The following is a 112,731-nucleotide window of genomic DNA, read 5'->3' on the forward strand; positions in this document are numbered from 1 at the left end:
CTCTTCCGGCCCAACGACTTCACCTGGGTCGGGCTCGACAACTTCAAGGCGGCGCTTTCGGACGAGGTGTTCTGGATCTCGCTCAAGCACACGATCATCTGGATGTGCACCACGATCCCGGCGCAGCTGCTGCTGGGGCTGGCGACCGCGCTGCTGCTGAACCAGGAGTTCCCCTGGCGCCCGGTGGCGCGGGCGCTGATCATCATCCCCTGGGCGCTGCCTTCGGTGGTGATCGCGCTGATGTGGGTGTGGATCTACGACAGCAACTACGGCATCGCCAACGAACTCCTGCTGCGCATGGGGCTCATCCAGCAGGCGATCCCGTGGCTTGCCGACCCCGATACCGCGCTGGCCTCGATCATCCTGACGCTGACCTGGCAGGGCTTCCCGTTCTTCGCGGTGATGATCCTCGCAGGCCTGCAGTCGATCCCGCAGAGCTACTACGAGGCCGCCTCGATCGACGGCGCCTCGGCCTGGCGCCAGTTCTGGCACATCACCCTGCCCGGCATCTCGGGCGTGATGATGACCGCCGTGCTGCTGCGGATGATCTGGGTCGCCAACAGCTTCGACGTGATCTTCGTGATGACCGGCGGCGGCCCCGGCTATTCCACCCATACCCTGCCGCTCTACGCCTTCATCAAGGCGCGCACCAACCTCGACTTCGGCTACGGCTCGGCGATCGCGGTGCTCTTCACCATGCTGCTGATGGTGGTGGTGCTGTTCTACCTGCGGCGTACCGGAAAGGCGGTGGAGTGATGGCCCTGCACAAACCCACGAAACTCAAGCGCATCCTGACGGTCGACCTGCCGATGCTGGCGATCCTCGCCTTCACCCTCGGGCCCTACCTGTGGATGTTCCTCACCTCGATCAGCCGGCAGGAGACGCTCTTCACCGAGGGGCCCTCCCTGCTCAATGCCACCATCGAGAACTACACGAGGCTCTTCCGCACGGTGGGCTTTGCCGACAACCTGCTCGACAGCCTCATCGTCGCGGTCGGCACCGTGGTCGTGGGCCTCTCGCTCAGCATCACGGCGGCCTATTCGTTCTCGCGCTTCAACTTCAAGGGCAAGCGGATCCTGATGCTGCAGTTCCTGCTCATCAACATGTTCCCGCTGGTGCTGCTGATCCTGCCGCTCTTCGTGCTGATGCGGGTGCTGGGCCTGCTCGACACCCACCTCGCGCTCATCATCGCCAACTCCACCGTGGCGATCCCCTTCTCCATCTGGATGATGGTGAGCTACATCAACGGCATCCCGCGCTCGCTCGACGAGGCGGCGATGACCGACGGCTGTACCCGCCTGCAGGCCCTGCGCCGCGTGGTGCTGCCGCTCTGCCTGCCGGGGATCATCGCCACCGGCATCTACATCTTCATCACCTCCTGGAACGAGTATCTCTACGCCCTCACCCTCGGCGGACGCGAAGTCCGCACCATCACCGTTGCCGTGCAGACGCTGATCGGGGAATACGAGGTGCAATGGGGCCTGTTGACCGCCGGCGGCATCGTGGGCGCCATGCCCGCCACCGTGCTCTTCCTGCTGGTGCAGAAACGACTGATCTCCGGCCTGACGCAAGGCGCGGTCAAGGGCTGACGGAAAGGACCCCCCTGTTGAAAAATCCCATCGGCATCATCTCCATGCAGTTCATCCGGCCGTTCGCCGGCAAGGACCTGCACTACTTCCAGAAGGCCGCGGACCTCGGCTTCGACTTCGTCGAGCTGCTGGTGCCCGAGCCCGAGGACGATCTCTCCATCGCCGACGTGAAGAAGGCCGCCGCCGACGCGGGCATTTTCGTGGTCCTCGCGGCGCGGGTGAACCAGCAACGCTCGGTCGCCTCGGACGATCCCGCAAACCAGAAGGGCGGCATGGACTACCTCAAGCTCTGCATCGACGTGGCGGCCGAGCTTGGCGGCGGCGTCGTCGGCGGGCCGCTCTACGGCGAACCCATGGTCTTTGCCGGCCGCCCGCCGCTGCCGCGCAGCGACGACGAGATCGCCGCCCGCGCCGAGCGCACCATCCGCGCCTTCTCCGAGGTGGCGCCGCTGGCGCAGGCCGCGGGCGTGACCTTCGCCGTCGAGGCGCTGAACCGCTTCGAGACCGACATCCTGTCGACCACGCGGCAGGCCTGCGAGGTGGTGGACGCGGTCGACAACCCCGGCTTCAAGCTGATGCTCGACACCTTCCACATGAACATGGAGGAGCGCTCGATCCCCGACGCCATCCGCATGGCGGGCGACCGGATCGTGCATTTCCAGGCCAACGAGAACCACCGCGGCCACCCCGGCACCGGCCATATCGACTGGACCGCGGTGATGCGCGCACTGGCGCAGGTGAACTACGCGGGCCCGATCTCGCTCGAGCCCTTTCGCCGCGCCGACGACCGCATCGCGCTGCCCATCGCACACTGGCGCGCCCCGCGCGAGGACGAGAGCGAAAAGCTCATGGCCGGCCTCGGCGTCATCCGCAATGCCCTGACCCTCGCAGAGGTGGACCAATGATCAATATCGGATGGATCGGCTGTGGCACCCACGCCCGCCAGATGCTTCTGCCCCAGATGGGGCGCAACGACATCAACATCGCGGCGCTCTGCGACCGCGACGGCGATGCGCTGAAGAAGACTGCCACCGAGTATGGCGTCGAGCATCTCACCGATGATTTCCACGAGCTGATCAAGACGCCCGGCCTTGATGCCATCGGCATGGCGGTGGGGCCCGAGCTGCACCGGGTCGCGACGCTGGCCGCGCTCGAGGCGGGGCTGCCGGTGTTCATGGAGAAGCCCCCCGCCGCCACCGCGGCCGGCGCGCTCGAGATCGCGCAGGCGTCCGAGAAGGCCGGGAAGCCGGTGATGGTGGGGTTCATGAAGCGCTATTCCACCGGCAACAAGATCGCCATGAACATCCTCAAGGGCGATGAGTTCGGCGACGTGCTGGGGATCACCGGCGCCTACATGACCGCGCCCACCTACTTCAAGGGCGAGGTCGACTACACCGGCTTCTACCTGCACCACTGCGTGCATTACATGGACCTGATCCCTTGGTTCGCGGGCGAGGATTTCGGCGACATGCAGGTGCGCTCGGTCTCGCCCGAGCCGGGTAAGCTGCTGCTGCACCTCAACTTCACCACCGAGGGCGGCAAGATCGGCAACATCGTCATGGGCACGGTGCAGTCGCGCGGCACGCCGATGGAGGAGATCCGGATCATGGGCGATCACGCCCGCATCCACGTCGACAACATCATCAACGTGGCGCTCTACCGCGATCCGCCGTTCAAGGCGGCGGACCCCGCCGCGGTGCTGGATCCCGCCTGCGATACGCTGAGCTGGACGCCCAACTTCACGGCGGCGGCGAACGAGGATCACAAGGGCTACGCGGCGCTTCTGGCGGACGTGGCGGCGGTGCTGAAGGGCGAGAGCCGCGACGTGCCCGACATCGGCGACGGCGTGCGCGCGATGGAGCGGCTGGAACGGATGATCTCGCAGATCGGCGCCTGAGTTCGGACCGGGTCGGGCCCGGATCGGGGCGAGGCTGGTCCGGGCGTCGCGGGTGATCCCAAGCCTCGGCGACAGACAAGTTCAAACGATTGCCAAGACAAGAAAGACCCGCGCCCAAAGCGCGGGTCTTTTCGCGATCCGATCAGCGTACCACGCGATACCGCCGGGAAACTCGCTTCCCCCCCAAGCGGCACGTCATCCGAGCCGCTCAGGCGCGTGAAGCGCGATGCACCTCGCCGAGGCACACGAGCCCCCAAGGCCTCGCGCAACGAGAGCCGCGCATCGCCGGGCCGCAGGTTGGCGATGCGGCCTCGCAACCTCTCGATTTATCCCGGCCACGTCCGAAGGACCTCGACACGCAGCACCAAGCCCGGCCAGATCGCCAGCCCGGCGGCCGGGCCGGCGATGCGCGGCGGCCTTCGGCCTTGTTCCGCGCGGGCGGGGTTCGGGCGTGGTCTGTTGGCAGCCTCCGGGCCGGACGAGCCTTGCAGTGTTCCGTCGTCGCGTCGTGTTTGGTTCAGGAAAATCGTGAGACGCCCTGCGGCGACCGCGCAGCGGGGCCCATTCCGGGCAACCAAAAGGGCGCAGCACATTCCGTGCCGCGCCTTTCTGTCATCTCAACACTGCCGAAACGCGTCAGGCAACCGCGCCACCTCGCTCTTGTGAGGGACGCGCGACGCCTCTCTCAAGCACACAGCGCCACGCGCCAAACGCACCGCCCGCCCTCAGGACCTCAGAGCACCGCGCCGATCTTCCACGGCACGAACTCGTTGTCGCCGTAGCCGAACTCCTCGGACATGGTCTTCTTGCCCGAGGCCACGTCGAGCAGCAGGTCGTAGATGCGCTCGCCCATCTCGGTCAGGCTCACGCCCTCCTCGACCACGCCGCCGCAGTCGATGTCGATGTCCTCGGCCATCGAGCGCGCCAGTTGCGAGTTGGACGACAGCTTGATCGACGGCGCGGGCTTGGCACCGAAGCACGAGCCCCGCCCCGTGGTGAAGGCGATGAGATTGGCGCCCGAGGCCACCTGCCCCGTCGCCGCCACCGGGTCGTAGCCGGGGCTGTCCATGTAGACGAAGCCGTGGGTGTCGATCTTCTCGGAATAGGCGAACGCGCCCGAAAGCGGCGCCAGCCCGCCCTTCGCGACCGCGCCCAGGGATTTCTCGAGAATGGTGGTCAGCCCACCCTTCTTGTTGCCCGGGCTCGGGTTGTTGTCGAGCGAGGCACCGTTCTTCGACGCGTAGTCGCGCCACCAGGCGATCATGTCCTCGATCTTTTGGCCGGTGGCTTCGTCGGCCCGCGCGATGAGCAGGTGCTCGGCGCCGTAGATCTCGGGCGTCTCGGACAGGATCGAGGTCCCGCCCGCGGCCACCAGCATGTCCGACGCCACGCCGAGCGCCGGGTTCGCGGTAATGCCCGAGAAGCCGTCCGACCCGCCGCATTGCATGCCGAGCGTCAGCTTCGACACCGGCTGCTCGCTGCGCGTGTCCTCGTTGGCCATGGCGGCGATGGGCTCGAGCAGGTCGAGCGCGCGCTTCACCGCGGACCGGGACCCGCCGACCTCCTGGATGTTGAAGGTCTTGAAGCGCTCCCTGGTCCACTCCGTGGGCTTGTAGAGCGTCAGCTGGTTGACCTCGCAGCCCAGCCCGATGATCAGCACGCCGCCGAAGTTCGGGTGGTCGCGGTAGCCCTTGAGCGTGCGCACGAGCGCGTCGAAGCCCTCGCCCTGGTTTGCCATGCCGCAGCCCTGGTCGTGCACGATGGGCGCGAAGCCGTCGACGTTGGGATACTTGGGCAGCAGCGTCCGGTTGGCCTCGGCCGCGATGGCGTCGCACACCGTGGTCGAGCAGTTCACCGAGGCGATCACCCCGATGTAGTTGCGTGTCCCCACCCGCCCATCGGGCCGGGCGAAGCCTTGGAAGGTGTTGCGCGTCGGCGCCTCGGGCAGGCGCGCCTGCGCGGCGCTGATGCCGTGGCTGCCCTCGGGCAGCGCGCAGTTCTGCACGTGCACATGGGCGCCCTCGGGAATGTCGACGCTCGCCACCGCCATGACCTGGCCGTACTTGAGCACCGGATCGCCCGCCTTCATCGCCTTGCGGGCCACCTTGTGGCCGCGCGGGATCGCTTCGAGCGCGGTGATGCCGTCGCGGGTCTCACCTGCGTCCATGTCCGACAGAACGACCGCCACCGTGTCGGTGGGGTCGAGGACCATGATCGTGGGGGCTGACATGTCAGGCGTCCTCTCTTGCACAAAGAGCGTCCAGCACCGGGGCCTCGTAACCCGGCTCGACCTCGCGCACCCAGGCCAGGAAGGCGCCGATGCGGCGCTCGAGCTTCTGGGCGTGGTTCTGCGCGATGTCGGCGATGCGGTGATCGAGGAACGGGTTGGCGAAACGCTCGAGCGTCACGGCGAGATAGGCCTCGGCCTTGGCGCCGAGCCCGCGCAGCGCGAAGCCCGGCAGCACCTCGGCCTGCATCACCGCCTTGACCCGGTCGCCGACCTCGCCCGCGAGCAGGTCGCGCACGATGGCGTCGGGAGCGGCCTCGCCCTCCATCCAGAAGGCGGCCATGGCGGTGTGGCCAAGGTTGAGGATGTGCAGCTTCAGCCGCTCGATCTCTTCGAGATCCTCGACCAGCTCGACCGACGGATGCACCACCGGCAGCGCCAGCCCCTCCTGCGCCTCGATGGCCCAGAGCGCGTAGGGCTCGGCCACGGCGCCCACCGGCTCGATGGGTTCCGAGACGATGCGGTCGACGAGGCTGTTCACCCAGAGGCAGCTCTCCAGCCAACGCACCAGCTGCGGATCGGCCTTCTGACCGGCGGCGATCTCGAGCACGCGGGTCCTGAGCACGGTGCCGTTCTCGGGGATCAGCTCCATCGGGAAGATGGTCAGCGGCTTGCCCCCGCCCGCGTGGCGCCCGGCCAGCAGATGGAAGAGCTTCGCGGGGTAGGACATCGCCTGATCGGGGCGGGCCTTGTCGTCGGCGGGCTTCGGGTCGAAGCCCGAATCCGAGGTGTTCGACAGGATGATCTCGGCCTCTTGCGAGACCACGCGCGACAACTCGGCCCAGTCGGTGGCGGTCGAGAGCGTACGCTTGACCGAGGTCACGCGGCGCTCTTCATCGACGACCTTGCCGTCCTGCTGACCGCGGATGCGGACCGGGTAGCCGTCCTCGGCTGCCAGCGCACCCAGCCGCGCGGCGCGCGAGGCATCGCCCGAGCTCTGCACCACGGTGATGGCGCGGGCGGGCTTGCCCTCGGCGAAGAACAGGTCGGCATGCGCCTGAAGGAAGCGCGAGGTGCCGAACTGGACGATGGGGGTCACGCTCATGCGGCCACCTCGATCAGCGCCTTGACCACGGTGCCGCGGTCCTGCGCCCACTTCGGCAGGTCCTCGACCGCGCCCTCGATGGTGGTGCGGTGGGTGCCGATCTTGTCGACCGGGACAAGGCCCCTGGCCATGCAGTCCATGACGTGCTCGAAATCGACCTTGAGCGCGTTGCGGCTCGCGAAGAGCGTGGTCTCGCGCTTGTGGAACTCGGGGTCGGCGAAGTTCAGATCGCCCTTCACCACCGAGAGCAGCACGTAGTTGCCGCCGTGGGCGAGGTAGTTGAGGCCAGCGTTCATGGCGCCGATGTTGCCGGTGGCGTCGAAGACGGTGTCATAGACGGTGTCGGCCATCTCGGAGACCAGCTCGACCTTGGCCGAGGGGATGATCGCCTGCGCCAGCGCAAGGCGGTCCGGCGAGGTGTCGCGCAGGGTGACCTCGGCCCCGGCGATGTGGGCGAAGAGCCCGGCGCCGACGCCGATGGGGCCCGCGCCGACGATCAGCGCCGTCGTGCCCGCGCCCAGACCCGAGCGGCGCACGCCGTGGGCACCGATGGCGAGGAACTCGACCATGGCCGCGGCCTGCGGGCTCAGGTCGCCCGCCGGGTAGAGGTTGCCCTCGGGCACGACGATCACTTCGCACATGCCGCCGTCGGTGTGCACGCCGAGCACCGCGATGTTCGAGCAGCAGTTGGGCTTGCCGATCTGGCAGGCCCGGCATTCGCCGCAGGTCAGGTAGGGGTTCACCACCACCAGATCGCCTTCCCTGATGCGCCCGTCGGCGCTGTCCGCCATGGCCCGTCCCGAAAGCTCGTGCCCCATGACGCGAGGATACTGCAGGAAGGGCTGGTTGCCGCCGAAGATGTGGTAGTCGGTGCCGCAGATGCCGATGGCTTCGATGCGGATGCGCAGGTGGCCCGGCTTGTCCTCGGGACGCAGGCGGGTCACGCAGGTGAGTTTGCCCGGCTCGTCACACAGCAGGGCTTTCATCTCGGGTGCGGTCATGGGGTCCTCCATAGGCTGACGGGTGGCGAGGGGAGTCGCGCACGGTCTTTACGGTTTTTTATAAATAAAATACCTTTACCTCAAGATGGAATTGCGGGAGGACACGCGATGTCGCGACAGAACCAGACCTTCAAGGCGGCGGTGAACAGCGCGCTGGCCTCGTTCGGCGCGCTTGCCCCCGGCGCGGAGCTGGGCTCGGAGGCCGAGCTCGCGGCGAAGCTCTCGATCAGCCGGACCACCGCGCGCAACGTGCTCGCCCATCTCGTGCAGCTCGGCGTCGTCGAGTGGGAGGGGCGCCGAAAGACCCTGCTGCGGGCGCCCTGCCCCGAGGACCGCTTCCCGCCCGAGGACGTGGCCCTGCCCGCCGAGCTGGCGGAGCGGCAGCTGCAGGAATGGATCCTGCGCACCGACCTGCCGCCCGGCTCGCAGATCCACGAGAGCGAGCTTGCGCGGCAGCTCGACATCCCCGTGGCGCTGGTCCGCGACCTTCTGCAGAACTTCCGGGTGAGCGGGCTGATCGAGAAGAACCCCAACAAACACTGGACGTTTCGCGGCTTCACCCGGGAGTATGCCACCGAAATGTGCGACATGCGCGAGCTCATCGAGCGCGCCGCCATCCGCCAGCTCATTGCCGATCCTGAGCATCCCTCCCTGCCCCGCATGGCCGAGATGGAGCGCCTGCACATCGCGCTTCTGGCCCGGGACGACGCGGCGATGACCGAGTTCCCGGCGCTGGATGCGCGCTTTCACCGGATCATCTGCCAGGCCGCGGACAACCGTTTCTTCGACGAGTTCGCGCACCGGATCTCGATCATCGTCCACTACCACTACCAATGGAACAAGCGGGACGAGACCGCGCGCAACCGGGCGGCGATCCGGGAGCATCTCGCGGTGATCCGGGCGGTGCTGAGCGGCCGCGGCGAGGATGCGCTGGCCGCCTTCGACCACCACCTGGCGACTGCACGAACCACTCTGCTCGCATCGGTAAACTGGGGCTGACGCCGCGCCTACGGTAGCGCAAACAGTCAGAATCGTCCTTGACGGCCTCTTTTCTGTGGCCCTATGGTCCAACCAAAAATCCCGGTCTGTAGGAGGAACAGGTGGCAAAATCGACGGTGGAGGAGATACGCGACGTGCTGCGCCGCGAGATTGCCGAAGGCTTCCGGCCCGGCGATCTGCTTCCCAATGAACGCGAGCTTGCCGAACGCTTCGAGGTGTCTCGCAACACCATTCGCGAGACCATGATCCATCTCGAAGCCCTCTCGCTCATCGAGAAGACCAAGCGCGGCGCGCGGGTGCGCACCCCGGATTTCGGGGTGATGTTCCAGGAGCTGACCAACCACTTCGACACCTCCGCCCGCAGCTTCACCGATGTGCTGAACTTCCGTCGCATCAACGAGACCGGCGCCGCGCCGCTGATGGTCTGCCACGTCACCGACGCCCAGCTCGACGCCATCCGCGCCGCCAACGCCCGCATGGTCGCGGCGCTGACCGCCGCCGAAGCCGCGCAGGCGGATTACGATTTCCACTACGGGCTGGTGCAGGCCGCCGGCAACGAGGTGCTGGCCCGCATGTACGACGTGCTGTCGGTGCCGCTGAAATACTATCTCGAGGTCGGCAAGTCGCAGGAGCTCAACACCGCGACCGCCAAGGCCCAGCACGACCACATCATCGCGGCGCTCGAGTCCCGCGACGCGGCGGCGCTGGCGCAGGCGCTGGCCGACCATTTCCAGCATTCGGGCGAGGTGCTGGCCAGCTGGCTGGCCACGCGCGAACGCCGGTCCGAGCCGATCACGATCTGGCCGGTCCAGCGACCCATCCATTCGAAACAAACGAGCTGATACGGAGGAGATCCTATGAACATGCTCACGAAAACCCTGCTTGGCGCCACCACGGCCATCATGCTGGCCATGCCCGCCCTTGCCGAGACCACCGTCCGCATCGCCTACGAGAACAACCCGGGCGAGCCCGCGGACCTCGTGATGAACCGCTGGAAGGAGCTGGTGGCCGAAGCGTCGGACGGCGAGGTGGTGCTCGAGCTCTATCCCTCGTCGCAGCTCGGCGGGAAGAAGGACGTGATCGAGCAGGGCATGCTCGGCGTCAACGTCATCACCATCGCCGACGTGGGCTTCCTGACCGATTACGACCCCGACCTCGGCATCCTGTTCGGACCGTACCTGACCGACGACGCCGAGAGCCTGTTCAAGATCTACGAATCCGACTGGTTCAAGGAAAAGGAAGCCAAGCTTCAGGAGCAGGGCATCCACATCGTCATCAAGAACTACCTCTACGGCACCCGCCAGCTGCTCGCGACCAAGAAGGTCGAGACGCCGGATGACCTGAAGGGCATGAAGATCCGCACCCCCAACAACATCATGCAGATCCGTGCCATCGAGGCGATGGGCGGCACGCCGACGCCGATGCCGCTGGGCGACGTCTACCCGGCGCTGACCCAGGGCGTGATCGACGGCGTCGAGAACCCGCTGCCGGTGCTCTTCGGCCAGAAGCTGCACGAGCAGGCCAAGGAGCTGTCGATGATCTCCTACCTGCAGAACACCTCGCTCTGGCTCGGTGGCCAGGCCTATTTCGACACGCTCGACCCGGAAGTGGTCGAGATGCTGCACGAGACCGGTTACGAGGCGGGCCTCTACAGCCAGGAGCTCGCCGCAGCCGAGGACGAGAAGATCCTCGAGGCGATGCAGGACGCGGGCGTGACCGTGAGCTACCCGGACGTGGAACCCTTCCGCGAAAAGGCCATGGCGGTCTACGACCAGTTCCCCGAGTGGTCCGAGGGTCTCTACGAAGAGATCCGGTCGCAACTCGGCCAGTAATCTCTGCACATATCTGCGCGGCCCTCTCCCGGGGGCCGCGCAGTCCGTTCAAACAGACCCAAGGGCCGTCATGAAGCTCTCCTTCAAACTCGTCTCCGCGCTGGCAGGGCTGCTGGTGTTCGCGCTGATCGCGATCACCGCCGCCTCCGTCGTCGCCCGCTACGTGCTTGGCACCCCGATCCAGTGGACCGAGGAAATGTCCGCGTTCCTGCTGATCTGGATCGTCTTTCTGGGCGCCATCGCCTGCGAGATCGAGGACCACCACCTCAAGATCGACGTCGTCACCATGGCCTTGCCCGACGGGCTGGTGCGCTGGCTCGGCGCGATCGTCGGCGCAGCCTCGGTGGGGCTTCTGGGCTACATGGCGTGGCTCGGCTACGTGCTCTCGGAAAGCGCTGCGCTGAAGAAGACGCAGATCCTGCGGATCTCCTGGTTCTGGATCGACATCGCCGTCACCGTCGGCGCCATCGGCATCGCGCTGGTCATGGCCTGGCGGGTCTGGCTGCTGCTGACCGGCAAGCCCGTCGACGCCCCTGAAACCGAAGACATGAGCAGGGAGCACTGAGCATGGAATGGTTCATCATCATCCCGTTCATGTTCCTGCTCTTCGCGCTGAACATGCGGATCTACCTTGCCATGTTCGCAGCGATCCTCGGCTACTTCGTGTTCTTCCAGCAGATCCCGATCCAGATCGCGGTACAGCGGCTGATCGCGCCGACGCAGAACCCGTCGCTGCTGGCCATCCCGTTCTTCATCCTGCTGGGCACGCTGCTCGGCACCACCGGCATCGCCTCGCGACTGCTCAAGGTCGCGGACCTGCTGGTCGGCAAGCTGACCGGCGGGCTCGGCCACACCAACGTCATGCTGTCGACGCTGATGGGCGGGCTCTCGGCCTCGAACCTCGCGGACGCGGCGATGATGTGCCGGATGCTGGTGCCCGACATGATCAAGGCGGGCTACAACAAGGGCACCGCCGCGGCGATCACCGCGACCTCGGCGCTGATCACCCCGATCCTGCCGCCGGGCATCGCGCTCATCATCTACGGGCTCGTGGCGGACGTCTCGATCGGCTCGATGTTCGTGGCGGGCATCATCCCCGGCCTCGTGTGTTCGGGCCTGCTGATCGGCGCGGTCTACCTCGTCGCCAAGAAGGAGGGCTACAAGCCCTCGCGCCAGACCTGGCCCACCGCGCGTGAGACCGGCAGCACGCTGGTCGAGGCATGGCCCGCGTTCCTGTTGATCCTCGTGATCATCGGCGGCATCCGCCTTGCGGTCTTCACCCCCACCGAGGCCGGCGCCATTGCCACCGTGGTCACCATCCTGATCGGTCTCTTCGTCTATCGCGAGATGAAGATGCGCGACCTCACCGACGCCTTCGGCTCCACCGCGCGCCAGACCGCCGCCGTGCTGCTGGTCATCATGATGTCCTCGGCGCTGGCGTGGATCTTCTCGCTGGAGCAGGCGGGCGTGGCGCTGGCGGAATGGATCATGTCTCTGACCCAGAACCCGTGGCTGTTCCTGATCATCGTGAACGTAATCCTGCTGGTGCTGGGCATGTTCATCGAGGGCAACGCGCTGCTGATCATCCTCGTGCCGCTGCTCAAGCCGGTGGTGCTGCAGCTCGGCATCGACCCGGTGCATTTCGGCATCGTGATGATCCTGAACCTCGCGCTCGGGACGCTGACGCCGCCGGTGGGCACGGTGATGCTGCTGGTCTGCAACCTGACCGACACCTCCTTTGCGGAGTTCATGCGCCGCGGCTGGCCGTTCCTGCTGGCCCTGCTGGTGGCGCTGATCCTTGTCACCTTCATCCCGGCGCTGTCGCTCGCGCTGGTCTGATTACCACACTCACGGAAGCATCGCGGGGGCCCCACCGGGGCCCCCGTTTTTCTGTGCGGGCGGCGCGGGGCCGCCTGTTTGTCGTGGGATCAGGCCCCCAGCGCCTCGATCTCGGCGAGGAAGGCGCTGTCGATGGGAATGCCCGCCTCGGCCAGATCGGAGGCGGTCTGCTGGCGCCGCCGGCCGGGAAGCCGGGCGCCGTCCATGCCCTCGATCATCGCCGCCATCGCCGCGAACCGCTCGAGCGCGCCGGGCCCGAAGGCGCCGGGGTCGATGGCGATGATCAACTGACCGGTCTCGGGCGGTCCGCCCTTGTCGTCGAAGAACGAGGTGGCCTCGTAGCCGAAGCGCCCGCCGGTGAGCCCCGCGCAAAGCAGCTCGACCATCAGCGCCAGCGCCGTGCCCTTGGCGTCGCCCATCGGCACCATGGTGCCCGCAAGGCCCTTGTGGGCGTCGGTGGTGGGGTTGCCGTCGGGATCGAAGGCCCAGCCCTCGGGGATCGGCGCGCCGGTCTGGGTTGCGGCGAGGATCTTGCCGCGCGCCACCTTCGAGAGCGCGATGTCGACCACCACCGGCGCGGCTCCGGGCAGCGGCGCGGCAAAGGCGATGGGATCGGTGCCGTAGAGCGGCACCTTGCCACCCCAGGGCGCGATGGAGGCAGGCGCGTTGGCGAAGAGCAGCGCCACCATGCCGGCCTCGGCCAGCCGCTCGACGATGACACCGGCGACGCCGCAATGGTTCGAGCGCCGGATCCCCGCCATGGCGATGCCCTGTGCCCGCGCCGCGCCGGGCAGCCAGTCGAGCGCGAGATCGACGGCGGGATAGGCGAAGCCGTGCATCGCGTCGATAGCGAGCGCGCCCGGGCGGATCTGTTCGGCCACCGGCGTGGCGAAGCCGTCGACCTTCCCCGCGAGCGCCTGCCCCGTGTAGGACGGCATCCGCCGGAAGCCATGCCCCGCCTGCCCCGCAAGCTCCGCCGCCACCAGCGCCCGTGCCACCGCGCGCGCGTTGGTCTCGCTCGTCTTGCACCGCATCAGGATGCGGGTCAGCAGCGCCTCGGCCTCGTCCGGCGCCAGTCTCTTCTCAGCCATGCTCAGTCCTCGGATGCGCCTGGCAATCGCGCCAGGCCCCTTCCGTTTACCGTCTTCGCGTGGGAAGACCAGAGCACAGCCCCGGCTCTTTCATCTTTCCGGAACCACTCGGAAATCCGCGCTCACTGGCTGCGCAGAGCCGTCCCGCTCAGGCGAAGCGGGTGATCGAGAACGGCGCGATCGGGGCCTGCGTCGCCCCCGTCGCGATAAGCTCTGCCATCAGGCTGCCGACCCCCGGCCCCATCTGGAAACCGTGCATCGAGAAGCCGAAGGCGTGGTAGAGCCCCTCGTGCTTTCCCGACATGCCGATCACCGGGATGTCGTCGGGCATCCGGCCCTCGACGCCGGACCAGCTGCGCACGATGGTGGCGCCGCGCATGATCGGAAAGAGGTCCATCGCCGTCTCCGCGGTGAGCCGCAGCTCGGGGAAGAGCATCTCGCTGAGGTCGTCCGAGGTATCCGCCCGCCCCCTGCGGCCGCCGCCGATCACCACGGTGCCGTTGGGCATCTGCTTGAACGACAGCGGACGGCCCGTGGCCCCCACCACCGCGTCGCAGAAATGCGGCAGCCGCGCGGTCACCAGCATCATCGGCGCGACGGCCTCGACCGGGGCGTGCTCGCCGAGCGAGCCGGCGAGCTTTCCGGCCCAGGCCCCGGCGCAGTTCAGCACCTTCGGCGCGCGGTAGCGGGTCTCGGCTGTCTCGACGATCCAGTCGGCGCCGTCCTTGCGCACCGAGGTCACGGTCTGGCCCTCGAAGATCCGCGCCCCGTCGCGCCTGGCGCGGCGGGAAATGGCGAAGGTGGTCTGGTAGGGCTGCGCGAAACCGTCGGTGAGACTGCCGAGCCCGCCCACCACGTGATCGGCGACCGCGGGAAGATGCTCGCGGATCTCCTTGTGATCGAGGATGACCTCGTGCTCGAAGCCCATGCCCCGCAGGGTCCGTGCCCGCGCGGCCAGTTTCTCGAGCTCTTCCGCGTTCTCGGCAACCTTGATCTGCGGCGCCACCTGGAAGCCGCAGTCGTCCTCGACCATGTCCGGCAGGTCGTACCAGATCTCCATGGATTTCTGCGAGATCGGCACCTCGGCGAAGTGCCGCCCCAGCCGCCGCACGCCGCCCGCGTTCACGCCGGAGGAATGGCGCGCGACGGTGTCCTTCTCGACCACGATGACATCGAGCCCGCGCTGCGCGGCGAACATCGCGGCCGAGCAGCCATGGATACCGCCGCCCACGATCACGAGGTCGGCGGTCTTTTCGGTCCCATGGGTCATGGTTCGAGCTTTTCCAGCGGCTTGAAGTTGGCGAGTTCCGACAGCTGCAGCGGCTTCAGCGGCGGGCGGATGCGGAAGTAGCCGGTCTCGTCCATCTGCGTCTTGCGGCGCTCGTTGATGATCGAGGCCACGACCAGCCCGCAGACCCGGCCCTGGCACGGGCCCATGCCGGTGCGCAGGAAGGATTTCACCTGGTTCGGACCGGGCGCGCCGAGGTCCACCGCCTCGCGGATGGCGCCCGCGGTGATCTCTTCGCAGCGGCAGACGGTAACGCCGTCCGCCGGCAGGACGAAGGCAGTCGCCGGGGCGTAGAGCGCCTCGAGGAAGGGACGCACCGCCCCATCCCTGGCCAGCGCCGCCTCGAGCCGGTCGGCCCGTTCCGGCGCGCTCTTGCCGAGCTTCGTCGCGATATCGAGCGCGGCGAGCCGGCCCTGCAGCGCCGCCGAGACGGCGCCCATGATCCCTGCCCCGTCGCCCGCCGTGTAGACGTTCTCGAAGCTGGTGAGCCCGCGTGCATCCGTCACCGGGCGGAAGCAGGCCTGAGAGGCATCCCAGCGGTGCTCGCAGCGCAGCATCCGCGTGACCTGCTGGTTCGGCACCACGCCCTGATGCAGCGCGATGTGGTTGGCGCTGACGAGGTGCTGCTTGCCTTTCGAGGTGAAGCGCAGCCCGGTGGCAGCGGTCTCGCCCGTCACCTCGAGATCGGTGGCGGCGGAATAGACCGGCACGCCCGCGGCCTTGACCGCGCGCAAAAGCTTCAGACCCTTGCTGAGGTAGCGATGCCCCTTGAGAGCGCCGAAGAGATGCGGCAGTGCCGCCTGCATCCGGCCCGCGGGCGTGGTCTCGACCACCGCCACGGGCGGCGCGCCGGCGTCGACCATCTGCTTGGCCACCAGCCACAGCAGCGGGCCCGAGCCCGCCAGCACGGCGCTTTCCTCGACGATGCCCGCGGATTTCAGCAGGATCTGCAGCGCGCCGACGGTGGTGACACCGGTCTTGGTCCAGCCGGGGATCGGGCACGGCCGCTCTACGGCACCGGTGGCCACGAGGATGTAGTTCGCCTGCAGCTGCGAGGAGCCGCCGTCACGGGAGAAGTCGATCAGCCGCTCGGTCGAGATGTTCCACACCGTGCTGCGCGGCAGGTAGGTGAGATCGGCCTCGCGCAGCGCCTTCGCAAGCGCGCCTCCGGCGACGTAATCCTCGCCCAGCACGGCGCTGCGGCGGGGGGTGGTGCGCTCGATGTCGCGGTAGATCTGGCCACCTGGCGCCTCGCCCTCGTCCAGAACCACCACCGAGAGACCGGCCTTCGAGGCGGTCACCGCGGCGGCCATGCCCGCAGGCCCGGCCCCGATCACGGCAAGATCGCAGGCGTGGGGCGTGTTGCTGTCCATCATCGTCATTCTCCGGCCTCCACGGCGGGGCCGCCCTTCTGCGGCATGACGGTCATGCCCTCGGTCACGGTGGTGCGGCAGGCCTGCACGTTGGTGCGCCCGTCCACCTCGACCAGACAGTCGAAGCAGGTGCCCATCATGCAGAAGATGCCGCGCGGGGAGCCGGAGACAACGCTCTCGCGCAGCTCGCGGACGCCGGCCGCGGTGAGCGCAGCGGCGACGGTGTCGCCTTCCTGCGCCTCGATGGTCCGGTCCTGGAAGGTGAAGCGGACGATGGTCGTCCCGCTCTCAATACGCCTCGCCATGGAACCTCCTTGTGGTGAAAATGCTGATATCGGGGTCGAGCGCACCGCGCGCGATCATCGGCGCGAGCGCCAGCGCGTGGGCGCCGGCCAGCGTGACCCCGGAGTGGCAGTTGATCGAAAATGCGCCGGGCATTGTCTCGGATTGCTCGTAGACCGGCCCGCCATCGGGGCTGAGAATGCGGACGGCGCCCCAGCTCCGGACGATGCGCAGCTTCGCCAGTTCGGGGAAGCAGCGGATGGCGTTGCGGGCGATGTCGGTCAGCGGCGGCGTCGCCGAAAGGGTCGAGTAGCCGGTGTCTTCGTGGCTGTCGCCGAGCATGATCGTGCCCTCCTCGGTCTGCCGCGCCACATGGGTCGGCATCGGCAGGTAGGGCGCGCAGCGCTCGGTCACCAGGATCTGGCCCTTCTCCGGGCGCAGCTTCGGGTTCACGCCGATCATCGGCGCGAGCTTGGTGTTGCCGTGACCCGCCGCGAGCACCAGCTTGGCGCCGCGGTAGGTCGAGGTGGCGGTCCTGGCGTAGAAGCCGTCACCGTCCTTGCCGACGCTCACCACCGGGCCGTCGCTGCGGTAGCTGACACCGCGCGCCTTCATGCCCGCGTTGAGCGACCGCAGAAGCCGCAGCGGGCTCGCGTGGCCGTCATGCCTGCCATAGGAGCCGCCGACGACCTCGTCGCCGAGGCGGATGCCGGGGAGCATTTCCTGCACCTGCTGGCGGTCGAGGATCTCGGCCCCGTAGCCCGCCTCGCCGTTCACGTTGTGCATCCGGTGCGCGAGGTTACGGGCGTCGTCGAGTTCCTCGTTCGAGAGGCAAAGCGACATGCCGCCGGGCTTGTGGTAGTCCGGGCCGATGCCGGTCTGCTCTGCCAGCTCCTCGTTGAACCCGGTCCAGAGATCCGCCGAGCGGCGGGTCCAGCGGGCGTAGTCGGTCAGGTTCTGGCCCTTGGTCTGCACCCAGACCAGGCCGAAGTTCCCGCGCGAGGCGCGCAGCGCGATGTCGCCCTCGTCGATCACCGTCACCCGCTCGCCCTCGCGGGCCAGGCCCCAGGCGATGGCGGCGCCCACCAGCCCACCGCCCACGACGAGCGTATCGGCGCTTCGTTCCGTCGTCATGCTTTCTTGCCCTCTCCGATCAGCAGCCTGTCGAGGCCATAGAGGCGATCCACGATCACCATGAGAACCACGCTGAAGATCACCGTAACCGAAGACACCGAGGCCACCAGCGGGTCCGTCGTCTGCGTGATGTGCGAGAACATCCGCACAGGCAGGGTCGTGGTCGAGGGATTCACGATGAAGACCGAGACCGTCAGCTCGTCGAAGCTGGTGATGAAGGCCAGCACCCAGCCGCCGACGACACCCGGCATGATCGAGGGCAGCGTGATGCGGCGGAACACGGTCCAGCCGCTGGCGCCGAGGCTCTCGGCCGCGCGGTCGACGGTCTGGTCGAGCCCGACCACCGCCGCCAGCACCAGCCGCAGGATGAAGGGCGTGATGATGATCGCGTGGCAGGCCATCAGGCCGATGAAGGTGCCGTTGAGGCCGAAGAGGCTCAGGAACCGCAGGAAGGCGATGCCCAGCACCACGGTCGGCACCATCAGCGGCGACAGGAACAGCGCCTGCAGCGCCTCGCGGCCGGCGAACCTGCCGCGACCGATGGCGAGCGCCGCCGGGATGGCGAGCACGGTGGCCAGGGTCGCTGCCGCGATGGCGAGCTTGAGGCTGATCCACGCCGCGTCGATGAAGTCGGGGTTGTCGAGGATCGCCTTGTACCAGCGCATCGAGATGCCGCTCGGCGGGAACTCGAGAAAGCCCTCGGGGGTCAGCGACACGCCCAGCACCACGACGATGGGCGCCAGCATGAAAGTGCAGAAGAGCACGTTGAAGATCAGGGCGACAGAGCCGTTGCGGTTCATTGCAGGGCCTCCCCGTAGCGGCGCTCGACCAGGCGGTTCCAGGTGATCATGATGATCATCACCGCGACCAGCAGCGTCACCGCGATGGCGGCGCCGAGCGGCCAGTTGAGCGTGTTCATGAACTCGTCATAGACGGTGGTGGCGACGACCTTGACGCGGCGGCCACCGAGGATGGCGGGGGTGGCGAAGGACGAGGCGGCCATCGAGAACACGATGAGCGAACCCGACAGGATCCCCGGCACGGTCTGCGGCAGCACGATGCGGCGGAAGACGGTGAAGGGCGAGGCGCCAAGGCTTTCCGCCGCGGCCTCGGTCGAGGGGTCCTTGCGCTGCAGCGCCGCCCAGACGGCGAGCACCATGAAGGGCACGAAGACGTGGACCAGCGCGAGCACGATGCCGCCCTCGGTGTACATCATCTTGATCGGACGCTCGATCAGGCCCCAGTCCTTCAGGGCGGTGTTGATGACGCCGCGGTTGCCGAGCAGGATCGCCCAGCCCAGCGTGCGCACCACCACCGAGATCAGCAGCGGGCCGATAACGATGAGCACCACCACCGAGCGCCAGACCGGCGACAGGCGGTAGAGGATGTAGGCCTGCGGCACGCCGATCAGCGCGCAGATCGCCGTGGTGGCGAGCGCGATGCCGAAGGTGCGGCCGAAGATCTCCCAGTAGTAGGAATCGCCCAGCACATCGGCGTAGTTGGCAAGGCCGGTGGTCGGGATGATGCCCTCGTAGAAGTCGAAGGCGTTGAAGCTCAGCACGAAGGTCATGCCGAGCGGCACCAGCAGCAGGACCCCGAACAGGATCAGCGCCGGCGCGGACATCAGCCAGGGACGCGCGCTCATGACCGGGCGCCCTCCTTCGCGGGCAGGATGCGCAGGTCTTGCGGCGCCCAGACGAGGTGCACGGTGTCACCGATGTCGGCCTCTCGGTTGCCGGAGTTGCGGCGCGCAACGAGGAACTCGCCCATCGCCGTCTCGATCGCCAGCATCCACTGTGCGCCAAGGAAGATCCGCTCGCGCACGGTGCCCGAGACGATGCCCTGCTCGGGGCCCGTCAGCTCGATCCGCTCGGGGCGGATGGCGATCTCGGCAGCGCCGGGAAGCAGCGAGGCACGCGGGCCCGACAGCGTGATGCCGCCCGAGGTCAGCACCGAACCGGTGTCGGTCGTGCTTTCGAGCCTAGCGGCGAAGTTGTTGCTCTTGCCGAGGAAGGTCGACACGAAGCTCGACTTCGGCGTCTCGTAGACGTCGAAGGGGCTGTCGACCTGTTGCAGCCGCCCGCCGTTCATCACGACGACGCGGTCGGACATGGCCAGCGCCTCGGACTGGTCGTGGGTGACCATCACCGTGGTGACGCCCGCCTCGCGCTGGATGCGGCGCAGCTCGAGCTGCATCTCTTCACGCAGCTTGGCGTCGAGGTTCGAGAGCGGCTCGTCGAGCAGCAGCAGTTCCGGCTCGATCACCAGCGCCCGGGCAAGCGCCACGCGCTGCCGCTGGCCGCCGGACATGGCGCGGGGGTAACGGTCGGCGAGCGCGCCGAGGTGGACCATCTCGAGCGCCCGGTCGACGCGGGTCTTCAGCTCCCTGCCGGACACCTTGCGCATCTCGAGGCCGAAAGAGACGTTCTCGCGCACGGTCATGTGCATGAACAGCGCGTAGGTCTGGAAAACGATCCCGAGGCCGCGCTGGCGGGCGGGAATGGAGGCGAGGTTGCGCCCGGCGAGTTCGATCCGACCCGAGGTCGGAGTCTCGAAACCGGCGATCATCTGCAGCGTGGTGGTCTTGCCGCAACCCGAGGGCCCCAGCAGCGAGACGAACTCGCCCTTCTCGACCGTGCAGCTCAGCGAGTCGACGGCCCTGACCTCGCCATAGGTCTTGGTGAGGCCGTCCAGTACCAGAAATGCCATCTTAGCTCCTGCATGGATGGGCGGACGGGGATCGCGCTGCCCCCGCCCGCCGTATCTGTGTGTGGGTGGAATTACCGTTCGACTTCGCGGGCCCAGCGGCTGGTCCACTCCTGGCGGGCCGGGTTGATCACGTCCCAGTCGACGGCGACGAGGTCGGCGATCTTGTCACCGTAGGGCAGCACTTCGGCGAGCTCTGCAGGCAGCTCGGCCTCGGTGTTGACCGGGCCGGCCCCCATGGCGTCGGCGAGACGCACCTGGATTTCCGGGTCCAGCAGGAAGTCGATGAAGGCCTGCGCCTCTTCCGGCACGTCGCTGTCCACCACCGGGCAGGCGGCGAGCATCAGGGCGACGGCACCCTCTTCGGGATAGGCGAAGGCGGCCGGGAAGCCGGTGTCGGCCAGCGACTTGGTGCGGCCCGAGCCCCAGATCGAGACGGCGATCTCTTCCGACTGGAAGAGCTCGGACATCTTGCCCGAGGATGGTTCGAACACCAGCACGTTCGGCGCGATGTCGTTGGCCATGACCTCGAAGCCCGGGTCGATGTCCTCTTCGCCGCCGCCGGCGAGGCGCGCTTCCATGACCAGAGTGTGCAGGCCATAGGTGTTCGAGATCGGCGGGATCGAGAGGATGCCCTCGAACTTCGGATCCATCAGGTCCTTCCAGCTTGACGGGGCGTCCCAGCCCTCGCGCTCGAACCACTCGGTGTTGTAGGTGAAGCCGGTGGCGACGAAGCCGATGCCGATGGAGTTCGGGCCGAGCTTGGCGATATCGTAGATGTTCTCCTTGGCCGGGCTGTCGACCATGGCGTCGCAGAAGCCAAGCGCGTCGGCCTGGTACATCGGGCCGTCGTCGAGGATCACCACGTCGAGTTCCTGCGCGTTCTTCTGCGCCTGGAGACGGGCGAGGTTCTCGGTCGAGTTGCCGGGAACGAAGGCGATGGTGACGTCATGCGTCTTCTCGAACTCGGGGATGATGAGTTCCTTCATCAGCGTCTCGAACGAGCCGCCATAGCCGCCGACAGTCAGCGTCTTGTCCTGCGCCAGCGCCGGAAGCGCGGTGCCCAGGCTCAGGAGGGCCGTCGTCGCAATCGTCTTTTTCAGCATTTGCCGTATCCCTGTTGGTTGCTTGTGACGCCTAAATGAAGGCCGACGATTGCCAATTCTTTCAAATGAGAATAATTCGAACGTTCATTCCATAAAGTTATGGGTCATTCATGGCGCGCACGAATATGAGGCAGATCGAGGCCTTCAATGCCGTAATGAAATGCGGGTCCGTGACGCGCGCCGCGGAAACGCTGTTTGTCAGTCAACCGGCCGTCACGAAGTTGATTCGAGCCTTCGAGGACAGTTGCGGCTTCGCGCTCTTCGAACGCGCGGCCGGCCGGCTGCACCCGACCGCCGAGGCGCAGCGGCTGTTTCTCGAAACCGAAAAGCTGCTGACCGGGGTGGCGCGGGTCGAGAACGTCGCCCGGGCGATCCGCGACCTCGAACGCGGCGAGGTGGCCGTCACCGCCTACCCTGCCCTCAGCCTTCGCTTCCTGCCGATCATCGCGTCTGACTTCCTCGCGGAACGGCCTGACGTGCGGCTCGCGATCGAGACCCGAAACTCGCAGTCGGTCTACGAGGCCATGCTCAACGGATCCTCGGATTTCGGCATCTCCCTCGTCCCGACCAGGCACAGCGGCATCGAGTGCAAGCCCTTCCATGACAACGTACTGGTGTGCGCCCTTCCGCCCGGGCACCGCCTGACGGAGAAGCCCATCGTCGACCTGCGCGAACTGGTGCACGAGCGCTTCATCTCGCTCGGGAGGGACGACCTGTCGACGGTCGTCACCAAGGAAGCGTTCGACCGGGCGGGGGTCGAGATCGACGCCGCGATCCACGTCCAGATGGCAGACACCGCCTGCACCTTCGTGGCAAGGGGCCAGGGTGTGGCGCTGGTGCCGGTGCTCGCCACCCTGGGCTGGCGCACCGACGAGATCGAGCTGCGCCCGATCTGGCCGAGCGTGAACAAGACCATGTGGCTCTATACCCGCACCTACGAGCCGCTCTCGATGCTGGCGGGCCTGCTGCTGGGCCGCGTGCGCGAGGCGCTGGACGAGATCAACGACAAGTACCGCCCCGATCCCGAGGCCATCTCCGAGCTGCCGCCGCTGCCGGTGTTCTGAGGCGCGCGCCTCCGGTCATAACCTCGGGTCATGACCTTGACATCATTTCTCATTTGCACGTTGCCGCATCGCGGCAAATGCTCCGCGCCAGCGCGCCCCGCTTCGGGCCGCGACGACAGGACCATTTCGTCCAGCAAGGAGACAACCGGATGATCACCCGCACCACGCGCACCGCGATCCACCACCGCATCGTCGAGCACAACGGCACCGTCTACATCGGCGGCCTCGTCGCCGACGACCGCAGCAAGGACATGAAGGGCCAGACCGAAGAGATCTGCGCCAAGCTCGACGCGCTGCTGGCCGAGGCCGGCACCTCGAAGGACAAGCTGCTGTCCGCCATGATCTACGCCACCGACTTCTCGCAGAAGGACGGGCTGAACGAGGCCTGGACCACCTGGCTCGACCCCGAGCACCTGCCCGTGCGCGCCTTCATCGGCGTGGCCGAACTGGGCAAGGACGTGCTCGTCGAGATCGTGGTCACCGCCGCGAAGTAATCCCGGACAGGCGGGCGCAAAGACCCGCCGCCGGACCTGCCGCTTTGTCATTGGCAGAAAAAACGGGGCGTGTTTCCACGCCCCGTTTCCTTTTGTCCCGATGAAAGGCGCCGATCACTCGGCGCGGTACCAGTCGGCGATGTTCCAGATCTGGCTGTCCCAGCTGTTCATCCGCACGCCCTCGAGGCTGCGTGCCTTGCCCGAGATGTTGTTGCGGTGGATGAGCGGCACGATGGAGTAGCTGTCGATCAGCATGTCGTTCATCTCGCGCGCGATGCGGCCGCGCTCGTCGAGCGTCGCGGCGGTGCGGAACTCTGCGATCAGGGCGTCGTAATCCTCCGAGCAGAAGCGCTGGATGTTGTTGCCCTGCCATTGCGTTTCCGGCGACGGCACGTTGGCGCAGCTCCAGTTGCCGAGGAAGGCCTCGGGGTCCTGCCCCTTGGAGTTGTCGGTGTACATCTGCACGTCGGCGTAGAACTTCTGGCGGGTGTCGGGCGAACCCGGGTCGCCGCCGAAGAACACCGAGGCGTCGATGTTGCGCAGCTCGGTCTCGACGCCGATCTCGCCCCACCACTGCTTGATCAGCGCCTGGCTGTCCTGGCGCACGCCGTTGGTCGAGGTCTGGAACAGGATCGAAAGCTTCTCGCCGTCCTTGTCGCGGATGCCGTCGCCGTCGCTGTCGGTCCAGCCGGCCTCATCGAGCAGCGCGGCCGCGGCCTCGAGATCCTGCACCTCGCAGCCCGCGTTGGCGTCCGACGCATAGAGCTCGGGCGCCGGGACCACGGCGCAGCCCGGCACGCCCGCGTCGCCGTAGAGCGCCTCGGCGACGATCGAACGGTCGATGGCCAGCGACAGCGCCTTGCCGACGCGCGGATCCGAGAGGAACGGGTGCTTGCCGCCCGCGAAGGTGGCGCGCGCCTCGCCGAGCGCCGGATCCGGGTCGGTCTGGTTCATGAAGATGAACTCGACGGCCGAGCCGTCCGAGGCGATGACCTCGCCCGGACCGTCGGTCATCTGCGCGAGGATGTCGGGCGAGAGCTGCAGGTTCCAGGCGTAGTCGACCTCGCCGGTCTGCAGCACCGCGCGCGCCGCCGACGCAGGGTCGCCGCCCCCCTTGATGGTGACCGAGGCGAAGGCCGGCTTGTCGGCCTCGCGGTAGTTCGGGTTCATCGCGTAGGTGATCACGTCGTTGGCGCGGAAGTCCGTCACCATGTAGGGGCCGGTGCCGACTGGATAGGTGTTCTCTTCGGTGCAGGTCGCCACCAGCTCGCCGGTGCAGTCCTTGAACTGCGCTTCCTGCAGGATCGGCGCCTCGGAGCTCACGAAAGCGGTGTAGGGATAGGGCTTGGGCTCGGAGAAGCGCACCTCGATGGTGCGGTCGTCCACGGCCACCACGTCGGCGACACCGTCGAACTGCGACAGCGCCGCGCAGCCGCTGTGTTCATCGGTGCAGTATTTCCAGGTGAAGATCACGTCCTGCGGCGTCACGGCGGTGCCGTCGGCCCAGGTCAGCCCCTCGCGCAGGGTCCAGGTGATGCTCATCAGGTCCTCGGCCACGCCGCCGTTCTCGACCGTCGGGATCTCGTCCACGAGGATCGGCACCAGGGCGCCGGTCTCGGAGAAGCGCGCCAGGGGCTCGAGCACGAGCGAGGCGGCCTCGACCTCCTTGGCGATGCCCGAAAGATACGGGTTCATCGTCGAGGCCGCCTGCCAGTAGAGGATCTTCAGCGCGCCGTCGCTGCCGCGCTCGGCGCTCGCCGTCATCGGCAGCAGCGCCAACGCGGTGGCGGCCATCAGGGCATGGGGTTTCATGGGGGGGTCTCCTGTTGGGATCGGTCCCCGACGGCCTCAGGCGCGCCGGGCTTTATGTAATAAAAGTTGCGCAGTATACGCGCTTCAGTCAATATGTAACAAACCATACACCGCACAATCGCCCTCAACCCGCGCCTGCCCCAATGAAATCCTCCGACGATCTTGCCGCGCGGCTGCGCAATTCGGCGGTGTCCACCGCCGAGCGCAAGCTTGCCGCGGCCTTTGCCGAGAACTTTCCCGGCAGCGCGCTGGGAACCGTCGAATCGCTGGCGACCCGCGCCGGGGTGAGCGGGCCGACCGTGCTGCGCTACCTCGCCAAGCTCGGGTTCCCGCGCTTCGCAGACTTCCAGGACGCGGTGAAGGCTGAGATCGACCGCCAGCTCGGCTCGCCCCTGCAGCAGATCGACCGCGCAAAGGACGGCGGCGCCGAGCACCATCTCTATCGCCGCGCGCTGCTGATGCAGGCCGAGAGCCTGCGCCGTGCCGCCGACCAGGCGGTGCCGGCCGAGTTCGACGCCATCGCCGAGCTGCTGTCGGACAGCCGCCTGCACGTGCGGCCCCTTGGCGGGCGCTACAGCCGCATCCTCGCGCAGCGGCTGGCGATGCAGCTCTCGCAGCTGCGCCCCGACGTGACGCTGCTCGATATGCAGCTGGGCTTTGCCTACGACACGCTGGTGGATCTTGGCCCGCGCGACCTCGTGGTGATCTTCGACTACCGCCGCTACCAGGAAGAGCTGCTCTCCTTCGCCGAGGGTGCGCGGGCGGCGGGGGCGCGCATCGTGCTGCTGACCGATCCGTGGCGCTCGCCCATCGCGCAGCTGGCCGAGGCGGTGCTGACCGCGCCCGACGAGACGCTGTCGCCCTTCGGCTCACGGGTGGTGCCCACCGCGCAGGTCGAGGCGCTGGTGGCCGCGGTGGCCGACCGCAACCGCGAGGCGGCCCGGGCGCGGCTGGCGCGGATCGAGACGTTGCGCAGCGAGGGCGCCAAGCGCACGGACGGAGACACGCATGACTGAATACCCGGTGATCCTGAACCCCGAGGGCCGCTTCCCCGGGCTCATCGTCGTGGACCACGCCGGCATCGCGACGCCTGACCGCTTCGGCGCGCTGGGGCTCGAGGAGCACTGGCACGCGACGCACCATTTCTGCGACCTCGGCGTCGAGCCTCTGGCGCGCGCGCTGGCCGACCGGCTCGACGCGCCGGTGGTGCTTGGGACAGTGAGCCGGCTGGTGCTGGACCTCAACCGCTGGCTCGAGGATCCGCGCTCGATCGCGGTGCAGGTCGAAGGCACGCCGATCCCCGGCAACCGCACGCTCACGCCCGAGGCCCGCGCGCTGCGGCAGGAGGCGATCTTCTGGCCCTACCACGAGGCGGTGGGTGTGCTCTGGGCCCGCGTCACGGCGCGCCATGCCGACCCGGTGTTCCTTGCCCTGCACAGCTGCACCCGCGTCTTCGACGGCATCCGCCGGCCGTGGGACGCGGGCACGATCTGGAACGAGAACCCTGCGCTCTCAAGGCCACTGCTCGAGGCCCTCGGGCGCGATGCCGGATTGAGGCTGGGGGACAACCAGCCCTACTCCGGGCGCGGCGGTATCTACACCGTGGACCGCCATACGCATGGCAGCGGGCTCCGGGCCTGCGGCATCGAAATCAGCAACGATTTGCTCGAGACACCGCGTGACACCGCCGGCTGGGCGGCGCGCCTGGCGGCGGCACTCGAAACCTGTGTCGGCGAAAGGGAACGCGCATGACCGAAATCAACAAGACACCCTACGCCCATGACGCGCCCCCGCCCCCGCCGACGCGGCCACTCGAGGGGCTCTACACCGCCGACGTGACGCTGGTGGGCGCGGGCTTCAGCGGCACCATCGCCGCGCTGGAACTGGCGCGGCGCGGGCTGTCGGTGGCGCTGCTGGAAGCGGGCGAGATCGGCCGAGGCGGCTCGGGCCGCAACCATGGCCAGTGCATTCCGGTGTTCAACTACCTCGACCCCGCCGAGCTGCCGCCCGCGGGCTTTGCCCTGCTGCGCGACTCCGGCCGCATGGTCTTCGACATGATCGAGGAGCTGGGGATCGACTGCGCGCCCGTGCAGAAGGGCTGGCTCAACGCCGCGCACAGCCCCGCGGGCCTTGCCCGTGCCCAGGCCGCGCACGCCAAGTACGCAGCCTATGGCAAGGCCGACCGCTTCCTCGATCCCGCCGAGGTCGAGGAGCTGAGCGGCATCCCCGGCTATCTCGGCGGCTGGGTGCACCGCGACGGCGGCCACCTGAACCCGCTGGCCTACGTCCGCGGGCTCGCCTCGGCCGCGAAGGAGGCGGGCGTCCGGATCTTCACTCAAACGCCGCTCATCGGCATCACCCGGAGCGCGCAGGGCCGCTGGCTGCTGCGCACCCCGCATGGCGAGATCACCAGCCGCAAGGTCGGGCTGACCACCAACGCCTATGGCACGCAGGTCATTCCCGCCCGGCTGCGCAAGAGCATCGTGCCGATCACCTCCTACGCGGTCGCCAGCGAGCGGCTGACAAAGGCGCAGCGCGCGGCGGTGCTGCCCTCGGGTGTGAACTTCTCGGACACCCGGCGCGACCCGATGTTCTTCCGCGTCGACACCGAGGGCCGGATCATCACCGGCGGGCTGGTCGAACCCCGGCGCGGTCGCCTGACCGAGCACACCTTCGAGGGCTTCACCAAGCGGCTCACGGACCTCTACCCGGTGCTCGAGGGCCTGCAGTGGACGCACCACTGGTCCGGCACCGTCGGAATCTCCGCCCGCCAGCGCCCGGCGATCTTCGAGCTCGAGGACGGGCTCTGGGGGCTCGTGGGCTACTCCGGGCGCGGCGTGCCGACCTCGGCGGCGCTCGGGCGCGCCTTCGCCGAGACGCTTCGGGATCCCGACGAGGGCGCAAAGCTCTGGCCCTCCGAGTCGCCCGCGCGCATTGTTGCCGGGCGCGCTATCGGACTTGCGGTGCAGGGCTTCCGCGGCACCATCAACAAGGTGCGCGACCGGCTCGAGAGCTGAGCCCCGCTCAGCGCGCGAGCGGTACGCAGACCTCAGCCAGCGCGGTCAGGAACGCCGCCGCATCGTCGCGGTTGAAGCAGAGCGGCGGCCGCACCTTCAGCACGTTGCCGAAGGGCCCCGTCGCGCCGACCATGACGCCGCGCTCGCGCAGCCCGTTGATGACGGCGCGGGCGGCGGCGCCATCGGGCTCGCGGGTGCCGGGACGGCTGATCTCGACCCCTAGGAACAGCCCCGCGCCGCGCACATCGCCGATCACCGAGCCCTCGCCACAAAGCCCGCGCACGCCCTCGCGCAGATGCGCGCCCATGGCGCTGGCATTGGCGAGCAGCCCTTCGCCCTTGAGCGTGTCGAGCACCGCAAGCCCCGCGGCAGCCGCCAGAGGATTGCCGCCGAAGGTGTTGAAATAGCCGGCATTCCGCGCGCAGAAGGCGGTCAGGATCTCGGGCCGCGTCACCGCGCCCGACATCGGAAAGCCGTTGCCCATGGGCTTGCCCATCGTGACGATGTCGGGCGTCACGCCGTGGGCGCCGAAGCCCCACATCGACTGTCCGGTGCGCCCGAAGCCAGGCTGCACCTCGTCCGCGATGAAAAGCCCCCCGGCCGCCTGCACCGCCTCGACCGCCGGCACGAGCAGCCCCTCGGGCGCCGCGTAGACGCCGTCGCTCGAAAAGATCGTGTCGATGATCAGCGCCGAGATCCCGAAGCCCGCGCGCCCGAGATCGTCAATCGCCGCCTGCACTGCCGCACCGAAGCTGGCGCCCGGATCGGCGTCACCGCTGCGGAAGGCCTCGGGCGGCGGCACCGTCCGCACGTGCGCGGGCACCGAGCGGTCGGCGCGAGACCCGGGCGAGATCGCCGTCGTAGAGCTCGAGTTGCCGTGATAGGCGAGCTCGGTCACGATGACGCCGCGCCGGCCGGTGAAGGCCTCGGCCATGCGCAGGGCAAGGTCGTTACTCTCGGAGCCGGTGCAGGTCAGCACCACGTTGTCGAGCCCCGCCGGAAACTCGGCCAGCAGCCGCTCGGCGTAGTCGTGCACGATGTCCACGAGGTAGCGTGTGTTAGTGTTGAGGATGCCCGCCTGCCGCGCGATGGCCTCGGCCACGGCGGGGTGCGAATGGCCGATGCAGGGCACGTTGTTGTAGAGGTCGAGGTACCCCCGCCCGTCGACGTCGTACATCCACGCACCGCTTGCCCGCGCCATGTGGATGGGCCGGTCGTAGAACAGCACCGAGGCGGCGCCGAAGCTGGCGCGGCGGCGGGCCAGCGCCGCGGCGAGGCCGGGATCCTCGACCACGGCCGTCTCGTCGAAGCGGTTCAGGTCTATGACTTCGCTGATCTCTGACATCTGTCCTATCCGTGTTCCGAAAGGTAGCGTTCCGCCAGTTCCACCGTGCCCACGGTGAACCCGGTCCCGGCGCTCTGGCCGAGAGGCGTTTCCGAGTGGCCGGCAGCCCAGGCGGTAAGCTGGATACGCCGCAGCAGCACCAGCGCGGGCAGGATCGCCTCGTCCTCGGGCGCGACGGGCGCGACGCCGCGGTATCCCTCGAGCCAGCTCGCCTGAAGCGCGCCGAGCCGCGGGTCGCATTCCAGCCCGCTGACGGAGGCGGCGAAATCGAACATGAACCAGCCCATGCCGCAGTCGTCGAAGTCGATGACGCCGAGCCTTGTGCCCTCGGCCAGCAGGTTGGCGGGTTTCATGTCGGCATGGATGAGCCCCCAGCGCGCGGCGTCGCGGCCATAGGCATCGGTGCGCTCGCGCAGGTGCGCCACGGCGCGTTCCAGCACTGCCCGCCCCTCGGGCCCGAGGCCGATGCCACAGCGCCAGTCGCCCCAGTCGGCGTCCGGGCCGATGCAGCTCTCCCAGTCCCAGACCCGCCGCACGAAGCCCGCGGGCGGGCTCCAGCGCCGGGCATGGTCGTGCAGCCGCGCGGTCATCTCGCCCAGCGTCGTGAACCACGCCACGAGGTCGCCGGTCTCGTCCGGCGGCAGGCCGGGCATGAACTCGAAGCAGGCGATCAGCATCCGCGTGCCCCCGGCGTCGAAGCGCGCGAGCGGCGCGCCATCGGCCAGAGGGATCGGCGCGGGGGTGGGCACCACGTCGCCGTCGCGCAGGGCAGCGAGCCACGCCAGCTCCGAACGGATCTCGGCTTCGGAATTGTAGCCCGGCCGCTGCACGCGCATGACGACGCGGCGCCCGGGCGGCTCCACAAGGAAGGTGGCGTTCTCGGAGACGGTCAGCAGCCGGCACGGCGTGTCGGGCGCGAGCCCCCAGAGCGGCAGCGCCTCGCGCAGCCCGCGTTCCAGTACCACAAGGAAGGCATCGTCGTAGAGCATCGTTCAGCGCGCGATCTTGCGGGTGGTCTCGGGATCGAAGAGGTGCATCCGCAGGCTGTCCGCAAAGAGCCGGATCTGCCGCGCCACCTCCCAGTCGCCCTCGGCGGGAAGGCGGGCGGCCAGCTCGGACCCGCCCTGCCCCAGCTTGACGTTGAGGATGGTCTCGGGGCCAAGCGCCTCGACGGTCTCGATGCTGCAGTCGATGGCGGCGGGGGCGGCCCCCTCGGGTGTCTCGAAGAGATCCTCGGGGCGGATGCCAAGGATCACCTCGCGCCCGGTATAGGGCGCATAGGCCGCGCGGTAGGCCTCGGGCACCGGCACCGAGAGCCCGGGCGCGATGACCGCGAGCCCCTCGCCCGCCGCCTCGATCCGCGCCGGGATCAGGTTCATCGGCGGGGTGGCGAGGAAGCCCGCCACGAAGGTGTCCGCCGGGTCGCGGTAGACGTCCTGCGGCTTGCCCACCTGCACGATCTCGCCGCCGCGCATGATGCAGATGCGGGTGCCCATGGTCATCGCCTCGACCTGGTCATGGGTGACGTGGATCATCGTGGTCCCGAGCTTGCGGTGCAGCTTGATGAGCTCGGTGCGCATCACCGAGCGCAGCTTGGCGTCGAGGTTCGACAGCGGCTCGTCGAGCAGGAAGGCGCGCGGCTCGCGCACCAGCGCCCGGCCCAGCGCCACCCGCTGACGCTGCCCGCCAGAGAGCTGCGAGGGCTTGCGGTCGAGCAGCGGGCGGATGCCCAGCGTCTCGGCCACGCCCGCGATGCGGCTCTCGATTTCCGGCCCCGGCGTGCCGCGCAGCTTGAGCCCGAAGGCCATGTTCTGGCGCACCGACATGTGCGGATAGAGCGCGTAGTTCTGGAACACGATGGCGAGGTCGCGCTCGGCCGGGTCCACGTCGTTGACGCGCTGCCCGTCGATCAGCAGGTCGCCCTGCGACACCGGCTCGAGCCCCGCGATCATGCGCAGCGTGGTGGACTTACCGCAGCCCGAGGGGCCGAGGAAGATCATGAACTCGCCGTCCTCGATCTGCAGGTCGATGCCCTTGACCGCGTGCACGGCGGAGGCGCCCTGCCCGTAGATGCGCGAGACGGAGTTGAGTTGGATGGATGCCATTGCGTCTTAGTCCTGAACCTGGCGCATCGAGCGCCACAGCACCGCCGTCAGCCCCGCGATCACGATGAGAAGCATGGCCGCCATGGCGCAGGCCTCGCCCAGATCGAGGCTCACGAAGGCGCGCCGGTAGATGAAGTAGCTGATGAGATCGGTGGCGACCCCGGGGCCGCCGCGGGTCATGATGTAGATGATGTCATAGGTCTTGATGGCAAAGATCATGCGGATGAGCAGCGTCACCACGATCACCGGCTTCATCATCGGCAGGGTGATGTGCCAGAAGCGCTGGAAGGGTGTGGCCCCGTCGACCCGCGCCGCCTCGTAGGGCTCGGCGGGAAGCGCGCTGAGACCGGCGAGCAGGAGGACCACCATGAACGAGACCTGGTGCCAGATGTCGACCAGAACCACGGTCCAGAACGCCATGTCGGGGGCGCCCAGCCAGTTGACCGGCTCGATCCCCACGGTGCCCAGAAGCCAGTTCACGATGCCGAGCGTCGGGTGCAGGATCATCCGCCACATGAGCCCCACCACCACCGGGTTGATGAGCAGCGGGCAGAGCAGGATGAGGTAGTAGACCGTCTTGCCCCGCCTCGCGTCGTTCAGCATCAGCGCCACGACGAAGCCCGCGACGAACTGGATGCCAACCACCGCCACCACGAAGAGCAGCGTGATCCAGGCGGAATGCAGGAACTCGCCGTCATCGGCGGCCTTGGCGTAATTCCCGAGGCCGGCGAAATCGTCGTAGCCCGGGAAGATCAGCGAGTAGTTGAAGAAGGAGGTGATCCCGGCCCAGACGATCGGGAACAGGACCACCGCCGCAAGAAGGACGAGACCCGGCGCCGTCAGCAGCCAGCCGAAGCGCCGGTTCTCTCTTTCCATGGTCGTCACATGCGCCATGAGGCGGGGTTACTCCTGACGGCCGTCTTTGATGGCGAGCTCGTCGAACTCGGCGGCGGCGGCGTCGAGCGCCTCCTGCGCCGATTTCTCGCCCGAGACCGCCAGCGACAGCTCGCGGCCCAGCACCTCGACGAACTGAGGCGTGTAGGTGAAGGTCGGGAAGTTATGCGAGCCCAGCAGCAGCTCCTTGAGCGCGGTGGTCTGCGGGTACTTGGCGATCACCTCGGCGTCGTCGAACACGTCGAGCCGGGTGGCCGAGCCGCCGAGCAGCGCGCGTTTCTTCGCGATCTCGGGGCTTTCGACCCACTTCAGGAATTCCCAGGCCGCGTCGGGGTTGGGAGAGGATTTCGGGATCGCCCAGCCCCACGCGCCGTTGAGAGAGCCGCCCTCTTCCGGCGTCTGGCCGGGGACGCCCATGATCTCGCCCTTGCCGACGATGGCCGAGCCCGAGGCATCGTCAACGGCAGCCCGGAAGAAGTTGTAGGTGATGTAGCTGTAGGCCTGGCCCTGGCTGAAGACGTTGAACGCCTCGTCGAACGAGAAGCTGGCCGCGCCCACCGGACCGTAGTCGTTGAGGTTGGTGATGTAATCCTCGAGCGCCGCCACACCCTCGGGCGAGTTGAAGGTGGCGTGCCAGCCGTCGTCGATGAACTCGCCGCCCTTGGCGAAGAGGTAGTTCGACCATTCCATCGCGATGGGATCGGGGCGCAGGCCCTGGTTCACCACGCCGTAGGAGCCGTCCTTGGTGAAGAACTTCACCTGCTGCAGGTACTCGTCCCAGGTCTCGGGCTTCTTCAGCTCGGTGCCGAAAGCGTCCATGTAGGCGGTCTTGTTGGCCTCGTCCTCGAGCAGGTCGGTGCGGTAGAGCAGCCCCATGGCGTAGTTGTAGAAGGGCAGCATGTAGGTGGTGCCCTCGACCTGCCCCACGAGGTCCATCATCGCGGGCACGTAGACCGAGGTGTCGAAACCGTCAGCGGCGATGCGGTCGTCCAGCGGCTGCATCCAGCCCGCCTTGAAGAACTCGCCCACCCAGTAGAAGTCGACCACGATGGCCGAGTAGCTGCCCGAGTTCGACACCAGCTGCGGCACCAGCTTGGTGTGCATCTCGGCGTAGTTGACCACCTCGAGGTTCACGTCGATGCCGGTGGCCTCCTCGAACTCGGGCAGGAGCTGCTGGATGTAGGTGGTGTCCGGCACCGCCTCCATCAGGATGTTGACCGTCTCGGCGTGGGCCGCCACGGCGGTCAGCGCCAGCGCGCTGAGCGATGAGAGCATGTATTTCTTCATACTGGTGTCTCCTTGTTGGACGGGGATCCCGATCTTTGCGCCGGGTCGGTTTGGGGTCGTGTCCGGGTCACTTCAGGGCGCCGAGAGACAGCCCCTTGATGAGGTATTTCTGCAGGAACGGCAGCAGGATGAGCACCGGCGCCAGCGCCAGCAGCGTGGCCGCCGCGAGGGGGGCGATGTTGACGCCCGCGTGGGTCTCGAGCGAGGCCAGCCCCACCGCCAGCGTCTGGCTGGAATGGTTGCCAAGGATCAGCGCGTAGAGGAACTCGTTCCAGCTCAGGATGAAGCCCAGCAGCCCCGCGGCGATGATGCCGGGCATGGCCACGGGGATAGTGACCCTGGTGAAGGCCTGCCAGCGGGTGGCGCCGTCGCAGCGCGCGGCCTCTTCGAGCGAGCGGGTGTCCTCGTCGAAGAAGGAAATCATGATCCACGCCATGAACGGCAGGTTGATGGCGACGTGGGCGATGGTGATGGCGATGATCCCCGGCACCGGCATCAGCGTGGTGAAGACGAGGAACATCGGCAGCACCAGCACGATGGGCGGGATCATCTGGCTCGAGAGCACCATCATCATCAGCGGCCACCCCCCGGTGCGGTAACGGGCGGTGGCATAGGCCATCATCGCCGCGGCGGGGAGCGAGATCGCGGTGGCCAGCACCGCCACGAAGACCGAATTGCCGAACCAGCGGGTGAAATCGTACTGGGTCAGAACCTCGACGAAATTGTGCAGGCCGATCTGGCCGATTTCGGGCGGCAGCCTGTAGGCGGTGAGCTTGTCGGTCAGGCTGACCCGCAGCACCCAGAGCAGCGGCAGCGCGATGCTGGCGGAGAACCCCGCCAGGATCAGGTGCCGCACCAGTCCATCGAGCCGCGCGACCTTCATGCGAGCGACCGTCCCGGATCGCGGGTATCCCTGTGCGTCATTGTGCATCGTCCCGAATTTTCATCGACGTTTCCACGACGCCGCCCACCATGCAACAAAAATGATCGAATTAACTTGCGTTTTTGTTTGTTTTTGTGAGAACCGTTTCAGGACGCCGCTTTTGCGGGCAAATGCTTTGCCCGCCCGCACCACGCGACAGAGATCAGACCGCCGGCGCCATGACCGCCCCGGCCACAGGGAAAGGCGAGTAGCAATGACACTTGAATTCTTCGGGTCGAACCGGAAGGGCGTGATCGCCATGGCCCATATCGGCGCCCTGCCCGGCTCGCCGCTCTACGACGCCGACGGCGGCATGGCCAAGCTCATCGACGAGGTCGCCTCGGACATCGAGAAGCTGCAGGCCGGCGGCGTGCATTGCATCATGTTCGGCAACGAGAACGACCGCCCCTACCAGCTCAAGGCCTGCCCGCAGTCGCTGGCGGCGATGACCGCGGTGGTGATGGCGGTGAAGCCGATGCTGAAGGTGCCCTTCGGCGTGAACTACCTGTGGGATCCGGTGGGCTCGGTGGCGCTTGCCAATGCCACGGGTGCGAGCTTCGCGCGAGAGATCTTCACCGGGCTCTTCGCCTCGGACATGGGCATGTGGGAACCCAACGCCGGCGAGGCGCTGCGCCTGCGCCGCAACCTCGGCTGCACCGACCTCAAGCTGCTGTTCAACATCAACGCCGAGTTCGCCTCGTCCCTCGACAGCCGCCCCATTGAGCTGCGCGCCAAGAGCGCGGTGTTCTCGTCGCTGGCAGACGCCATCCTCGTCTCCGGGCCGCTCACCGGCCAGTCGGCCGAGACCTCGGACCTGTGCAAGGTCCGCGAGGCGGTGCCCGACACCCCGCTGCTGGCCAACACCGGCGTGCGCATCGACAACGTGCAAGAGATCATGTCGATCGCAGACGGCTGCGTCATCGGCACTCATTTCAAGGTCGACGGCAACACCTGGAACAAGGTTGACGCGGACCGGGTCAAGCGTTTCATGGACGTGGTCGACAGCCTGTAAGGGGCCATAATGCAAGACGATTACGTCATCGGGCTGGACATCGGCACCACCAGCACCATCGCCGCGCTTGTGGCCGTGCCGGCGCGGGTCACCGCCACCGCAAGCCGGCCCGTGACGCTCTCGTCACCGCACTACGGCTGGGCCGAGGAAGACCCCGAGGAGTGGTGGGCCAACGCCTGCGAGGTGCTGGCCGAGGTCATGCAGGCCCTGCCCAAAGGCGCCCGCCTGCGCGGCATCTGCGTCACCGGGATGCTGCCCGCGGTGGTGCTGCTCGACGCCGACGGCCAGCTGCTCCGCCCCTCGATCCAGCAGAGCGACGGGCGCTGCGGCGCCGAGGTGCAGGCGCTTGCCGCCGAGGTGCCAGAGGCCGACTTCCTTGCCCGCACCGGCAACGGCATCAACCAGCAACTGGTGGCCGCGAAGCTGCGCTGGATCGAGACCCACGAGCCCGAGGTCTTTGCCCGCATCGCCACGGTCTTCGGTTCTTACGACTTCATAAACCTGCGCCTCACCGGTCATCGCGGGGTCGAGCACAACTGGGCGCTCGAGGCCGGATTCATCGACCTCGCCGACCACGCCATCGCCGGGGATCTCGTGGCTCTGGCGCATCTGCCGCCCGGGGCGATCCCGCCGAAACACGCCTCGCACGACGTCATCGGCGCGGTCACTGCCGGGGCCGCCGCGGCGACCGGCCTGCCCGAGGGTCTGCCGGTCTTCGGCGGGGCTGCGGATCACATCGCCTCGGCGCTGGCGGCGGGGCTCACCGCGCCCGGCGACGTGCTGCTGAAATTCGGCGGCGCGGGCGACATCATCGTGATCTCTGACGCGGTGCGTGCCGACCCGCGGCTGTTCCTCGATTACCACCTCGTACCCGGGCTCTACGCGCCCAACGGCTGCATGGCGGCAACCGGTTCGGCGCTCAACTGGTTCTCGGGCCTGCTGATCCCCGAGCCCGGCCCCGAACCCGACGCGGAAAAGCCCCACCGCACGCTCGACCGGCTCGCGGGTGCGGTGCCACCGGGCAGTGACGGGCTGCTCTGCCTGCCCTATCTTCTCGGCGAGAAGACCCCGATCCACGACCCGCTCGCCCGTGGCACCTTCACCGGGCTCGGGCTCAACCACACGCGCGGCCATCTCTGGCGGGCGCTGCTCGAATCCGTGGCCTATGCCTTCCGCCACCACCTCGAGGTGCTCGAGGAGATCGGCCACCACCCGCGCCGGCTGTTTGCCTCGGACGGCGGCAGCGCCAGCCGGGTCTGGATGCAGATCATGGCCGACGTGGCCGGGCGGCCGGTGCAGGTGCTGGGCAATGCCCACGGCTCCTGCGCGGGCGCGGCCTGGGTGGCGGCGGTGGCCGCTGGCACCGCCGACTGGGCCGAGATCACCACGCTCGTGGCCTATGGCGAGCTGTTCGAACCCGACCCCGTCGCAAAGGCCGTACACGACGCAGGCTACCGCGATTTCCGGGCGCTCTACGAGGCGCTGAAGCCGTTCTTCCACCGCGAGGCATCGCCCGCCTGACCCGGCGCCAGGGGGCCGCTTGTGCCTTTCAATGTTGCTTTCTGTTTGTATTGATCCGACTATGACCGGACCGGGTCGTGGGCCGCACCTTATGACCTGAGGAAGGGACCAGCACAGCATGAGCACCGCCACATCGAAGGGGCCCGGCAGGCTGATCGGGCGCGTCCGCAAGGACCGCATCTCGCAGATGGTGCGCGACAACGGCTTCATGTCCTCCGCCGATCTGGCCGAGACCTTCAAGGTCTCCGAGATGACCGTGCGCCGCGATCTCGCGGAGCTCGAGGAACGCGGCGACCTGCGGCGCACCCATGGCGGCGCCATCGCCTCGGAGCCCGAGGCCGAGACCCGCATCGCCGAGCCCTTCTTCGACGAGCGCCTCCGGCGCAATGCCGAGGCCAAGGCCCGCATCGCCCGCGCCGCCGCCCGGCTGGTGACGGCGGGCCAGATCACCGCGCTCGACGTGGGCACGACCACCTTCGAACTCGGCAAGCTGCTGGTGGCGGAGGCGCAGCAGCGCGTCTTCACCAACAACCTGCGGGTCGCGGCGCTCGACACCCGGGCCGAGGTCTACCTGCTCGGCGGGAGGCTGCGGCCCAACGAGAAATCCATGGTCGGCCCCATCGCGCTGGAACAGGCGCGCAAGCTCTGGTTCGACATCGCCTTCATCGGCGTCTCGTCGATCTCGCCGGAGGGGATCTTCGATTATTCCATCGAGGATACCGAGATCAAACGCGTCTACATGAGCCGCGCCACCCGCAAGGTGGTGCTGGCGGACAGCTCGAAGTTCGACGAGATGGCGCTGGTGCAGATCGGCACGCTCGGCCAGTTCGACGTGCTGGTGACGGACGAGGCACCGGGCCCCGCGCTCGCGGCGGATCTTGCCGCCGCGAAGGTCAGGGTGATCGTCGCCGGGGCCTGAGCGCGCCGCTCAGGTGGTGTAGACACCGCCGGTCACGTTGATGCCCTGCCCGGTCATGAAGCCCGCCGCGTCCGAGGCGAGGAAGGCCACCAGCGTTGCGATGTCCTCGGGCTCTTCGAGCCGGCCCAGCGGCGTCTGGCGGACGTAGTCGGCGATGACCTCCTCGGGGGTGAGGCCGCGCAGCTCTGCCTCCCACGCCACTTCGCGCTCCTGCATGCCGGTGCGCACGAAGCCCGGGCAGACCGCGTTGACGCGAATGCCGTCCGAGGCCAGCTCGCGCGCCAGCGCCTGCGTCCAGCCCAGCACCGCGAATTTCGAGGCAGAGTAATGCGCCAGCAGCGGCGCGCCGATCTTGGCGGCGAGCGAGGCGGTGTTCACGATCACGCCCGTGCCCGCCGAAAGGAAATGCCGCGCGGCGATTTGGTTGGTCAGGAACACGCCGCGGGTGTTGACGTCGAGGTTGAAGTCCCATTCCTCGTCGGTCAGCTCCACCGCCCGGTTCATGGTCGAGACCCCGGCGTTGGCGCAGAGGATGTCGTAGCCGCCGAAGGCTTCGGTCACCTGCGCAAAGGCGGTCTCGACGCTGTCGCGGCGGCGCACGTCGATGCCGAGCCCGATGTGGTCCGCGCCCAGCCCGGCGGCGGTCTCGCGCGCGGCGGCCTCGTCGAGGTCGGCGATGGCGACCCGGACCCCGTGCTCGGCCAGCGTCGCGCAGATCGCGGCGCCGATGCCCCTCGCGCCGCCGGTCACGATAGCGCGCTTGCCTGCGAGGTCGGTTCCGATCTTCATGGTCATTGCTCCTTGGTCAGATCGCCCGGCCGCGGCAGGGCATCGGGCGCGGTGACGCCCAGAATGGGGGTGATGAGTTCGTCGAGCCGCGCCACGGTCAGCTCGGCGCCGGGCACAACGAGATGCTCGGTCGCGATGCCGAAGACCCGCAGCCCGGCGGCGCTGGCCGAGATGGCGCCGGTTTCACTGTCCTCGACGGCCGCGACCTGGGCGGGCGCGAGACCGAGGCGCGAGGCCGCCATGGCGTAGGGCGCCGGGTGAGGCTTGCCGTGGGGCACGTCGTCGTAGCTGACGGAGAACGCGATGTCGCCGGCGATGCCGAGGGCCGCGATATTGGCGTCGACGATGCGGCGGACCGAGTTCGAGACGCAGACCATGCGGACCCCTGCCCCGCGCGCCGCCGCCAGCAGCTCTTCCATGCCCGCCAGCGGCCGCAGCTCTCCGGCACGGGCGCAGTAGCGCGCGACGATGAGGTCGGTCCAGCGCTGGTGCGACAGGTCCGCAGGCCGGCGCGGTTCCAGCGCGGTCCAGACGTCGGCGAGATGCACGCCGCGGAAGCGATCGTCGTCGAGGCCGCTCAGGTCGACCCCGGTCTCGGCGCAGACCTCGTTCAGCACGTCGAGGTGCAGCGGCTCGCTGTCGACCAGCGTCCCGTCAATGTCAAAGGCGATGGCCGCGATGGTGGCGGCCCCGGACGGTACGGTCATGAAGGCTCCGCTGGTTTCGTGCGACCCTAACCAAGATTCGAACAGTTGCAAACATTTTAGCACACTGGCTTTGCCCTGGGCACGCGCCCTGGCCACCGGCGCAGGTATCGCAGCCATAGGCAGGCGCTATTTGTGAGCGGACCGCCCTCGTGCTTGTCTTGGCCCGACAGCCTCGCGCCCCTTTCACAGCCAAGGACCGACCGATGCCCTTCTCGCCCGACGCCCGCGCAGATCTCGACCGCTATTGGAGCACCATCGAGGCCTCGGCCCAGATCGGCATGGGGCGCCCTGGCGGGTTGTCGCGACTGGCGCTGTCGGATGCGGACCGCGACATGCGCGACCTCTTCGTGGAGTGGTGCGAGGACGCGGGCCTCACCATCGGCATCGACGAATGCGGCTCGATCTTCGCCCGCCGCGACGGTCGCCAGAACGAGCTGCCGCCGGTGATGATCGGCAGCCACCTCGACACGCAGATCAACGGCGGCCGATTCGACGGAATCGCGGGGGTGCTGGCGGCGCTCGAGGTGGTGCGCAGCCTCAACGATCTGGGCCACGTCACCCGGCGCCCCATCGTCATCGTCAACTGGACCAACGAGGAAGGCTCCCGCTTCTCGCCACCGATGGTGGCCTCGGGCTGCTTCGTCGGTCGCTACGAGACCGGCTGGGTGCATGATCTCGTCGCCGATGACGGCGCCCGCTTCGGCGACGAGCTCTCGCGCATCGGCTACAAGGGCAACATCCCCTGCGGCGGCGCCGAGATCGACGCCTATCTCGAGATGCACATCGAACAGGGCCCGCTGCTCGACGCCGAAGGCTACGAGCTGGGCGTGGTGACCGGCGGCTACCCGAGTCGCGGCATCCGCGCCCGCTTCGAGGGCGAGACCGCCCACACCGGCCCCACGCCCATGGACCTGCGCCACAACGCGCTGGTGGCCGGCGCGCGCTGGCTGACGGCGGTGGACGACATCGGCTGGGATTACGCGGTGCATGACGGCAAGGCCACCGCGGCCAAGCTCAGCGCCTGGCCCAACAAGCCCGGGATCCTGTCCGAGAGCGCCGAGGCGATCTGCGACGTTCGCCACCCGGACCCGGTCACCACCCGCGTCATGGCCGAGAAGATGCGCCGCGCGCTGCACGAATCCGCCGCAAGGGCCGGCTGCACCGCCAGCGTCGAGGACGAATGGCACTGGGGCGGCGACATCTTCGATGCAGGCCTCGTGGCCATGGTGCGTGGCGAGGCGCAGCGCATGGGCTTGCGCTGGCGCGACATCCAGAGCCAGGCCGGGCACGACGCCTATTTCCTCGCCACCCACTGCCCCACCGCGATGATCTTCACGCCCTGCAAAGGCGGCATCACCCACAACAACCGCGAGGATTGCGCGCCCGAGGATCTCGTCGCCGGTCTCAACGTGCTGCTGCACACGGCCGTTGCCCGCGCCGACCGCTGACCGGCGGTGCGCGGCCTCAGCCCATGTCGGGGTAGAGGTTCAGCAGCTCCTCGATGAGATGCACGAACTTCTCCTCGGCGGAGGAAAGCTGCAGCCGCGGGTTGGTGACGAGGAAGACGTCGGCGCCGAGCTGCTGGTCCGAGATCTTGAGCGGCCAGAGATTGCCGTGCTCGATTTCATCCATCACCGAGACCAGCGGCAGGATCCCGATGCCGAGCCCGGACATGATCATGCGCCGGATCTCTTCCATGTTGGGCGAGGCGCCGCTGATGCGCTGGCCGAGGTTGGCGCTCTGGCGCAGCACCGCCATGGGCTCGAGCCCGCCCGCGTCGGTGGCGCAGGCGAAGGTGATGAAGGGCTCCTGCTGGAGATCGCGCAGCGCCACGTCCTCGCGCCCGAAGAGCGGGTGCTCCTTGCCGCAGAAGATGCCGAACTCCTCGCGGAAGAGCTTGCGGCAGGTCAGGTTCATCACCGGCTTCGACAGCAGGCAGACCCCGAGGCCGACGCGCTCGTCCTGAAGGTTGCGGATGATGGTCTGGCTGCTTTGCACCTCGATGCGGAAGCTGACCGAGGGGTGGCGCTGGTGGAAGAGCCGGAGTGCCTCGTCGAAGAGCGGGCTGCGCAGGTTGGTGATGATCTGGAACCGCACCTCGCCGCGCTCCTCGTCCACACCGTGGCGGCTGAGGCCGGCGATGCGGTCGGCCGAGCGGAGCATCTCGGTGCATTCGCGGTGGATCTTGGTGCCGCGCAGGGTCAGCTCGAAATGGCGGCTGTCGCGGAACACCAGCTGACAGCCGAGCTGCTCCTCGAGCTTGCGCAGGGCGTTGGTGACCGAGGGCTGGCTCACCCCCAGACGCTGCGCCGCCCGCGTCAGGCTCTGCTCTTCCGCGATCACGTGGAAGGTGCGCAGGAGGTTCCAGTTCAGCTCGGTCAGGGAAATACCGTCCATTTTTTCATCACTTGCCGGAGCAACGGGAATTGTCCCGGCCCGCGATCCCCCGGGGACCGCAGGGCACGGTCGCCGCGAGGCGTTACACGCGGATGGCGTGACTTTACAGCGAAAACGCGCCTCCGCCAGCATCCGCGCACAACGTCGCACAGCCGCGCCGCGCGCCGGCCCGCCACGAGGCTATCCCAGCGATAGCGGACGGTTATTTGACCCTGCCCAATCATAACGCTTCGATTTGGGGAACTCTTGCAGATCGGACCGCCTCATGACCGCCACCCCGGACGCCACCGTCGATTACGCCACCGTCGAAACAGCGACGCTGGGCCACTTCCTGTCCGACGGCTTCATGGTCCCGGCGATCCAGTCGGTGAGCTCGGGGATTCGCATCGCGGGCCCGGCGCTGACCGTCCGCCTGCCCGGAGACGACGGCATGGCGCTGGTCGAGGCGCTCTCCATCGCCGAGCCCGGCCAGATCGTGGTCGTCGACCGTTGCGGCGACCTGCGCCACGCCTGCTGGGGCGCCGTCACCACCAATGCCGCCATCGCGCGCGGCGTGAAGGGCGCCATCATCGACGGGTTCATCACCGATCTCAGCGCGATCCGCGAGCTGGGCTTCCCGGTCTGGTGCCGCGGCCGCTCGCCCATCACCACCCGCCAGCGCGGGCTTGGCGGCAACGTCAATCACCGCGTCGCCTGCGGCGGGGTCAGCGTCGCGCCGGGCGACCTGGTGATCGCGGACGAGAACGGCGTGGTGGTGCTGCCCCCCTCTGATGCCGAAATGCACTGCACCCGGGCGCTGGCGATGCAGGCCAACGAACCCGAGCTCATCCGCCGCCTGCATGCCGGCGAGACCATGGCCGACCTGGCCCAACCGAAAGAGCCGCGCGTGGCGGCCGACTGAATGACAAACGCAACGCAACAGGGAACTCTCCTCATGACCCTCACGACGACCACCATGGCCCGCCTGCTGGGCGCGAGCGCTCTGGCGCTGTCGCTGGCCGCCGGTGCCGCCCACGCGGGCAAGGCCGACGACACGCTGAACGTGGCCTTCGCCGCCGAACCGGAGCCGCTCGACAGCTACAAGATCGCGGGCCGTCAGGGCCTGATCCTCGCCCGCCACATCTATGACGGGCTGCTCTACAAGGACCTCAACACCGGCGAGTTCCTCCCGGCGCTGGCCGAGAGCTACGAGTACGTCGAGCCGCTGGTGATGGAGTTCAAGCTGCGCGAGGGCGTCAAATTCCACAACGGCGCGGATTTCACCGCCGATGACGTGGTGACCACCTTCGACATGGTGACCGACCCCGAGTACGGCACCCGCTACGCGATCTACGTCGACTGGATCGACAGCGTCGAGAAGATCGACGACTACACCGTGCGCATCAACATGTCGAAGCCCTTCGCCGGCGCGCTCGAGATGCTCGCCGACGCGCTGCCGATCTACCCGCACGAATTCTTCGCCGAGAACGGCTCCGAGGGCATCACCCGCACGCCCATCGGCACCGGCCCCTACAAGCTGGTCTCGCAGGAGCCCGGCGTGCGCTACGAGCTCGAGAAGTTCGAGGACTACTATCCCGAGGGCCCGAAGGCCGGCGCCAGCATCGGCAAGATCGTCGTGCGCACCATCCCCGAGCTCAACACCCAGTACGCCGAGCTGATGTCGGGCAACCTCGACTGGATCTGGCGCATCCCGCCGGATCAGGCCTCGCGTCTGGAGAGCCGCGTGCAGGTGATCTCGGCGCCGATCATGCGCATCGCCTACGTGGGCTTCGCACCGCTCGCGCTCGACGCCGAGAGCCCCATCGCCAAGCAGGAGGTCCGTCAGGCCCTGATCCACGCAGTCAACCGCGAGGCCATCACCAAAGCCTTCGGCGGCGCCGGCTCCGAGGTGCTGAATACGCCCTGCAACCCGGCCCAGTTCGGCTGCGAGCAGGACGTCACCGCCTATGAGTACGACCCCGAGAAGGCCAGGCAGATGCTGGCGGACGCGGGCTATGCCGACGGCTTCGAGATGGAGATGGTCTTCGCCGCTATGCCCCGCCCCGTGGCCGAGGCCGTGGCCGCGGATCTCGCCAAGGTCGGCGTGACGCTGATCCTGAACGAGCAGCAATACGCGGCCGGCGTCGGCCAGTGGCGCGCCAAGGAGCTTCCGGCGTTCTTCTCGAACTGGGGCAGCTACGGCATCGGCGACGCGGCCTTCATCCTGTCGAACTTCTTCGGCGGCGGCGCCGACGACCTGATCCAGGACCCGCAGCTTGCCGAGTGGCTCACCACCGCCGACACCGCGTCGGACCGCGAGGTGCGCGCCGAAAACTACTCGATGGCGGTGAAGGAGATCGTGGACCAGGCCTACTGGATGCCCATGTACAACTTCAACGTGAACTACGGCCTCTCGCCGGACCTGAGCTTCACGCCCTACCCCGACGAGTTCGCCCGCTGGTGGGAAGCCAGCTGGAAGTGATCCCCGACTGGGGGCGCGCGATCCTGCGCGCCCCACCTTTTCCGACTGACCACGGGCCCCTGCCATGCTGAGCTTTCTCCTGCGCCGCCTCGTCGTGGCGCTTGGCGTCGCCGTAGCCGTCTCGGCCTTGAGTTTCGCGCTGATCTTCCTCACCGGCGATCCGGCCATCGCCATCGCGGGCTCGGGCGGCAGCGCCGGCGACGCCGAGGCGATCCGTCTGGCCTATGGCTTCGACCGACCCATCGTCGTGCAATACGCCGACTGGATCGGCTCCGCCCTCACCGGCGACTTCGGCCAGTCGATCTATTTCAACATCCCCGTCTCCGAGATCATCGGCAACCGCATTCCCGTCACCCTGACGCTGGGCATGCTGGCCTTCCTCGCGGCGCTTGCCATCGCGCTGCCGCTGGGCGTGGCCGCCGCCATGCGCCCCAACGGCTTCATCGACCGTTTCGCGCTGGTGCTCGCGGTCTCGGGACAGGCGGTGCCGAGCTTCTGGCTCGGGCTCATGGCCATCGTGGTCTTCGGCGTCTGGTACGGGCTCGTGCCGATCTCGGGCACCGAAACGTGGCAGGGCTACATCCTGCCGGTGCTGGTGCTGGCTTACTCCGCCATCCCCGAGCTCATGCGCATCACACGCTCAGGCATGATCGAGGTGCTGAACACCGACTACATCCGCTCGGCGCAGGCCAAGGGCCTGCCCACCGGACGGGTGATCCTGGTGCATGCGCTGCGCAACGCGGTGCTGCCGCTGATCTCGCTCTCGGCGGTGCAGCTGGGCATTCTGCTCTCGGGCTCCATCGTGATCGAGAGCGTCTTCGCGGTGAACGGGCTCGGCCGCCTCGCGTGGGAGTCTCTGCTGCGCTCGGACCTGCCCGTGGTGCAGGCGATCATCCTGATCCTGTCGCTCTTCTACGTGGTGCTGACCACCGCCGCCGACCTGCTGAACGCATGGCTCGACCCGCGCCTGAGAGGAGGCGCCGCATGACCCTTGAGACCGCCATCGCCCCCCGCCCCGTCTCGCGCCTGCGCAAGGTGCTGCGCAACAGCGGCGTCACGCTGGGCGGCCTGCTGATCCTGATCGTGGCGCTGCTCGCCATCCTCGCGCCGCTCATCGCCCCGCACGACCCCTACGCGCAGGATCTGACGCAGCGCTTCCTGCCGCCGTTCTGGCACGACCGCGCCGTGCCCGAGCATCTGCTCGGCACCGACCATCTCGGGCGCGACTACGTCTCGCGGCTGATCTACGGCGCAAGGGTGTCGCTGGGCGTGGGCGTCGGCGTGGTGATCGTGTCGGGTTTCATCGGCATCTCGCTGGGGCTCATCGCGGGCTATTTCGGCGGCTGGATCGACATGGTCATCAGCTTCGCCACCACCATTCGCCTGTCGCTGCCCATCGTGCTGGTGGCGCTCGCCGCCGTCGCCATGGGAGGCGCGTCCTTCACCACGCTGGTGACCGTGCTGGGGCTCTTGCTCTGGGACCGCTTCGCCGTGGTCACCCGCGCCGCCACCCAGTCGCTCAGGCATCAGGAGTTCATCTCGGGGCTGCAGGCCATCGGCGCGCGCTGGCCGCGGATCCTGTTCCTCGAGATCCTGCCCAACATGCGCGGCACCATCCTCGTGGTGATGACGCTCGAGATCGCCAACGCGATCCTGCTGGAAAGCGCGCTGTCCTTCCTAGGGCTGGGGGTGCGCCCGCCGATGCCCTCGTGGGGGCTGATGATCGCCGAGGGACGCGAGAACATCCTCTTCGACCCGTGGCTCGTGGCCCTGCCCGGCGCGATGATCTGCCTGCTGGTGCTGGCGGTGAACCTGCTGGGCGACGGCATGCGCGACCTGACCGGGGAGGCCCGCAAATGACCGCGCCCCTGCTCGACATCGACGACCTGCACGTCACCATCCCCACCGATCGCGGCGACCTTCACGCGCTGCGCGGCGCGGGCCTGCGGCTGGAGTCGGGCAAGACGCTCTGCCTCGTGGGCGAGAGCGGCTGCGGCAAGTCGCTGACCGCCATGTCGCTGATGGGCCTGCTGCCCCGCAAGGCACGGCAGAGTGCCGGGCGCTTTGCGCTGATGGGCACGGACTACGCCGGGAAGGCCCCCAAGGCCTGGGCGAACTTGCGCGGTCGCGACATGGCGATGATCTTCCAGGATCCGAACCAGTCGCTGAACCCCACCATGACCGTGGGCGTGCAGATGACCGAGGCGCTGCGCCATTTCGAGAAGCTCTCGAAAGCGCAGGCCGAGGACCGCGCCATCGCCATGCTCGACCGCGTGGGCATCGCCGATCCGAGGTCGCGGCTCGGGCAGTACCCGCACCAGTTCTCGGGCGGCCAGCGGCAGCGGCTGATGATCGCCTCGGCGCTGATCGGGCGGCCAAAGCTGCTAATCGCGGACGAGCCCACGACCGCGCTCGACGTCACCATCCAGGCACAGATCCTGCAGGTCATCGCCGAGCTGCAGGACGAGCTTGGCCTCGGGCTGCTGCTGATCACCCACGATCTTGGCGTTGCCGCCGCCATCGCCGACGACGTGGCGGTGATGTACGCGGGCCGGGTGATCGAGACCGGCCCCGTGGCGCAGCTTTTCGCGGTGCCCGCGCATCCCTACACGCAAGGCCTGATGGTCGCGATCCCGGTGCCCGGACGCACCCGGCCCGGCACGCCCCTGCCCGCCATCTCCGGCCGGGTGCCCGGGCTCATCGGCGGCGTCACCGGCTGCGCCTTCCGCGACCGCTGCGCACTGGCGGGCGATGGCTGCGCCAGCGATCCGCTGCCCCGCCACGCCTTTGCCTCGGGCGGCTTCGTCGAATGCACGCGGCCCTCGCTCTCGGAGACGCGCCCATGACCGCCCCCCAGACCGCCCAAATGACCGCCCCCCGCCAGCCGATGATCCACCTGCGCGACCTGCGCAAGACCTACTCCGTGCGGCAGGGCATGTTCGGCAAGCCCAAGGAGCTGCACGCGGTCGATGGGCTGAGCCTTGAGGTGCCCGAGGGCACGACGCTGGGCCTCGTCGGCGAGAGCGGCTGCGGCAAGAGCACCGCCATGTCCATGGCCGTGGGGCTGCTCAGGCCCGACAGCGGCTCGGTCTCCATCGGCGGGCACGATCTCTACGCCCTGCCGGTGGCCGAGCGGGTGCGGCTGATCCAGCCCGTTTTCCAGAACCCGCGCGCAGCGCTGAACCCGGTGCGCCGGATCGGCGACCTCGTGGGGCAGCCGCTGCGACTGCACGGCGGCCGCGACATCGCCCGCAAGGCGCGCGAGATGATGGACCGCGTGGGCCTGCCGACCCGGCTTTTCGACGCCTACCCCGGCGAGCTTTCGGGCGGCCAGCGCCAGCGCGCCGCCATCGCCCGGGCGCTGATCCTCGAGCCCAAGGTGCTGGTCTGCGACGAGCCTACCTCGGCGCTCGACGTCTCGGTGCAGGCGCAGGTGCTGAACCTGCTGCTCGAGCTGAAGCGCGACATGCAGCTCACCATGATCTTCGTCTCGCACAACCTTGCCGTGGTCGAGCACGTCTCGGATCGGGTCGCGGTCATGTACCTTGGCCGCAAGGTCGAGGAGGCTCCGGCGCCCGCGCTCTTCAAGACCCCGCGCCACCCCTACAGCCGGATGCTGGTGGGGGCGACGCTGGTGCCCGAGCCCGGTCACCCGCTGCCCGCCCAACCCAAGGGCCAGCCGCCCGCGGACCCGTTCCTCGCGCCCATGGGCTGCCGCTTCGCGCCGCGCTGCGCCTTTGCGCAGCCAAGCTGCGCCGAACGTCCCGCCCCGGCCATCACCGAGCCCGCCCGCAGCTTCTGGTGTCACCGCCCCGAGGCCGTCACCGCCTGAGCCGTGCCAACTCCGGCATTGCAAGAAAGACCCCAGCTGCACTAGGAAGCGGCCAGCCAGCCCGGCCGGGCTGCACCGCATTCCTATCCCCTCGTGACAGACGGAAGGTCCGCCATGACCCGCATCGCCCCGCTCGCCCTTGCCGCCCTGCTTGGCTCCACCTCGCTTGCCGCCGCGCAGACGCTCTATTTCTCGGCCATCCCCGACGAGGACGAGACCCGCCTCATCGAGCGCTTCTCGGCGGTCGCCGAGTATCTCAAAAGCGAGCTTGGCGTCGACGTCGAATTCGTGCCCGTGAAGAGCTACGCCGCCTCGGTCACCGCCTTCCGCAACGACCAGATCCAGCTCGCGTGGTTCGGCGGACTCACCGGCGTGCAGGCCCGCCTCGCGGTTCCCGACGCCCGCGCCATCGCGCAGGGCAAGGAAGACCCGATCTTCGTGAGCTACTTCATCGCCAATACCGAAACCGGTCTCGAGGAGTCCGACACCTTCCCCGAGGCTGCCAAGGGCATGTCGTTCACCTTCGGCGCCAAGACCTCGACCTCGGGCCGGCTGATGCCCGAGTACTGGATCCGGCAGGAGACCGGCGAGGCCCCCGAGGCGTTCTTCTCGAAGGTCGGCTTCTCGGGCGACCACAGCCAGACCCTGCGGCTCGTCGCCTCGGGCGCGTGGGACATCGGTGCGCTGAACTTCGCGGTCTACGACAAGGCCGTCGAGGAAGGCGCCCCCGAGGTCGAGACCGCCAAGGTGATCTGGCAGACCCCGCCCTACCCCGATTACAACTGGACCATCCGCGGCGACGTCGATGCCCGCTTCGGCGAGGGCTTCGCCGACAAGGTGCAGGCTGCGCTCATCGGCATGGACGACCCCGACCTGCTCGCGGCCTTCCCGCGCGAGGCCTTCATCCCCGCCGCCAACGAGGATTTCCAGCCGATCGAGGAAACCGCCAAGGAGCTCGGCCTCATCGAATGACGCTGGCCGCGCTGGATCGGGAAACGCTGGGTTACGGGCGCGCCGCGGTGCTGCCCGGGCTCAGCTTCGCGCTCGCTCCCGGCGAGCGCGTCGTGCTTCTGGGCCGCAGCGGCGTGGGCAAGACAACGCTGCTCAACGCCATGCACGACCGGCTGGCGCGCGACCACCGCACGGCGCTCGTGCCGCAGGACCATGCGCTGGTGCCGCAGCTTTCGGTGCTCAAGAACGTGCTGATGGGCCGGCTCGACGATCACGGCGCGCTCTACAACCTCACCAACCTGCTGCACGTCCGCCGCGCCGACCGAGCGGGCGTGGTCGACGTGCTGACGCCGCTGGGGCTCGCCGAGCTTGCCGACCGCCCGGTGCGGGCGCTCTCGGGCGGACAGAAACAGCGCGTGGCGCTGGGGCGCGCGTGGTGGCGCGGCGGCGCGGTGCTGATCGGCGACGAGCCGGTCTCGGCCGTGGACGAGACCCATGCCGAGGCGCTGCTCGGCCAGATGCGCGACCGCTTCCCCACGGCGCTGCTGGCGCTGCACGACGTGGCGCTGGCCCGGAGCTTCGCCACGCGACTGGTGGGGCTGCGCCGCGGCGGCATCCTCTTCGACGCGCCGGCGACGGAGGTGAGCGATGGCGACATCGCGGCTCTCTACGCCCACTGAGGCCCGCCGCAGCGCCCGCCGCGAGGGCTGGACCCGCCCCCGGGTGGTCACGCTCTTCCTCGCGCTGGCACTGCTGGCCCTGCCCTTCGCCGACTTCGGCCTCGCCGGCCACGACCCGGGCGCCGCGCTCTCGCGGATGCTTGCGGGCTTCCTGCGCCCCGATTTCGGCGCCGTCGAGCAGATCGGCCGCGCCATCTGGCTGACCGTGGCCTTCGCCGTCGCGGGCGTGGCGGCGGGAGCCTCGTCGGGGCTGGTGCTGGCGCCGTTCTATCACCTGCGCGCCGTGCGCTGGCTGTGCATCGCGCTGCGCTCGGTGCACGAGCTCTTCTGGGCGCTGATGCTGATGCAGATCCTCGGGATCTCGCCCCTGACCGGCGTGCTGGCCATCGCCCTGCCCTATGCCGGGATCTTCGCCAAGGTGTTCTCGGAACAGCTCGACGAGGCCGACCCGCGCCCGGCCGAGGTGCTGCCGCGCGGCACCGACGCGCTGTCGCGCTTCCTCTACGCCCGCGCGCCGCTCGCACTGACCGCGATGAAGCACTACACGCTCTACCGGCTCGAATGCGGCATGCGGGCGAGCGCCGTGCTGGGCTTCGTCGGCCTTCCGACGCTGGGCTTCCAGCTCGACAGCTTCTTCCGCATGGGCGACTACGGCGCCGCCTCGGCCATCATGATCTGCTACGTTGTGCTGATCGCCAGCGTCCGGCAGTGGATGCGCCCGGTACTGGCGCCGCTCTGGCTGCTGGCCTCGGCGGTGACGCTGGCGCTGGTCAAGTCGCCGCCGATGGGCTCGGGCGCCCTGATGCGCTTCCTGACCGAGGACATCGTGCCCGCGCCCCTGCGCGACGGCTGGGACTTCACGGGGCTGCTGCACTGGCTGGTGCCGCTCGTCACCGACGAGATGCTGCCCGGCCTCCTCGCCACCTTCGTCGTGGCGCAGATCGCGCTGGCGCTGACCGGGGCGCTGGCCTTCGCGGGCTTCGGGCTGATCGTGCCCCGGGTCACGCCGCGCTGGGGCCGCGCGCTGGGACATCTCGGACTGGTGATCCTGCGCAGCTTCCCCGAGTACATGCTGGCCTACCTCTTTCTGCAGGTCTTCGGCCCTTCGATGCTGCCCGCCGTGCTGGCGCTGGCGCTGCACAACGGCGCCATCATCGCGCACCTTCTGGGCCGCGAGGGCGAGACGCTGCTGCCCACCCTGCGCCGCGATGCGCCCCGGGGGCTGACGCTCTGGGGGTGGGAGCTGGCGCCGCGGCTCTCGGGGCCGTTCCTCGCGCTCTGCCTCTACCGGTGGGAGATCATCCTGCGCGAGACCGCCGTCATGGGCCTGCTCGGCATCGCCACGCTCGGCTTCTACATCGACAGCGCCATGGCCGAGCTTCGGCTCGACCGGGCGGTGGTGCTGCTGATCGCCACCGGGCTGGTCACCGCGGGCATCGACGCGCTGTCGCGGGCATTGCGCCGCCGCACCGGCGCGGGGCTCTCGGGACAGACCCGCGTCGAGGGGTGCTGAGCCGGAGTTTGGCGGAGGCGCCGCCGCGGCCTATGTTGCAGGCAGAGCCCCCGCAACCGGACCGCCCCATGAACGCCTTCACACCGCCCTCCGTCACCCCGCCCGGCAAGCCGCTCGGCATCCTCGCGAGCCTCAAGGCCGTGCGGCGAAACGTGCTGAACATCATCCCGGCGATCTCCTACACTCAGCCCATCGTCACCGGGACCACCGGCACCGCGCGCTGGCACATGGTGCAGGGCCCCGAGGGGATGAAGCGCGTCTTCCTGGACAACGTCGCCAACTATCCCAAGTCCGAGGTCATGCTGCGGATGCTGCGTCCGGCGGTGGGCGAGAGCCTCTTCACCTCGGAAGGCGCGCACTGGCGCTGGCAGCGCCGGGCCATTGCGCCGGTCTTCGCCGCCCGCCATGTCGAGGCCCTGGCCCCGGTGATGACCGCCACCGCCGACCGCGCCGCCGACCGGCTGGCCCGTGCCGGCGGCGAGGCCGAACTGGTGCAGGCGATGCTCTCGGCCACCTTCGATGTAATCTGCGACGTGGCGCTCTCCGGGCGCGAGCATTTCGACGCCGACGCCTATGGCGCCGCCATCACCCGCTATTTCCTGACCGTGGGGCGCGCCTCGCTGATGGATTTCCTCGAGGTGCCGCCATGGGTGCCCCGCCCCGCCGAGCTGCTTGGACGCGGCGCGGTGAAGACCATGCACCGGATGGTCGCCAGCGCCATCGACGCACGGCGGGTACAGGGCTCGGGGCCGCTCGACGACCTGCTCGACCACATGATGAAGGCCACCGACCCCGAGACCGGTCGGGCGATGTCGCCGCAGGAGCTTTTGCACAACATGCAGTTCTTCATCGTCGCCGGTCACGAGACCACGGCGCTGTCGATTTCCTGGGCGCTCTACCTGCTGGCCAATGACGCCGAGGTGCAGGAGCGCGCCCATGCCGAGGCGCGCGGCGTGCTGGGCGACCGGCCCGCGGGGTTCGAGGACCTCGCGCAGATGCCCTACATCGAGCAGGTGCTCGAGGAATCGATGCGGCTCTACCCGCCGGTGGGCTTCCTCGCCCGCAACGTGCTCGAGACCGACCGGATCTACGACCGCGAGATCCGCCCGCGCGAGACCGTCTTCATCAACACCTACGCGCTGCACCGGCACCGCGACTACTGGACGGCCCCCGACGTCTTCGATCCCGATCACTTCTCGCCCGAGGCCAGGGCCGGCCGGGACCGCTACACCTACCTGCCCTTCGGCGCCGGGCCCCGGATCTGCGTGGGCGCCAATTTCGCCATGATGCAGGCGCAGATCATCCTGGCGACGCTTCTGGCCCGCTTCCGCTTCACCCCTGCGGGGCCAGACCCCGAGCCGGTGATGCACATGACGATCCGTCCCGAACCGGGCGTCACGCTGGGCATCCGCGCGGTCTGACGCCGCACGGTTTTCGTGCATTCGGTCACAATTCGGACAATTCTTCTCCGTATCGCGGCGTACCAGCGCGACGCGATCCCCTGATGGTGTGAATTCGTGCGAGGGTTCGCGCAGCCGTAACGTCCAATGAACACGGGGGCATGGCGCCGGGCCGATGGGTGATCCTGCGTCCGCGTCACCGCCCGGGATAAGAAATACTTTGCGGACGACAAATGTTTTCAATTGGACGACGTGTCACAAACTTGTCTCACTTCAACGCAATCGAGACCGCTCGCAGCACGGGACACCCCACGACGCCATGCCAGCAACGACCCGAAATCCGCTCCGACCCGCGTACCGCTCAGGCGGTCAGCGCGCGCGTCAGGCGGGGCATCAGGGCAAGATGGCGGCGGATCACCTCGACCGCGCGCTCCTCGTCGTGGACCGAGAGCGCGGCGACCATCTCACGGTGTTCCACCTCGATGATCTCGGTCTTGCCGACGCCCTGCCGCAACGACAGCATCGCGGCCCGGGACAGCGGCGCCTGAAGCCCATCAAACACCTGAACCAGAACGGTATTTCCCGCCGCGGCAACAAGCGCCTGATGGAACAGCCGGTTGATCTCGACGCAGCCCAGCAGGTCTTCGGCCGGGGTCGCCTCATGGGCTTCGCAGAGTTCCAGAAGCGTGTCCGGGATCGGGCGTTTCTCGCGGCAGATCTTGCTCGCGGCGTGGGTCTCGACCATCAGCCGGACCTCGTGCAGGTCGCGCAGCTCGGTGGGCGACAGCCAGCGCACCATGGCGCCCCGGCGCGGGTGCTGTTCGAGGTAGCCCTCCGCAGCCAGCCGGCTCAGCGCCTCGCGCACCGGAGAGCGCGACACGCCGGTTATCTCGCAGGCCTGCGCCTCCTCGACGAAAGCGCCCGGCTCGAAACTTCCCTTGAGAATGGCGGATCGAATCCCGGTGTAGGCACGCTCGCGGGCGGACTGGACCGGCCCCACACCGACCGAATGAGCATCTTTTCGACTGTTCACTCATCTTCTCCACAACTTTCTGTCACAAACCCCGCGATCGCACGCGACAAGGCTGGACAGAATCATCTCTCCTCTCTTGTATACACGACGTAGACGTCAGAAGGACAAGCAACCATGATGGACGGGACTCAGGGCTTCGGATCCAAAACCACCTGGCGGGTCGGGGTGGATTCGGGCGGCACCTTCACCGACGTCTGCATGTTTGACGAGGCCAGCGGCGAGATCGCCGTCTGGAAGGTTTCCTCCACCCCCGACGACCCGTCGCGGGGCATCGCGCAGGGCGTCGAGGAAGGCATGAAGGAACGCGCCGGTGGCAGCGAAAGCGACCCGGCGGCGGCCATCGCCTATCTCGGCCACGGCACCACCGTCGCCACCAACGCGCTGATTACCCATCGCGGCGCCAAGGTCGGCCTGCTGACCACTGACGGTTTCCGCGACCTGCTCGAGATCGGCCGTCAGAAGCGCCCGGATCTCTACGACCTCTTCGCCGAGAAGCCCAAGACGCTGGTCCCCCGCGAGCTGCGGTTCGAGCTGCCCGAGCGCATGCTGCGCACCGGCGAGGTCTCGGTCCCGCTCGACGAGGAGGCCGTGCGCAAGGCTGCCCGCGCCATGAAGGCCGCCGGGGTCGAGGCGGTCGCCATCTGCTTCCTCTACGCCTTCGTGAACCCCGCCCATGAGAAGATCGCCAAGGCCATCGTCGAAGACGAGATGCCCGGCGTCTTCCTTTGCGCCAGCCACGAGATTGCCCCCGAATTCCGCGAATTCGAGCGCCTCTCGACCGCGACCGTGAACGCCTATCTCGGGCCGATCATGCACCGCTACATCTCGCGCCTGACGCCGCGGCTCGAAGAGCTCGGCCTGCCGATCGCGCCGCACCTCACCCAGTCGAACGGCGGTGTCGTCCGCTTCGAGGTGGCCGCCGAAACCCCGGTCCGCGCGGTGCTCTCCGGCCCCTCCACCGGCGTGGTGGCGGCGCAGGCCATCGGCACGCGCGGCGGTTTCGACGACATCATCACCTTCGACATGGGCGGCACCTCGTCCGACGTCGCGTTGATGGCGGGCGGCGAGACCACCCAGACCAACGAGAGCATCGTACACGGCTACCCGATCAAGGCGCCGATGCTCGACATCCACACCGTGGGCGCCGGCGGCGGCTCCATCGCCACCATCGACAGCGGCGGCCTGCTCAAGGTCGGCCCCGAGAGCGCCGGCGCCGATCCGGGCCCGGTCTGCTACGGCCGTGGCGCAACCGAGCCCACCGTCACCGACGCCAACATCGTTCTGCAGGTGCTGAACCCGGTCGAGATCCTTGACGGGCGGATGAAGGTCCACCGCGACCTCGCCCTGGAAGCCATTGGCAAGATGGCGGAAAAGCTCGGGATGGAGACCATGGACGTGGCCCAGGGCATCATCTCGGTGGTGACCGCGAACATGGCCAAGGCGATCCGGGTGATCTCGGTCCAGCGTGGCCACGACCCGCGCAACTACGCGCTGATGGCTTTTGGCGGCGCCGGCCCGCTGCACGCGGTGCGCCTTGCGCAGGAACTCGGCATGACCACCGTGGTGATCCCGCGCAACCCGGGCATCCTCTGCGCCATGGGCCTTCTGCTCACCGACCTGCGCGCCGATTTCTCGACCACCAAGCTGGTGGCGCTGGACGCCGGGAACCTCGACGTCATCGCCGAGGCCATGAGCAAGGTCGAGGACGAGGCGGCGGGCTGGTTCGCCAGCGAGGCGATCCCGGCGGACAAGCAGATGACGACCCGCCGCGTCGACATGCGCTATGACGGCCAGAACTACGAGCTTTCGATCCCCCTGCCCGACGGCCCGGTGACAGCCGAGACGCTCGTCGCGCTCGAGAAGGGGTTCACCGAGGCGCACGAGCGCATGTATGGCTTCGCGGTGCCCGAAGAGCGCATCCTCTGCGTCACCTTCCGCGCCGAGGCCATGGGCCTCGTGAAGAAGGCCGAGCTGCCCGAGCGCCCGCTGGGCGATGCGGATGCCTCGGGCGCCGTCATCGGCAGCCGCGAGGTCTGGTACCCCGAGACCGGCGCCTTTACCGAAACGACGCTCTACGCCCGCGACCGGCTGGCGCCCGGCAACGTCTTCCAGGGCCCCGCGATCGTCGAGCAGATGGACACCACCACGCTCATCCCGCCGGGGGTCACGGCTCGTGTGGACACCATCGACAACCTCATCCTGGAGCTGAGCGCATGACCGGCCAAACCACCACTCACGCACTCGACCCGATCACCGTCGAGGTCATCGGCGCCGCTCTCTCGTCGATCGTGGAGGAGACCGGCGAGGCTCTCGTCCGCGCCTCCTACTCGACCAACATCAAGGAACGCCGCGATTGTTCTACGGCGCTCTTCGATCGGCACGGCCAGACGCTGTGCCAGGCCGAGCACATCCCGATCCACCTCGGCAGCTTCCTCGACTTCATCCCGATGCTGCTGAAGGATCACAACCCCGAGGACATGCGCCCCGGCGATGTCTTCGTGGGCAACGACGCCTACCGCGGCGGCGGCACCCACCTGCCCGACATCGTGCTTGCCGAGCCGATCTTCGTCGAGGGCGAGCTGGTGGCGTGGACCGTGAACCTCGCCCACCACTCGGACTTCGTCGACCGGGCCCACGCCCACATCTACCAGGAAGGCCTGCGCATCCCGCCGATCCGTCTCTACAAGGCGGGCGAGTTGCAGAAGGACGTGCAGGAGCTCATCCTGCTCAACTGCCAAGTCCCGCGCGAGCGCCTGTCGGACCTGCGCGCCCAGATGGCGGCGAACCGCGTCGGCGTCATGCGCTTCCAGGAGCTCTGCGCCCGTCACGGCGTCGACACGGTGCTGGCCTCGGGCGAGGCGCTGCTGGATTACGCCGAGCGCAAGATGCGCGCCGGCATTGCCGCCCTCCCCGACGGCAGCTGGCGCTTCGAGGACGTCTTCGACAACCTCGACTTCGACGAGCCGATCCCCTTCGCTGTGACCGTGACCGTCGCGGGCGATGAGATGACGCTCGACTTCGAAGCCCCCGAGCAGATCCGCGCGCCGATCAACATGACGCGCACCGCGCTGCTGGCCACCACCTACTATATCGTCAAGTCGGTCATCGACCCGACGGTACTGCCGAACGCAGGCCTCGCGCGGCCGCTCAACGTGAAGGCGCCCGAGGGCTCGATCCTGAACTGCAAGCACCCCGCCGCGGTGAACGGCCGGGTGCAGACCTGCCAGCGCGTCGCCGACCTCATCCTCGGCGCGCTCGCCCAGGCGGTGCCCGAGCGCGTCTCGGCCTGCACCAACTCGGCCTGCTCGGTCGCGGTGTTCTCGGGCACCCGCCAGAGCGGCCCCGACGCCGGCACCTACTGGGTCTATCTCGAGACCATCGGCGGCGGCGGCGGTGCCCGCCCGACCGCGGACGGGCTCGACGGCATCCACGTGCACGCCACCAACACCTCGAACCTCCCCGTCGAGGCGCTCGAGGGAGAATACCCCCTGATCCTCGAGCGTTACGAGCTCGTCGACGGCTCTGCGGGCGTCGGCAAGCACCGCGGCGGCATGGGTCTGCGCCGGGTCTACCGGGCGACCGAGGACTGCATGGTCCACGTCGACGTGTCGCGCAACAAGTCGCGGTCCTGGGGTCTTCAGGGCGGCGGTGAAGGCGGCCACGGCAGCTATGTCACCAGCCCCGACTGCGCCCCCTTCGAGCGCGGCTACGGCACCCTGCGCGCCGGCGAATGGCTCGAGGTCATCACCCCCGGCGGTGGCGGCTACGGCACGCCCGAGGAATGCAGCCAAGCGCCCCTCGCCGCCGAATGAACCACCCCGATCCCGCATCGGACCAAACGCATCAGAACCCAAGGGCCGGAAAGAGCTCGCAACAACCGACAAGGAGACTGTCACAATGACCACCAAGATGAACCGTCGCGGCTTTCTCGCCACCACCGGCGCCGCTGCCGGTGCCCTCGGCTTCCTCGGCAAGGCCGCCTTCGCGCAGGATGGCGGCACGCTCCGCTTCGGCCTCTCGGCCTACCCGCCGAGCTTCGACGTCTGGGCCTCGAACGGCACCGCTGCCGGCACCATCAAGCTGATGTGCCACCGCGGCCTGCTGAGCTACGACAAGGACGGCGTCATGCAGGGCGAACTGGCGGAAAGCTGGGACGTGGGCGAGGACGGCACCTGGACCTTCAAGCTGCGCGACGCCAACTGGCACGACGGCACCCCGGTGACCGCCGCCGACGTGGCCTGGACAGTGACCGAGGCGCAGAAAGCGGACTCGGCGGCCTACCTGCAGGGTCAGCTCGCCACCATCACCTCGATCGAGACCCCGGACGAGAAGACCGTCGTGATGAAGACCGACGGACCGCAGGCCGTGCTGCCGAACTGGTTCGCGCATTACAACATGTCGATCATGAAGTCCGGCTCCGAGCGCGACAGCATGATGGGCGCGGGCCCGTTCAAGCTCGTGTCGACCGACCGCGGCGTGTCGCTCTCGCTCGAGGCAAACACCGACTACTACAAGGAAGGCATGCCGAAGGTCGCGGGCGTCGAGGCCATCGTCTACGCCGACGAGAACCTGCGCGTCGCGGCGCTCGAGGCCGGTGACGTGGACGTCGTGGAATACGTGCCGTGGCAGGCCATGGCGCAGGTCGGCGACAACGACTCGCTGCAGCTCGACACCACCTTCGGTCCGTTCATGTACCTGACCTTCAACGGCAGCAAGCCGCCGTTCGACAACCCGCTGGTCCGCCGCGCCGTCGGCCACGCCATCAAGCGCGAGGACATCGCCGCCGCCGCCTTCTACGAGCGCGGCGCGCCGCTTGAGCACCTGCCGATCGCCGATGCCTCGGAGTTCTACAACGCCGATCTCGCGAACTCGTGGAACTACGACCCGGACAAGGCCATGGCACTGCTCGCCGAGGCCGGCTACCCGGACGGCTTCGACTGCACCATGCTGTCGACCGCGCAATACGGCATGCACCAGTCCACCGCCGAGGTCTGCCAGGCCTACCTGTCGATGGTCGGCATCAACGTGACCCTCGACCTGCCGGAATGGTCGACCCGCATCAAGAAGGGCAACGAGGGCAGCTACGACCTGTCTGTCATGGGCACCGCCGCCGACAACAACGACCCCGACGGCCTTGCCAACGTGCTCGACGGCAGCCTGCCCGCCGCCTACGCCCGCAGCTACGGTCTCGAGACGCCCGAGATCTCCGAGCTCTTCAAGAAGGGCCGCGCCATCTTCGACGCCGAAGAGCGCAAGGCCATCTACAAGGAGCTCGAGCAGATCGCCATCGACACGGCGCCGATAATGGGCCTGTGCTGGCGTGAGCAGGGCTACGGCCTTGCCGGCAACGTCAGCGGCTTCTCCAACATGCCCGGTCAGCTGACCTTCTATTCCGGCTTCACGCTGGAAGAAGCGATGCTCGGCTAAGCGCAAGTCAGACAAATGTTGAGATACATCGCCTTCCGAAGCCTCGTCGCCCTGTTCCTCGTCTGGGTCGTCGTCACGATCGTCTTCCTGCTTCTGCACCTCATCCCCGGGGATCCGGCGGAGTTGCTGCTGAGCACCGGGAACGTCGCGGCCGATCCGCAGGCGGTCGCCGCCCTGCGCGAGCAGATGGGGCTCAACGCTCCGCTCTGGCAGCAGTATCTCGACCATATGGCCGGTGTCCTCACCGGTGATCTCGGCGCGTCGTTCCGCGATGGCGCGCCGGTGATCGAGCAGATCGCCCTGCGCCTTCCGCGCACGCTCGAGGTCATCCTCGCCGCGTCGCTGATCGCAACCGGCATCGGCGTGCCGCTCGGCACCTACGCGGCCATCCGCGCCGACGGCAAGGCCGATGCCGTGATCTCCTTCTTCGCATCCGCCTCGCTCTCGACCCCGGTCTTCGTCGTGGGCTCGGTGGTGATCCTGATCTTCGCGCAGGAGCTGAAATGGCTCCCCGCCGGGGGCTTCGTGCCCTTCAGCGAGGATCCGGTGGAACATTTCAAACTGCTGCTGATGCCCGCGGGCACCGTGGCGCTGTCGCTCCTCGCGGTGATCACCCGCATGAGCCGCGCCTCCGTGCTCGAAGTTCTCCAGCGCGACTACGTGCGCACCGCCCGGGCCAAGGGCCTGTCGCGGGCTCCGATCCTGCGCCGCCACGTGGTCCGCAACGCACTGATCCCGGTGCTGACCGTGCTGGGGCTCGAGATGGGTACGCTGATCGGAGGCACCGTCCTGGTGGAATTCGTCTTCAACTGGCCCGGTCTGTCGGGCTACCTCGTGTCGGCCGTCGATGCCCGCGACTATCCCGAAGTGGTCGGCATCGTGATGACGATCTCGGTCCTCTTCGTCTTCCTCAACCTCGTGGTCGATGTGGTGAACGCCATGCTCGATCCCCGCATCTCGCTGGTGCGCTGATGAAGGCCTCGACCCGCAAGCTGATCCTGCCCGGCACCATCGTCGCGCTGATCATCGCCACCGTCATTCTCGCCCCCGTGCTGCCGCTGCAGGACACCCGGGGCATGGACATCCCCCACCGCTTCGCCGGCCCCTCGGCCGCGCACTGGCTCGGCCAGGACGAGTTCGGCCGCGACGTGCTCTCGCGCCTGATCTGGGGCGGCCGCGCCTCGCTCTTCATCGCCGTGGGCTCGGCCGTGCTGGCGGCCATTGCCGGCACCGCGCTCGGGCTGCTGGGCGGCTACTTCCGCGGCGCGGTGGAGCTCTTCACCGTGCGCGCCGCCGAGATCATCCTCTGCCTGCCGCCGCTGCTGCTGGCGCTGCTGGTCGTGACGATCCTCGGCGCGGGCACCTGGCCGCTGATCCTCGCGCTCACCATCCTCTACACGCCGAACTACGCCCGTGTGGTCTATGCCGCCACGCAACAGGTGCGCGGGCTCGACTTCGTGACCGCGCAGCGCGCCATGGGCACGCATCCGCTGAAGATCCTCGTGCGGACCATCCTGCCCAACGTGCTGCCGCCGCTGCTGGTGCAGATGTCGCTGGTCGTCGCCTCGGCCATGGTGATCGAGAGCGGCCTGTCGTTCCTCGGCCTCGGCGTGGTGCCCCCCACCCCGTCCTGGGGCCTGATGATCCGCGCCGCCCGCGGCGCCATGGAGGTCGCACCCCTGCTGCTGGTCTGGCCGTCGCTGGCGCTTGCCGGCACCATCCTGACCTTCAACCTGCTCTGCGACCGCCTGCAATCCGCGCTCGATCCCCGGGCGGTTACCGCCGGTGGCGCGCTCTGGCTGCGGCCCCGCTCGCGCGAGGCGAAAAAGCCGGTGACCCCGGTCGCCGCCCCCGCCGAGGCGCCGCTGCTCGAGATCTCGGACATGTCCATCGCCGTCCACGACATGGAGCTTGTGCGCCGCGTGTCGCTGACCGTTCGCCCCGGCGAGACCGTGGCGCTGGTGGGCGAGAGCGGCTCGGGCAAGACCCTGACCGGCCTCGCCATGACCGGCCTGCTGCCCGACACCCTGCGCGTCACCGGCGGCAGCGCCGTCTACACCACCCGCGACGGCACCGCGGTCGACCTTGCCAAGCTCGACGAGGAAGGCATCCGCAAGCTGCGCGGCGACGAGATCTCGATGGTGTTCCAGGACGCCGCCGCCTCGCTCAACCCGGTGCTGCGCATCGGCGACCAGCTCGGCGAGGCGATCCAGGCCCACCACCAGATCTCTGGCGAGGCGCTGCAGAAGCGCATCCTGGACCTGCTCCGCCACGTCGGCATCCCCGACCCCGAGCGCCGGCACCGCGCCTACCCGCACGAGCTCTCGGGCGGCCAGCGTCAGCGCGCCATGATCGCCCTCGCCGTGGCCAACAACCCCCGGCTGCTGATCGCCGACGAGCCGACCACCGCGCTCGACCCGACGATCCAGGCGCAGATCCTTCAGCTCTTCGCGCAGCTCAAGAAGGACACGCCGGGCATGGGTATGATCTTCGTCACCCACGACCTTGCCGTGGTGGCCGAGATCGCCGACAGGGTGACGGTGATGTACGCGGGCGAGGTGGTCGAGGAAGGCCCCGTGGCCGAGGTCTTCGCCCGTCCCCGTCACCCCTACACCGCCGCGCTGATCTCGTCGGTGCCCGAGAGCGGTGCCGAGCGGCTCACCGCGATCCCCGGCACCGTGCCCTCGCCGCGCAACATGCCCACAGGCTGCCGCTTCGCGCCGCGCTGCGGCTTCGCGACCGCCGAGTGCGAGAGCCGGTCGCCCAAGGCCGAACACCCCGCAGCCGACCGTGTCACCCGCTGCTTCCGCTGGGAGAACGTCACATGACCGACGCCAACGCTCCGCTGGTCGAGGCAAGGACCCTCGGCCGCAACTTCCCGACCCGCCACGGGCTGCTCGGCCGCGCCCAGGACGTCTGGGCCGTGCGCGACGTGAGCCTCACCGTCGCCAAGGGCGAGACCGTGGGCATCGTGGGGGAATCCGGCTGCGGCAAGTCCACGCTCGGGCGCATGATGATGGGGCTCGACAGCCCCACCAAGGGCAGCATGAGCTTCGACGGGCGCGACCTGTCGTCCCTCTCGTCCGCCGAGATGCGCAAGCTGTCGCGCCGGATGCAGATGGTGTTCCAGGACCCCTTCGGCTCGCTCGACCCGCGGCGCACCATCGGCGCCCAGATCGCCGACGGGCTGCGCACCCACAACATCGTCCCCGGCAGCGAGGTCAAGGCCGAGGTCGCGCGGCTGCTCGAACAGGTGGGCCTGCCCACCTCTGCCGCCGAGCGCCGCCCCCACGAGTTCTCGGGCGGCCAGCGCCAGCGCATCGCGGTCGCCCGCGCGCTCTCGACCCGGCCGGATTTCATCGTGGCGGACGAGCCCGTCTCGGCGCTCGACGTGTCGATCCAGGCGCAGGTGGTGAACCTGCTCATGGACCTGCGCCGCGATCTCGACCTTGCCATGTTGTTCATCAGCCACGACCTGCACGTGGTGCGCCACCTCTGCAACCGCATCGTGGTCATGTACCTCGGCCGCATCGTCGAGGAGGGCCCGGCCGAGAAGGTCTTCGGCACGCCGTCGCACCCCTACACCCGCGCCCTGCTCGCGGCGACGCCGTCGCTGCACCCGCGCGATCCCTCCGAGGGCGACAAGGTTCTCAAGGGCGAGCTGCCGAGCCCGGCCAACCCGCCCTCGGGCTGCCCGTTCCGCACCCGCTGCCCGCTCGCCGAAGAGGCCTGCGCCAAAGGCGTGCCGCCGCTCTCGCCCGTGGGCGACGGCTGGCGCGCCGCCTGCATCAAGGCCGCGCCCGTGGCCGAGGGGGTGCCCGCATGACCGATCCCGTCGCGATGATCACCGGCGCCAATCGCGGTATCGGCGCCGCCATCGCGCTGGCGCTGGCGGAGCGCGGCTACCGGCTGGCGCTGGGGCTGCGCGATCCCTCGAAGCTCCCCGCGAGCCTTGCCGAGCACGACCCGCTGGTGGTGCAGTACGACGCCGCCGTGGCCGAGGACGCCCGTGCCTTCGTCGAGGCCACCGAGACCGAGTTCGGCCGCATCGACGCGCTGGTCAACAACGCCGGCATCGGCGGCCCGCTCGAGCTCATGCCCGAGCCCGCGCAGGACGACGAGGAGATGGAGGCGATGCTCGACAGGCTGCTCTCGGTCAACGTCAAGGCGCCGTTCCGGCTGACCCGTGCCGCCCTGCCCGCGCTCTGCCGTTCGGGGACGGGGCGGGTCATCGTGCTGGCCTCGCTCTCCGGGCAGCGGGTGCTGGGGCTGAACGCCGGCTACCAGATGACCAAGCACGCGGCGATCGCGCTCTCGCACGCCGCACGGCGCGCAGGCTGGGACCAGGGTGTGCGCGCCTGCGCCGTCTGCCCCGGCTTCGTCGCCACCGACCTGACACTGCGGCACGACCTGCCCCGGCACGAAATCACCCAGCCCGAAGACCTCGCTCGCCTCGTCGCCGAGGTGGTCACGCTTCCCAACAGCGCCAGCGTCTCCGAGCTCAATGTCAACTGGCGCTACGAACCGGGGTTATGATGCGTCCTTATGCAGACAAGGTCGAAAGCGACCCGTCCGTTCCTGCAGCCGTCGATATCGTCGTCATCGGCGGCGGCATCGTCGGCTGTTCCGCCGCCTTCTGGGCCGCCGAGCAGGGCCACCGCGTGGCGCTGATCGAGAAGGGCCGCATCGCCGGCGAGCAGTCCAGCCGCAACTGGGGCTGGGTCCGCCGCATGGGCCGCGCCGTGGCGGAGTACCCGCTGGGCATCGAGAGCCTGCGGATCTGGGACACGCTGGCGCAGCGCACCGGACACGACACCGGCTTCTGCCGCACCGGGGTGGTCTACACCGCCCAGACCGACGCCGAGATGGCGTGGATCGAGACGGTGCGCCGGGACGCCCAAACCTTCGGGCTCGCCGCCCAGTCGCTGACCCCGGCGCAGCTGTCGGACCGCTTCGAGGGCGCGTCGCTCACCGCACGTGCCGGGCTCTACACCGAGGACGACGGCCGCGCCGAACCGGCGCTCGCCGCCCCCGCGCTGGCGCGCGGCGCCCGCACCAAGGGCGCCACCGTGCTCACCGGCTGCGCCGTGCGCAGCATCGAGACCAAGGCCGGCACCGTCTCGGCCGTGATCACCGAGCGCGGGCGCATCGCCTGCAACGCGGTGATCGTCGCCGGTGGTGCCTGGTCGCGGCTGTTCCTCGGCAACCTCGGGATCGACTTCCCGCAATTGCGGGTGCGCGGCTCGGCCATGCGCACCGCGCCGATCAAGGGCGGCCCGGCCCACGCGCTCGGCAACGGCGCCTTCGGGATCCGGCCACGCCTCGATGGCGGCTATACCATCGCTCAGCGCGGCCGCTCCAAGGTGCAGATCACGCCCGACAGCTTCCGGCTCTTCGGCAAGTACCTCGGCAGCCTCCGCGAGAACCGCGGCGAGATCAGCCTGACCGTCGACCGCAGCATGTGGGACGGGCTGGTGACGCCCCGGCACTGGCAGCCCGACGAGATCTCGCCCTTCGAGAAATGCCGCGTGCTCGATCCCGAGCCGCAGGAGGCCGCACTCGCCAAGGCGATGCGTGCCGTGCAGGCCGCCTTCCCGGCGCTGAAACAGGCCACCATCACCGAGAGATGGGGCGGCATCATCGACGTCACCCCCGACGCGGTGCCAGTGATCGACCCGGTGGACGAGATCCCCGGGCTGGTCATCGCCAGCGGCTTCTCTGGCCACGGCTTCGGCATCGGCCCCGCCGCGGGCCAACTGGCCGGCGAACTCGCCACGGGCGTCCCGACGCTCGTGGACCCCACGCCCTTCCGGCTCGACCGCTTCGGCGGAGCGATGCTGAAAGCGGCAGAGTGACCGAAGACGGGAAAAATTTTCTCTATCGGTCGGAAATCCGAATGAATTGGACGCCCCCCGCGGCGTTCCGCTTCACTGGGACCCGACCGCACACGACGACTGACAAGGAACGGAACAGATGATCGACAAGATCCGAATGGCAGAGCTGACCTCGGAAGAGGCACGGCAGGAACTCACCTCCGAGGCCGTGGTGCTGCTGCCCATGGGCTCGCTCGAAGACCAAGGCATCCACGCGCCGATGGGCGACTACCTTGCCGCCGACCTGATGGCGATGGAGATCGCCAAGGCCGCGCGCGAAGGCGGCGTGTCCACATTCGTGGCGCCCGTCATCCCCTTCGGCGGCAAGGACTATTTCGAATCGAGCCACGGCGGCATCTCGATCAGCCACGCGACGCTCTGCGGCATCCTCGACGACATGTTCGGCTGCCTCAACCGTCACGGCATCCGCAAGATCATGATCGTCAACGGCCACGGCGGCAACGTCCCTGCGATCACCGAGGTGGCGCTGCGCTGGCGCCAGAAGGCGGGTCTCTTCATCCCGTCGATGTACCTCTGGCAGGTGGCCTACGGCGAGCTTCCCGCGCTCATCGGCGCCGAGAAGGCCAAGGCCTCGTCCGGCCACGGCGGCGACCCGCTGACCTCGGTCGGCCTGCACTTCTACCCCGACCTGATCCGCAAGGACCTCGTGCGCGAAGCCCCCACCGGCAGCACCATCAAGGGCATGGACATCGGCGGCTTCTCGTCGGTGGTCTACGACGGCGCCAAGATCCAGGCGCCCATCGAGGCGCTCGAGGCGACCGAGACCGGCGCCTACGGCTGCAACCCGACGCTGTGCTCGGCCGAGACCGGCGACGTGCTGGTCAAACGCCTTGCCGCCATCGGCGCGGGTCTGGTGATCGACCACGTCGCCAAGGGCCTGCACGACTGATCCCCGCAACAACCACGAACCGGCGGCGCCGACCGCCGGTCACCCCCCCAACCAGGAGGAACTTCCCATGACTACCAAGACGATCCTTGGCCTCGCTTCGGGCCTCGCCATGCTGCTGGGCACCGTGGCCCATGCAGAAACCACCTGGAAGATGGCCACCAAGATGCCGGTGGACAGCCCCGAAGGGCAGGTCTTCCAGAAATTCGCCGAGCTGACCGAGGAATACACCGGCGGCGAGCTCAAGATCACCGTCTACCCCAACGAGCAGCTGGGCAAGGAGAACGCCGTTCTCGAGCAGCTGCAGGCGAACATCATCCAGATCTACGCCGAGGGCTACAGCTACATGAAGAAGTGGGAGCCGGCGCTGGACTGGACCACGCCCGCCTTCGCCTTCGACGACTATGACCACTGGGTCCGCTTCATGAACTCGGACACCGTGAAGGGCTGGTTCGACAACGCCGCCGCGCAGTCCGGCGTGCGTCCGCTGGGCGACCCGACCCGCGTCCTGCGCGGCCCGTTCCGCGTGACGGTGTCCAACGTGCCGATCGAGACCGCCGACGACTACAACGGCCTCAAGCTGCGCATGCACGAAAGCAAGAGCGCCATCGAGACCTGGGACGCCATCGGCACCGAGGTGATCACCCTGCCCTGGACCGAGGTCTACCAGTCGATCTCGAAGGGCATCGTGCAGGCGGTGAACTCGCCCATCGCGCTGGTGGAAGCCATGCGCTTCAACGAGGTCGCTCCCTACATCACCCGCATGGACGAGTACTGGCAGTCCATCGGCTTCATGGTCAACGAACAGGCTCTGAACGCACTCGACGAAGAGACGCGCGCCGGCCTGCTCAAGGCCTATGACGAGGCCGGCGAGATGTCGCAGGACCTGATGTTCTCCGTTGCCGACGAGAGCATCAAGCGCATGGTCGATGCCGGCGCCACCTACGTCGAGCTCGACACTGCCCCGCTGGTCGAGACCATGAAGACCTATTACGAGGCCCAGGACGCTGCCGGCGCCCTGCCCGAAGGTCTGCTCTCGGCCATCGAAGAGACGCGGGCCACCCCACAGTGACACCGTTCGAATATTCCCCAGAGAGCCCGCTGCAGCGGGCTCTCAACCGGCTCGACCGGTTGAACTGGCAGATGGGCGGCGCCTTCCTGTGGCTGTCCAACGCCTGCCTGCTGGCGATGCTGGCGCTGACCACCGCGACCATGATCCTGCGCCCGATGGGCCTTGCCGCCTACTGGATCTGGCCGTGGACCATGGTGTTTTTCATCTGGCTCAGCTTCTTCGGCTTCTTCGCCCTCTATGCGCGCCTCAAGGACGTGCGCGTGGACTTCCTCGCCGAGCGGATGGGCGCGGCCGGGATGCTGGTGACGCGGATCGTCTCCGACGCCGCCACGTTGATTGTGACCGGTGTCCTGCTGATGCAGGTGCCCAAGGTCATCGCGACCTCCACCGGCATCTATGACGGTGCCACCATGCCGACCGGCGTAGAGCTCCCCCGTCTCGCCCTGTCGCTGCCGCTTTTCATCTCGACGGCGCTCGTAGCGCTGACCGCCATTCTCGATATCGCGAAGCTGGCGGCCGGCATGCCCGAGAACGTCACCGACCACCATCCGGAAATCTGACCCATGGCCTGGATCCTCTTCGGCACCTTCATCGCGCTGATCCTCTTGCGCGTGCCCATCTCGATCGCCATCGGCACCGCCACGGTGCTCACCTTCCTGACGTCCGATTTCTCGACCGCGCTGCAGATCATTCCCCAGCAGATGCTCGAGGGCGTGAACAAGGCGTCGCTCACCGCCGTGCCGTTCTTCATCATGGCCGGCAACCTGATGAACGCGACCGGCGTGACCGAGCGCATCTTCGCCTTCGCCAACGCGCTGGTGGGCCACCTCAAGGCCGGCCTCGCGCAGGTGAACATCCTGTCGTCGATGATCTTCGCGGGCATCTCGGGCGCCGCCGTCGCCGACTGCGCCGGCCTCGGCGCCATCGAGATCAAGGCAATGCGCGAGAACGGCTACAAGCCCGACTTCGCGGCCGCGATCACCGTGGCCTCGTCGGTCATCGGCCCGCTCATCCCGCCGTCGATCGGCCTCGTGCTCTACGCCTTCCTGGCGCAGCAATCCATCGAGCGGATGTTCCTCGCGGGCCTGATCCCGGGCATCCTCGTGGGCCTCGCGCTGATGATCTACGTTCGTATCCGGGCGCAGTTCCAGGAGTTCCCCACCCAGCGCCGGGCCACCGTGCGTGAAGTGGCGGGCACCGCCAAGCACGGCTTCCTTGCGCTGGTGGCCCCCGCGATCATCCTGGGCTCGATCATGTTCGGCTTCGTCACCGCCACCGAGGCGGGCGTTCTGGCCTGCATCTACTGCATCCTGATCGGCATCTGGTACAAGGAACTGACCTTCCGCGCCTTCTTCGCGGCGCTCAGCGACACCGCCATGATGACCGCCGTCATCATGATCATCATCGCCTTCTCCATCGCCATGGGCTGGCTGCTGGCCATCGACCAGACGCCGCAGAAGCTTGCGGATTTCACCTTCGCGCTGACCGACAACAAGAACGTGTTCCTCGCTCTGCTGCTGGTCTTCATCATCCTCGTCGGCTGCGTCGTCGAGGGGGTGCCCGCGAAGCTGATCCTGGTGCCGACCCTGCTGCCGCTCATCGACGCCTACGGCATCGACCGGGTGCACTTCGGCATCATCATCCAGCTCGGCCTGCTGATCGGCATCGCGACGCCGCCCATGGGCATCGGCCTCTACATCGTCTCCGAGGTCGGCCGTGTCCGCTTCGAGAAGGTGACCATGGCCGTGCTGCCGATGCTGGTCCCACTCTTCGCGGTGCTGATCCTTCTCACTTACGTGCCGCAAACCGTCACGTTCCTGCCCGACCTGATCCTCGGGCCCCAAAACTAGGAAGACCTCTATGTCCAACCTGATCTACAAGCTGAACCCGATGCCGGAGAAGATCCCGCAGGAGAAGCTCGACCGGCTCGCGAAGCTCGAAACCGCCACCATCGGCCACTTCTACCACTTCGGTTTCGCCGGTCCCGCCGTGCAGCCCGTGCTGCCGGGCAAGGTGGTCGCCGCGACCGTGGCGACGCTGGCCATCCCTGGGCTCGACTCGACGCTGCTGCACCACTGCCTCAGCCAGTGCGGACCGGGCTACTTCCTTGCGGTCGACCGTCTGGGCGACACCAAATACGCCTGCTGGGGCGGCGGCGTGACCCGCATGGCCGCGATGATCGGGCTCGAGGGCGGCTGCGTCGACGGCCCCCACACCGACACCGCCGAGATTGCCGAGCAGGATTTTGCCATGTGGTCGCGCGGCGCCTCGCCCGTCACCACCCGCCTCTACAACACCGGCGGCGGCTTCAACGTGCCGGTCTCGATCAACGGCGCGGCGGTTCTGCCGGGCTACGCGGTGCTGGCCGATGACTGCGGCGTGCTCTTCATCGCCCCCGAGGACCTCGACGAAGTGCTCGAGCGCGGCGAATTCCTGACCGAGCGCGGCCGCGTCAACGAGGCCAAGATCACCGAGGGCACGCATCTCGGCGAGATGTCCGGCGCGTCCAAGATGATTGAGGACAAGCTCAAGGCCTGACCCTAGAGGTCGGTGAAGGAGGCGTAGCGCCCATGCTCTGCACACCATGCCAGCGCCGCCTCCCGAGCGAGGCCCAGCACCGTGTCCACCTGCTTGCGGCGGGCACGGTTGGCGTGGGTGCAGGCCACCACGAGCGGCGGCAGCGGTTCGGTGGCCGGGATCTCGACGACCCGGCCCGCCGCGATGTCCTGCTCGAGCGCGGTGAGCGCCAGCGCCGAGGCACCGTAGCCCTTGCGCACCATGTCGCAGATCGTGGCGAGCGAGTTTCCGTAGTGCCGCGGCGCCGGCTGGTCGCGCATCTCCTCGACGTATTCCGCCACCGGATTGAAGAGCGGCGAGGTCTTCGGGTAGAGCACCAGCGGCAGCGCCCGCAGCTCTTCCGGCGGCATCGGCAGGGAGCGCCCGGCGATCACGTCGGGATGCGCCACCCAGCCCACGTCGTACTGCACTCCGAAATCGGCGCAGACCCGGTCGCCACTGGCGGTAAAGGCCGCATCCAGCGTGCCAGCCTCGACGAAGCCGCGCAGCTGCAGGTCCGAGCCCGAGTAGATGTCGAGCATGATCTCGCCGTCGGCATCGGCCGCGTCGCGCAGCAGCGGACCCCAGGTCAGCGCGGCCATGCCCGCGAGACCCACGGTCAGGCGGCGTTTCTTCTTGTCCTGCAGCCGGCCCATCATGGCCTCGCGCAGGTTGAGGAACTGGACGGCGAACTCCGCCACCTCGAGCCCCTGGTCCGTGAGGACGAACCCCTGCGCATCCCGGTCGATGAGGGTCTTTCCCAGATCCTTCTCGAGCGAATGGATGCGCGCCGAGACCGCGGGCTGCGTGAGCCCGAGAAACTCGGCCGTCTGGCGGTGGTTGCCGAACTGGCTCAGCCAGTAGAAGGCCTCCAGCTGCTTGAAATTCATGACAGATCCCCAAAGACAAACGACTCAAAGGAGCCACTATGACCGTCGCCCTCTACCTCCCCCTCGAAGACAAGACCCAGTGGTGGGTGGACATGCTGGCCGAGATGCTGCCGGGCTGGACGGTCAAGGCGCTCGACGCCGTGACCGACCCCGCCGAAGTGGAATACGCCGTCGTCTGGCGCCCCCGCACAGGTGACATCGCCAAGTTCCCCAACCTCAAGGCCGTGGTCTCGATCGGCGCCGGCATCGACCACGTGCTCGCCGACAGCGAGCTGCCCGAAGGCGTGCCGATCATCCGCACCGTCGGCGACGACCTGACCCAGCGGATGCGCGAATACGTGGCCCTGCACGTGCTGCGCCACCACCGCGACATGCCGCGCCAGCTTCAGGCGCAGGCCGAGAAGGACTGGCACGCCATCGTGGTGCCCGTCGCCCCCAACCGCACCGTCGGCGTCATGGGCCTCGGCAACCTTGGCGCCGCCGCCGCGCAGACCCTGTCGGCGCTCGGCTTCAACACCCGTGGCTGGTCGAAGTCGCCCAAGGACATCGCCGGCGTCGAGACCTTTGCCGGCCCCGAGGGCATGGACGCCTTCCTCGACGGCTGCGAGATCCTCGTGAACCTGCTGCCGCTGACCGAGCAGACCACCGGCATCCTGAACGCCGAGCTCTTCGGCAAGCTCGCCGAGGGCGCCTGCCTGATCAACTGCGCGCGTGGTCCGCACCTCGTCGATGCCGATCTGCTGGAGGCGCTGGAAAGCGGCCAGATCAAGCAGGCGACGCTGGACGTGTTCCACATCGAGCCGCTGCCCGCCGAGCACCAGTTCTGGGATCACCCGGCGATCACCGTGACCCCGCACGTGGCCTCGCAGATCGACGCCGTGACCGGCGGCCGGATCATCGCGGCGAACCTCAAGACCTTCGAGGAAACCGGCACCTGCGCCGACCTGGCCGACGCCAAGCGCGGCTACTGATCTACGTCCGACCGACCGAAAGCGCCCGCCCCCCGGCGGGCGCTTTTCTTTTGCCCGTACTGCTGAGCTGCGCGGGAGAGGGTCCCTGCCCCCGGCCCCGCGCGCATCTCCGCCCACGGAATGGCCCGGCCGGACGGACGCGCCGATGCGGGGATGCCCCCGCAATCGGCACGCCGCCGGGTCAGGCATGCTGGCCACCGTTCACGTCGATGACCGCGCCGTTCACGTAGGAGGCCTGTTCCGAGCACAGGAACAGCACCACCCGCGCCACCTCGTCGGGCTTGCCCAGACGGCGCAGCGGGATGACCTCGAGCATGTCCTCGGTGCCCGGTGACAGGATCTCGGTCTCGATCTCGCCAGGCGTCACCATGTTCACCCGCACCCCGCGCGGGCCGAGCTCGGCCGCGGCCTCGCGGGTCAGCGCCCCGAGCGCGGCCTTGGAGCAGGCATAGGCCACCCCGGCGAAGGGGTGCACGCGGCTGCCCACGATCGAGCCCACGTTGACCACGGTACCCTTGGCCGCCGAAAGTTCGGGCAGCAGGTCGCGCATCAGCGAAGCGGGCCCCAACAGGTTGACGTTCATCACCTGGCGCCAGACCTCGTCCGAGCTGTCGGCGATGCCGAGGCGCGCGCCCCCCTCGCCCTTGGGCGAGATGCCGGCGTTGTTGACGATGGCGTTGAGCCCGGCCCCGCCGAGCGCCTCGCGCACCCGCTCGACCATCTCGTCGCGCGCGTCGGGATCGGCGAGGTCGCCCTGGATGTGGTCGGTCGCCCCCGCGTGCCATGGGCAGCGCGAGTCGAAGGCGGTGCGGGACACCGTCAGCACCCGCCACCCGGCCGCCTGGAACACCTTCACCGTGGCATGGCCGATTCCCCGGCTGGCCCCGGTCAGAAGCAGTGTTTTCTGTAACATCTTTCCGTTTCTCCTGGCGAGCTGTCCTTGCGTTACCTTCAGATGTGGAACGCAATTCCCTCGCCTGCAAGGCCGCCGCCGAGCGCCGACACGGTTCCGTCGGCGCGCCAGCAGGCAGCGCCCGTCATCTCGCCATCGGCCCCGAAGGCGATGGCGTTCATCCCGCCCGCGATATGCGGCACGATCTGCACCTCGTGGCCCTTGGCCGCCAGCGCCTCCTGGTGGTGGGCGTAGGCGGGCTCGAGCTCCACATGCGCGCCCTCGGTCCAGACGCGGGGCGCCTCGACCGCCTGCTGCGGGGTCATGCCGAAGTCGATCATGTTGACGATGGCCTGCATCGCCGAGGGGAAGATCCGCAGCGCGCCGGGCAGCCCCAGCGCGAAGGCGGGCTTGCCGTCCCTGAGCACGATCATCGGCGCCATCGAGGTCGGCACCCGCTTGCCCGGCATGACCGAGAGCGCCTTCCCCGGGTGCGGGTCGAAGTTGTACATGTAGTTGTTCGGGATGATGCCCGTGCCAGGCACCATGATGCGCGCGCCGAAGAGGCCGTTGATGGTGTGCGTGGCCGACACGATCCGCCCGTCGCGGTCAGCGACGGTGATGTGGGTGGTGTTGTTGCTCTCGTAGCCCGGCGGCACCGGGGTCGCGCCGCCCACGTCGCGCAGACGGGCCTGGCACTCGGCGGCATATTCCTTGGAGATCAGCTTCTGCACGGGGATGTCGACGAAATCCGGGTCGCCCGAGGCGGCACGGCGATCCTCGAAGCCGACGCGGATGACCTCGGCCAGCAGGTGCAGCTTCTCGACGCTGTCGAAGCCCATGGCCTTCAGGTCGTAGGCCTCGAGCATGTTCAGCATCTGCGTCACGTGCACGCCCGACGAGGCGGGCGGCGGCGGGCCCACGATGTCGTGGCCACGGTAGGTGCCGAAGATGGCGTCACGTTCGCGCGCCACGTAGGTGCGCAGATCGTCCATCGAGACGTGACCCGCATCCTCGCCGCCGGTGTTCAGACGGTCGACCAGCGCCTGCCCCAATGCACCGCCATGCAGGGCGTCCGCGCCCTCGGTCGCGATCAGGCGGAGGCTTTCCGCGTAGTCCGCCTGCACCAGCCGGTGCCCGGGCTTGGCGGGGGTGCCGTCGGGCAGGAAGATGGACGAGATCACCGGATCGTTGATCATGTCCTCGGCATGGCGCTCGATGTTCGACGACAGGTAGCTGGTGACCGGGAAGCCGCCCGCGGCAAGCCGGATCGCCGGCGCGATCACGTCGGCGAAGGGCAGCGCGCCGTGCTGGGCGTGCATCTGGCACCAGCCGCGCAGGTTGCCCGGCACCGCCACCGAGGACGCGCCCACGAGGTTGCGGCGGCCCGCGGTTTCCATGTAGTCGGGCAGCCGGTCCGACACCGGCGTGAACATCCCGGGCGTGGCCGAGGCCCCGGCCTGCGACAGGCAGTCATAGACGGTGTGCGTGCCATCGGGCAGGCGCAGATGCGAGACGCCGCCGCCCGCGATGCCCACCATCATCGGCTCGACCACGGTCAGCGCCAGCAGCGCCGCCACGGCCGCATCCACCGCGTTGCCGCCGAAGGCCAGCATCTCGTGGCCGGCGGCGGAGCCCAGCGGGTGGTTGGTGACCACCACCCCCTGCGAGCCCCGCGCGGGCGACTTGCGGCAGATGAAGGGAAGCGGCGTGGTGTCGGAGGGCATGGTGCGGTCTTTCCTGTTCGGACGGGGTCGCGTGGCAGCGCGGCGCCTCCCGTCACGGGCGGCGAGGGCTGCCACTGTGGTTTCGGGCAAAAATTACAGAGCCGTTTGCCAAAGGTCACGCGGAAAGTGCCGGATCCCGCGGAGCCTGTCGCGAAGCGGCAATAATGCGGGCGCGGAAACCCGGGACAGGGCGCCTTCGGCCCGGTTCCCGATGGGTGAAATCCGCTGAAGCGACGGGTTTTGGCTTCGCCTGACCTTCCGTTCGCACATATTTTATGCAATTGTGACGATATTTCTGGGGTTTTGGGAGTATCAACGCCGATTTTTCGCAAATATTGCCCGAACGGTCGATAATCTGCGATTGTTCAGTCATGATCGGCTACCGTAGAACCCGATTCAACAAGAGACAGGGAATCGCTTCCGGCTCGTCCCGGGACGCTTTGACAGGAGAATGCCAATGACCTTCCACAAACCCCTCGGCGCCCTGATCGCCGCAGCCGGCCTTGCCGCGACGCTCGCGGCGCCCGCCGCCGCCCGCGACATCAAGATCGGCCACTTCGGCGCCCCGGGCACCCCGTTCGACGAGGGCGTCCAGTTCTTCGCCGAGAAGGTCGAAGAGCTCTCGGGCGGCGATTACACCGTCACCAACTTCCCGTCGGGCCAGCTCGGCAACGAGGCGCAGCAGATCGGCGCGCTGCAGGGCGGCCTGCAGGAGATGCTGATCACCTCCTCCACCAACCTCATCAAGTACAACGAGCGCTTCCAGCTCATCGACCTGCCCTTCGCCTTCGCCGACGACGCCGCCACCGACAAGGTGCTGCTCGGCCCGGTGGGCGACGAGATGCTGGCCGGGCTCGACGGCTCGGGCATGAAGGGCCTGACCTTCATCGACAACGGCTTCCGCGACCTGTCGAACTCCAAGCGCCCGATCGAAAAGCTGGCCGACTTCGATGGCCTGAGCTTCCGCGTGATCGGCGCGCCGGTGTTCATCAACACCTTCGAGGCGCTCGGCACCAACCCCGTGCCGATGCCCTTCCCCGAGGTCTACACCGCGCTCGAGACCGGCACCGTCGACGGCCAGGACAACCCGCTGCTGACCGTGCGTGACCTGAACTTCTACGAGGTGCAGGACTATCTCACCACTTCCAAGCACGCCTACTCGGCGCTGGTCATGCTGATCTCGCAGCCGTTCTGGAACAGCCTCTCGGACGACGACAAGGCCATGCTCCAGCAGGCCGCCGACGAGACCGCCATCGAAAACCGCAAGATCATGCGCGCCGCCGTCGAAGAGGCGAAGGCGTTCCTCGCCAGCGAAGAGGGCGGCATGACCGTCTCCGAGCTTACCCCCGAGGCCCGCGCCGAGATCGTCGAAGCGGTCGCCCCGGTCACCGAGGGCCTCGTCACCGACGCGATCCGTCCGCTCTACGAAGAGATGCAGGCCACCCTGGCCGAAGACTGATCGCCCTGCCGGGGCCGGTGCATGCTCCCGCGCCGGCCCCTTCTCCCTTCTCCAGCCCAGGAGTATCGAATGCGCGCCCTACGCCTGGCCGAACGGCTTCTCGAAGCCATGGTGGCCTTCCTCCTCTTCGCCCTCGTGGCGATGGTCTTCACCAACGTCATGATGCGTTTCTTCTTCAATTCCGGCATCGTGGTGACCGAGGAGCTTTCGCGCATCGCCCTCTCCATCCTCATCCTCACCGGCGCCGTTCTGGCGCTGATCCAGCAGCGCCACATCGCGATGACGCTGGTGGTCGACCGCCTGCCCGAGCCCGCCAAGAAGGCTGTCGTGGCGCTCACCGGCGCGGTCATGCTCTACGGCAACTTCTTGCTGGCGCAGGGCGCGTGGATGCAGGCCAAGCTGAACTTCTCGTCGAACTACCAGATTTCGGGGCTGCCCTCCGCCACCATCTACGTCGCCGCCACCCTGGCCGGCACCGCGCTCGCGCTGGTCGTGGCCGGGCGCATGGTGCTGATCCTCTCGGGCCGCATGCCTGCCGACAAGTTCTTCCAGGCGGCGTCCGCCGACATCGCGGAGTAACCGTCCCATGACCTTCGTCGTCTTCCTTTCGGTCCTGATCCTCGGCATCGTGCTGGGCCTGCCGATCGCCTGGGCGCTGATCGCCTGCGGCATCGCGCTGATGCTGCATCTGGACTATTTCAACGCCCAGATCATCGCTCAGAACATGATCCTCGGCACCGACAACTTCATCCTGCTGGCGATCCCCTTCTTCATACTCGCGGGCGAGCTGATGAACCGCGGCGGGCTGTCGCGGCGCATCATCGAGGTCGCCATGGCCGCCTTCGGCCACCTGCGCGGCGGGCTCGGCTACGTGGCGATCTGCGCCTCGCTTATCATGGCCTCGCTCTCGGGCTCGGCCATCGCCGACAGCGCCGCCCTCGCCGCCATCCTGATCCCGATGATGAAGCTCGGCGGCTACCCCGAGGGCTCGTCCGGCGGCCTGCTCGCCGCGGGCGGCGTCATCGCTCCGGTGATCCCGCCGTCCATCGCACTGGTGGTCTTCGGCGCAATCGCCAACGTCTCGATCAGCGGGCTCTTCATGGCGGCCATCGTGCCCGGCATCCTGATGGCGGGATCGCTGGTGCTGGCGTGGCGCTTCGTGTCGCGTGGCGGTGCCTTTCAGACGCTCGAGCGCAAGAGCCGCGCCGAGATCCTGCAGGCGCTGTGGAAAGCCCTGCCCGCGCTGGTGCTGCCGGTGGTGGTGATCGGCGGCCTGCGCGTGGGCGTCTTCACGCCCACCGAGGCCGCGGTGATCGCCGCCGTCTACGCGGCGCTCGTCGGCGCCTTCGTCTATGGCGAGCTGACCCTCAAGAGCTTCTACGAAGGGCTCGTCGAGGCCGGCAAGACCTCGGCCGTGGTGATGTTCCTCATCGGCACCTCGATGGTCTCGGCCTGGCTCATCACCATCGCCAACCTGCCGACGCAGGTGATCGCCTTCCTGCAGCCGTTCATGGACAGCCCGCAGATGCTGGTCGGCATGATCGTCTTGCTCACGCTGCTGCTGGGCATGGTGCTCGACTTCACGCCACTGAGCCTGATCCTGATGCCGATTGTCATTCCGCTGGGCAAGGCCGCAGGGATCGACCTGATCTACTTCGGCGTGGTCTTCACAATCGCCGGGGCGCTGGGGATGCTGACGCCGCCGGTCGGCAACGTGCTGAACGTGGTCGCGGGCGTCGGCAGGGTGCGGCTCGACCGGATCATGGTCGGCGTGCTGCCCTTCCTCTTCGCCGAGATCGCGGTGCTGCTGCTGCTGGTGCTCTTCCCGCAGATCATCACGGTGCCGCTGGGTCTGCTGCGGTAAGCCACGACAGAACAAGGCCAGGCGCTCCGGGACAAACACCGGACCGCGGGCCGACGCGCGGACTCTCCCTCCGCGCAGGCGCCGTCCCGCCCACCGGGGCGGCGTCTACTTTTCCGGGGATGCCGGTTCGGGCGATGTCCGGACCGCCGTTCCGCGCACACAAAAAAGCCCCGCCGGAGCGGGGCTTTTCCATAAAAGCGCTGGTGCCTCAGTCGCGCCAGCCGCGGGCGCGGTCGACCGCCCCGGCGAAACGGGCCATGCGGCCCTCGCGGTCGCAGGGCCGCGGCTTCACCGTGGCGCGCAGCGGCGGCGCAGGCAGGGTCGCGCCAAGTCCCAGCGCCGCGAGCTGCGCGGCACCGACGCCGGTCAGCTCTTCGGTGGCGGGCAGCACGATCTCGGCGCCCGTGACGTCGGCAAGGAACTGGCAGAGGTAGGGCGCGCGCGCCAGCCCGCCGTCCATCGAGATCCGCGCCACCGGACCGCCCTGCCCCATGCGGGCAATGACCTCGGCCGCGCGCAGGGCGATGCCCTCGATCAACGCCTGGGCCATGTCCTCGCGCGTGGTGGCCCCGGTCATGCCGATGAAGAGCCCGGCGGCGCTGCCATCCCAATGCGGTGCGGCCAGACCCGAGAGCGCCGGCACGAAGGCCAGCCCGCGGTCGATGGCGGGCGCGGCCTCGAACCCGGCAAGCGCCGCCGGACCGTCGAGCAGCCCGATGCGCTGCGCCCATTCCACCGCGGCCCCGGCGGCATGCACGCCACCGTCCACAGCATAGGTGGTCTCGTCCCCGATGCACCAGGCAACGGTGGGCAGAAGCCCGCTGTCATCCTCGGCGGGCCGCTCGGGGCCTGTCACCGCAAGTGCGAAGGCACCGGTGCCGAAGGTGATCTTGGCATCTCCCGGCGCCCGGCAGCCGTGGCCGTAAAGCGCCGCCTGCTGGTCGACCACCGCCGCCGTGACAGGCACGCCGTCGATCTCGCCGAAATCCGAGACCGTGGGACGGATCTCGGGCAGGCAGTCGAGCGGCACGCCGAAGAGCCGGCAGAGCTCGGGGTCCCAGTCGCCGGTCTCGAGCGACATCAGCGAGGTGCGCGAGGCGGTGGTCACGTCGGTGAGCGCGCGCCCGGTCAGGTGCTGGAGGAAGAAGGCATCGGTGGTACCAAGCCGGAGCCGGCCGGCGCGATGGGCTTCCTGCACGCGGCGCTCGTTGTCACCGAGCCACGCCAGCTTGGACGCCGAGAAATAGGGATCGAGCGGCAGCCCGGCCCACGCGCGCACCGTCGGCGCGGCCCCGGCCATCCCGGCCAGCCGTGCTTCGGTGCGGCGGTCCTGCCAGACGATCACGGGCGACAGAGGCGCGCCGGTCACCGCGTCCCACGCCAGGCAGCTTTCGCCCTGGTTCGAGAGCGCGATGGCGTCGACCCTGCCCGCAGCCGCGATCACCGCGCGCAGGTTGGCGAGCAGCTCCATCGGGTCGTGTTCGACCCGGTCGGCGGCGGGGAAATGCTGGGCGTGGCGGACCGAATGCACGATCTCGACCGCACCGCTGTCGTCGGCCACCAGACCCCGGGTCGAGGTCGTGCCCTGGTCGAGCGCGAGAATGCGCATGGTTCAGTCGTCCCTTTCCAGCCCGAGGTGAAGATCGCCGCTCAGGGCCGCCGCGTCCAGTGCCGGCACCCGCAGGCGGATCGGCTGTTCGGGATAGGCGCGCAGGGTCTTCACCACGAGCTCGCGCCCGGTCGCATCGCGCAGCACCAGCCGCCCGCGCGCCGCGCCCTCGGCGCGGATGTTGAGCTCGGTGGCGCCGCTGATTCGCTGCGGCACCACGTAACGCAGCCCCTCGCCGGGGCGCACCGCGGCACCGGCCCGCGACGCGGGCTCGGTCGTCTCGCCGGTCTCGGCGGCCAGCTCGCGCGCGATCACGCCCGCGACGCGCCGGCCTTCGGCCCAGCAGACGCCCGCGGTCTCGACCGGGTGCAGCACGTTGCCCGCCACGAACACGTGCGGATCCGAGCTGCGGCCCCCGGCGTCGATCTCGGGACCGAGCGAGCCCGCGTCCAGCGCCAGCCCGCTGGCCCGCGCCACCGTTGCTTCGGGGGTGAAGCGCCCCGAGAAGACGATGCCGTCGCAGGCGAGCATGGTCTCGGTGCCGTCGTTGCGGCGCAGGCGCAGGCCCTCGACGCGGGTGCGGCCCTCGATCGACAGAAGCTCGGCGCCGGTCAGCACCGGCACCCGCAGCAACGCCGCCAGCGCCATGAAGAGCCGCCGGGTCTGCACCCGCTCGCGGGTCTCGACCAGCGCGACCGGACGCATGCCGTGCCGCATGCAGGTCAGCAGCGCCGAAAGCGCCACCATCTCGCTGCCGACGATCACCGGGCGCAAGAACGGCTTGCGCCCCTCTTCGTAGACAAAGGACTGAAGCGCGGCGGTGTTCATCACCCCCACCGGGCGCAGCCCCGGCGCAAGCCGCTGGGCGCGGGTGCGCTCGCGGTTGCCGGTGGCGATCAGCACGCGGCGGGCGGTGAGGGTCATCGCCCCCTGCGTGGTCGCAAGTTCGAGCACGCCGCCCGAGCGCACTGCAGTCACCGTGTGGTCGGTGCGGATCTCGACGCCCGCTTCCTCGGCGGTGGCCACCAGCCGCCGCGCATAGGCGGGGCCGGACAGCACGCGACGGAACTCGCGCATGCCGAAGGGCGGGTGGCCGCAGTGGCGCGGGATACCGCCCGCCCTGCCGAAGCGCTCGAGCACCACGACCCGGGCCACGCCCTGCCGCTTCAGCTCGACCGCCGCCGAGAGGCCCGCCGGGCCGCCGCCCACGATGGCCACGTCACATGTATCGCTCATGCGTCGCCCTCCGGCAGAATGTCGGCACGCAGCTTGCCCTCGGAAAGGGTGGCAACGCGGGCGAGACAGTTGAAGCCCTGGCAGCGCCCCATGGCGCAGCGGGTGCGGCGGCGCAGGCCGCCGAAATCGCCCGGCGGCAGCGGGCTGTCGAGCGCGGCGCGGATCTCACGCGCGGTGACCATCTCGCAATGGCAGACGATGCCGTCATGGCCGGGGGTCTGATAGTCGCGCGGCAGGTGCTCGGCGAGGTTGGGCATGACCGGCTGCGGTGGCGCGTTCACCGCCCCGCGCACCGCCTGATGCGCTCTGCCCCAGAGTGCGAAGACGTGGCTCGCGATGCCGAGCGCGGCGGTGAGCCCGGTTGAGCGGATGCCGCCCGCGCAGTAGTAGCCGAGGTCGGCGTCGGCGTGGACACGGTATTCCTTGCGCTCGGTGGCCGGGCGCAGCCCCGCGTAGACCGCCGTCACCGGCATGTCGCGCAGCGCGGGCACCAGCTCCACCGCCTTGTCCATGAGCATGTCGAGCTCGGGCCGGGTCACGTCGGGGCGGTCGCGCGCCTCCTGCTCCTCGGCGGTGGGGCCGACCAGCAGGTTGCCGAAGATCGTGCGCGTCAGCACCACGCCCTTGGTGCGGTCATTGGGCACCGGCAGCAGGATGGTGCGCAGGTGCTCCGACGCCGCCTTGTCATAGACCACGAACTGGCCCTTGCGGGGGCGGATCTCGAAGCTGGGCTTGCCGGTGAACATGGTTTCGACGTGGTCGCCGTAGAGACCGGCACAGTTGACCACGGTGGTCGCCTTCACCTCGCCTGCTGCGGTGTCGAGCACCCATGTCGCACCGTCACGCCGCGCGCCCTTGAGCGCCGCGTTGAAGAGGAAGCGCGCGCCCAGCATCTGCGCCTGCGTGGCATAGGCCAGCGGCGCCGACCACGGGTCGATCACGTACTCGCGCGGGACCAGAAGCGCACCGCGGACGTGGGCCGCCAAAGCGGGTTCGCGCGCCAGCACCTCGGCGCGGCCCAGCAGGCGGGTGTCGGTGACGCCGTTCTCCTGTGCCTGCGCCAGCAGCGTCGGCAGCCGGGCCTCTTCCTCGTCGCTCCAGGCCGCGACCATGGCGCCGGTCTCGAGGACCGGCAGGTTCATCGCGGCGCGGATGTCCATGTATTCCGCGTAGGCCGCCTGCATGCAGGCCAGTTCCAGCGAGCCGGTGGGCGCGTCGAAGCCGGTGTGCAGGATGGCGCTGTTGGCTTTCGAGGCCCCGGACAGGATGTCCGTCGCGGCCTCGAGCACGACCACGGTCGCGCCCTCGAGCGCAAAGCGCCGGGCCATGGCGCAACCGACCACGCCCGCCCCGATGATCGCGACATCTGCCTCTGGCGATGTATGAACCAAGTGCATTCTCCGTCATTCCGCTGCGACACTGAACTCAATCGCAGCATTTCTTCTGAACGTGCATATTTTTGACCGTTTCCACAATATCCTTCCGTCAATTTTACATGGATCCATTGCAATCGGTCACATCATGCGGCAATTTTCAGCAACCCAACAGCCCGCCCGGAGCCTTCGCGATGCCCAGCCAGATTCCCTCCGCCACCGCCGCAGAACGCGCCTTCGCCGAGGCGCTGCGCCGCGAGGGGTTCACGGGCGAGGTTTCGACCGGGGCGTCGGACCGGGTGGTGATGGCGACGGACAACTCTATCTATCAGATATTGCCCGGCGCCGTGGTGTTTCCGCGCGACGAGGCCGATCTTGCGCTGGTGGCCCGGCTGCTCGACCGGCCGGAATTCCACGAGATCGTGCTGCGCCCGCGCGGCGGCGGCACCGGCACGAACGGCCAGTCGCTGGGCGGCGGCGTGGTGGTGGACTGCTCGCGCCACATGACCCAAATCCTCGAGATCGACACCGAGGCCCGCCGCGTGCGGGTCCAGCCCGGCGTCATCAAGGACCAGCTCAATGCCGCGCTGAAGCCGCACGGCCTGTTCTTCGCGCCCGAGCTCTCGACCTCGTCACGGGCGACCATCGGCGGCATGATCTCGACCGATGCCTGCGGTCAGGGCTCCTGCGTCTACGGCAAGACCTCGACCCACGTGCTCTCGCTGAAAGCGGCGCTGGTGGGCGGCGAGATGCTCGAGACCGGGCGCGCGCCCTATGCGCCACGCGCCGGTCGCGGCGGCGAGGTGCTGCGGGTGCTCGACGAGATCAGTCGCGACGAGGCGGCGCTGATCGAGGAGCGCTTCCCCAAGCTCAACCGTGCACTTACCGGCTACGACCTTGCCCATATCCGCGACGACGACAGCATCGACGCCCGCGCGGTGCTCTGCGGCTCCGAGGGCACGCTGGCGCTGATCGCCGAGGCCACGCTCAACGTGCTGCCGATTCCCGCCGCCTCGGCGTTGCTGCTGATCTTCTACCCCGACTTCCAGGCAGCGCTGCGCGACGCACGGGACATGGCGACGCTGGGGGCCACCTCGGTCGAAACCATCGACAGCCGGGTGCTCGGGCTCGCGCGCGAGGAAGCGGGCTTTCCGGCGCTGGCGCATCTCTTCCCGCAGGCGGGCGCCGAGGGTGTCAACATCGTCGAATTCACCGGCGACGACCCCGCGGCGCTGGCCGCCCGCGCCACCGCCCTGCGCGACGAGCTCTCGACCGCGCCGGGGCGGCTGGCGATCACCATCGCGTCGGGCGACGAGGTGGCAAAGGTCTGGGGCCTGCGCAAGGCCTCGGTCGGGCTGCTGGGCCGCTCCGATGGCGCCAAGCGCCCGATCCCCTTCGTCGAGGATTGCGCCGTCCCGCCCGAGAACCTCGAGCCCTTCATCGCCGCCTTCCGCGCCGTGCTTGATCGCGAGGGGCTGGACTACGGCATGTTCGGTCACGTCGACGCGGGCGTGCTGCACGTGCGCCCGGCGCTCGACCTCACCGACCCGGCGCAGGAGCCGATGATCCGCCGCGTCACCGAACAGGTGGCGGCGCTGGCGCGGCAGCACGGCGGGCTCCTCTGGGGCGAGCACGGCAAGGGCGTGCGCTCCGAGTTCGTGCCCGAGGTCTTCGGCCCGCTCTACCCGGCACTGCAGCGGATCAAGGCCGCCTTCGACCCCCGCAACCAGCTCAACCCCGGCAAGATCGCCACCCCCGACGACGGCGCGCTGTGGAAGATCGACGAGGTGCCGATGCGCGGCCAGATGGACCGGCAGGTGCCGCAGGCGCTGCGCGACGCCAACACCTCGGCCTTCGCCTGCAACGGCAACGGCGCCTGCTTCAACCGCGACCCGCGCGACGTGATGTGCCCCTCCTACAAGGCCACCGGCGACCGGCGGCATTCGCCCAAGGGCCGGGCCTCGCTGATGCGCGAGTGGCTGCGGCAGGGCGGCCCCGAAGGCAAGGCCGACGCCGATTTCGAGGCCGAGGTGAAGGAGGCCATGGACGGCTGCCTGTCCTGCGCCGCCTGTGCCACGCAATGCCCGATCCGGGTGGACGTGCCGAAGCTGCGCTCGGCCTTCCTCGACGATTACCACGCCCGCCACGCCCGCCCGCTGCGCGACCACGCGCTCGACCATCTCGAGGCGTTGATGCCGCTCGCCGCGAAGATGCCGCGGCTGGTGAACCTCTTCACCACGGGCCCCGGAGCGGCGCTGCTGAAACGCGCGGGGCTCACCGCCCTGCCCGCCTTCCCTGTCACGCGTCCCGCCCTGCCGACGCTGCGCGAAGCCGAGATCGCCGCGCTCGACCCGGCCCGCGACGTGGTGCTGGTGCCCGATGCCTTCACACTGGTCTTCGAGCCGCAGATCGTGGCCGACCTCGCCGCAGTGCTCGACCGTCTCGGGCGGCGGCTGCGGGTCGCGCCCTACCGCCCCTCGGGCAAGGCGCGCCGGGTGCTTGGCCGCCGCAAGGGCGCCGACCGGCAGGCCGAGGCGCAGAGCGCGCTGCTGCGCCAGCTCGCCGCCTCGGGCGTGCCGATGGTGGGCATCGAGCCCGCGATCCTCGGCTCCTACCGCAGCGATTTCGCCGCCGACCTGCCGCAGGTGATGGCGCCGCAGGACCTGCTCTCCGAACTCATGGCGACGGCCCAGGTCGCGCCCAGCGCGCTGGCGGTGCGGCTCCTGCCCCATTGCAGCGAGCGGGTGCGCGGCGCGGCAGGGTCGAATGGCTGGCGCGCGGTCTTCGCCCGCTTCGGCATCACGCTCGACATGCCCGCCACCTCGTGCTGCGGCATGGCCGGCACCTGGGGCCACGAGACGCGCAACCGCGCGACCTCGGAACGGATCTTCGCTCAGTCGTGGGACGACGCCACCGCGCCCGGCCCGGACGCGATCCTCGCCACCGGATTCTCGTGCCGCTGTCAGGCGGACAAGGTCGCCGGGCGCGCGCTGGCACACCCGATCACCCTGCTCAGGCAGTTGATGGAAGGCTGAGGGCCGGTCGTCAGACCGGTTCGGCGATCACCAGCTCGACGCCCGCGTCGGCCAGCGCCGTGACCATGGCCTCGGACGGCATGCGGTCGGTGACCAGCCGGTCGATGGCCGAAAGCGGCGCGACCTCGAACACCGCGGCGCGGTCGAGCTTGGAGTGATCCGCCAGCACCGTGACCCTGGCGGCCCGGCCGAGCATGGCACGGGCGAGCTCGGTCTCGCGCAGGTCGTAATCCATGATCTCGTTACGTGTCATGCCGCCGATGGTCAGTACCACGTGCTCGGCCTTGAACTGGTGCAGCTGCTCGATGGCGAGCGCCCCCAGCGTCTCACGCCCCTCGGCGGCGATCTCTCCGCCCAGCAGGTAGAGCCGGTGGTGCCCCTCGGGCCGCGCCAGCAGGCCGGCGATCTCGGGGGAGTTGGTGATGACCGTGAGCCCCCGCCGCCGGGCCAGCGCGCGGGCAAAGGCGATGGTGGTGGAGCCGGTGTCGACGAAGATCACCGCGCCCTCTTCGAAGAGCTCGGCGGCACGGCGTCCGATGGCGGTCTTCTCGGCGGTGAAGGTCGCCATGCGGGCATCGAAGGGCCCCTCGGTGAGGCCGGTCTCGGCGATGCCCGAGGTCTTGCGCGCGCCGCCGTGGAACTTGCGGATGCGCCCGGTGGCGTCGAGTTCGTTCAGATCGCGTCGGATGGTCTCGCGCGAGGTGTCGAACTTGTCGGAGAGCTCGTCCACATGGACTTCGCCAAGCTCCTGCACGAGCTGTACGATCATTTCGCGCCGGGCGGCCGGTTTCATGCGGCTTCCTTTCTCGATAGTTGCAGCGCCCGCCGTTTCACGATGACGGCTTGGTCACTACACAACGCCTGTTCCCACAGCTTGACCGAAGTTCGGGGTGCCTGCAACGTCAATGCGGTGCGGTTGGCCCGGCAATCCCGCGGGACTGCGGAAACTGCACCGCTATGCCGAAGTTCTGGGCCATTACACCGGATCCCGACGGAAAAGCCCTTCACTCGCCCTCAGGTTGCCACGGATCGCGCGACCGCTGCGCGCCGGACCTTGCGTCAGGGGGGCGAAATCCACGCAATACCGCGCGAAGCCACCCAGAAAACCGACAGGCGCCGGGCAAGACCGCCCATTAACAAGGCAAACTTCTCCACATCAATTTATTTAATTTTTGTACTATTAACTTTTCAAAATGCTTCGTACTGACCTGCGCCCCAGAACAAACGTCCAACAGGAGCAACCCACAGTGACGACGATCAATCGCCGCCGTTTCCTCATGACGACCGGGGCCGCCGCGACTGCCGCGGGACTCGGGGCCCCCACCACACTGTGCGCACAGGCCGAAACCATCAAGGTCGCCGGCCTGCACGACCTCTCGGGCCCGCTCGATTCCTCGGGCATCCCGATGAACCAGGTCTTCAACCTCGCCATCGACGAGATCAACGCGCAGGGCGGCCTGCTCGGCAAGCAGGTCGAGGCGGTGGTCTGCGACCCGCAGTCGAACGAACATGTCGCTCTATTCCCAATACGACACGCAGATGGCGCTGAAGGATCGCGTCGCCGTCCTGCACGGCGGCATCACCTCGGCCAGCCGCGAGACCCTCCGGCCGATCTTCCACCGCTACCAGACGCTCTATTTCTGCAACACGCTCTATTAGGGCGGCGTCTGCGACTGCAACGAGATCACGCTGGGCTCGACGCCCGCGCAGACCGTCGAGAAGCTGATCCCGCACGCGATGACCCTGCCCGCCGCCTTCGACCCGGCGCAGATGTTCCAGGTGTTCATGGGCATCCTGATCGTGGTCTACGTCTTCCTGCGGGGGATCATCGCCAGCGACTTCGGCCGCATCCCGGTGGGCATCCGCGAGAACGCGACCCGCTCCTCGCTGCTGGGCTACGACGTGCGCCGCCACAAGGTCATCGTCTTCGCCATCGGCTCGGGCATCGCGGGCATGGCGGGCGCGATGTGAGCCACCTGCCAGACCTTCATCGACCCCGACGCCTTTTCCCTCGAGATGTCGGCCAAGGCGCCGGTCTGGGTGATGGCGGGCGGCGTCGGCACGCTGGCCGGTCCGATCCTCGCGGTGATCCTGCTGCAATGGCTGTCGCTGAAGCTCGGCACGCTGCACATCCTCAACAACCACGTCATCCTCGGCGCGATCATGATGGTGCTCGTGCTGCTGCCGAAGGGGCTTCTGCCCACCGTCAAGGCGCTGACCCTGCGCCTGTGGTTCTTCGGCCAGAGCCGGATGACCTCCGACGCCACCGGCGGAAAGGTCCCCTCCGATGTCTGACGCACACATCCTCACCACCGAGAACCTCGTGATGCAGTTCGGCCGCGGCGTCGCGGTGGATCACGTCGACTTCGCCCTCAGGGAAGGCGAGCTGCGCTGCCTTCTCGGCCCCAACGGCGCCGGCAAGTCCACCTTCTTCAAGTGCCTCACCGGGCAGCTCACGCCCACCTCGGGCACGGTGAAGTTCCGCGGCAAGGACATCACCGGCTGGAACACCCAAGACATCGCGAAAGTGGGCGTGGGCATCAAGACGCAGGTGCCCAACCTCTTCAACGGCGTCTCGGTCTGCGAGAACGTCCGCATGGCCGCCCGGCGCAAGCACCTGAAATCGATGGCCCGGGACAAGGCCGAGGAGATGATGGAGAAATGCGGCGTCGCCCATCTTGCCAGGCGCGAGGTCGGGCTGCTGGCCCACGGCCTGCGCCAGCTGGTCGAGCTGGCGATGGTGCTGGCCGAGGAACCGCCGCTAGTGCTGCTCGACGAACCCGCCGCCGGCATGACCGGGGACGAGCGCGACCGGCTCGCGGACCTCGTGCTCGAGACCGCGCGCAAGGCGGCGGTCATCGTGGTCGAACACGACATGGCCTTCATCCGGCGCATCGCCAGGTTCACCACCGTCTTCAACCGCGGCGCGATCTTCCGCGAGGCGATGATCGACGAGATCATGTCCGACCGCGCCGCTCAGGAAATATATCTGGGAAAACAGGCCGATGTCGCTGCGTGACGTCTCGAACCTCAAGGCCGCCTACGGCATGGTGCCCGCGCTGCACCAGGTCGACTTCAACGTCCAGCCGGGCGAGGTCGTGGGCATCCTCGGCCACGACGGCATGGGCAAGACCACGCTGCTGCGCGCCATCACGGGCTTCGTGAAGGTGACGGGCGGCGAGATGCTCTTCGACGGGCAGAGCCTCAGGGGGCTCTTGGTCAACGCCCGCGCCCGCGCCGGGCTCGGCCTCGTGCCGCAGGGCCGGATGATCTTCCCGACGCTCGCCGTGCGCGAGAACCTCGAGAGCGGCATCGCCGGCGGCAAGGAGCCGATGGAGCCCATCGTCGAGGAGATGCTGGCACTCTTCCAGCGCCTTACCCGGCTGCTCGACCGGGCGGGCGGCGCGCTCTCGGGCGGCGAGCAGCAGCTTCTGGCGCTGACCCGCTGCCTCTGCCGGCGCCCCAAGCTCATGCTGCTCGACGAGCCGACCGAGGGCATCCAGCCGTCGAACATCGACGAGATCTCGGACACGCTGAAGCAGCTCACCAAGACCTCCGACATCACCATCGTGCAGGTCGAGCAGGACCTCGACTTCATCACCGGGCTCTCGGACCGGGTCTACGCGATCTCGGGCGGCGTGCTCGACCGGCAGATCCCGAAGGAGCAGCTCACGGAGAGCCGCGCGGTCAGCGAATTCACGGGCGTCGCGGCGTAACGGCCTGACCGCTCGCGGAAAACCGCCCCGCCCCGCGCCGCACTCTGGCGCGGGACCGGGACAGACACGACCATCAACAGGGAAAGACCAATAACCGTATCGACCCCCACCACCGACCAGATCGCCGAGATCGCGGCAGAGCTCGGGATGAACCTGACCGAGGCGGACGTGGCCTCGTTTCAGGGCCTCATGGGCGCCTATGTCGAGCATTACCCCATCGTCGAGAAGCTCCCCGACGCGCTGCCCGAGGTGACCTCCCCCCGGGCCATCGGCACCCGCCCCGCGCCCGAGGACAACCCGCTCAACGCGTGGTACTACAAGTCCACCGTGACCGGCGCCGAGACCGGCAAGCTCGCGGGCAAAACCGTGGTGCTCAAGGACAACGTCATGCTGGCGGGCGTGCCGATGATGAACGGCTCCCCGACGCTCGTGGGCTACATCCCCGACATCGACGCCACCATCGTGAGCCGGATGCTCGACGAGGGCGCGATGATCGCCGGCAAGGCCCATTGCGAGCTCTTCTGCCTCTCGGGCGGCAGCCACACCAACGCCACCGGCCCGGTGCACCCCCCCACAAGCCGGGCCACTCCGCGGGCTGATGGACGCGCGCGCGTGGCGCCAGCGCGCCGACGAGCTCTTCGAGACGCTGAAGCTCTGCATGCTGTTCGGCGCCTATGCCGCCAAATGCCACGGCAAGCGCTTCTATGGCAAGGCGGTGAACCTGTCGCGCAGCCTGCGCGCGGCCTATAATGCGGCGCTCGAGACCTACGACGTGCTGCTGATGCCGACGGTGCCGATGACCGCGATGCCGCTGCCCGGCCCCGACGCCCCGCGCGAGGAGATCTTGCAGCGCGCCTTCGAGATGCTGCCCAACACCGCGCCCTTCGACATCAGCCACCACCCGGCGATCTCGCTGCCCTGCGGCATGGTCGACGGCCTGCCGGTGGGCCTGCAACTGGTCGGCAGGTTCCGGGACGAGGCCACGCTCTACCGGGTCGCCGACGCCTTCGAGACCGCCACCGACTGGAAGACGCTCTGACCAGGCCGGAGGCCGCCGCGCGCGCCGCCTCCAACCCATCCCGGAACGCCGCGCCCACCCCGGGGCCCCGTCCCCACGCCCGCCCTTCATCTTGCCCCTAAACTCCGGGGAGTGTGAGGGGCTGGCCCCTCACTCCCGCCCCCTCCGCAAGCGCACCACCCGCACGCAGGCCCATCCCCCGCCACACGAACGCCGAAACGACATCCCCCCAAAACCACACAAACCGCAAAACCACCCCCACGAAACCACCCGAAGAGGCCCCGCATGATCGGCAGCCCCCTCCCCAAGGAGCCGCTCCAGGTCACCGCCCTCCTGGGCAACGCCCGCTCCGACCGGCACGACGCGGTGCACGCCCTCGAACACGAGGGCCGCGTCGAGGTCATCGACATTGCCCGCGCCGATGCCGCCCGCACCGACAAGGTCCGCGAGGTGCAGATCGCCCTGCTGCGGGACCAGAGCCTCGAGGACGGCGCGGTGCTGCATCTCGACAACACGCTCGCCATCGTGCTGCGGGTCGACAGCGGCGCGCGGCTGACGCTGGTCCCGCACGACCTTCAGTCGGCGCTGCGGCTCGGGCACTGGTGCGGCAACCTGCATTGGAAGGTGAGCTTCGCCGAGGGCGTCATGTCGGTGCCGCTCGACGGCCCCGAGGCCCGCTACCGCGCGCGCCTGCGCGACCTCGAGGGGCTCGCCTCCTCCCACATCGCCGAGCCGGACAAATGAGCCACGCCCCCCCCATGCCGAGCTGGTCACCGCGCTGCAGCTCGGCGACAGCGCCTTCCCGACCGGCGCCTTCGCCTGTTACTGGCGCATGGAGACGCTGCTGGCCGACGCGCAGCTGCAGCGCCGCGACCTCGCCGGGTTCGTGCAAACCGGGCCGACGGGGCGCTGGCACGCGCATTTCTTCGAGGTCAACCGGGCGCCGCGCTTCGACCGGGCAAGCGCCTACGGCCACCGGCTCGACCGGCCCTCGGGCGACGGCGAGCGCTTCGACCCGGGCGTCGCCAAGCGGGTGACGCTGGTGCGCTACGGCGGCCGCCGGACGATCCACGGCTTCGCTGGGCTGACCGAAGGCCCCGCCGAGGCGCGCCGCGAGGCCGCATTGCAGATGGCGGAATGGGACGGCTACCTGAAATGAAGATGCCGCGCGCGCAATACGCCGCCGACTACGGCCCCACCACCGGCGATCTCGTGCGGCTCGGCGACACCTCGCTGCTGGCCGAGATCGAGCAGGATTTCACCCACTACGGCGAAGAGCTGACCACCGGCGCGGGCAAGCTCATGCGCGACGGCGAGGGCTTCTGCACCACCGGCAGCGACGCCAACGAGGCGCTCGACATGGTGATCCAGAACGCGGTGATCCTCTGCCCGGTCACCGGCATCGTGAAGGCCGACATCGGCATCCGCCGCGGCGAGATCATCGGCATCGGCAAGGCCGGCAACCCCGACATCATGGACGGCGTGACGCCGGGGCTGGTGCCCGGGCCCAACACCACCGTGGTGCATGGCGACCATCACTTCGTCACCGCGGGCACGGTCAAGGCCCACGCCCATTTCCTGTCGCCGCAGCAGGCGTACCACGCGCTTGCGGGCGGTTCGGCGACGATGATCGGCATGTCGCCCGGCCCCAACTTCGACGTGAGCTGTTCCCGCCCCCACACGCTCGGTCGCATCATCCTTGCCGCCGACGAGTGCCCGCTCAACTTCGGTTTCCTCGGGCGCGGCAACTCCAACCCCGACCCGGTGGCCGAGACCGTCGCGGGCGGCGCGCTGGGGGTGAATATCCACGAGGATTTCGCCGCTTCCCCGGCGGTGATGGACGGCAGCCTTCGGGCGGCGGACGCATCCGACTTCTCCGTCCACCTGCACACCGACATGATCAACGAGTTCGGCTTCTACGAGGACACGATGGCGGCCATCGCCGGCCGCACCACCCACATGTACCACACCGAGGGCGCGGGCGGCGGCCACGCCCCGGACCTGCTGGCGGCTGCGGGTGGCGGCGGGCGCGGTGCTGGCGCTCTTCGCTCAGCCCTTCGTGCGGCTTCCCGGGGCGGCGCTGCGTCAGGAGCTGGCGCTGACCCTGCACCCCAATGCGACGGCGTGCACCTCGCCGCCGCCCTTGCACGGCGGGTGCGCCGGGTCGACGGCTTCCTCATGGCGCGGATGCTCGACCGGAATTTCTCGCGCCCGTCGATCTAAGAGATGCTGGGCAAGCCCGAGGTGTCGCCGACGCCGACCGTGCACATCGCCGAGGCCGACGGCACCGTCTTCGAGGTGCGCGAGACGCTCTGAGGCGCCACGGGGCATCCGCTTGCCGGACGGCGGGAACGCAAAGCGCTCGCCATTCCTGTCCTCGGCGTATATGTAAAAATGAAAATTCGAATAAGATATAAATCGAGGCAGGAGACGCCACGTGCCAGACACCCTTTTGATCGGGCAGATCGGCTACCAGATCGCGCGCACGAACCGCCAGCTCGAGCTGGATCTCGAGGCCCGTCTCAAGCCGCTGTCGCTCAGTGTCGACCAGTTCCGGATCCTGCGCTGCCTCGGGGAAAACGGCCGCCTGCCGATGGGAGAGCTTGCCTCCTCGGTCTTCGTCGAGCCCGCGAACCTGACCAAGATCATCGACCGCATGACCTCGGAGAACCTCGTGATGCGGGTGCCCGACGACAAGGACCGCCGCCGCGTGCTGGTCACGCTCGCCCCCGAGGGCACGGCCAAGAACGCGACGCTGGACCCGATCATCCGCGAGCACGACGCCTATGCCCGCGACGTGCTCGCCGCCGAGGACGGCGACCCGCTGCGCCGGCTGCTGGCGGGCATCAAGGCCTCGGGCTGACCGGCACGGCGGCTCTCATCCGACCGGCCGCGGGTCCCGGTCCCGAACGGGGTTTCGGTCGCTCGATGCCCCGCCTGTCTTGCAGGTCGCGACGTGCGGGCCGATAAACGGCCCGAAGCCCCCGCCGAGACAGGAGAGACCATGCCCAGCCTGACCGAGAAGGACACCCCCTTCCTTGCCCTCGACCGCGCCCGGATGGACCGCAACCTCGCGCGGATGCGGTCCCATGTCGAAGGGCTCGGGGTCGCGCTGCGGCCGCACCTGAAGACGGTGAAGTCGGTCCCCGCCGCGCGCCGCATCCTCGGCGAGATGACCTCCCCCGCCACGGTCTCGACCCTGCAGGAGGCCGAGGCCTTTGCCGCCGCCGGCTGCACCGACCTTGTCTATGCGGTGGGCATCGCGCCCGCCAAGCTGCCCCGGGTGGCGGCGCTGCGGGCGACCGGCGTCGATCTGGTGGTGATCCTCGACAGCGTCGCGCAGGCCCGCGCCGTGGTCGACGCCTCGAAGGCCGCGGGCGCGCCGATCCCCGCGCTGATCGAGATCGACTGCGATGACGCCCGCGCAGGCCTCGCCCCCGGCGACCCGGCGCTGGTCGAGATCGGCCGCATCCTGCACGCAGGCTCCGAACTGCGCGGCGTGCTGACCCACGGCGGCGCCAGCTACCGCGCCTTCACCCCCGGCGCGATGATGGCCATGGCCGCGCAGGAGCGCGCCTCGGCGGTGCGCTGCGCCGAAGCCCTTTGCGCCGCCGGCCTGCCCTGCCCGGTGGTCAGCATCGGCTCCACGCCCAGCGCCCATTTCGCGCAGGACTTCACCGGCGTGACCGAGGTCCGCGCCGGGGTCTACACGCTGTCGGACCTGATGATGGCCGGGCTCGGCGTCGGCGGCATCGACGACATCGCGCTGTCGGTCGTCACCACGGTGATCGGCCACCAGCCGCGCCGGGGCTGGATCCTGACCGACTCGGGCTTCATGGCGCTCTCCAAGGATCACGGCACCGCCGGGATGCCGGTGGACCAGGGCTACGGGCTCGTCGCCAACATCGACGGCCAGCCCTTCGGCGATCTCGTGGTGCGCGGCGTCAGCCAGGAGCACGGCGTGCTTGCCCTGCGCGAGGGCAGCACCGCCACGCTGCCGGACCTGCCGGTCGGTACGTTGTTGCGCATTTACCCCAACCACGCCTGCGCCACCGTCGCGATGCACGCGAGCTTTGCCGTCACCGACGGCGGCCGCGAGATCGTCGAGGACTGGCCGATCATGCGCGGCTGGTAAGCGCCTCCGGCCCGCCCCCGGCGACCACCCGGGCACGACACGAGCAAGACCCGATCAGGACACGATCAAGACAAGGGACCGGAAGACCATGACCAAGGACATCGCGGCGATCCTCGCCCACCCGCAATTCCGCGCTGCCTGCGACGCGCTGCGCGACGGGCATGCCCGCTACGTGGACGAGATCGTCACCCTCACCGAGATCCCCGCCCCGCCCTTCAAGGAAGAGCGCCGGGCCGAGGCCTTCCGCGGGATGCTGGCCGGGTACCGGCTCGAGGACGTGGCGCTCGACGGCATCGGCAACGTCACCGGCCTGCGCCGCGGGCGCGGCAACGGCGGCATCGTGGTGGTCTCGGCCCATCTCGACACGGTCTTCCCCGAAGGCACCGACGTCACCGTGCGGCGCGAGGGCACGCGGCTCTTCGCGCCGGGCGTCGGCGACGACACGCAGGGGCTGGGGGCGCTGCTCGCCTTCGTCCGCGCGCTTGACGCGGCAGGGATCGAGACCGAGGCCGACCTGCTGTTCGTCGCGGACGCGGGCGAAGAGGGCAAGGGCGACCTGCGCGGCATCCACCACCTCTTCACCGAGGGCGATTTCCGCGACCGCATCGGCGCCTTCTTCTCGCTCGACAGCCCCGAGCCCGAAAGCGTGACCGTGCGCGGCGTCGGCTCGCACCGCTACCGGGTGAGCTTCCGCGGCCCCGGCGGCCACAGCTACGGCGATTTCGGCACGGTGAACCCGGCGCATGCGATGGCCGACGTGGTGGCGGGCATGGCGCGCTGGCAGGTGCCCGCCGAGCCGCGCACCACCTTCAGCGCCAGCGTCTTCGGCGGTGGCAGCTCGATCAACGCCATCCCGCAGGAAGTCTGGGTCGAGATCGACCTGCGCTCGGTCGACCAGCCGGCGCTCGATGCGCTCGACGCCCGGCTGCACGCGCTCATCGCCGAGGCGACCGCGGCCGAGAACGCCCGTGGCGACAGCTCTGCCGGGATCATCACCGCCGAGGCCACCCGCATCGGCGCCCGCCCGGCGGGCGAGACCGCGCCCGATGCTCCGATCATCGCCGCCTGCGACGCGGCGCTCGCGGCCTTCGGCTTCGAGATGAAGCGAGACACGGCCTCCACCGACTCCAACATCCCGATGAGCCTGAACATTCCCGCCGTCACCATCGGCACCGGCGCCAGCGGAGCGCGGGCCCACACGCTCGAGGAATGGGTCGATCTCGAGCCCGGCCAGAGCCTGCGCGGCCTCTCGGCGGCGCTGGCGGCGATCCTCGCCACGGCGGGGCTGCACGTCGAAGGCTGACGCCTTAGCTTCCCCCGCCGCGACCCGAACCGGATGCGGCGGGGCCCTGGATCCTAGCCCTCCGCCGCCTGGGCCGAGGGCGTGGACATCGACATCTCGAGCTCCTCGTCGGACATTTCGGACGGGATGCCCTCGAAGAGCGGCGTCGAGAGGTAGCGCTCGCCGGTGTCAGGCAGCATCACGAGAAAGACCGAACCGTCGGGCGCATCCTCGGCCAGCTTCATCGCCACGGCGAAGGTCGAGCCCCCGGAGATGCCGGTGAAGATGCCCTCTTCCGCCGCCAGCCGCCGCGACCACTGCATGCCCTGCGCGCCCTCGATCAGGACCAGCGCGTCGTGGTAGCCCTTGTCCAGCGCCTCCTGCAGCACCCACGGGATGAAGTCCGGCGTCCAGCCCTGGATCGGGTGCGGCTCGAATTTCGGGTGGCTCTCGGTCGGCTGGTGATCGGCGTTGCGGGTGTTCACGTAGCCCGAGGACACGATGGCCGCGTTCGAGGGCTCGGTCAGGATGATCCTCGTCTCGGGGCGCTCCTTCCGGAGCACACGCCCGAGCCCGGTGACCGTGCCGCCCGTGCCGTAGCCGGTCACCACGTAGTCAAGCCGCTCGCCCTCGAAATCGCCGAGGATCTCGCGCGCGGTGGTGGCTTCGTGAATGTCGGCGTTGTCGTCGGTCTCGAACTGCGAGGCGAGGAACCAGCCGTTGGCCTCGGCCAGCTCCTTGGCCTTGGTGTACATGCCGAAGCCCTTCAGCGCGCGCGGCGTCAGCACCACCTTGGCGCCGTAGAACCGCATCAGCTTGCGCCGCTCGACCGAGAAGCTGTCGGCCATGGTGATGACCAGCGGGTACCCCTTGGCCGCGCAGACCATGGCAAGCCCGATGCCGGTGTTGCCGCTCGTCGCCTCGACCACCGTCTGCCCGGGCTTCAGGCGCCCGTCGCGCTCGGCCGCCTCGATGATGTTGAGCGCCAGCCGGTCCTTGACCGACCCGGCCGGGTTGAAGGCCTCGAACTTGACGTAGACGCTGACGTTCTTCGGAGCGATCCGGTTGATGCGGATGACCGGCGTGTCGCCGACCGTGTCGAGCACGCTGTCGTAGCGCCGCCCGCGACCTGAGGTGGTCCTGATACCCATCGGGCTGTCTCCCTGACTTCCGCCCCCTGCGGACGTGTGCAGAAGGCTACACGGTTTCCGCCCGCGCGGCCACGGCGCTGCCCGGATATCCGCCGAAAGGTCGCTGCCGACCCCGCCCCGCATTTGAAGCCGCGGGTCGCGTACCTATATCGCAAGGATCGGCGCCGAGACATCGCCGCAGCCACTGGCCACCACGGGGGAGAGACATGACGGCGCAACCGCCGGGCACGCCAGAGGATCCGCAGGCCGCGCAGGCGCGCGCCTTCTTCGACGCTGCCCGCGGCCGGATCGACGGCTTCGTGGCACGCAACTTCTCGGTCACCGGCTCTGCGGCGATGCACCGGCGCGCGTTCGGGCTCGACCTTCTGCGCGCCCCGCTCAACGTGGTGCTGGCGCCGATCCACGCGCTGACCCGGCTCTTCGCCCTGATCGCCCGCCTGCTGCGCGCCCGCCGTCTTGCCGGCTGGCTCGACCGCCGCAGCTTCGTGCTGCCGACCCGCGTCGCCGCCGAGGTCGAGGCCCGGCTGGTGCACGAGCTTCTCGGCATCGCGCGGCCCGCCAAGGCGCCGCGCGGGCTGTCGCGGCAGCTCGAACAGGCGCCCGAGCTGCGCCAGCTGCTGCGCGACGGGGAGAGCTCCGGGGCCATCGCCGCCCGCACCCGCGCCGCCGCCGACACCATTGCCGCCTATTCCGGCACCCGCTCGGCAGTGGCCGAGCTGACCACCGCGCTGCTCACGGTCGTCTTCGGGGCGTGGGTGTTCCGGCGGCTGACGCCCGGCATGGTTTCCTTCGGCCCCGCGCTGGCCGACAGCTTCGCGCGCGAGACGGCGCTCTCGTCCTTTCCGCTCGGACGCGGCGCGGCGTCGCTCTGGTACGGGGTGTTCCCGGTCGGCGCGACGCTGAGCCAGGTCATGGTGATCACCGGCGCGCTCATCGCGCTGGCCTCGGTGGTGACCGCCTTCGCGGGCGTCATCGCCGACCCCGTGCAGGCCCGCATCGGGCTGCACCGCCGCCGCCTGCACCGGCTGGTGGATGCGCTCGAGACCGACCTGACCGGCGCCCCGCCGCGCCGCTTCGCCGCAAACGAGCACTACTACGCCCGCGTCTTCGACCTGCTCGATATCGGCTCGGGGCTGTTCCGCCACTTCCGCTAGGCCGCGCGGAGACGGGATCGGGCTTGCAATCCCGGGCGGCGGGCGGCTCTCTTGGCGCAGACTTCCGCGCAGAAAGGCCGCCCAGATGACCGAGACCCCCACCGCCCTCAGCCTCACCGACCGCGATGCGGTGTCGCTCGTCTCGGACCTGAGCAGCGGCGCGCTGAGCCCCGTGGCGCTGATGACGGCGGTGCTCGACCGCATCGAGGCGGTCAATCCGCAGGTCAACGCCATCGTCTCGCTGCGCCCCCGCGACGAGCTTCTGGCCGAGGCACGCGCGGTCGATGCCACCCCGGGTGGCCCGCTCGCGGGGCTGCCCATCGCGGTCAAGGACCTCGTCGCCACCAAGGGGCTCCGCACCACCTGGGGTTCGCCGCTGTTCGCCGATTTCATCCCCGCGGCGGATGACCTGGTGGCGTCGCGGCTGCGCGCGGCGGGGGCGATTATCATCGGCAAGACCAACACGCCCGAGTGGGGCCACGGCTCGCACAGCTTCAACCCGGTCCACGGCCCGACCCGCAACCCCTATGACCTCGGCCGCAGCGCCGGGGGCTCGTCGGGCGGCGCCGGGGCGGCGCTCGCGGCGCGGATGCTGCCGCTGGCCGACGGCTCGGACATGATGGGCTCGCTGCGCAACCCCGCCGCCTTCAACAACGTCTACGGCTTCCGCCCGAGCTGGGGGCTGGTGCCGAAGGATGCCGAGGGCGACACGTTTCTCTCGACCCTCGCCACCGAGGGCCCGATGGGCCGCAGCCCACGCGACGTGGCGCTGCTGCTCTCGGTGCTGGCGGGCCCCAATCCCGAGGTGCCGTTCTGCCGCCCGGCCGAGGACTACACCGCGCGCTTCGGCGACAGCCTCAGGGGCAAGCGCATCGGCTGGCTGGGGAACTGGGGCGGGGCCTATGCCACCGAGCCCGGCATCCTCGAGACCTGCGAGGCGGCACTTGCGGTCTTCGAAGAGTTCGGCGCCATCGTCGAGCCGCTCGCCCCGCCCTTCCCGGCCGAGAAGCTCTGGTCGAGCTGGACCACCCTGCGCGCCGGGCTCAACGCCGGTGCCAAGCGCGCCTTCGCCACCGACCCCGACAAGCGCGCCCTCACCAAGCCCGAGTCGCTCTGGGAGATCGACCAGGGCATGACGCTCAGCGCCGAGGCCTTCTACGAGGCGAGCAAGCTGCGCTCGGCCTGGTACAAGCGCGCCGCCCGCACCTTCGAGCGCTTCGACGCGCTGGCGCTGCCCTCGGCGCAGGTCTGGCCCTTCCCGGTGGACTGGCGCTGGCCGCAGGACATCGCGGGCAGGAAGATGGACACCTACCACCGCTGGATGGAGGTCGTGGTGCCGGTGAGCCTTGCCGGGCTGCCCTGCCTCGGCCTGCCCGCGGGCTTCTCCGCCTCCGGCCTGCCGATGGGGATGCAGCTATTCGGACCGACCGGCAGCGATGCGGCCATCCTCGCCATGGGCGACGCCTATCACGCCGCCACCGACTGGCCGAACCGCCGCCCGCCGGTGCTCTGAGCCCGCCGTCTGCCCGAGGGCCCTCTCCCGATCTCCTGCTGTGCACTACACCGGTCGGCAGGACGGTCCGGCGCCATGGGAGAAGCCATGTTTTCATCGGAGTGGACGTGGGCACCGGCAGCGCGCGCGCCGGCGTGTTCGACGCCCGGGGCCGGCTGCTCGGCAACTCCGAGGCCGCCATCGCGCTCTGGCGCCCCTGCCCCGACCACCCGCACCAAAGCGCCGCCGACATCTGGGCGGCGGTCTGCCGGGCGGTGCGCGGCGCCATGTCCGAGGCGGGCGCGGCACCGGAGCGGGTGACCGGCCTCGGCTTCGACGCCACCTGCTCGCTGGTGGTCTCCGACGCCGACGCGCGGCCGCTGCCCGACCTGCCCCACGCCATGCACACCATGAGCTCGCCCGCGCGCGAGATCGCCCCGCGCGGCGACGACAGCCCCGTGGCCGTGTACGACAGCCTGCCCGGCGCTTTCGGGGCGCTGCTGCTGGTATAGGTCGACGGCGTGGTGGCGCTGCACAAGGCCGGCGCCGCCGTCTTGCAATGGGCGCGGCTCGACGACCGCATCCGCTTCGCCGGAGCCCCGCTGCGCACCGAACGCCACGTGGTCGCGCTGGCCCGCAAACGTGCCGAGCTGCTGCCTGCGGTCGACGACGCGCTCGCCGCCATGCAGGCGGACGGCACAATGACCGCGCTGCTCACCGCGTGGAACATTCTCCCGCCCGCGCCGCCACCCGAGGTGCTGACCGTCGGCCTCGCCGAGTTTGCGCCCTACCAGGTCATCCGCCCGGACGGCACCATGACGGGCTACGGGGTCGAGACCCTGCGCCCCCTCGCCCGGCGCGCCGGGCTCACGCTCGAGTTCCGCCAGATCAGCTCCGAGGACTGGGCCCCGGCGCCGGGCGCTACGACCTGCTGCCGCCGATCAGCGTGACGCCCGGGAAGCGCGCGGCGATGGATGTCACCATCCCCGTGCAACGCTCGTCCTACTCGATCTTCGTGCCGCGCGGCGAGGTCGCTGGGGTCGCGGGCCTCGACGATCTCGTCGGCTGGCGCGTCGGCGTGGTCAGCCGCAACCTTGCCCGGCAGGAGGCCGAGCAGCGCGGCGACCTCGACCTCGTGATCCTCGACAGCGCCAGGGGCCTGATCGATGCGCTGCTGTCGGGCAGCGTCGACGCGATCCTCTACCCCACGGTGACCGTGCGCCACCGGCTCGAGCAGCTCGGCCGCCTCGACGAGGTCGACGAGGCGGCGCCGCCCTTCCTGACCACCGACCGCGCCGTCGCCCTGCGCCACGGCCTCGCGGAGGTGCGCGAGCGGTTGAACGCGGTAATCCCGGGGGATATCTCTTCCGAGGAGTACCAGTCCCTGCGCGACCGCTGGCTCGGCCCGCCGGAATTCTGGACACCCGAGCGCACCCTGATCGCCGAGCTGCTGGCGGCGGCGCTGGCCATCGCCACCCTGGCGGGCTTCGTGCTGCAATCCCGCCGCGCCGGGCGCCGGGCGCTGGCGCAGGCCGCGGACATGAAGCGGCTCTCGGTCCGGCTGGGCGCGATCCTCGACACCACCCGCAGCGCCATCATCGGGCTTGCGCGGGACGGCAGCATCAGCATCGCCAACCCCGGCGCCGCCCGGATGCTGGGCCTTGCCTCGCAGGACTGGCCGGTGCCGTGGCCCGGCACGGTGCGCTTCGTCGATGCCGAGGATGGCCACCCGCTCGTCGCCTCCGCCGACCCGCTCCACCGCGCCATGGCGGGGGCCACACTGGTTTCGGAGCGGGCGATCCTGCGCCGTGGCGCCGACAGCCCTGCCCGCGTCGTGCGGGTGTCGAGCGCGCAGGTCGAGGCGTCGGGACAGGGCGACGTCGCCACGGTGATGGTGATGGTGATGGTGATGGTGATGGTGATGGTGATGGTGGTGGTGATGGTCTTGAAGACGTGACCGAGCAGGAGCGCAACCGCCAGCAGGCCCAACGCTCGGGGCGGCTCGATGCGCTGGGCCAGCTCACCGGCGGGGTGGCGCATGATTTCAACGACATCCTCGGAACCATCACATATGCCACCGAGCTCGCCGCGATGAGCGACGACGCGCCGCAGAAGACGTTCCTCGACACCGCGCTCGCCTCGGTGCGGCGGGGCGACCGGCTGACCTCGCGCCTGCCGACCTTCGCGCGGCGCCAGCCCGGCTCGGTGCGCCCGGTGCCGGTCTCGGAGGTGCTGAGCGCGCTGCAGGATCTCGCGGGGCCGGTGCTCGAGCGCACGGTGGTACTGCACGTGGGGGCCCCGAGGCCGGGCTGCGGGTGCTCTGCGATCCCAGCCAGCTCGAGAACGCGCTGCTGAACCTCGTGCTGAACAGCCGCGACGCGCTGCTCGGCCAGCGCGGGACGGGCAACATCATGGTGCAGGCCGGGCGCGCCGCCGAGAGCGATCCGGAGGGCCATCCGCCGGGCCATCCGCGGGTCGAGATCTCGGTGACCGACGACGGCCCCGGCATGACACCCGACGTGCGCCAGCGCGCCACCGACCCGTTCTTCACCACCAGGGGCGAGAGCGGCGGCACGGGGCTCGGGCTGTCGATGGTCTACGGGTTCGCCGAGCAGTCGGACGGGGAGCTCATCATCGACACCGCGTCCGGGGCGGGCACCAGCGTGCGCATCCTGCTGCCTGAGGGCGAGCTGCCGGACGAGGAGGAGGTCGCGGCCGAGCCCGGCCTAAGCCCCGGCAGCGGCGAGACCATCCTCGTGGTCGAGGACGAGACCGACCTGCTGGCGATGACCTCCGAGATCATCCGCACGCCGGGCTACGAGGTGATCACCGCCCCTTCCGGACGCGCGGGGCTCGAGCGCGTCGAGCGCGGCGCCGAGAGCTTCGACCTGCTTCTCACCGACATCGTGATGCCCGGCGGCGTGGGAGGCTTCGAACTCGCCCGGCGCCTTAACGACCTGCGCCCCGGAATCCCGGTGATCTACATGTCGGGCTACGCGAGCATCACCCGCGAGAGCTTGGGCGGCGTCCCCGCCCCCACCCTGCGCAAACCCTGCTCCCCCGCCGACCTCTCCCGCGCCCTCTGCCGCCAGCTCGAGGAGAGGTGACGGGCGGTGCCTGCCGATCGGGGATCCTTTCGCCACGCGCCTGGATCGCACCGTCCGGTCTGCTGCCGCCGGGAACCGACATGGCTCTATCTATGCGCGGCCCCCTCCAGAGCTATCCGGCAAGCGCTACGGCTTGTGACACGTCACATCACCTCACTTAGGCGCGGTGTCTCTTGGCCGAGGCAGAAGGGGCTCTGCCCCTCTTGGCGCTTCGCGCCAATTCACCCCGGAGTTTATCTGGCAAGATGAAGGGCGGGCGGCGGTGAGGTGTAGAGATAGAGAGAGAGCGTGCCTAACCCGGGAGATCCGGGATGGCCAAAGTCGTGAGGACGCCCGGGAGAGCGCGAACCGCAGCCAAACGCCCCGAGGCCGTGGCATCCCGCTGCCTCTCGCCACGCACCTGCAGCTTCATCTTGCCAGATAAACTCCGGGGGTGAGGCCGCAGGCCGAGGGGGCAGCGCCCCCTGCGACTTCTCCGCCAGGCGCGCGCCTGCCCCCTTTCCGCAACACTTCTCCGACCTTCGCCGCGCGCCGCGCGCCTGCTGCTTGCCCGGAGCGTCCCTGCCGCGTATTTCAGACGGGCCTTGGTTCCGGGCGCTTCGTCCGGAGAATAGGGAACGCGGTGCAAATCCGCGACTGCCCCCGCAACTGTGAGCGGCGAGCGCATTCGGCACGACGCCACTGGGCAGACGCCCGGGAAGGCCCGATCCGCGCTTTGACCCGCAAGTCAGGAGACCTGCCAGGGTGATCACCCTCTCCACGCGCGGGGTGCGCTTCGGAGAACGGTCATGTCCGTTCGTGGTGACGAGACCCGGAGGTCACGGACAGGCGGAGCGCCTGGCCGGACCGTCACCCCCACGCCCCCATGGGGCACGGCACGAAAAGGACGGCCACCATGAAAAAGATCCTCGGATCTGTCTCGGCACTGACGCTGAGCACCCTCCCGCTTCACGCCCAGAGCGAGGAGCCCTACGCGCTTCCGCCCATCATCATCAACGTCGGCTACGAGGCCACCACGCCTTTGCAGACCGGTGTCAGCGTCGAGGTCATCGACGAGGACGAGCTCGAGGAAGCTGACGCCACCCGCCTGCTCGACGTGCTCGCCCGCCAGCCCGGCGTCTCGATCCGCTCGAACGGTCCGCTCGGGACCAACGCCGGGATCACCATCCGCGGCGTCTCGCAGCAGAACATCGCGGTGCGCATCGACGGCATCGACGTCTCGGACCCCTCGGGCACGCAGGTGGCCTATGATTTCGGCGGGCTCACCGCCGGCGACATCAGCCAGATCGAGATCCTGCGCGGCTCGCAATCGGCGCTGTTCGGCTCCGAGGCCATCGGCGGCGTCATCAACATCACCACCAAGCGCGCCACCCGCGACGGGCTCAGCGCCGATGTCTTCGCCGAGTACGGCAGCTACGAGACCCTGCGCAGCGCCGCCACGCTCTACAACCGCGGCGCCGGACACGAGACTGCGGTCACCCTCTCCTACGTGAAAAGCGACGGTTTCTCGGCGGCGGACGAGACAGGGCTCGACTATGGCACCTCGGCGCCGGGCGATCACAACGACGAGGACGACGGCTTCGAGGCACGCCGGCTGAGCTTCTCGGGCACCTACCAGCTGGGCGACGGTGCCGGCGAGCTGCGGCTGTCAGGCTTCCACGAGGAGGCCAGGTACGACTACGACGAGAACGCCTCGGGCAAGGTCTTCGACGGCTCCCCCGATGACGTGGTCGACCGCGAGGAGAGCGGCCTGCGCGCGGCGCTCGCCTTCACGACAAGTGCCGTCGACCACGAGGTCTCGGCCAGCTGGTTCCGGATCAGCCGCGCCATGCACGGCACCTCGCTCGACAGCTGGGCGCCGGACACGCCGCCCTACAACGGCACGCCCTACCCGTTCCGCTTCGAATACGAGGGCACGCGCCAGACCTACCGCTACCAGGCAGGTTTCGACCTCGGCGCGATCACCCGTGCGGTGGCCGGTGTCGAGCGCAGCGTCGAGACCTACGAGGACGACATCTCGGGGGCCTCGAGCTATGGCCCCTACGGCAGCGACCAGGACCAGGAGACCATCGTCAACTCGGTGTTCACCGAGTTCACCGTGAGGCCCACCGAGGACATCGACCTGAGCTTCGCCCTGCGCCACGACGACCATTCCGAGTTCGGCGGTCAGACCACCGGGCGTCTCTCCGGCGTCTGGCGCGCGCGTTCCGACCTGATCCTGCGCTCGAACCTCGCCACCGGCTACCGGGCGCCCTCGAACTACGAGCTCTACGACGCCTACGCCGGCAACGCCGATCTCGAGCCCGAGACCTCGGTCAGCTTCGATCTCGGCGTCGAGAAGCGCTTCGGCGACAGCGCCTGGCTGCGCGCCACCGCCTTCTGGATCGAGGCCGAGGACATCATCGACTACTCCTTCACCAGCTACGCCTACGCGCAGGCCGACGGCACCAGCACCCGGCGCGGACTGGAACTGGCGGGGGGCGTGGACCTGCGCCCGGGCGTGACGCTCGACGGCAGCTACACCTGGACCGACAGCTTCTCGGAGGTGGCGCTCGACAGCTCCAGCTGGCAGACCTCGGTGCCCGAGCACAGCTTCGCGCTGGGGCTCAGCGCCGAGATCACCGACCACGCTCGGCTCTCGGTCAGCGCGCTTTACGAGGCCGACCGCGAGGCGCTCGACGATTACGGCGTGGTTAACTCGACCTTTACCTACGACGTGACCGAGACCACGCAGGCCTACCTGCGGGTCGAGAACCTGTTCGACGAGAATTACCAGACCGTTCCCGGCTACGGCCAGTCGGACCGGGCGTGGTATTTCGGCGTCCGTGCCAGCTTCTAGGCTCATAGCGCTCGCCGCCGCCCTGTTTCTCGGGACGGCGGCCATGGGCGACGGGGCACCGGGCCGCGTCGTCTCGCTCAACGTCTGCACCGACCAGCTGGCGCTGCTGCTCGGCGCCCCCGGGCAGCTGGTCTCGGTGTCGCGGCTGGCGCATGACCCGCGCAGCTCGGCCATGGCCGGGGCGGCCCGCGCCATCCCCGCGAACGGCGCCAGCGCCGAGGAAGTGGTGCTGCTGCGCCCCGACCTCGTGATCGCCGGCAGCTACACCGCGCGCGCCACCGTCGAGATGCTGCTGCGCCTCGGCTACCGGGTCGAGCGCTTCGAGCCGGCGCGCTCGCTCGAGGACGCGCGCGAGAACATCCGCCGCATGGGCGCGCTGCTCGGCCGCGAGGCCGAGGCCGCGGAGGTGCTCGCCGCTTTCGACCGGCGTCTCGCCGCGCTCGGCGACGAGCCCGACCGCCGACCCGTGGTGGCCTATTACCTGCCCTTCAACGAGACCGCCGGCACCCGGAGCCTGACCGGAGAGATCCTCGCAGCGGCGGGCATGGAGAACCTCTCCGAGGTGCGCGGCCTGCCCTATGGCGGCCGCCTGCCGCTCGAGGCGCTGGTGCTGGCGCATCCCGACCTCATCCTCGTGAGCCAGCCCTTTGACAGCCCGGCGCAGGCGACCTCGATGCTGCAGCACCCGGCGCTTCAGGCCACCGGCGCGCTGCGACAGGTCGTCGACAGCCCGAACTGGATCTGCGGCACCCCCGCCGTGCTCGACGCCGTGGCCGCGATGCGGGCGCTGCGCGAGGAGTGGGAGGCGACGCAGTGAAGCTGGCGCTCTCGCTCACCCTGCTCACCGCCCTGCTGGCGCTGGCCTCGCTGATGCTGGGCTACGCGCCGCTGCCGCCGAAGGCGGTGCTGGGCGGGTTGGTCGGCGCCGGCGACCCGCTGCACGTCATGGTCATGCAGGAGATCCGCCTGCCGCGCACGGCGCTCGCGGTGCTGGTCGGCGCGGCGCTGGGGCTCTCTGGGGCGGCGATGCAGGGCTACCTGCGCAACCCGCTGGCCGAGCCGGGGCTGATCGGGGTCTCGGGGTCGGCGGCGCTGGGCGCGGTGATCGCGCTGCAGACCGGGCTGGCGGCGGCATTCGCGCTGGCCCTGCCGCTGACGGCGCTGCTCTTCGCGCTGGGCGCGGTGGGGCTGATCCTGCTGCTCGCGGGCCCGCGCGGAGGTTCGCTGACCCTGATCCTGGCGGGGATCGCGGTCTCGGCGCTTGCGGGCGCGCTCACCTCGCTGGCGCTGAACCTGTCGTCGAACCCCTACGCGACCTTCGAGATCGTGTTCTGGATGATGGGCTCGCTTGCCGACCGCTCGCTGTCGCACCTCGCCCTCGCCGCGCCGCTCATCGCGCTGGGCGGCGCCGCGCTGCTGACGCTGGGCCGCGGGCTCGACGCGCTGACGCTGGGCGAGGACGGGGCGCAGGCGCTCGGCATCTCGATGACCTCGCTGCGCCTGCGGCTGCTCTTCGGCACCGCCGCCGCCGTGGGGGCCGCCACCGCCGTCTCCGGGGCCGTGGGCTTCGTCGGGCTGGTGGTGCCGCACCTGCTGCGCCCGCTCTGCGGCGCGCGGCCGTCGCGGCTGCTCTGGGCCTCGGCGCTCGGCGGGGCGGCGATGCTGCTCACCGCCGACATCGCGGTGCGGCTGGTCCTGCCCGAACGCGACCTCAAGCTCGGCGTGGTCATGGCGCTGATCGGGGCGCCGCTGTTCCTGCACCTGATCTACAAGACCCGGAGGGCCGGATGAGCCTGCTCGCCCTCGACCAGCTCACGGTGACGCGCGGACAGTGCCCGGTCGTCGACTCGGTGTCGCTCACCGTCGATCCCGGCGAATGCGTGGGCCTCATCGGCCCCAACGGCGCCGGCAAGACCACCCTGCTGCGCGCAGCTCTCGGCCTGCTGCCGCACCGCGGCCGCTCGTCTCTCGCGACGCTCTCGGCCCGGGACCGGGCCCGCGCCGCCGCCTGGCTGCCACAATCGCGCGAAATCGCTTGGCCGGTCACCGTCGAGACCCTCGTGGCGCTCGGCCGCCTGCCCCACGACAGCCGCGCCGGCCGGGTGCAGGCCCGCGCCGTCGAGACCGCGCTGGACCGCATGGAGCTCGCCGCCTTCCGCCACCGCAAGGCCACCGAGCTCTCGGGCGGCGAGCAGGCCCGCGTGCTCATTGCCCGCGCGCTGGCGCAGGACGCGCCGCTCCTGCTTGCGGACGAGCCCGTCGCGGGGCTCGACCCGGCGTCGCAGATCTTTACCCTGCAGGTCTTCGAGGCGCTGGCCAGTGAGGGCCACGCGGTGCTGGTGTCGCTGCACGACCTGACGCTGGCGGCGCGGCATTGCACCCGGCTGGTGCTGCTCGACCGCGGCCGCGTCGCCGCCGACGGCCCGCCGCTCGAGGTGCTGACCGAGGCGCACCTGGCCGAGGTCTTTCACCTGCGCGGCCACATGCTCGAAACCCCGCACGGGCCCCTGCTGCAACCGCTGGACGTGCTGCGTTGATCCCGCCTGCGCCGCAGCTTTGACCGCTGGCGCCGGATCGCGGACCGCATCGCCCGCCGCGGTGCCGCATCCGCTTGACCCTGCGCGCCCCTTCCCTCACAACCGGGCGCAAAGGACGTGACCATGACCATCCCCCGCATCACCGACAGCCACTGCCACCTCGACTTCCCCGATTTCGACGAAGAACGCGCCGACGTGATCTCCCGCGCGGTCGCCGCGGGGGTGCATCGGATGGTCACCATCTGCACCCGCCTGCGCAACGAGCCGCAGGTGCGCGCCATCGCCGAGGCGCACGACCCGGTGTTCTACGCCGCCGGCACCCACCCGATGAGCGCCGCCGACGAGCCGCTCGCCACGCTGGACGAGCTCAAGGCGCTGGCGCAGCACCCGAAATTCGTCGGCATCGGCGAGACCGGGCTCGACTACCACTACAGCGCCGACAGCGCCGGGATTCAGAAGACCTCGCTCCGCGTCCACATCGAGGCGGCGCAGGACACCGGCCTGCCGCTGATCATCCACGCCCGCGCCGCCGACGACGACATGGCCCGGATCCTCTCCGAGGCGTGGAAGGCACAGCCCTACGACTGCGTGATGCACTGCTTCTCCTCCTCGGCCGAGCTCGCCCGCGCGGCGCTCGACTGCGGCTTCTACCTGTCGATGTCGGGCATCGCGGCCTTCCCCAAGTCGAAGGACCTGCGCGAGATCTTCGCCGCGGCCCCGCTCGAGCGCATCCTCGTGGAGACCGACAGCCCCTACCTCGCGCCGCCGCCCTACCGCGGCAAGCGCAACGAGCCGGGCTACACCGTGCACACCGCCAGGGTCGGCGCCGAGGCCTTCGGGCTCAGCTACGACGCGTTCGCAAAGGCCACCGAGGCCAATTTCGAGAGGCTCTTCGCCAAGGCGGCCGCCTGGACCCCGGAGACCGCATGAGCGAGCTGCGCTTCACCATCCTCGGCTGCGGATCGTCGGGCGGGGTGCCGCGCGTGGGCGGGCACTGGGGCGACTGCGATCCGGAGAACCCGAAGAACACCCGCCGCCGCTGCTCGCTGCTGGTCGAGCGCGAGACCGGTGAGGGCACCACCCGCGTGCTCATCGACACCACGCCGGACATGCGCCAGCAGCTCATCGACGCAGGGATAGGCGAACTCGACGCGGTGCTCTGGACCCATTCCCACGCGGACCACACCCACGGGCTCGACGACCTGCGGCAGGTGGTGTTCAACCGCCGCGCCCGGCTGCCGGTCTGGGCCGACGGCGACACCCAGAACTCGCTGCTGCTGCGCTTCGCCTATGCCTTCGTGCAACCCGAGGGCAGCCCCTACCCGCCGATCCTCGACATGCACACGATCACCGACCGCCCGGTGACCATCGAGGGCGCCGGCGGCGCGATCACCTTCGAGCCGTTCGAGGTCAACCACGGCAGCATCGAGGCGCTCGGCTTCCGCATCGGCGACCTCGCCTACCTGCCCGACGTGCTGCACATCCCCGAGGCGGTCTGGCCCCGGCTCGAGGCGCTCGACTGCTGGATCCTCGACGCGCTGCGCCGTACCCCGCACCCGAGCCACGCCCACCTCGACCTCGCGCTGGAATGGATCGCCCGCGCCCGGCCGAAACGCGCCGTGCTGACCAACATGCACCTCGATCTCGACTACGAGACCGTGGCCGCCGAAACCCCCGAGCACATCACCCCGGCCTACGACGGCATGGTCCTGCGCTATGCGCTCTGAGCCGCAGCCCCGCCCGGCTGCGACCGCTCTCCCCACGCCCGATACCACGGCCAGGACCGCACGGCACAGCTCCTCCCACCCGACGCGCGGACCCGCCCGATCGGCCCGCGCCCCACGGCTCACACCGTCGCGGCGCCACGGACGGGACAACGCGCAGCCCGTCCCTTCATCTTGCCGGAAAAACTCCCGCCGGAGGCCCCGCTCCCCGGCCTCTGCCACGCCGGGCACTGCGCCGACCCAGCACCGGCGCGCCCCGGCGACGCGCGCAGCGCGGCGCAACACCTCCTGCCCGATGCGCAACGCCGCCCGGCCGCACCCGAAGCTCCCCCACAGGGCGCCCATCCCGGACACCCCACTCTCCCTGCCCACCGACGCGCCCAGCACGGCGGCTCTCCGCACGGACATAGCTCAGCAATGACGGCCCTCATCGACATCATCCTGCCGGTCTTCCTCGTGATCGGCGCCGGCTATCTCGCCGCGTGGCGCGGGCTGCTGCCCGAAAACGCCATCGACGGGCTCATGGGCTTCACCCAGACCATCGCCATTCCCTGCCTGCTGTTCAGCGCCATGTGGAAGCTCGACCTCGGCGCCAATTTCTCGGCACCGCTGCTGATCTCCTTCTACACCGGCGCCAGCGCGGGCTTCCTCGCGGGGCTGCTGGGCGCGCGGCTGCTGTTCGGGCGCGACTGGCAGGACAGTGTCGCCATCGGCTTCGCCTGCCTCTTCTCGAACTCGCTGCTGCTCGGCCTGCCGATCACCGAGCGCGCCTACGGCACCGACGCGCTGGCGGGGAACTACGCGATCATCGCCATGCACTCGCCGTTCTGCTACGCCCTCGGCATCACCGCGATGGAGATCGCCCGGGCCCAGGGCACCGGGCTGCGCCGGCTGCCGGTGACGGTGGCGCGCGCCATGTTCCGCAATGGGCTGGTGATCGGCATCATCATCGGCGTCGCCTTCAACCTCGGGAGTGTCAGCCTGCCGAACCCGGTGGTGCAGGCGCTCGAGATGGTCACCCGCACCGCCCTGCCCGCAGCGCTCTTCGCGCTCGGCGGCATCCTGTTCCGCTACCGCCCCGAGGGCGACCTGCGCACGGTGCTCTACGTCTGCGCCATCTCGCTCGGGCTGCACCCGGCGATCACCTGGGGTCTGGGCTCGGCCTTCGGGCTGTCGACCGACTCGCTGCGCTCGGGCGTGGTAACCGCGGCCATGGCGCCGGGCGTGAACGCCTATGTCTTCGCCAACATGTACGGCCGCGCCAAACGCGTCGCCGCCACCGCGGTGCTTCTGGCGACGGGGCTCTGCATCGTCTCGAGCTGGGTCTGGCTGCACCTGCTGCCCTGACCCGCTGCCCTGACCGGCCTCACATCGCGAACAGCATCAGCACCAGGAGCTGCGGCGCAAAGATCCGCAGCCCCATGACCAGCGGGTAGACCGCGGCGTAGGACACCGACGCCGCGGCCGAGGGGCTCTGGGCGTTGGCGAAGGCAAGCGCCGGCGGATCGGTCATCGAGCCCGCCAGCACGCCGCAGAGCGCGAGGTAGTTGAAGCCGAAGACCAGCCGCGCCACGAAGCCCACCAGCAAGAGCGGCACCAGCGTGATCATCACGCCATAGCCCACCCAGGCGAGGCCGTCGCCGGTGATCAGCGTGTCGAGGAACCGGTCCCCGGCCTTGAGCCCCACCACCGCAAGGAACAGGATGATGCCGAACTCGCGCAGCGCGTGGTTGGCCACCGGCGGCATCACCCAGGTAAAGGGCCCCCAGCTGCCCAGCCGCCCGAGCAGGATCGCCACCACCAGCGGCCCGCCCGCGAGCCCCAGCTTCAGCGGCGCCGGCAGTCCGGGAACGGCGATCGGGATGCTGCCCAGCAGCACCCCCAGCACGATGCCGAGGAACACGCCCGGGAAATCCACCTCGTCGAGCCTCCGGCTCTCGTCGCCGAGAATGCCGCGCACCCGGTCGATGCTGTCGCGCGGGCCGACGACGGTGACGATGTCGCCGAACTCGAGCGTGCTGTCGCCCTGCGCGGGCAGCTCGGTCCCGGCCCGGTTGATGCGCGACACCGAGACGCCGTAGCTCTCCTCGAGCCGCAGCGACCGCAGCCGGTGCCCCGAGGCGTGGCGGTCGGTGACCACGACGCGCGCCCACGCGAGGTCGGTGCCCTTGGTGGTGAGCGGCGCCGCGGCCTCGCTGCCCAGCACCAGCCGCATCGCCTGCAGCTTCTCGGTGGGCCCGACGAGGTGCAGCACGTCGCCGCAGGCCAGCACGCTGTCGCGCTGTGGCACCAGCAGCGCCCCGTCCTTGCGCATCCGCGAGGGTACAACGCCGGCGTCGAACAGTCCCGGCACCTCGGCCAGCCGCAGCCCGTCGAGGTTGCGGTTCTCGACCACCACGTCGAGCGACGGCAGCGAGCCCGACCCGCGGCGGCGCTGCGCGTCATAGGCCTCGGCCTCGGCGGGAATGTCGACGCGGGTGATAAAGCGCAGCAGCAGCATCGACAGCAGGATGCCCACGATGCCGAAGGGATAGGCCACCGCATAGCCCAGCGACGGCATCGCCACCGCGTCGGCGCCCGCGCCCACGTCCGCAAGCGCCTGCGTCGCGGCACCGAGCCCGGGCGTGTTGGTCACCGCCCCCGACATGATCCCCACCAGCGCCTGCACCGGCACGTCGAAGGCGAAATGCACCGCCAGCGTCACCAGCACGCCGAGCACCACCACCGACGCCGCGGCGAGGTTCAGCTGCAGCCCCGAGCGGCGCAACGAGCCGAAGAAGCCGGGCCCGACCTGGATGCCGATGGTGAAGACGAAGAGGATCAGCCCGAATTCGCGCACGAACTCCATCATCTCGGCGTTGAAATGCAGCCCGAGCCGCGCGGAGACGTCACCGAGCGCGATGCCCGCGAAGAGCACCCCGCCGATGCCCAGCCCGACGCCGCGGATGCTGAGACGCCCAAGCAGCAGCCCGAGCACGCCCGCCAGCGCCAGCGCCATGGTGGCCTGCGCCACCTCTCCCAAGTTGAGCCCGGTCATCGCATCGTTCCTCCTGCCGCCCGCCGCGCGTGGGCGAGTCGCCCGCCAAGTTCATGCCGCCCTGCAGCAAAACGCAATGCCGGGGACCGCGACCCGGCGCCGCGCAGGGGGATCGGGCCAAAGGATCGGGCAGGCATGGGCCCCGCAGCCCCCCATCCGGGCCGAGTCGCAGGGCCGCACGCGTGCCGGGGACGGGATGCGCACGGGAAATGCCGCCCTGAGCGCAAAGCTCTGTGCCAAAGCGGTCTCCGAGGGGCAAATTCGCGGTTTCGCCCCGTCCTGCGCTTCGCTATACGAGGCGCGTTTGGACCTCCAAAAGGACAGGTGAGCTATGGCAAACGTGGTCGTCGTGGGCGCCCAGTGGGGCGACGAGGGCAAAGGCAAGATCGTGGACTGGCTGTCGAGCCGGGCCGACGTGATCGCCCGTTTCCAGGGGGGCCACAACGCAGGCCATACCCTCGTGATCGACGGCAAGGTGTTCAAGCTCAACGCCCTTCCGTCGGGCGTGGTGCGCGGCGGCAAGATGTCGGTGATCGGCAACGGCGTGGTGCTCGACCCGTGGCACCTCGTGAAGGAAATCGCGCAGATCCGCGAACAGGGCGTCGAGATCACGCCCGAGACGCTGATGATCGCCGAGAACACCCCGCTGATCCTTCCGATTCACGGCGAGCTCGACCGCGCCCGCGAAGAGGCCGCCAGCAAGGGCTCGAAGATCGGCACCACCGGCCGCGGCATCGGCCCGGCCTACGAGGACAAGGTCGGCCGCCGCTCGGTGCGCGTCGCGGACCTTGCCGATCTCGCCACGCTTGAGGTGCGCGTCGACCGCGCGCTGCTGCACCACGACGCGCTGCGCAAGGGCCTCGGCCTGCCGGCCGTCGACCGCGCGGCGCTGATCGACAGCCTCAAGGAGATCGCGCCCGAGATCCTGAAATACGCAGGCCCCGTCTGGAAGGTGCTCAACGAGAAGCGCCGCGCCGGCAAGCGCATTCTCTTCGAGGGCGCACAGGGCGCGCTGCTCGACATC

106 protein-coding genes, 1 pseudogene and 1 riboswitch (2 of these 108 running past the window's edge) are annotated in these 112,731 nt (G+C 69.1%); of the genes and pseudogenes, 75 read left to right on the forward strand and 32 right to left on the reverse strand.

From position 1 onward, the window contains the following. The 4 genes in view from BLQ77_RS03070 to BLQ77_RS03085 are tightly spaced (at most 17 nt apart) and all read left to right on the forward strand, a layout consistent with a single transcriptional unit that may run on beyond the window. Window positions 1-756, forward strand: partial view of a carbohydrate ABC transporter permease gene (locus BLQ77_RS03070; protein ID WP_089955256.1) — the 3' portion only. Its footprint begins 168 nt before the window's first position; only the last 756 of its 924 coding nucleotides appear in the window; its start codon lies off the left edge, out of view; the stop codon is at window positions 754-756. Continuing rightward, complete coding sequence (locus BLQ77_RS03075) at window positions 756-1,589, forward strand: carbohydrate ABC transporter permease (RefSeq protein WP_040383920.1); 834 nt, start codon at window positions 756-758, stop codon at window positions 1,587-1,589. Before BLQ77_RS03070 ends, BLQ77_RS03075 begins: the two co-directional genes overlap by 1 nt. A gap of 17 nt (window positions 1,590-1,606) precedes the next feature. Next, window positions 1,607-2,494, forward strand: a complete 888-nt coding sequence (locus BLQ77_RS03080) for a sugar phosphate isomerase/epimerase family protein (protein ID WP_089955258.1) — start codon at window positions 1,607-1,609, stop codon at window positions 2,492-2,494. Then, window positions 2,491-3,486 carry a Gfo/Idh/MocA family protein gene (locus BLQ77_RS03085; protein ID WP_089955260.1) on the forward strand — a complete coding sequence of 332 codons (996 nt, stop codon included), beginning with the start codon at window positions 2,491-2,493 and terminating at the stop codon, window positions 3,484-3,486. Before BLQ77_RS03080 ends, BLQ77_RS03085 begins: the two co-directional genes overlap by 4 nt. A gap of 733 nt (window positions 3,487-4,219) precedes the next feature. Here the strand turns inward: BLQ77_RS03085 and BLQ77_RS03090 are convergent. From BLQ77_RS03090 to BLQ77_RS03100, 3 genes are read right to left on the reverse strand one after another with little or no spacing between them, the layout of a single operon-like run. After that, a complete protein-coding gene (locus tag BLQ77_RS03090) occupies window positions 4,220-5,716 on the reverse strand; it encodes a UxaA family hydrolase (protein ID WP_089955261.1) in 1,497 nt (498 codons plus the stop codon). A 1-nt stretch (window position 5,717) separates the two neighbouring features. Beyond that, window positions 5,718-6,818, reverse strand: coding sequence for a mannitol dehydrogenase family protein (locus tag BLQ77_RS03095; RefSeq protein WP_089955263.1), 1,101 nt, complete (start codon window positions 6,816-6,818; stop codon window positions 5,718-5,720). Continuing rightward, window positions 6,815-7,819 (reverse strand): zinc-binding alcohol dehydrogenase family protein, encoded by a 1,005-nt coding sequence (locus BLQ77_RS03100; RefSeq protein ID WP_089955829.1) that lies wholly within the window; start codon window positions 7,817-7,819, stop codon window positions 6,815-6,817. Before BLQ77_RS03100 ends, BLQ77_RS03095 begins: the two co-directional genes overlap by 4 nt. Before the next feature lie 108 nt (window positions 7,820-7,927). On the opposite strand from BLQ77_RS03100, the gene BLQ77_RS03105 reads away from it, so the two are divergent. The 5 genes from BLQ77_RS03105 to BLQ77_RS03125 all read left to right on the forward strand — a co-directional run bounded on the left by BLQ77_RS03105 (window position 7,928) and on the right by BLQ77_RS03125 (window position 12,489). After that, the gene (locus BLQ77_RS03105) at window positions 7,928-8,818 is read left to right on the forward strand and encodes a GntR family transcriptional regulator (protein ID WP_089955264.1); all 891 of its coding nucleotides are present in this window, start codon (window positions 7,928-7,930) and stop codon (window positions 8,816-8,818) included. A gap of 101 nt (window positions 8,819-8,919) precedes the next feature. Further along, window positions 8,920-9,660 carry a FadR/GntR family transcriptional regulator gene (locus BLQ77_RS03110; protein ID WP_089955266.1) on the forward strand — a complete coding sequence of 247 codons (741 nt, stop codon included), beginning with the start codon at window positions 8,920-8,922 and terminating at the stop codon, window positions 9,658-9,660. Between the two features lie 21 nt (window positions 9,661-9,681). Further along, window positions 9,682-10,650, forward strand: a complete 969-nt coding sequence (locus BLQ77_RS03115; protein ID WP_089955832.1) for a C4-dicarboxylate TRAP transporter substrate-binding protein — start codon at window positions 9,682-9,684, stop codon at window positions 10,648-10,650. Window positions 10,651-10,720: 70 nt separating this feature from the next. Beyond that, window positions 10,721-11,215, forward strand: a complete 495-nt coding sequence (locus BLQ77_RS03120; RefSeq protein WP_089955268.1) for a TRAP transporter small permease — start codon at window positions 10,721-10,723, stop codon at window positions 11,213-11,215. 2 nt (window positions 11,216-11,217) lie between these two features. Further along, window positions 11,218-12,489: a TRAP transporter large permease gene (locus tag BLQ77_RS03125; RefSeq protein WP_008885416.1), complete on the forward strand. Its 1,272-nt coding sequence runs from the start codon at window positions 11,218-11,220 to the stop codon at window positions 12,487-12,489. 89 nt (window positions 12,490-12,578) lie between these two features. Here the strand turns inward: BLQ77_RS03125 and BLQ77_RS03130 are convergent, their stop codons facing one another. From BLQ77_RS03130 to BLQ77_RS03170, 9 genes are all read right to left on the reverse strand, one after another. Next, window positions 12,579-13,580 carry an Ldh family oxidoreductase gene (locus tag BLQ77_RS03130; RefSeq protein ID WP_089955269.1) on the reverse strand — a complete coding sequence of 334 codons (1,002 nt, stop codon included), beginning with the start codon at window positions 13,578-13,580 and terminating at the stop codon, window positions 12,579-12,581. A 148-nt stretch (window positions 13,581-13,728) separates the two neighbouring features. After that, window positions 13,729-14,850: an NAD(P)/FAD-dependent oxidoreductase gene (locus tag BLQ77_RS03135; RefSeq protein ID WP_089955271.1), complete on the reverse strand. Its 1,122-nt coding sequence runs from the start codon at window positions 14,848-14,850 to the stop codon at window positions 13,729-13,731. Continuing rightward, a complete protein-coding gene (locus BLQ77_RS03140) occupies window positions 14,847-16,250 on the reverse strand; it encodes an FAD/NAD(P)-dependent oxidoreductase (protein ID WP_311135895.1) in 1,404 nt (467 codons plus the stop codon). Before BLQ77_RS03140 ends, BLQ77_RS03135 begins: the two co-directional genes overlap by 4 nt. Then, on the reverse strand, window positions 16,247-16,546 hold the full coding sequence (locus BLQ77_RS03145) for a (2Fe-2S)-binding protein (RefSeq protein WP_089955275.1): 300 nt from the start codon (window positions 16,544-16,546) through the stop codon (window positions 16,247-16,249). Before BLQ77_RS03145 ends, BLQ77_RS03140 begins: the two co-directional genes overlap by 4 nt. Further along, complete coding sequence (locus tag BLQ77_RS03150) at window positions 16,530-17,657, reverse strand: NAD(P)/FAD-dependent oxidoreductase (protein ID WP_089955277.1); 1,128 nt, start codon at window positions 17,655-17,657, stop codon at window positions 16,530-16,532. The genes BLQ77_RS03145 and BLQ77_RS03150 overlap by 17 nt, the downstream gene beginning before the upstream one ends. Further along, window positions 17,654-18,457: an ABC transporter permease gene (locus BLQ77_RS03155; protein ID WP_008883809.1), complete on the reverse strand. Its 804-nt coding sequence runs from the start codon at window positions 18,455-18,457 to the stop codon at window positions 17,654-17,656. Before BLQ77_RS03155 ends, BLQ77_RS03150 begins: the two co-directional genes overlap by 4 nt. Then, window positions 18,454-19,302, reverse strand: a complete 849-nt coding sequence (locus BLQ77_RS03160) for an ABC transporter permease (protein WP_089955279.1) — start codon at window positions 19,300-19,302, stop codon at window positions 18,454-18,456. The genes BLQ77_RS03155 and BLQ77_RS03160 overlap by 4 nt, the downstream gene beginning before the upstream one ends. Next, the gene (locus BLQ77_RS03165; protein ID WP_089955282.1) at window positions 19,299-20,366 is read right to left on the reverse strand and encodes an ABC transporter ATP-binding protein; all 1,068 of its coding nucleotides are present in this window, start codon (window positions 20,364-20,366) and stop codon (window positions 19,299-19,301) included. Before BLQ77_RS03165 ends, BLQ77_RS03160 begins: the two co-directional genes overlap by 4 nt. 71 nt (window positions 20,367-20,437) lie before the next feature. Beyond that, entirely contained in the window at window positions 20,438-21,469 is a 1,032-nt protein-coding gene (locus BLQ77_RS03170; protein ID WP_089955284.1) for an ABC transporter substrate-binding protein, read from the reverse strand. A gap of 125 nt (window positions 21,470-21,594) precedes the next feature. On the opposite strand from BLQ77_RS03170, the gene BLQ77_RS03175 reads away from it, so the two are divergent. Together BLQ77_RS03175 and BLQ77_RS03180 are read left to right on the forward strand one after the other, a co-directional pair. Then, window positions 21,595-22,533, forward strand: a complete 939-nt coding sequence (locus BLQ77_RS03175; RefSeq protein ID WP_278184685.1) for a LysR substrate-binding domain-containing protein — start codon at window positions 21,595-21,597, stop codon at window positions 22,531-22,533. Window positions 22,534-22,682: 149 nt separating this feature from the next. Beyond that, window positions 22,683-23,027, forward strand: coding sequence for a RidA family protein (locus BLQ77_RS03180; protein WP_008886076.1), 345 nt, complete (start codon window positions 22,683-22,685; stop codon window positions 23,025-23,027). A 114-nt stretch (window positions 23,028-23,141) separates the two neighbouring features. On the opposite strand, the gene BLQ77_RS03185 is transcribed toward BLQ77_RS03180, so the two are convergent. Next, the gene (locus BLQ77_RS03185) at window positions 23,142-24,839 is read right to left on the reverse strand and encodes a peptide ABC transporter substrate-binding protein (protein ID WP_089955289.1); all 1,698 of its coding nucleotides are present in this window, start codon (window positions 24,837-24,839) and stop codon (window positions 23,142-23,144) included. A 143-nt stretch (window positions 24,840-24,982) separates the two neighbouring features. On the opposite strand from BLQ77_RS03185, the gene BLQ77_RS03190 reads away from it, so the two are divergent. The 3 genes from BLQ77_RS03190 to BLQ77_RS03200 are packed head-to-tail and all read left to right on the forward strand — an operon-like array spanning window position 24,983 to window position 27,856. Beyond that, a complete protein-coding gene (locus tag BLQ77_RS03190) occupies window positions 24,983-25,855 on the forward strand; it encodes a MurR/RpiR family transcriptional regulator (protein WP_089955291.1) in 873 nt (290 codons plus the stop codon). After that, a complete protein-coding gene (locus tag BLQ77_RS03195; protein ID WP_089955294.1) occupies window positions 25,848-26,591 on the forward strand; it encodes an N-formylglutamate amidohydrolase in 744 nt (247 codons plus the stop codon). The genes BLQ77_RS03190 and BLQ77_RS03195 overlap by 8 nt, the downstream gene beginning before the upstream one ends. After that, a complete protein-coding gene (locus BLQ77_RS03200; protein WP_089955298.1) occupies window positions 26,588-27,856 on the forward strand; it encodes an NAD(P)/FAD-dependent oxidoreductase in 1,269 nt (422 codons plus the stop codon). The genes BLQ77_RS03195 and BLQ77_RS03200 overlap by 4 nt, the downstream gene beginning before the upstream one ends. A gap of 7 nt (window positions 27,857-27,863) precedes the next feature. Here the strand turns inward: BLQ77_RS03200 and BLQ77_RS03205 are convergent, their stop codons facing one another. The 6 genes from BLQ77_RS03205 to BLQ77_RS03230 form a co-directional block, all read right to left on the reverse strand. Next, window positions 27,864-29,201, reverse strand: a complete 1,338-nt coding sequence (locus tag BLQ77_RS03205; protein WP_089955301.1) for an aspartate aminotransferase family protein — start codon at window positions 29,199-29,201, stop codon at window positions 27,864-27,866. Window positions 29,202-29,206: 5 nt separating this feature from the next. Next, window positions 29,207-30,190: a phosphotransferase enzyme family protein gene (locus BLQ77_RS03210; RefSeq protein ID WP_089955305.1), complete on the reverse strand. Its 984-nt coding sequence runs from the start codon at window positions 30,188-30,190 to the stop codon at window positions 29,207-29,209. A gap of 3 nt (window positions 30,191-30,193) precedes the next feature. Then, a complete protein-coding gene (locus BLQ77_RS03215) occupies window positions 30,194-31,306 on the reverse strand; it encodes an ABC transporter ATP-binding protein (RefSeq protein WP_089955308.1) in 1,113 nt (370 codons plus the stop codon). Window positions 31,307-31,312: 6 nt separating this feature from the next. Continuing rightward, a complete protein-coding gene (locus tag BLQ77_RS03220) occupies window positions 31,313-32,200 on the reverse strand; it encodes a carbohydrate ABC transporter permease (RefSeq protein WP_008885730.1) in 888 nt (295 codons plus the stop codon). Window positions 32,201-32,209: 9 nt separating this feature from the next. Beyond that, window positions 32,210-33,487 (reverse strand): ABC transporter substrate-binding protein, encoded by a 1,278-nt coding sequence (locus BLQ77_RS03225; protein ID WP_089955312.1) that lies wholly within the window; start codon window positions 33,485-33,487, stop codon window positions 32,210-32,212. A gap of 67 nt (window positions 33,488-33,554) precedes the next feature. Beyond that, a complete protein-coding gene (locus tag BLQ77_RS03230; protein ID WP_008884888.1) occupies window positions 33,555-34,370 on the reverse strand; it encodes a carbohydrate ABC transporter permease in 816 nt (271 codons plus the stop codon). Between the two features lie 253 nt (window positions 34,371-34,623). Here BLQ77_RS03230 and BLQ77_RS03235 point away from each other — a divergent pair, with 253 nt between their 5' ends. The 3 genes from BLQ77_RS03235 (at window position 34,624) to BLQ77_RS03245 (ending at window position 37,861) form a co-directional block, all read left to right on the forward strand. Beyond that, window positions 34,624-35,421, forward strand: coding sequence for a BtpA/SgcQ family protein (locus BLQ77_RS03235; protein WP_089955315.1), 798 nt, complete (start codon window positions 34,624-34,626; stop codon window positions 35,419-35,421). A gap of 9 nt (window positions 35,422-35,430) precedes the next feature. Continuing rightward, entirely contained in the window at window positions 35,431-36,942 is a 1,512-nt protein-coding gene (locus BLQ77_RS03240) for an FGGY-family carbohydrate kinase (RefSeq protein ID WP_089955321.1), read from the forward strand. 118 nt (window positions 36,943-37,060) lie between these two features. Then, complete coding sequence (locus BLQ77_RS03245; RefSeq protein WP_089955326.1) at window positions 37,061-37,861, forward strand: DeoR/GlpR family DNA-binding transcription regulator; 801 nt, start codon at window positions 37,061-37,063, stop codon at window positions 37,859-37,861. Window positions 37,862-37,870: 9 nt separating this feature from the next. On the opposite strand, the gene BLQ77_RS03250 is transcribed toward BLQ77_RS03245, so the two are convergent. Beyond that, window positions 37,871-38,650 carry an SDR family NAD(P)-dependent oxidoreductase gene (locus BLQ77_RS03250; RefSeq protein ID WP_089955328.1) on the reverse strand — a complete coding sequence of 260 codons (780 nt, stop codon included), beginning with the start codon at window positions 38,648-38,650 and terminating at the stop codon, window positions 37,871-37,873. Window positions 38,651-38,652: 2 nt separating this feature from the next. Beyond that, entirely contained in the window at window positions 38,653-39,357 is a 705-nt protein-coding gene (locus BLQ77_RS03255) for an HAD family hydrolase (RefSeq protein WP_089955333.1), read from the reverse strand. Window positions 39,358-39,560: 203 nt separating this feature from the next. On the opposite strand from BLQ77_RS03255, the gene BLQ77_RS03260 reads away from it, so the two are divergent. Continuing rightward, complete coding sequence (locus BLQ77_RS03260) at window positions 39,561-40,805, forward strand: Zn-dependent hydrolase (RefSeq protein ID WP_089955337.1); 1,245 nt, start codon at window positions 39,561-39,563, stop codon at window positions 40,803-40,805. A gap of 16 nt (window positions 40,806-40,821) precedes the next feature. On the opposite strand, the gene BLQ77_RS03265 is transcribed toward BLQ77_RS03260, so the two are convergent. Further along, window positions 40,822-41,754 (reverse strand): LysR family transcriptional regulator, encoded by a 933-nt coding sequence (locus tag BLQ77_RS03265; RefSeq protein ID WP_089955342.1) that lies wholly within the window; start codon window positions 41,752-41,754, stop codon window positions 40,822-40,824. A gap of 265 nt (window positions 41,755-42,019) precedes the next feature. On the opposite strand from BLQ77_RS03265, the gene BLQ77_RS03270 reads away from it, so the two are divergent. The 10 genes from BLQ77_RS03270 to BLQ77_RS03315 all read left to right on the forward strand — a co-directional run bounded on the left by BLQ77_RS03270 (window position 42,020) and on the right by BLQ77_RS03315 (window position 52,612). After that, entirely contained in the window at window positions 42,020-42,655 is a 636-nt protein-coding gene (locus BLQ77_RS03270; RefSeq protein ID WP_089955345.1) for an RraA family protein, read from the forward strand. A gap of 33 nt (window positions 42,656-42,688) precedes the next feature. Then, window positions 42,689-44,215 (forward strand): ABC transporter substrate-binding protein, encoded by a 1,527-nt coding sequence (locus BLQ77_RS03275; protein WP_089955348.1) that lies wholly within the window; start codon window positions 42,689-42,691, stop codon window positions 44,213-44,215. A gap of 64 nt (window positions 44,216-44,279) precedes the next feature. Next, the gene (locus BLQ77_RS03280) at window positions 44,280-45,203 is read left to right on the forward strand and encodes an ABC transporter permease (protein ID WP_089955352.1); all 924 of its coding nucleotides are present in this window, start codon (window positions 44,280-44,282) and stop codon (window positions 45,201-45,203) included. Beyond that, window positions 45,200-46,075 carry an ABC transporter permease gene (locus BLQ77_RS03285; RefSeq protein WP_089955356.1) on the forward strand — a complete coding sequence of 292 codons (876 nt, stop codon included), beginning with the start codon at window positions 45,200-45,202 and terminating at the stop codon, window positions 46,073-46,075. The genes BLQ77_RS03280 and BLQ77_RS03285 overlap by 4 nt, the downstream gene beginning before the upstream one ends. After that, on the forward strand, window positions 46,072-47,061 hold the full coding sequence (locus tag BLQ77_RS03290; RefSeq protein WP_089955359.1) for an ABC transporter ATP-binding protein: 990 nt from the start codon (window positions 46,072-46,074) through the stop codon (window positions 47,059-47,061). The genes BLQ77_RS03285 and BLQ77_RS03290 overlap by 4 nt, the downstream gene beginning before the upstream one ends. After that, window positions 47,058-48,047 (forward strand): oligopeptide/dipeptide ABC transporter ATP-binding protein, encoded by a 990-nt coding sequence (locus BLQ77_RS03295; RefSeq protein WP_242661615.1) that lies wholly within the window; start codon window positions 47,058-47,060, stop codon window positions 48,045-48,047. Before BLQ77_RS03290 ends, BLQ77_RS03295 begins: the two co-directional genes overlap by 4 nt. A 114-nt stretch (window positions 48,048-48,161) precedes the next feature. Then, window positions 48,162-49,019: a putative selenate ABC transporter substrate-binding protein gene (locus BLQ77_RS03300; protein ID WP_089955364.1), complete on the forward strand. Its 858-nt coding sequence runs from the start codon at window positions 48,162-48,164 to the stop codon at window positions 49,017-49,019. Beyond that, entirely contained in the window at window positions 49,016-49,678 is a 663-nt protein-coding gene (locus tag BLQ77_RS03305) for an ATP-binding cassette domain-containing protein (protein WP_089955368.1), read from the forward strand. The genes BLQ77_RS03300 and BLQ77_RS03305 overlap by 4 nt, the downstream gene beginning before the upstream one ends. Then, the gene (locus BLQ77_RS03310; RefSeq protein WP_242661616.1) at window positions 49,647-51,191 is read left to right on the forward strand and encodes a PhnE/PtxC family ABC transporter permease; all 1,545 of its coding nucleotides are present in this window, start codon (window positions 49,647-49,649) and stop codon (window positions 51,189-51,191) included. The genes BLQ77_RS03305 and BLQ77_RS03310 overlap by 32 nt, the downstream gene beginning before the upstream one ends. Before the next feature lie 68 nt (window positions 51,192-51,259). Beyond that, window positions 51,260-52,612: a cytochrome P450 gene (locus tag BLQ77_RS03315; RefSeq protein WP_089955372.1), complete on the forward strand. Its 1,353-nt coding sequence runs from the start codon at window positions 51,260-51,262 to the stop codon at window positions 52,610-52,612. A gap of 340 nt (window positions 52,613-52,952) precedes the next feature. Here BLQ77_RS03315 and BLQ77_RS03320 read toward each other — a convergent pair whose 3' ends face one another. Next, window positions 52,953-53,624: a GntR family transcriptional regulator gene (locus BLQ77_RS03320; RefSeq protein WP_089955375.1), complete on the reverse strand. Its 672-nt coding sequence runs from the start codon at window positions 53,622-53,624 to the stop codon at window positions 52,953-52,955. 114 nt (window positions 53,625-53,738) lie between these two features. On the opposite strand from BLQ77_RS03320, the gene BLQ77_RS03325 reads away from it, so the two are divergent. From BLQ77_RS03325 to BLQ77_RS03385, 13 genes are all read left to right on the forward strand, one after another. Further along, window positions 53,739-55,841 carry a hydantoinase/oxoprolinase family protein gene (locus tag BLQ77_RS03325; RefSeq protein WP_089955378.1) on the forward strand — a complete coding sequence of 701 codons (2,103 nt, stop codon included), beginning with the start codon at window positions 53,739-53,741 and terminating at the stop codon, window positions 55,839-55,841. Then, window positions 55,838-57,436, forward strand: coding sequence for a hydantoinase B/oxoprolinase family protein (locus tag BLQ77_RS03330; RefSeq protein WP_089955382.1), 1,599 nt, complete (start codon window positions 55,838-55,840; stop codon window positions 57,434-57,436). Before BLQ77_RS03325 ends, BLQ77_RS03330 begins: the two co-directional genes overlap by 4 nt. Window positions 57,437-57,521: 85 nt before the next feature. Continuing rightward, window positions 57,522-59,051 (forward strand): ABC transporter substrate-binding protein, encoded by a 1,530-nt coding sequence (locus tag BLQ77_RS03335; protein WP_008884451.1) that lies wholly within the window; start codon window positions 57,522-57,524, stop codon window positions 59,049-59,051. Window positions 59,052-59,066: 15 nt separating this feature from the next. Then, complete coding sequence (locus tag BLQ77_RS03340) at window positions 59,067-60,023, forward strand: ABC transporter permease (protein WP_008886220.1); 957 nt, start codon at window positions 59,067-59,069, stop codon at window positions 60,021-60,023. Then, entirely contained in the window at window positions 60,023-61,879 is a 1,857-nt protein-coding gene (locus BLQ77_RS03345; protein ID WP_089955386.1) for a dipeptide/oligopeptide/nickel ABC transporter permease/ATP-binding protein, read from the forward strand. Before BLQ77_RS03340 ends, BLQ77_RS03345 begins: the two co-directional genes overlap by 1 nt. Beyond that, window positions 61,876-62,877, forward strand: coding sequence for an ABC transporter ATP-binding protein (locus tag BLQ77_RS03350; protein WP_008885312.1), 1,002 nt, complete (start codon window positions 61,876-61,878; stop codon window positions 62,875-62,877). Before BLQ77_RS03345 ends, BLQ77_RS03350 begins: the two co-directional genes overlap by 4 nt. Continuing rightward, a complete protein-coding gene (locus BLQ77_RS03355) occupies window positions 62,874-63,587 on the forward strand; it encodes an SDR family NAD(P)-dependent oxidoreductase (RefSeq protein WP_089955389.1) in 714 nt (237 codons plus the stop codon). Before BLQ77_RS03350 ends, BLQ77_RS03355 begins: the two co-directional genes overlap by 4 nt. After that, window positions 63,587-64,906 carry an NAD(P)/FAD-dependent oxidoreductase gene (locus BLQ77_RS03360; RefSeq protein WP_242661617.1) on the forward strand — a complete coding sequence of 440 codons (1,320 nt, stop codon included), beginning with the start codon at window positions 63,587-63,589 and terminating at the stop codon, window positions 64,904-64,906. The genes BLQ77_RS03355 and BLQ77_RS03360 overlap by 1 nt, the downstream gene beginning before the upstream one ends. Before the next feature lie 118 nt (window positions 64,907-65,024). Then, entirely contained in the window at window positions 65,025-65,834 is an 810-nt protein-coding gene (locus tag BLQ77_RS03365; protein ID WP_008884955.1) for a creatininase family protein, read from the forward strand. Between the two features lie 67 nt (window positions 65,835-65,901). Beyond that, the gene (locus BLQ77_RS03370) at window positions 65,902-66,903 is read left to right on the forward strand and encodes a TRAP transporter substrate-binding protein (RefSeq protein ID WP_008884154.1); all 1,002 of its coding nucleotides are present in this window, start codon (window positions 65,902-65,904) and stop codon (window positions 66,901-66,903) included. Next, window positions 66,900-67,463 carry a TRAP transporter small permease gene (locus tag BLQ77_RS03375; RefSeq protein ID WP_040383915.1) on the forward strand — a complete coding sequence of 188 codons (564 nt, stop codon included), beginning with the start codon at window positions 66,900-66,902 and terminating at the stop codon, window positions 67,461-67,463. The genes BLQ77_RS03370 and BLQ77_RS03375 overlap by 4 nt, the downstream gene beginning before the upstream one ends. Window positions 67,464-67,466: 3 nt before the next feature. Further along, on the forward strand, window positions 67,467-68,753 hold the full coding sequence (locus tag BLQ77_RS03380) for a TRAP transporter large permease (RefSeq protein ID WP_008885361.1): 1,287 nt from the start codon (window positions 67,467-67,469) through the stop codon (window positions 68,751-68,753). A gap of 10 nt (window positions 68,754-68,763) precedes the next feature. Continuing rightward, window positions 68,764-69,441, forward strand: a complete 678-nt coding sequence (locus tag BLQ77_RS03385) for an RraA family protein (protein ID WP_008884363.1) — start codon at window positions 68,764-68,766, stop codon at window positions 69,439-69,441. A gap of 2 nt (window positions 69,442-69,443) precedes the next feature. Here BLQ77_RS03385 and BLQ77_RS03390 read toward each other — a convergent pair whose 3' ends face one another. Continuing rightward, a complete protein-coding gene (locus BLQ77_RS03390; protein ID WP_089955397.1) occupies window positions 69,444-70,349 on the reverse strand; it encodes a LysR family transcriptional regulator in 906 nt (301 codons plus the stop codon). Between the two features lie 38 nt (window positions 70,350-70,387). On the opposite strand from BLQ77_RS03390, the gene BLQ77_RS03395 reads away from it, so the two are divergent. Next, entirely contained in the window at window positions 70,388-71,320 is a 933-nt protein-coding gene (locus BLQ77_RS03395; RefSeq protein ID WP_089955400.1) for a 2-hydroxyacid dehydrogenase, read from the forward strand. A gap of 181 nt (window positions 71,321-71,501) precedes the next feature. Here BLQ77_RS03395 and BLQ77_RS03400 read toward each other — a convergent pair whose 3' ends face one another. Together BLQ77_RS03400 and ggt are read right to left on the reverse strand one after the other, a co-directional pair. Continuing rightward, window positions 71,502-72,233, reverse strand: coding sequence for an SDR family NAD(P)-dependent oxidoreductase (locus tag BLQ77_RS03400; RefSeq protein ID WP_089955404.1), 732 nt, complete (start codon window positions 72,231-72,233; stop codon window positions 71,502-71,504). Between the two features lie 38 nt (window positions 72,234-72,271). Then, window positions 72,272-73,939 carry a gamma-glutamyltransferase gene (gene ggt, locus BLQ77_RS03405; RefSeq protein ID WP_089955408.1) on the reverse strand — a complete coding sequence of 556 codons (1,668 nt, stop codon included), beginning with the start codon at window positions 73,937-73,939 and terminating at the stop codon, window positions 72,272-72,274. 457 nt (window positions 73,940-74,396) lie between these two features. On the opposite strand from ggt, the gene BLQ77_RS03410 reads away from it, so the two are divergent. From BLQ77_RS03410 to BLQ77_RS03420, 3 genes are all read left to right on the forward strand, one after another. Beyond that, a complete protein-coding gene (locus BLQ77_RS03410) occupies window positions 74,397-75,398 on the forward strand; it encodes a DctP family TRAP transporter solute-binding subunit (RefSeq protein WP_089955411.1) in 1,002 nt (333 codons plus the stop codon). A 69-nt stretch (window positions 75,399-75,467) separates the two neighbouring features. Then, entirely contained in the window at window positions 75,468-75,977 is a 510-nt protein-coding gene (locus BLQ77_RS03415) for a TRAP transporter small permease (protein ID WP_008885327.1), read from the forward strand. A gap of 7 nt (window positions 75,978-75,984) precedes the next feature. After that, window positions 75,985-77,262, forward strand: a complete 1,278-nt coding sequence (locus BLQ77_RS03420; RefSeq protein ID WP_089955416.1) for a TRAP transporter large permease — start codon at window positions 75,985-75,987, stop codon at window positions 77,260-77,262. A 208-nt stretch (window positions 77,263-77,470) separates the two neighbouring features. Here BLQ77_RS03420 and BLQ77_RS03425 read toward each other — a convergent pair whose 3' ends face one another. The 3 genes from BLQ77_RS03425 to BLQ77_RS03435 are packed head-to-tail and all read right to left on the reverse strand — an operon-like array spanning window position 77,471 to window position 81,498. Beyond that, complete coding sequence (locus BLQ77_RS03425) at window positions 77,471-78,871, reverse strand: FGGY family carbohydrate kinase (RefSeq protein ID WP_089955420.1); 1,401 nt, start codon at window positions 78,869-78,871, stop codon at window positions 77,471-77,473. A gap of 3 nt (window positions 78,872-78,874) precedes the next feature. Beyond that, a complete protein-coding gene (locus BLQ77_RS03430) occupies window positions 78,875-80,107 on the reverse strand; it encodes an NAD(P)/FAD-dependent oxidoreductase (RefSeq protein ID WP_089955424.1) in 1,233 nt (410 codons plus the stop codon). Continuing rightward, on the reverse strand, window positions 80,104-81,498 hold the full coding sequence (locus BLQ77_RS03435; RefSeq protein ID WP_207545809.1) for an NAD(P)/FAD-dependent oxidoreductase: 1,395 nt from the start codon (window positions 81,496-81,498) through the stop codon (window positions 80,104-80,106). Before BLQ77_RS03435 ends, BLQ77_RS03430 begins: the two co-directional genes overlap by 4 nt. A 176-nt stretch (window positions 81,499-81,674) precedes the next feature. On the opposite strand from BLQ77_RS03435, the gene BLQ77_RS03440 reads away from it, so the two are divergent. After that, a complete protein-coding gene (locus BLQ77_RS03440) occupies window positions 81,675-84,515 on the forward strand; it encodes an FAD-binding and (Fe-S)-binding domain-containing protein (RefSeq protein ID WP_089955433.1) in 2,841 nt (946 codons plus the stop codon). A gap of 10 nt (window positions 84,516-84,525) precedes the next feature. On the opposite strand, the gene BLQ77_RS03445 is transcribed toward BLQ77_RS03440, so the two are convergent. Further along, window positions 84,526-85,308, reverse strand: coding sequence for a DeoR/GlpR family DNA-binding transcription regulator (locus BLQ77_RS03445; protein WP_089955438.1), 783 nt, complete (start codon window positions 85,306-85,308; stop codon window positions 84,526-84,528). A gap of 613 nt (window positions 85,309-85,921) precedes the next feature. On the opposite strand from BLQ77_RS03445, the pseudogene BLQ77_RS29605 reads away from it, so the two are divergent. The 14 genes and pseudogenes from BLQ77_RS29605 to BLQ77_RS03500 all read left to right on the forward strand — a co-directional run. Continuing rightward, window positions 85,922-85,972: pseudogene (locus BLQ77_RS29605) on the forward strand (hypothetical protein); the annotation flags it as partial. A 52-nt stretch (window positions 85,973-86,024) separates the two neighbouring features. Then, the gene (locus tag BLQ77_RS29610) at window positions 86,025-86,174 is read left to right on the forward strand and encodes a transporter substrate-binding protein (RefSeq protein WP_278184682.1); all 150 of its coding nucleotides are present in this window, start codon (window positions 86,025-86,027) and stop codon (window positions 86,172-86,174) included. 78 nt (window positions 86,175-86,252) lie between these two features. Next, window positions 86,253-86,486 carry an ABC transporter permease subunit gene (locus BLQ77_RS29230; RefSeq protein WP_242661618.1) on the forward strand — a complete coding sequence of 78 codons (234 nt, stop codon included), beginning with the start codon at window positions 86,253-86,255 and terminating at the stop codon, window positions 86,484-86,486. A gap of 45 nt (window positions 86,487-86,531) precedes the next feature. After that, the gene (locus tag BLQ77_RS03455) at window positions 86,532-86,810 is read left to right on the forward strand and encodes an ABC transporter permease (RefSeq protein ID WP_089955442.1); all 279 of its coding nucleotides are present in this window, start codon (window positions 86,532-86,534) and stop codon (window positions 86,808-86,810) included. Beyond that, the gene (locus BLQ77_RS03460) at window positions 86,803-87,534 is read left to right on the forward strand and encodes an ABC transporter ATP-binding protein (protein WP_089955446.1); all 732 of its coding nucleotides are present in this window, start codon (window positions 86,803-86,805) and stop codon (window positions 87,532-87,534) included. Before BLQ77_RS03455 ends, BLQ77_RS03460 begins: the two co-directional genes overlap by 8 nt. Further along, entirely contained in the window at window positions 87,521-88,231 is a 711-nt protein-coding gene (locus tag BLQ77_RS03465) for an ABC transporter ATP-binding protein (RefSeq protein WP_089955449.1), read from the forward strand. The genes BLQ77_RS03460 and BLQ77_RS03465 overlap by 14 nt, the downstream gene beginning before the upstream one ends. 147 nt (window positions 88,232-88,378) lie before the next feature. After that, a complete protein-coding gene (locus tag BLQ77_RS29235) occupies window positions 88,379-88,981 on the forward strand; it encodes an amidase family protein (protein WP_242661619.1) in 603 nt (200 codons plus the stop codon). Next, window positions 88,890-89,270: an amidase family protein gene (locus BLQ77_RS29240; RefSeq protein ID WP_242661620.1), complete on the forward strand. Its 381-nt coding sequence runs from the start codon at window positions 88,890-88,892 to the stop codon at window positions 89,268-89,270. The genes BLQ77_RS29235 and BLQ77_RS29240 overlap by 92 nt, the downstream gene beginning before the upstream one ends. Before the next feature lie 264 nt (window positions 89,271-89,534). Beyond that, complete coding sequence (locus tag BLQ77_RS03475; protein ID WP_089955452.1) at window positions 89,535-89,993, forward strand: urease accessory protein UreE; 459 nt, start codon at window positions 89,535-89,537, stop codon at window positions 89,991-89,993. An 88-nt stretch (window positions 89,994-90,081) separates the two neighbouring features. Continuing rightward, a complete protein-coding gene (locus BLQ77_RS03480) occupies window positions 90,082-90,408 on the forward strand; it encodes an urease subunit beta (protein ID WP_089955456.1) in 327 nt (108 codons plus the stop codon). Beyond that, the gene (locus BLQ77_RS03485; RefSeq protein WP_089955459.1) at window positions 90,405-91,472 is read left to right on the forward strand and encodes an amidohydrolase family protein; all 1,068 of its coding nucleotides are present in this window, start codon (window positions 90,405-90,407) and stop codon (window positions 91,470-91,472) included. Before BLQ77_RS03480 ends, BLQ77_RS03485 begins: the two co-directional genes overlap by 4 nt. Window positions 91,473-91,686: 214 nt before the next feature. Beyond that, window positions 91,687-92,112 carry a MarR family winged helix-turn-helix transcriptional regulator gene (locus BLQ77_RS03490; RefSeq protein ID WP_165617016.1) on the forward strand — a complete coding sequence of 142 codons (426 nt, stop codon included), beginning with the start codon at window positions 91,687-91,689 and terminating at the stop codon, window positions 92,110-92,112. Window positions 92,113-92,253: 141 nt separating this feature from the next. Then, entirely contained in the window at window positions 92,254-93,384 is a 1,131-nt protein-coding gene (locus BLQ77_RS03495; RefSeq protein ID WP_089955467.1) for an alanine racemase, read from the forward strand. Between the two features lie 88 nt (window positions 93,385-93,472). Further along, the gene (locus BLQ77_RS03500) at window positions 93,473-94,687 is read left to right on the forward strand and encodes a M20/M25/M40 family metallo-hydrolase (protein WP_089955471.1); all 1,215 of its coding nucleotides are present in this window, start codon (window positions 93,473-93,475) and stop codon (window positions 94,685-94,687) included. Window positions 94,688-94,740: 53 nt separating this feature from the next. Here BLQ77_RS03500 and BLQ77_RS03505 read toward each other — a convergent pair whose 3' ends face one another. Further along, entirely contained in the window at window positions 94,741-95,817 is a 1,077-nt protein-coding gene (locus BLQ77_RS03505; protein ID WP_089955475.1) for a PLP-dependent cysteine synthase family protein, read from the reverse strand. A 206-nt stretch (window positions 95,818-96,023) separates the two neighbouring features. Here BLQ77_RS03505 and BLQ77_RS03510 point away from each other — a divergent pair, with 206 nt between their 5' ends. From BLQ77_RS03510 to BLQ77_RS03565, 14 genes are all read left to right on the forward strand, one after another. Next, window positions 96,024-96,971: a DUF6635 family protein gene (locus BLQ77_RS03510; protein WP_089955478.1), complete on the forward strand. Its 948-nt coding sequence runs from the start codon at window positions 96,024-96,026 to the stop codon at window positions 96,969-96,971. Window positions 96,972-97,056: 85 nt separating this feature from the next. Next, window positions 97,057-98,484, forward strand: coding sequence for an amidase (locus BLQ77_RS03515; RefSeq protein WP_089955482.1), 1,428 nt, complete (start codon window positions 97,057-97,059; stop codon window positions 98,482-98,484). A 101-nt stretch (window positions 98,485-98,585) separates the two neighbouring features. Further along, window positions 98,586-98,975 (forward strand): FGGY family carbohydrate kinase, encoded by a 390-nt coding sequence (locus BLQ77_RS03520; RefSeq protein ID WP_278184683.1) that lies wholly within the window; start codon window positions 98,586-98,588, stop codon window positions 98,973-98,975. Window positions 98,976-98,984: 9 nt separating this feature from the next. After that, window positions 98,985-99,413 carry a transporter substrate-binding domain-containing protein gene (locus tag BLQ77_RS29010; protein ID WP_207545810.1) on the forward strand — a complete coding sequence of 143 codons (429 nt, stop codon included), beginning with the start codon at window positions 98,985-98,987 and terminating at the stop codon, window positions 99,411-99,413. 20 nt (window positions 99,414-99,433) lie between these two features. Then, window positions 99,434-100,420: a transporter substrate-binding domain-containing protein gene (locus BLQ77_RS29015; protein WP_242661622.1), complete on the forward strand. Its 987-nt coding sequence runs from the start codon at window positions 99,434-99,436 to the stop codon at window positions 100,418-100,420. Beyond that, window positions 100,417-100,818, forward strand: a complete 402-nt coding sequence (locus BLQ77_RS28660) for a histidine kinase dimerization/phospho-acceptor domain-containing protein (RefSeq protein ID WP_165617011.1) — start codon at window positions 100,417-100,419, stop codon at window positions 100,816-100,818. The genes BLQ77_RS29015 and BLQ77_RS28660 overlap by 4 nt, the downstream gene beginning before the upstream one ends. Beyond that, window positions 100,779-101,570: an ATP-binding protein gene (locus BLQ77_RS03530; protein WP_089955490.1), complete on the forward strand. Its 792-nt coding sequence runs from the start codon at window positions 100,779-100,781 to the stop codon at window positions 101,568-101,570. Before BLQ77_RS28660 ends, BLQ77_RS03530 begins: the two co-directional genes overlap by 40 nt. Before the next feature lie 568 nt (window positions 101,571-102,138). Continuing rightward, a riboswitch (cobalamin riboswitch) is annotated at window positions 102,139-102,328 on the forward strand. A gap of 137 nt (window positions 102,329-102,465) precedes the next feature. After that, window positions 102,466-104,409 (forward strand): TonB-dependent receptor plug domain-containing protein, encoded by a 1,944-nt coding sequence (locus BLQ77_RS03535; protein WP_089955494.1) that lies wholly within the window; start codon window positions 102,466-102,468, stop codon window positions 104,407-104,409. Window positions 104,410-104,452: 43 nt separating this feature from the next. Further along, window positions 104,453-105,226 (forward strand): ABC transporter substrate-binding protein, encoded by a 774-nt coding sequence (locus tag BLQ77_RS03540; protein WP_242661623.1) that lies wholly within the window; start codon window positions 104,453-104,455, stop codon window positions 105,224-105,226. Continuing rightward, on the forward strand, window positions 105,223-106,200 hold the full coding sequence (locus BLQ77_RS03545) for a FecCD family ABC transporter permease (RefSeq protein ID WP_089955502.1): 978 nt from the start codon (window positions 105,223-105,225) through the stop codon (window positions 106,198-106,200). Before BLQ77_RS03540 ends, BLQ77_RS03545 begins: the two co-directional genes overlap by 4 nt. Continuing rightward, window positions 106,197-106,946 carry an ABC transporter ATP-binding protein gene (locus BLQ77_RS03550; protein ID WP_089955506.1) on the forward strand — a complete coding sequence of 250 codons (750 nt, stop codon included), beginning with the start codon at window positions 106,197-106,199 and terminating at the stop codon, window positions 106,944-106,946. Before BLQ77_RS03545 ends, BLQ77_RS03550 begins: the two co-directional genes overlap by 4 nt. Window positions 106,947-107,069: 123 nt before the next feature. Then, the gene (locus BLQ77_RS03555) at window positions 107,070-107,876 is read left to right on the forward strand and encodes a TatD family hydrolase (RefSeq protein ID WP_089955510.1); all 807 of its coding nucleotides are present in this window, start codon (window positions 107,070-107,072) and stop codon (window positions 107,874-107,876) included. Further along, the gene (locus BLQ77_RS03560; protein WP_089955514.1) at window positions 107,873-108,673 is read left to right on the forward strand and encodes an MBL fold metallo-hydrolase; all 801 of its coding nucleotides are present in this window, start codon (window positions 107,873-107,875) and stop codon (window positions 108,671-108,673) included. Before BLQ77_RS03555 ends, BLQ77_RS03560 begins: the two co-directional genes overlap by 4 nt. 414 nt (window positions 108,674-109,087) lie before the next feature. After that, on the forward strand, window positions 109,088-110,017 hold the full coding sequence (locus tag BLQ77_RS03565) for an AEC family transporter (protein ID WP_089955517.1): 930 nt from the start codon (window positions 109,088-109,090) through the stop codon (window positions 110,015-110,017). A gap of 19 nt (window positions 110,018-110,036) precedes the next feature. Here the strand turns inward: BLQ77_RS03565 and BLQ77_RS03570 are convergent, their stop codons facing one another. After that, on the reverse strand, window positions 110,037-111,707 hold the full coding sequence (locus BLQ77_RS03570) for a putative transporter (RefSeq protein WP_089955520.1): 1,671 nt from the start codon (window positions 111,705-111,707) through the stop codon (window positions 110,037-110,039). A gap of 331 nt (window positions 111,708-112,038) precedes the next feature. Here BLQ77_RS03570 and BLQ77_RS03580 point away from each other — a divergent pair, with 331 nt between their 5' ends. After that, window positions 112,039-112,731, forward strand: the 5' portion of a protein-coding gene (locus BLQ77_RS03580) for an adenylosuccinate synthase (RefSeq protein WP_008886173.1). 603 nt of this gene lie beyond the right edge of the window; 693 of the gene's 1,296 nt are visible here — the first part of the coding sequence; it begins with the start codon at window positions 112,039-112,041; its stop codon lies beyond the right edge, outside the window.

It is taken from the genome of Salipiger thiooxidans (assembly GCF_900102075.1).
Taxonomy (GTDB): Bacteria; Pseudomonadota; Alphaproteobacteria; order Rhodobacterales; family Rhodobacteraceae; genus Salipiger; species Salipiger thiooxidans.

Coding starts and splice junctions, on each gene's coding strand:
- BLQ77_RS29230 (WP_242661618.1), top strand. CDS start 86,253: ATGACCCTGCCCGCCGCCTTCGACCCGGCGCAGATGTTCCAGGTGTTC.
- BLQ77_RS03180 (WP_008886076.1), top strand. CDS start 22,683: ATGATCACCCGCACCACGCGCACCGCGATCCACCACCGCATCGTCGAG.
- BLQ77_RS03555 (WP_089955510.1), top strand. CDS start 107,070: ATGACCATCCCCCGCATCACCGACAGCCACTGCCACCTCGACTTCCCC.
- BLQ77_RS03195 (WP_089955294.1), top strand. CDS start 25,848: ATGACTGAATACCCGGTGATCCTGAACCCCGAGGGCCGCTTCCCCGGG.
- BLQ77_RS03295 (WP_242661615.1), top strand. CDS start 47,058: ATGACCGCCCCCCAGACCGCCCAAATGACCGCCCCCCGCCAGCCGATG.
- BLQ77_RS03165 (WP_089955282.1), bottom strand. CDS start 20,366: ATGGCATTTCTGGTACTGGACGGCCTCACCAAGACCTATGGCGAGGTC.
- BLQ77_RS03335 (WP_008884451.1), top strand. CDS start 57,522: ATGACCACCAAGATGAACCGTCGCGGCTTTCTCGCCACCACCGGCGCC.
- BLQ77_RS03280 (WP_089955352.1), top strand. CDS start 44,280: ATGCTGAGCTTTCTCCTGCGCCGCCTCGTCGTGGCGCTTGGCGTCGCC.
- BLQ77_RS03275 (WP_089955348.1), top strand. CDS start 42,689: ATGACCCTCACGACGACCACCATGGCCCGCCTGCTGGGCGCGAGCGCT.
- BLQ77_RS03270 (WP_089955345.1), top strand. CDS start 42,020: ATGACCGCCACCCCGGACGCCACCGTCGATTACGCCACCGTCGAAACA.
- BLQ77_RS03285 (WP_089955356.1), top strand. CDS start 45,200: ATGACCCTTGAGACCGCCATCGCCCCCCGCCCCGTCTCGCGCCTGCGC.
- BLQ77_RS03220 (WP_008885730.1), bottom strand. CDS start 32,200: ATGGCGCATGTGACGACCATGGAAAGAGAGAACCGGCGCTTCGGCTGG.
- BLQ77_RS03240 (WP_089955321.1), top strand. CDS start 35,431: ATGCAAGACGATTACGTCATCGGGCTGGACATCGGCACCACCAGCACC.
- BLQ77_RS03410 (WP_089955411.1), top strand. CDS start 74,397: ATGACCTTCCACAAACCCCTCGGCGCCCTGATCGCCGCAGCCGGCCTT.
- BLQ77_RS29015 (WP_242661622.1), top strand. CDS start 99,434: ATGGATGTCACCATCCCCGTGCAACGCTCGTCCTACTCGATCTTCGTG.
- BLQ77_RS03315 (WP_089955372.1), top strand. CDS start 51,260: ATGAACGCCTTCACACCGCCCTCCGTCACCCCGCCCGGCAAGCCGCTC.
- BLQ77_RS03510 (WP_089955478.1), top strand. CDS start 96,024: ATGACGGCGCAACCGCCGGGCACGCCAGAGGATCCGCAGGCCGCGCAG.
- BLQ77_RS03145 (WP_089955275.1), bottom strand. CDS start 16,546: ATGGCGAGGCGTATTGAGAGCGGGACGACCATCGTCCGCTTCACCTTC.
- BLQ77_RS03300 (WP_089955364.1), top strand. CDS start 48,162: ATGACCCGCATCGCCCCGCTCGCCCTTGCCGCCCTGCTTGGCTCCACC.
- BLQ77_RS03370 (WP_008884154.1), top strand. CDS start 65,902: ATGACTACCAAGACGATCCTTGGCCTCGCTTCGGGCCTCGCCATGCTG.
- BLQ77_RS03440 (WP_089955433.1), top strand. CDS start 81,675: ATGCCCAGCCAGATTCCCTCCGCCACCGCCGCAGAACGCGCCTTCGCC.
- BLQ77_RS03445 (WP_089955438.1), bottom strand. CDS start 85,308: ATGAAACCGGCCGCCCGGCGCGAAATGATCGTACAGCTCGTGCAGGAG.
- BLQ77_RS03105 (WP_089955264.1), top strand. CDS start 7,928: ATGTCGCGACAGAACCAGACCTTCAAGGCGGCGGTGAACAGCGCGCTG.
- BLQ77_RS03250 (WP_089955328.1), bottom strand. CDS start 38,650: ATGAAGATCGGAACCGACCTCGCAGGCAAGCGCGCTATCGTGACCGGC.
- BLQ77_RS03185 (WP_089955289.1), bottom strand. CDS start 24,839: ATGAAACCCCATGCCCTGATGGCCGCCACCGCGTTGGCGCTGCTGCCG.
- BLQ77_RS03095 (WP_089955263.1), bottom strand. CDS start 6,818: ATGAGCGTGACCCCCATCGTCCAGTTCGGCACCTCGCGCTTCCTTCAG.
- BLQ77_RS03460 (WP_089955446.1), top strand. CDS start 86,803: ATGTCTGACGCACACATCCTCACCACCGAGAACCTCGTGATGCAGTTC.
- BLQ77_RS03090 (WP_089955261.1), bottom strand. CDS start 5,716: ATGTCAGCCCCCACGATCATGGTCCTCGACCCCACCGACACGGTGGCG.
- BLQ77_RS03455 (WP_089955442.1), top strand. CDS start 86,532: ATGTCGGCCAAGGCGCCGGTCTGGGTGATGGCGGGCGGCGTCGGCACG.
- BLQ77_RS03200 (WP_089955298.1), top strand. CDS start 26,588: ATGACCGAAATCAACAAGACACCCTACGCCCATGACGCGCCCCCGCCC.
- BLQ77_RS03500 (WP_089955471.1), top strand. CDS start 93,473: ATGACCAAGGACATCGCGGCGATCCTCGCCCACCCGCAATTCCGCGCT.
- BLQ77_RS03430 (WP_089955424.1), bottom strand. CDS start 80,107: ATGAGCGATACATGTGACGTGGCCATCGTGGGCGGCGGCCCGGCGGGC.
- ggt (WP_089955408.1), bottom strand. CDS start 73,939: ATGCCCTCCGACACCACGCCGCTTCCCTTCATCTGCCGCAAGTCGCCC.
- BLQ77_RS03385 (WP_008884363.1), top strand. CDS start 68,764: ATGTCCAACCTGATCTACAAGCTGAACCCGATGCCGGAGAAGATCCCG.
- BLQ77_RS03570 (WP_089955520.1), bottom strand. CDS start 111,707: ATGACCGGGCTCAACTTGGGAGAGGTGGCGCAGGCCACCATGGCGCTG.
- BLQ77_RS03115 (WP_089955832.1), top strand. CDS start 9,682: ATGCTCACGAAAACCCTGCTTGGCGCCACCACGGCCATCATGCTGGCC.
- BLQ77_RS03415 (WP_008885327.1), top strand. CDS start 75,468: ATGCGCGCCCTACGCCTGGCCGAACGGCTTCTCGAAGCCATGGTGGCC.
- BLQ77_RS03150 (WP_089955277.1), bottom strand. CDS start 17,657: ATGACGACGGAACGAAGCGCCGATACGCTCGTCGTGGGCGGTGGGCTG.
- BLQ77_RS03190 (WP_089955291.1), top strand. CDS start 24,983: ATGAAATCCTCCGACGATCTTGCCGCGCGGCTGCGCAATTCGGCGGTG.
- BLQ77_RS03425 (WP_089955420.1), bottom strand. CDS start 78,871: ATGCGCATTCTCGCGCTCGACCAGGGCACGACCTCGACCCGGGGTCTG.
- BLQ77_RS03395 (WP_089955400.1), top strand. CDS start 70,388: ATGACCGTCGCCCTCTACCTCCCCCTCGAAGACAAGACCCAGTGGTGG.
- BLQ77_RS03290 (WP_089955359.1), top strand. CDS start 46,072: ATGACCGCGCCCCTGCTCGACATCGACGACCTGCACGTCACCATCCCC.
- BLQ77_RS03355 (WP_089955389.1), top strand. CDS start 62,874: ATGACCGATCCCGTCGCGATGATCACCGGCGCCAATCGCGGTATCGGC.
- BLQ77_RS03485 (WP_089955459.1), top strand. CDS start 90,405: ATGAAGATGCCGCGCGCGCAATACGCCGCCGACTACGGCCCCACCACC.
- BLQ77_RS03140 (WP_311135895.1), bottom strand. CDS start 16,250: ATGACGATGATGGACAGCAACACGCCCCACGCCTGCGATCTTGCCGTG.
- BLQ77_RS03565 (WP_089955517.1), top strand. CDS start 109,088: ATGACGGCCCTCATCGACATCATCCTGCCGGTCTTCCTCGTGATCGGC.
- BLQ77_RS03175 (WP_278184685.1), top strand. CDS start 21,595: ATGAGGCAGATCGAGGCCTTCAATGCCGTAATGAAATGCGGGTCCGTG.
- BLQ77_RS03170 (WP_089955284.1), bottom strand. CDS start 21,469: ATGCTGAAAAAGACGATTGCGACGACGGCCCTCCTGAGCCTGGGCACC.
- BLQ77_RS03310 (WP_242661616.1), top strand. CDS start 49,647: ATGGCGACATCGCGGCTCTCTACGCCCACTGAGGCCCGCCGCAGCGCC.
- BLQ77_RS03380 (WP_008885361.1), top strand. CDS start 67,467: ATGGCCTGGATCCTCTTCGGCACCTTCATCGCGCTGATCCTCTTGCGC.
- BLQ77_RS03560 (WP_089955514.1), top strand. CDS start 107,873: ATGAGCGAGCTGCGCTTCACCATCCTCGGCTGCGGATCGTCGGGCGGG.
- BLQ77_RS03420 (WP_089955416.1), top strand. CDS start 75,985: ATGACCTTCGTCGTCTTCCTTTCGGTCCTGATCCTCGGCATCGTGCTG.
- BLQ77_RS29235 (WP_242661619.1), top strand. CDS start 88,379: ATGAACCTGACCGAGGCGGACGTGGCCTCGTTTCAGGGCCTCATGGGC.
- BLQ77_RS03505 (WP_089955475.1), bottom strand. CDS start 95,817: ATGGGTATCAGGACCACCTCAGGTCGCGGGCGGCGCTACGACAGCGTG.
- BLQ77_RS03205 (WP_089955301.1), bottom strand. CDS start 29,201: ATGTCAGAGATCAGCGAAGTCATAGACCTGAACCGCTTCGACGAGACG.
- BLQ77_RS03235 (WP_089955315.1), top strand. CDS start 34,624: ATGACACTTGAATTCTTCGGGTCGAACCGGAAGGGCGTGATCGCCATG.
- BLQ77_RS03075 (WP_040383920.1), top strand. CDS start 756: ATGGCCCTGCACAAACCCACGAAACTCAAGCGCATCCTGACGGTCGAC.
- BLQ77_RS03230 (WP_008884888.1), bottom strand. CDS start 34,370: ATGAAGGTCGCGCGGCTCGATGGACTGGTGCGGCACCTGATCCTGGCG.
- BLQ77_RS03325 (WP_089955378.1), top strand. CDS start 53,739: ATGATGGACGGGACTCAGGGCTTCGGATCCAAAACCACCTGGCGGGTC.
- BLQ77_RS03255 (WP_089955333.1), bottom strand. CDS start 39,357: ATGACCGTACCGTCCGGGGCCGCCACCATCGCGGCCATCGCCTTTGAC.
- BLQ77_RS03550 (WP_089955506.1), top strand. CDS start 106,197: ATGAGCCTGCTCGCCCTCGACCAGCTCACGGTGACGCGCGGACAGTGC.
- BLQ77_RS03330 (WP_089955382.1), top strand. CDS start 55,838: ATGACCGGCCAAACCACCACTCACGCACTCGACCCGATCACCGTCGAG.
- BLQ77_RS03245 (WP_089955326.1), top strand. CDS start 37,061: ATGAGCACCGCCACATCGAAGGGGCCCGGCAGGCTGATCGGGCGCGTC.
- BLQ77_RS03475 (WP_089955452.1), top strand. CDS start 89,535: ATGATCGGCAGCCCCCTCCCCAAGGAGCCGCTCCAGGTCACCGCCCTC.
- BLQ77_RS03350 (WP_008885312.1), top strand. CDS start 61,876: ATGACCGACGCCAACGCTCCGCTGGTCGAGGCAAGGACCCTCGGCCGC.
- BLQ77_RS03495 (WP_089955467.1), top strand. CDS start 92,254: ATGCCCAGCCTGACCGAGAAGGACACCCCCTTCCTTGCCCTCGACCGC.
- BLQ77_RS03535 (WP_089955494.1), top strand. CDS start 102,466: ATGAAAAAGATCCTCGGATCTGTCTCGGCACTGACGCTGAGCACCCTC.
- BLQ77_RS03100 (WP_089955829.1), bottom strand. CDS start 7,819: ATGACCGCACCCGAGATGAAAGCCCTGCTGTGTGACGAGCCGGGCAAA.
- BLQ77_RS03135 (WP_089955271.1), bottom strand. CDS start 14,850: ATGACCCATGGGACCGAAAAGACCGCCGACCTCGTGATCGTGGGCGGC.
- BLQ77_RS03540 (WP_242661623.1), top strand. CDS start 104,453: ATGGGCGACGGGGCACCGGGCCGCGTCGTCTCGCTCAACGTCTGCACC.
- BLQ77_RS03480 (WP_089955456.1), top strand. CDS start 90,082: ATGGAGACGCTGCTGGCCGACGCGCAGCTGCAGCGCCGCGACCTCGCC.
- BLQ77_RS29610 (WP_278184682.1), top strand. CDS start 86,025: ATGTCGCTCTATTCCCAATACGACACGCAGATGGCGCTGAAGGATCGC.
- BLQ77_RS03345 (WP_089955386.1), top strand. CDS start 60,023: ATGAAGGCCTCGACCCGCAAGCTGATCCTGCCCGGCACCATCGTCGCG.
- BLQ77_RS03360 (WP_242661617.1), top strand. CDS start 63,587: ATGCGTCCTTATGCAGACAAGGTCGAAAGCGACCCGTCCGTTCCTGCA.
- BLQ77_RS03215 (WP_089955308.1), bottom strand. CDS start 31,306: ATGGCATCCATCCAACTCAACTCCGTCTCGCGCATCTACGGGCAGGGC.
- BLQ77_RS03155 (WP_008883809.1), bottom strand. CDS start 18,457: ATGAACCGCAACGGCTCTGTCGCCCTGATCTTCAACGTGCTCTTCTGC.
- BLQ77_RS03465 (WP_089955449.1), top strand. CDS start 87,521: ATGTCGCTGCGTGACGTCTCGAACCTCAAGGCCGCCTACGGCATGGTG.
- BLQ77_RS03210 (WP_089955305.1), bottom strand. CDS start 30,190: ATGCTCTACGACGATGCCTTCCTTGTGGTACTGGAACGCGGGCTGCGC.
- BLQ77_RS03265 (WP_089955342.1), bottom strand. CDS start 41,754: ATGGACGGTATTTCCCTGACCGAGCTGAACTGGAACCTCCTGCGCACC.
- BLQ77_RS03260 (WP_089955337.1), top strand. CDS start 39,561: ATGCCCTTCTCGCCCGACGCCCGCGCAGATCTCGACCGCTATTGGAGC.
- BLQ77_RS03400 (WP_089955404.1), bottom strand. CDS start 72,233: ATGTTACAGAAAACACTGCTTCTGACCGGGGCCAGCCGGGGAATCGGC.
- BLQ77_RS03125 (WP_008885416.1), top strand. CDS start 11,218: ATGGAATGGTTCATCATCATCCCGTTCATGTTCCTGCTCTTCGCGCTG.
- BLQ77_RS03365 (WP_008884955.1), top strand. CDS start 65,025: ATGATCGACAAGATCCGAATGGCAGAGCTGACCTCGGAAGAGGCACGG.
- BLQ77_RS03160 (WP_089955279.1), bottom strand. CDS start 19,302: ATGAGCGCGCGTCCCTGGCTGATGTCCGCGCCGGCGCTGATCCTGTTC.
- BLQ77_RS03390 (WP_089955397.1), bottom strand. CDS start 70,349: ATGAATTTCAAGCAGCTGGAGGCCTTCTACTGGCTGAGCCAGTTCGGC.
- BLQ77_RS03515 (WP_089955482.1), top strand. CDS start 97,057: ATGACCGAGACCCCCACCGCCCTCAGCCTCACCGACCGCGATGCGGTG.
- BLQ77_RS03130 (WP_089955269.1), bottom strand. CDS start 13,580: ATGGCTGAGAAGAGACTGGCGCCGGACGAGGCCGAGGCGCTGCTGACC.
- BLQ77_RS29240 (WP_242661620.1), top strand. CDS start 88,890: ATGCTGTTCGGCGCCTATGCCGCCAAATGCCACGGCAAGCGCTTCTAT.
- BLQ77_RS03085 (WP_089955260.1), top strand. CDS start 2,491: ATGATCAATATCGGATGGATCGGCTGTGGCACCCACGCCCGCCAGATG.
- BLQ77_RS03305 (WP_089955368.1), top strand. CDS start 49,016: ATGACGCTGGCCGCGCTGGATCGGGAAACGCTGGGTTACGGGCGCGCC.
- BLQ77_RS03340 (WP_008886220.1), top strand. CDS start 59,067: ATGTTGAGATACATCGCCTTCCGAAGCCTCGTCGCCCTGTTCCTCGTC.
- BLQ77_RS03120 (WP_089955268.1), top strand. CDS start 10,721: ATGAAGCTCTCCTTCAAACTCGTCTCCGCGCTGGCAGGGCTGCTGGTG.
- BLQ77_RS03225 (WP_089955312.1), bottom strand. CDS start 33,487: ATGAAGAAATACATGCTCTCATCGCTCAGCGCGCTGGCGCTGACCGCC.